Genomic DNA, 115343 nt, shown 5'->3' with positions numbered 1-115343 from the left:
GACCACCTGCAAACTCACCGGTCAGCTCAGGAGTAGCCGTTTTGTTGATAATGATATTATCAATCATATTGGCGGGGATCACATCGAAAGAGAAAGCCTTCCTGTCAGGTTCAGAGCTTGGTAACTGTGCATTATTGATGAATGCTGCGTTATAACGGTCACTCAAACCACGAACGATCACAAATTTATTATCCTGTATACTGGCACCACTTACGCGCTTCAGTACTTCGCCGGTAGTACGGTCAGGAGTCCGCTTGATCAGGTCGGCCGCAATACCGCTGGATACTGCCGTATTATTCCTTTGGAGGTTGATCAGGGCGCTGGTGGTTTCCTTTTTCACAGAGGTCCTTACCACTACTTCTCCCAATTCAGACTTGGTTTCCAGCACTACGGTAACAGTATTGTCATCACCCGCCTTTACTTCAACATCTTCTAAAGATTTGGAGCTATAGCCGGCACTGGAAACCTGGATCGTATATTTCTTGCCAACTTCCAACAAGAAAGAAAAACGTCCTTCTACATCGGCTGCGGTCTTACGCTGGGTGCCAGGGATGATAACTGTTGCGCCTGGAACAGCTTCATTACGGGTATTGATTACTTTACCACTGAGTTTAACTGTTGTTTGTGCCAACACCGGCAGGTAAGCCACCAACACCAACAACAACAGACTGAGTAATTTTTTGCTCACAACTAAGGTAATTTATTTGTGCGCAAAACTACCAGCCCAATGTTACCGCCCTGTTAATCGAGGATTAACGAATTGTGACGCCAGTATTACCGGAATGTTACCAACCCTCTTGAAAGGATTAGAATTTGAATTGCAACCTGCAAGTCAGTACATTATCTTTCAGGTCTTTCTCGAAGCCGTTCAACGAAGTGCTTTCATTCTTCACCCAATCATACCATAACACCAGCTTCAGGTTATCACTCATATAATAGATATAGCCTGCACCAAGTGTGTTGTAGCGGATATCTGCACTGGTGAAATTGCCGGCTTCCTTATTGATCTGTGTTCCGGACACTTTTGTATTAGGGTCATACCAATCGTATTTCACCCCCAACTGGTGTTTCCCAATGGAATGAAGTAAATAGAAGAATGCCCCATTGAAAGGCCTGACATAAATTGGATCACCTGGCGGGACTCCCGGGGTTTCACTGGTCTGGGCTGTGGAAGATTGGGTACCTTTCCAATATTCGGCCCTAAGGATGGTTGAACCCTTGCCGCGCTTGAGTTCCCATTGGATATCTGCCCCGGCATATTTCCGCGGTGCCTTTGACCCAACATTGGACCCTGATGAATCGACCTGGTATAAAGGCTTGCCATTTTCACTGGCCATGGTATAGCGGTACTTTGAATTTTCCACAAAACCACCATTCAGGTAAGACAATCCACCAGATAGTTTAACACTGTTCCCTACTTTCCTTGGTTTCACACTGGCCCTGGTAATAAAATCCTTATAAGAATCATACTCTGCCGGTCCCGCTAATCCCTGTCCATTAAAAATCCCTGCGTCGATCTTTAACCAGCTCCATTTATGGCCCTTCTTTCTCGGTTCAAAACTCAGCATGGCACCCAGGTCGCGCTCTGTTTTCATCAGGATCTGGGACATCCGGCCCCTTTCAGGAGACTCCCTGTCTTGCGAAGAAAGGTTTACTTCATACCCGAAAGGCCTGGCAAACATACCCATGGCCAGACCAAAGACCTCAAACTTGTTCTCGTATACCCGACCCCAAAGATCGCGGATAAATACACCGCGCTCTGTACCATCTATCTGGATCACAAAATGAACGGAAGCCTTATCATCCTTATTGAACCTTGCGTAGTCAAAACGGAAACGACCCCGCCTGAGCATGAAGCGATTGTTTGAATTAGCGGGAAAATCAGGCCCGCTATATGTTTTTGCCCCCTTTTCCTGTATCCATTGAAATTGGGGCTGGATATAGCCGCTGATACGGAGGTAATTGTATTTCTGGTAAAGGCCAAGCATATTCTTACCCATATCCTTGCTGGTATCCACCATATCCATGAGGAATTGGGCTCTGGCCTCCAAACCGGCCAGCGACAGCAGAAGAATGATGAAAAAGGCAATTCGTAGCCTGGCCATATGAATTAGTAACATATAATAATGTAGTTGAAATAAAGCTAAGTCCATTCCATAGAATACATAAAAGCAAGCAGGTTATACCTATCCGGTACAACCTGCTTATTCTTAAACGGCTGAAAATGCTATTTAAAAATTCACCTGGGCCTGGAGCCTCAGCAGGCGTCCATTCTGGTGATTGACAGGTGTCCTCCCATCCTCAAAACGACGGTCTGATATGGTATACATGGCCACAAATTCGAAGTTCCTGTTCACCTGCCACTCTACCCCAAGCTCAAACTCCTTTACACCGTATGACCTGGTATCCAACTCGTGCTTCTTGCCGCCATCATAGTATTGGAACCTGCTGAAGGGTATGAGGACATGATTTCCGGGCTTAAGCATATAGCTTGCCAGGATGTAGCCCCCATTCAAGCCGGTTTGACGGATAGAATTGGTTGCAGGGTCATATTCGGGACCAGTTCCCCAATTGTATTCAGCCTGGATACCAAAGGGTTGGGGATACAAAACAAAGGTCAGGCCAACGCGCTCATCTTTGTAAGATCCATTGGGATTGACAACTTTTACACCCCTGGAAGTATCAGAAACAACATATTTACCTGTATACGCCTGGATACCTGCTTCAATAATCTGGCCATTCTTCAGTTTGGTTGGCCAGGTAAAACGACCTACCACATGTGGGGAGTTATTCAGTTCCGGACGGTTGGCAGTCTGACCATTATATAGACCGAATCCAACGATACCATAATCTCCGGAACCCTTCAATCCATCACTCACCAAACTCGCCAGTAGTTCCCGCTTTTCGGCAGGTGCCCAGTACAGGAATGCACCCAGGTCCCGCTCATTGGATAAGGGACTATTCAAGGCATCATTACGGTCAAGGGGCAATCGGTTCTGGCTACTCTGCATATTCTCAAACCCAAAAGGCACCTTACTCTGGCCAAGCCTTACCCTGAACTCTTTTTTCTTGTCAAAGGCCACATCAAAATAGGCATCCCTGATCTGGCCGAAATGAAGACCCGTAGTTGAAGCGGATGAAGCAAAGTCAGGCTGGATATACAAGTAAACCCTGTCAGAGATATTACCACTAATGATCACCCTTATCCGGCGGAGGAAGAATCCGCCATTCTCGCCCCAACTGCGGTCGCATTGTTCGCATTTGAGTTTAGGGTTTGTCTCCAGAAGCCTGTTGTAGCGCACTTGTGCATAACCCCTGATGCTGAAAGTCTCATACCACTTTTTTGGTGGCTGTGGCTTTGCTGTCTTAAGGGTGTCCTGTGCACCTGCAGTGTAGGATTGAAAAAGTGCAACCGATAATATTATTGCCATTTTCGCTAACCACCCAGAGTCCAATGTTAATTTCATATGAAGTAATTATTAACAGCGCGCAAAGGTAGCCTTCCGCATCTGGCAGGTAGGTCGAGTTGGTGTTAAGAAATCATTACCAATATTAACTTTTGATGATGTTTGTGTTAACAACATATCCAGTGACAAAAATCACACAAGCCGATAAAAATCTTTCCCGGCTTGATTTTCAGCCGGAATGAACTCCTATGTTAAGAAATTATTACCAAACACCCGGGAGCTATATCAACCATATAAGGGGAGTATTTTTGCGCAAATTTTTACTATGGCTCTTAACATCCTAAAACTATTCACCCCCAAGGATAAAGTTTTCTATTCCTTGTTTGAAGAAGTAGCCAACACAGTGGCCAAAATGGGCCGACTGATGAAAGACGTGGTTAGCGAAACCGATTTTGACAAAAGGGCGAGCCTGATCGCCAAGATGGAAGACCTGGAACACGTTAACGACGACCTGACCCACAAGATCTTCACCGAATTGGGAAGGAACTTTATCACCCCATTCGACCGCGAGGATATCCACTACCTGGCAACCGCCCTGGATGATATTGCCGACTACATCTTCGCTTCTGCCAAGAAGATCAATTTCTATAAGGTTAACCCCAACGATCCGGGCATCCAGAAAATGGCTGACCTGATCGAACAAGGTGCTGAGCAGATCAAAAACGCCGTAATTGAACTGCGCAATATGAAGAATATGCGCCAGATCACTGATGCCCTGGTAAAAGTAAACAGCATCGAGAACCAGGCCGACGATATTTTCGACCTCAGCATCGATCGCTTGTTTGAAACAGAGCCAGATGCCAAGGAAGTGATCAAGAAGCGCGAGATCTACCAGGTTATGGAGATCGTGACCGATAAGTGCGAAGACGCTGCCAACGTGATCGAGTCCATCATTATCAAATACGCCTAATAATAATGAGAGGATGTGAAGATGTGGAAATGTGGCTAAACGCTAACTATTTTTCATTTCTCAGCAACCCATAAGCATAACACAGCTTATCGGCCCCCATCCTTCCTAAAAAATAATACAACATGACCTTTCTCGTCATAATTATTATTCTGGCGTTGGTTTTCGATTACATCAATGGATTCCATGATGCGGCCAATTCCATCGCCACCATCGTTTCTACCAAGGTACTTACGCCATTCCAGGCGGTGCTTTGGGCTGCGGTTTTCAACTTCGCGGCTTTCTTTGTTTCCAAATACATTGTAGGCGAATTCAAGATCGGTAATACCATTGCCAAATCGGTGCACGAGAACTTCATTACATTGGAAGTGATCTGTGCCGGCCTGATCGCTGCCATTGGCTGGAACCTGCTCACCTGGTGGTTCGGTATCCCATCCAGTTCCTCCCATACCTTATTGGGTGGTTTCATGGGTGCTGCCATTGCCCATGCAGGTGGACTGGCCAAGAATGGGGAAGATGTGATCAACTACGCAAAAGTGATCCCTACCTTCCTGTTTATTTTCATGGCCCCGATCGTAGGTATGATCGTCGCCTATATCATCACGGTCATCATCCTGAATATCTGCCGGAAGGTCACGCCATACAAGGCTGACAAATGGTTCCGCAGGTTACAGTTGGTGTCTTCCGCCCTCTTTAGTCTTGGTCATGGTGGTAACGATGCCCAGAAGATCATGGGTATCATCGGTGCCGCCATCATCTACCACGAAAAAATGAAGGGTAATGAAATGGACTTCAACGCTTTCGTCAATGCATATGGATGGGTTCCCATCGCCAGCTTTACTGCCATTGGCCTGGGAACGCTCAGTGGGGGTTGGAAGATCGTGAAGACCATGGGTACCCGCATCACCAAGGTAACCCCGCTCGAAGGCGTTGCCGCTGAAACTGCCGGTGCTGCTACCCTTTACCTGACCGAACACCTCGGTATCCCGGTTAGTACCACCCACACCATTACCGGTGCCATTATCGGCGTTGGTGCTACCAAGCGTCTGTCGGCAGTGAGATGGGGTGTTACTATCAACCTGCTCTGGGCCTGGATCCTGACCATTCCGGTTAGTGCTGTCTTCGCTGCAGCAGTCTACTACATCATAAAAGCCTTGTTTTGATACTTAGCCCGCCATTCGGCGGGCTTTTTTTATGCCTTTTTTACACTGAAGGCTGTCAAAAAGAGGTTATCTTGGGGCGATTTTACAGACCAACAAGACTTTATATTATGAAAGGCATTATCCTGGCCGGGGGCTCAGGAACCAGGTTGCACCCCATTACCTATGCGATCAGCAAGCAGATCATGCCGGTTTACGACAAACCCATGATCTACTATCCATTGTCAACATTGATGCTTGCTGGCATCAGGGAGATCCTGGTCATTTCCACCCCTCATGACCTGCCCCTTTTCCAGCGCTTACTGGGCGATGGCAGCCAGATCGGCCTCAGCATCCAATATGCCGAACAAGCGGCACCCAATGGCCTTGCCCAGGCTTTTGTCATTGGCGCCCCCTTTATAGGCAAGGATAAGGTAGCCCTCGTCCTGGGGGATAACATTTTTTATGGTAGTGGCCTTGGTGAACAACTGGAAGGCAATACCAACCCTGACGGCGGCATCGTCTATGCTTACCATGTAAGCGACCCGGAACGCTATGGCGTAGTGGAGTTCGACAGGAACAGGCAGGTGATCTCCATTGAAGAAAAACCGGCAAAACCCAAAAGCAATTATGCCGTGCCCGGACTTTACTTTTATGATAATGAAGTGGTGGAGATAGCCCGGAACCTTAGTCCCAGTGCCCGCGGGGAATACGAGATCACGGATGTGAACCGGGAATACCTCCGCCGTGGAAAATTAAAGGTATCCATCATGGACAGGGGAACTGCCTGGCTGGATACCGGCACCTTCGATTCCCTGATGCAGGCTTCCCAGTTTGTCCAGGTCATAGAGCAACGCCAGGGCATTAAGATCGCCTGTATCGAAGAGATCGCCTGGAGAAAAGGGTTCATCAATGATGAACAACTCAAGGCCATTGCCACGCCATTGCTCAAGAGCGGCTATGGCCAGTATATCATGGGAGTACTCAACGAAAACTCCAGTAAATAATCCAACAGGTCAATACCAAATAACCAATTAAACCAACCATGAGTAAAATTCTTGTAACCGGAGGCTGTGGGTTCATAGGGTCACATACCATTGTTGACCTTATTGAAAACGGCTTTGATGTTATATCTGTCGACAACAATTCCAGGTCATCACTAAGGATCCTGGAAGGCGTGGAAAAGATCACAGGCAGGAAGATCAAGAACTACAAAGTAGACCTCTGCAATTTTGATGACACGCATGCCATCTTCCAGGAGAATGAGGACATTACCGGTATCATCCATTTTGCAGCCTATAAGGCAGTAGGGGAATCTGTGGAACAACCCCTGATGTATTTCGAAAACAATATTGTTTCATTGCTCAACCTCCTTAAATGTGTGCAGGAGTTCAATGTTCCGAACTTCGTATTCTCTTCTTCCTGTACAGTATATGGCAACCCGGATCAAATCCCGGTTACCGAACAGACGCCTCCCAAACCTGCTGAATCGCCTTATGGCTATACCAAGCAGATGGGGGAACAGATCATCAGTGAATATGCGAAAGTAAACCCAACACAATGTATCCTTTTGCGCTATTTCAACCCGGTGGGTGCACACCCGAGCAACCTGATCGGTGAAATGCCAATAGGCCGCCCCGCCAACCTGGTGCCTGCCATTACCCAAAGCGCCATTGGCAAGATCGGTCAAATGACCGTTTATGGGAATGACTACGACACCCGGGATGGCAGTTGCCTCCGCGACTTCATCCATGTTTCAGACATCGCCCATGCGCATACCCTTGCCCTCCAATACCTGGAAAAAGGAGTGTCCAAGAAGAAATGCGAAGTCTTCAACCTGGGTACCGGCAATGGGGTAACCGTATTGGAAGCCATCCAGGCCTTTGAAAAGGTAAGCGGTGTTCCATTGAATTATACGATCGGCCCAAGGCGCCCGGGTGATGTTATTGCGATCTATGCCAATAATGAACATGCGGTGAATGAACTGGGTTGGGTAATAAAATACAACCTGGAGGATATGATGCGTACGGCCTGGCAATGGGAGCTGAAGTTGAAGGAGGATGAAACCCTTCATACCGAGCAGAACGCCAGCCTTAATTAAGGTAAAAAAGGGGAAACGATGGCGGATTTAAGCTCCAGCCCCTACCTTTGTTCCGCTTTTGAAAAATTGAAACCCAAACAACATGACCTTACAAGATATCCAGGTTACAGGTAAAAAAGATACCAGGAGTGGTTTTGGCGATGGAATGACTGAATTGGGAAGGACCAATCCCAATGTGGTAGCACTGACAGCTGACTTAGCCGGCTCCCTGAAACTGAACCAGTTCATCAAGGAAAATCCGGATCGTTTCATTCAGTGTGGTATTGCGGAAGCCAATATGATCGGTATTGCAGCCGGTCTTACCATTGGCGGCAAGATCCCTTTCACGACCACTTTTGCCAACTTTTCTACCGGCAGGGTATATGACCAGATCCGTCAATCTGTTGCCTATTCAGGCAAGAACGTGAAGATCTGTGCATCCCATGCCGGCCTTACCCTCGGGGAAGACGGCGCCACCCACCAGATCCTGGAAGATATCGGCATGATGAAAATGCTGCCCGGCATGACGGTGATCGTTCCTTGTGATTATGCCCAGACCAAGGCTGCCACCCTTGCCATAGCAGAATTCGAAGGTCCGGTTTACCTGCGCTTTGGCCGCCCGGTATGGCCCATCTTTACCGAAGGCATGCCTTTTGAGATCGGCAAGGCACAGGTTTTCAATGAAGGAACGGATGTAAGCATTTTTGCCTGCGGCCATATGGTATGGCACGCTATTGAAGCGGCCCGCCAACTGCAGGAAAAAGGCCACAGTGTTGAGGTGGTGAATGTACACACCATTAAGCCGCTGGATGAAAAGACCATCCTGGCGTCATTGGCCAAGACCCGTTGCGCGGTTACAGTGGAAGAACACAATATCCTGGGCGGCCTGGGCGAAAGCATTGCCCGCACCGCGGCCCTGAACCTGCCCACCCCTATCGAATTCGTTGGCACCAACGATACCTTCGGGGAAAGTGGCACCCCAACCCAACTGCTCGAGAAGTACGGCCTTGGCGTGAGCCATATTGTGGCTGCTGCTGAAAAGGCAATGGCAAGGAAATAAAAAAGGTATTCATCATACTAAGGGCTGTCTGTGCGACAGCCCTTTTTTGTTATCCTGCCTTCCGGTTAAACCTTTAACTTAGGCATTGGTCTAATTCCTAACAAACGATACGAACTTTATGTCCACCAGTCACCAAGACCAGGAATTGCTGCTTCAATTCAGGGAACAGGATACGAGGGAAAAGGCTTTTACGGCCATCATCCGGAAGTACCAGGAGCGCCTTTATTGGCATATCAGGCGCATGGTGGTGGATCATGAGGATGCCAATGATGTGCTGCAAAATGTTTTTATCAGGGTATGGAATGGCCTGGCCAATTTCCGGGAAGACGCCCAGTTGTATACCTGGCTATACAGGATCGCAACAAATGAATGCCTGAACTTCCTGGAACAGCAGAAAAGGAAAGCCTCCGTACCACTGGGCGATGTGGAGGAAGGCCTGAGCAATAGGGTAATGGCGGATAAGGATTTTGATGGCAAAAAAGCAGAGTGGAAGTTGCAACTGGCCATCCAGCGCTTGCCGGAAAAACAGCGCATCGTTTTCAACCTGCGGTATTATGACGAGATGCCCTATGAGGAAATGAGCAAGGTCCTGGAGACCTCGGAAGGGGCGCTGAAAGCCTCCTACCATCATGCGGTAAAAAAAATTGAGGATTACCTACTGAACCATTAAACTTTTTAACTTTTCTATAGTCTAACAGGCAATGAACCAGGCAGAACAAATACAACAGGAATTGGAAATGATCAGCAAGCTGGTGGCCCAACAGCCACGGCAGCTGCCTTATTCCGTTCCCGAAGGTTATTTCGATGCCTTCCCCCTGCAAATGATCGGTCATCTTCGGCAGGATGGGAATGCAGTTGCTTCCGGCAACAGCCCAAAAGCTGTCAATGATGCGCCCTTCTCCGTTCCCGAAGGATATTTCGATAACCTGGCCACCAATATCCTATCCAGGATCAGGACCATGGAAGCGGGACAAGAAGAACAATTGCCCCCAGCACTGGAAAACATTGGAAAAACAAATCCTTACCAGGTACCGGATGACTATTTTGATTCCCTTCCTGACACCATTGTGGAAGGGGCAAAAGCCATTGAGGTGGTCAATGAAGAGTTGGAAAACCTTTCACCCCTGCTGCAATCCCTGAAAAACAAGCCTACCTATCAGGTGCCGGATGGATACTTCGGGAAACTGCCTTCGCAGCTGATCGATAAGATTAAGCCCGCCGGCAAGGTGATCAGTTTCACCAACAGGTGGCTTCGTTATGCCGCAGCCGCCATCCTGACCGGGGCCCTGGCCATTAGCGGCTGGTGGTACACCAACAAGGATAACCAGTCCGGTGCACTGGCCGAAGTGAGTGCCACCCACCAGGTAGAAAAGGAGATCAGCCAGTTGAGCGAGGAAGCCATCCAGGAATTCATCGACCCGCAGGCCGACCTGCTCCAGGAGAACACGATTGCCAGTTCAGTAAAATTGAATGAGTCGGATGTACACTATTTATTGGAAGACATAAGTGATGATGTGTTGCAGCAATACCTGAGTGAACATTCGGCCAAACCATCATCAACGATCAACTAACGACAATGAAAAGATTTTTTATACTCATTACTTTTCTATTCACCCTTTCAGCAGCAGGCCTTGCACAGCCCAAGCCTGAACAGAAGGCAAGACTGGAAGCGCTGAAAGTGGCCTACCTCACAAGGAGACTGAACCTTTCTACAGAGGAAGCTCAACGATTCTGGCCGGTTTACAACAAGTATACCGAAGAGTTCAGGTCTACCCAACTGCAGTACCGCGACGGAAATAATGAATTGGAGCGCGAGGAGAAATTACTCGCCATCCGCAAAAAGTACCATCCGGAATTCAGCAAGGCGCTTAACCCCGATAAAGCCAATGAATTCTTCAAGGCAGAAAAAGAATTCTACAGCCACATACAGCGGGAACTGATGGAAAGGAAAATGGAACGGAGAAAAAATATCAACTGACCCTCACCGTTAGGGTGAAGGAGGACGGGGATAACCTTCCTTTTTTATCCAGCCTTATAAACCGGTGTCTTGATATCATGGTAGAACAGGAACTCCCAACCTTCCTGCTGCCCCCTCTGCCACCATTCCTGCCGCAATTCCATACAGCGTTTGCCATCATAGTCGTACTTGGCTACAAATCGGCTCTTCATCTGCTGTAATTGGGGGGCTACATCCCCACCAAAGAAAACCGTCTCCCCTCCATCCACGATCCAGAACACCTGGTGGAAAGGACAATGGCCGCCCACCACCTGGTACTTGATATACCCATTGATCACCCCATCACCATCCAGCAGCACTACATTCGGGCTATCCTTCAGCATTTCTATCTCGTGGGGGATATAGGAAGGGAAGCCTTTTTCGAAAGCAAATTCCAGTTCCTTTTTCTGGATGTAGTATTTAGCGTTGGGAAAAGCCAATTCATAATGCCGGGTTTGTTCATTGAGTTTACTCACCCCTCCGGCATGGTCCTTATGGAGGTGGGTCATTAATATCTTCGTTACCTCACCCGGGTTAATACCCGCATCCATCAGGTTCTGGTGGACCTGCAGCACCCCATGGCGTTCGAAGCCCAGGCCGGCATCCAGCAACAATACATCTTCGGAGGTTACCACAACAAAGGGCTGGACCTCTACCAATAAACTCCCGATGGAACGTTCCTGCAGGTCATCCCTTTCCGTGTCGAAAGGCACGAACAGCTTTGACTTATCTATCGTAAAGGAACCTTCGGAAAGGGGAATGACTTTCATGCTTATTTTTTGGAATGGCAAATTTCGGCATTTTGGCCGAACCCCCTGAACCCTACCAGCACAATTGGTTATAATGGCAAGAAGAAGGTTCGTTACAGTACCATCTACGCTACAAAATACCTTCACTGTAGCGTGCGCCAGCCTGCTTTATCGCAATACCATCTGACGGTCAGCATCCAGGCGCACTAAAATGAAAAGCAGGACAGTAAAGGTGAGCAGGGCCGTACCACCATAACTGATGAAGGGCAGGGGAATACCGATAACCGGGGCAAGGCCGATGGTCATGCAAATATTGATGGCTATATGGAAGAACAGCACGGAGGCCACCCCATAGGCATAACATCGGCTGAAAACACTTCGTTGCCGTTCTGCTATGGTAATGATCCGCATCAGTAGCAGGAAATAAATACCCAGCAATATGATACTCCCCACAAAACCAAAACCCTCCCCTATGGTACAAAAGATAAAGTCCGTCCGCTGTTCCGGCACAAAATCGTAACGTGTTTGCGTACCCTTCAGCAAGCCCTTTCCAATGAACCCGCCACTTCCAATGGCGATCTTACTTTGCTTAACGTTGTAATCCCCATCATCCTTTTTCTTGCCCTGGTCTTTCTGCTCGATCTCCATGGCCGTTGCCGCATCCTTTGGCACATAATCCTTACCAATCGTATCATAGATCCGTTTCACCTGGTAAGGTTGTAATACATTCTCAAAAATAAAAGGCACTGCAAAACGCTGGATACCTACACAAACAAACCAAATCCCTACAATGGTAACGAGGATCCGCCGCCTTCGCTTGATCTGCCTCCTCAAGAGATAGATGGCAAATGCAGCAATAACTGTAAGGATAATGGCCAGGGTATTGGGTTCCACCAATAGTGTTGCCACTACCAACACCGCCAACGAAAAGCCGATCACCAACACGGCAGCAGGCAAACCTTCCCGGAACATTACCAGGAAGAAGGAAAAATACACCAATGCCAACCCTGTCTCACTTTGTAAAATGGAGATCAGCGCTGGAACAACAGCTATGGAAGCTGCGATCAACTGGGATTTGGTCTTAGTGAAATCTGTCTCCACCCTGGACAAGTACTTGGCCAATGCCAGGTTCACAAAGACCTTACACAACTCTGCCGGCTGCAATTGGAAACTACCGAACCTGATGATGGATTTGGTTCCCTTCACTTCCGTATGGAAAGGGAATACCAATAACAAGAGCAGGATACCGAAAGCATACCACAGGTTTGCCGTAGCGGTAAAGAATTTACTGTCCGTCAGCAGGATAAAGGTGGCTAAAACCCCGCCAATAGCGAAATACAGCAATTGCCTGCTGTAATCTGTTTTTAGGGAAAGGAAGGTGGAGATAACTGGATCGCCTTCCCGGTAGGTGGTGGCGAAGATGCTGGTAATACCGATCACCACCAGGATGATATACAACCATACCACCAACCAATCTACCCCTTTTGATATTTCAGGTTTTCGCTGACTCATACACGTTACCTATGTAGCTTGCTGTTTATGTTTTTGTTTTTCCGGCAGGATAGCTTCCGGCTTCAGGAAGGCCACGCGTCCTATTGGCGGCTTTGGTTTCGGCGCCTTGCCTGTATCGAGCTTAGGCTGGCCAGACCTCATGAAGCGCCTCAACACGGTAGAATCCTTTGTGAGCTTGTACCAGTTATAAGCCCTGATGGAATCCTGCTTGAACTGCTCCCTTACCAGCCAACCCGGCATTAGGTTAGCACTGGCGATCCTATCCACTTCCTTCACCCTTTCCGGGCGAAGGGTATCATTCAGGTATTTCTCCATCATCAGGGCGGCAATGGGTCCTGCCCATGTTGCACCGAAACCGGCGTTCTCCACGATCACCGCGATTGCGATCTTTGGATTCTCCCTTGGGGCAAAGCATACGAATACGGAGTTATCCTTCAGCTTGGTGCGCTTTCCGTCGATCACCCTGTAGTTCTCTGCCGTACCTGTTTTGGCACATACATTGATACCCGGGATCTTCGCCACCCTGGCCGTACCGATCTCCACCACATCCTGCATACCGGCGATTACTGCCTCAAAGGCCTCATCAGGGATCCGGGTCAAAGGTTCATGCTTTACCCTGTATTTGTTCAGCAGGGTATCCTCCTTGGTCTCGTTATCGAACTTCTCCACAAAATGCGGCGTATAGTAATAGCCTTTGTTGGCGATGATGCACATGGCATTGGCCAACTGTAGCGGGGTCGACAACATCATATCCTGGCCAATGCCGAGGGTGAGGTTGGTACAGGAATTCCAGGAATTGCGATAGACCTTATTGTAAACGGAGGAGTCGGGGATATTACCCTTATCCTCACTCGGCAGGTCGACCCCTACCCTTACGCCCAGGTCAAATGCATTCATGTATTCTTTCCAGTGCTGGTAGCCCTTCTTCACGCCACCGAATTTATCAGCGTCTACTGCTAACCGGTAGATATGGGAGAAGTAGGAGTTACAGGAGTTGGCGATGGCCAGGCGCAGGTTGGCAGCATGTCCGCCACCGGAGTGGGTACATTTTACCGGGCGCGCACATCCATAATAAGCACCTCCGCAACCTATACCAAACGAAGGTGTGATCACCCCTTCATCCAGCGCTACCAGGGCACCCAAGGGCTTAAAGGTAGAACCTGGAGGATACTGGCCCTTGATCGCCCTGTTCAGCAAAGGACTGCTCACATCAAGGAAAAGCTTGTTGAAGTTCTTTTGCTTCTCGGGTCCGGTCAGCAGGTTGGGGTCATAGTTGGGTCCGGAAGTCATGGCTATGATACCACCCGTCTTGGGTTCGATGGCCACAACCGCACCCACCTTGTTCGTCATCAGTTTCTCAGCCAGCTGTTGTACCTCAACGTCTATATAGGTCCGGAGGTTCCTTCCCGCCACAGCCGCCGTATCGAACTGCCCATTCTCATATTTGCCCACCAACCTGTTCTTGTTGTCCTTGATCATGTACTCCACACCCCGCTTACCCATCAACACTTTCTCATAGTACTGTTCCAGTCCGCTTCTCCCAACATAATCACCGAGGCGGTAAAAGCCATCAGAACGCTTGATGATGCTGGAGTCGGCCTCGCCGATATACCCCATGATATGGGCAGCAGCCTTGAATGGATAGGTACGCACAGGACGCTCCACCAGGCTGAAGCCGGGGAACTTGTAAATATTCTCTTCCAGGCGGGCATGTACACTCTCGGGAAGCAGGTCCTCAAATACACTTGGACGGTAACGTCCGTTCTTGATAATGGATGTAATGATCCTTTTCTTGAATTCTGCTGTGTCGATCTCCAGCAAGCGGCATAGCAGGAAAGTATCCACGCCTTTTACCTGGGAAGGGGTGACTTCCAGGTCATACATGATGGTATTGTTCAGGATAGCCCTTCCCTTACGGTCATAAATGATCCCCCTGTCCGGGTACTTCACTTTTGGGTATACGGCATTATTAAGCGCAAGCGCCTTATACTTACTGGAGAATAACTGCAGGTTCACCAATTGCGCAATGATGACCAGGAAAACCCCGGCCATGATCAGCCTGATTACAGTACTTCTGGATTGATTGAATACCGACATGTACGATCGAAGTTCGAATAGTTATACTATCTCAAAGCCTTGTCCAATGAAAATTTCTAAATACGAAGTTAATCAGCGTGGAGTTCCGATAGAATTGTCCATGTTTTTTAACTGCCCCTTCACTAAAGCCCCCTGTTCCCTTTAGCCCTTACCCAGCCACCTTAGCGGGCAGCATTGGTGCGGTAGCGCTCCTTCCTCGAGAAAAGCAATTCTGTGATCAGGATCAACAGCAGGCTGACACCCGTTGTGGCCAATACTTTTCCAATGAAATAAAAGAAGTTGCCAAACTCCAGCCATTCCAGGAGGACCAGGTAGGTATGGTGTAGCAGGGTTAGCACCAGCACCAGGGTTGCATAGGGCGCCCATCCCATGCTATAGATGGATGGTGAAGCATAGCTCTGCTCTGCAGCTTCCTGCCTGATCAGCAGGGATACCAGGAAGGGCCTGACATAAGCGATCAGCACACAGGCGGCGGCATGCAGGCCCGGCGTTACAAGGAAATAATCCAATGACAATCCAAATAGGAAAGCCACGAACATCAGCCACGCACGCCCCATATTAAAGGGTAGCCAAATGATATAGAGGAAATAGAGGTAAGGCACTACAAACCTATGCAAAGGCGGGATCTTATGCAGGACATACACCTGTACCAGGATGAACAGGATAAATCGCAAGGTATTTTTTACAAGATCACTCATTGGTTCGTTTGGTTGCTTCTTCCAGTTTCAATTGCTCTTCGCGCTGCAGGTTGGCTACCAGGTACACATACTGCACCTTTGAAAAATTGGTGGCCGGCTTCAGCCTTAAGGTGAAAAAGTTGGTGCTGGGATCGTTCAGGACCGCATCTACCGTTCCCACCAGGATATTGGGCGGGAAGATGGAGGACAATTCACTGGTCAGTACAGAATCCCCTTTTTGCAACTTCACGCTCTTGGGGATATTACGCATCTGGATATACTCGGGGCTCACCCCATCCCAGCTCACAGTACCCCTTTCACCCGTACGCTTCAGTTTCGCATCCACCTTAAACTGGCGGCTCAGCACCGACATGACCGTAGCGAAATTGCTGCTGACATTGACCACGCGGCCTACCACTCCGGTGGGTCCTATGACCGCCATATCTTCTTTCACCCCCTGGGCTGATCCCCTGTGAACGGTAAAGAAATTGGTTTGCGTAGTAACGAAGCTTCCTACCACCCTGCCTTCCAGGTAATCGTACTTCTGGAACTTCAGCAAGGAATCCACCCTGATGGAATCAACCACCTGGATCTTGTTGGTGTCGGCTGTTTCGTAATTGGACCGAAGCAGGCGGCGAAGGGCAATATTCTCTTCCACGAGCGCCTCATTGGCCTTCTTCAGTTTGAAATAGTATTCAACATTGTTGTAGCGCTCATTCACCCTGCCGGTCACTTCGCTGGCAACACCCAGGAAGGCCGCTTCATGAAACTTGTTGAAGCGGAACAGGAAAGAAAGTGCCACGATCTGTAATACCAGGAAAAAAAGGAAATTGAAATACCTCCGGATAAACAGGAATATATTACGCATACAGCTCCTCCCTGACTACCCCTGTGGTGGTCATTTTATCAAATCCACAATCTTTGACATATTGCTCCATGCTGTAGCCTTTATACCATTTAGGTTAACGAAGGCATTAACGCATCACGAAAGGATAACGGTCGTAATTCTTGAGGGCGATACCGGTACCGCGAACCACGCTCTTTAATGGATCGTCTGCCACATGAACGGGCAGCTTGATCTTTTGGCTGAGACGCTTGTCCAGTCCACGCAACAAGGCACCACCACCTGTGATGTACAATCCACGACGATAAATATCAGCAGCCAATTCGGGTGGCGTTGTTTCAAGGGCTTTGAGAATAGCTTCTTCGATCTTGAAGATGCTCTTATCGAGGGCTTCTGCGATCTCCTGGTAGCTTACCATGATCTGTTTGGGAATACCCGTTACCAGGTCACGGCCGTTCACCGGGATATCATCCGGCGGGTTATCGAGGTCCTTCATGGCAGCACCGATCTGGATCTTGATCTGTTCAGCAGTCCTTTCCCCGATCAACAGGCTATGGTAACGACGCAGGGCTTCCATGATATCTGCAGTGAATTCATCACCGGCAATACGGATGGACTGGTCACACACAATACCAGCCAGGGCGATAACGGTAATACCGGTAGTTCCACCACCGATATCAATGATCATATTACCAACGGGTTCTTCAACGTCAATGCCAATACCCAGCGCAGCGGCCATGGGTTCGTGGATAAGGTAGACCTCCTTGGCTCCAGCCTGCTCCGCGCTGTCGCGAACCGCACGCTTCTCCACTTCCGTAATGGAAGAGGGAATACAGATCATCATCCTCCAGCTTGGCGGGAAAAGGGGTTTTTTGGGATAGATCATCTTGATCATTTCCCTTATCATCAGTTCGGCGGCATTAAAGTCGGCAATTACACCGTCCTTCAAAGGGCGAACAGTACGAATACTCTCATGTGTCTTCTCGTGCATCATCAATGCGCGCTTACCCACCGCCAGCACATTCTTCGGATTGTTACGGTCCAGCGCCACAATAGATGGCTCATTCACCACAATTTCATCGTTATGTATGATTAGGGTATTGGCAGTACCCAGATCCATTGCGATTTCCTGGGTCAGAAAATTGAATAATCCCATGTTGTTGAGGTCAGATTTTTAATCAGGATATACAGTCAGCAAAATTGATGCAAATAATTTGATTTATCAAAGTAGCAAGCCTGCAATCGAACTATTTTTTCCACAATTAGCCAACCTTTGCAAAAACGGTAAAATCCGGCATTTCGTGCACATCAGGATTAAAATTCATGCCACATTTTGGTTGATCGTCCCCGTGTAAGGTAATTTCTGAATGAAACGCAGTACTGGCAAAGGTTTACAAAGATCCAGCACAACATGTTGCGCAATGCTGTTAACTTAGACCCATGTCCGCCAAAACACCCATTATCACTAAACCGGTGTGGATCCTCTCCTTTGTGAGCCTGTTCACTGACTTCGCCAGTGAAATGCTTTACCCGGTGGTGCCCGTATACCTGAAGGAGATCGGTTTCTCTGTAGCCCTGATCGGCCTTCTTGAAGGATTGGCTGAACTCACTGTTGGCATTAGCAAAGGCTATTTTGGCAAACGTTCCGACGAGACCGGTCTCAGGCTGCCCTTCGTGAAGCTGGGCTATGGACTTAGTGCCCTTTCCAAACCCATGATGGCAATGTTCAGTTTCCCCTTCTGGATCTTCCTGGCCAGGACCACCGACCGGCTGGGAAAGGGCATTCGTACCGCAGCCAGGGATGCACTCCTGGCCCAGGCTTCAGACCCCTCTAACAGGGCCAGGGTATTCAGCTTCCACAGAAGCTGGGACACGGTTGGCGCTGTACTGGGTCCCTTGACGGCATTGGCTTTCCTGCATTTTGCACCCGGTCATTACAAGGAATTGTTCTACCTGGCATTCATCCCTGGCATCATCGCTGTTGCCCTGATCTTCCTGCTAAAAGAAACACCCGGCCGGCGGACCGAAAAGAAAGGGGGATTCTTCTCCTATTTTGGCTATTGGAAAGAGGCAGGCTGGGATTACAAAAGATTACTGGTTGGCTTACTGGTGTTCGCCCTGGCCAATAGTTCGGACGCTTTCCTGTTGTTGCAGGCCAGGGAAGTCACGCAAAGTGATAGCATCACCATTGGCGCCTATATTTTCTACAACCTGGTCTATGCCATCAGTGCTTATCCCATGGGCATCCTGGCGGATAAATGGGGTAAAAGGGGTACTTTCATGGCAGGCCTGCTCCTGTTCATTCTTGTCTACACGGGCTTTGCCTTTGTAGGATCTGCTACTGGAGTATTTATCCTTTTCACCTTGTATGGGCTCTATGCTGCCGCAACGGAAGGGATCGCCAAAGCCTGGATCAGCAACCTGGCCACCCCCGGCCAAACCGCCACTTCACTGGGACTTTACAATTCCACCCAAAGCCTTTGCACGCTGCTGGCCAGTACCTTTGGCGGTATCTTATGGACCGCAGGCGGCGCCAGCTTTACATTCCTGACCGCAGCGATCCTTGCCGGGGTATCACTAATCTATTTCACCCTGGCCTATCGCGGGAAATAATGGATGGGAAGAATTCCCCAACCACTGGCCGGGAGGGACCAGGCGCCTATTGCCCAAACAACCAATCAGCCCCTGGAAACGAATCCCAGCCTGGCTTCCATTCGTTGGGCGAGATGGGGAAGCTTCCTTCTTTCGATGAGGAAACTGGTCAGTTGGGCGATCTCCCTGAAGATATAATGCTTGTCCACCGCACCTTTGAGGTATTCCTTGCCGGTACTGCCCCCCGTTCCCACACGGGTGCCGATCATGCGGTGAACCATATTCATATGGCGGTAACGCCAGGTACTCAGTTGCTCATCGATCTCCAGTAGAACATTCAGCAATTGGAAGGGCTGCTGCAACATGGGGTAACCACGGTAAAGCATGATGAACAGGGCCGCCCTGCAAGCCCTTGGGGAAAATTGACGGGTTGCTTCGCCTGGTCCGATGAATACGGTATCAAACCCGCCCAGGTTATTGCGCTCATTCTCCCGGAGGCTGTTGCGATACCGTTCCAGGTAGGTATCCCAAAAAATATGGCCGGTCGCAGCATTGCCTTCGCCGGCAAATTCCTGCCAATTCTCTGCTTCCTCGAAAAATGGCATGCGCTCCAGCCACTGGTTGATCAGGCTCAGCAGCGACTGCTTCTGTTCGGCCGCCTTAATCATGGCAACATGTTCTGGCCTGAGTTGGGAAAGGTAATATTCCTGGCCGTGACGTTGCTGGAAAGGCAATCCCAGCCTGGCTTCCAGGGCCTTGAACTGCCAGCTCTGGAACCCAGAGGCAGGGCGCAGCATATCCCTGAAATCCAGGAAGTCCATGGGCGTCATGGTCTCCATGATATCAATCTGGTGCACCAGCACCTTCAGTATGGTCACCACCCGGTTTAGCCGGTGTACCACGGTTTGCAGTTCCGGGGAATTGTCGTTCAACTCCGGCTGGAGCATGATGGCATTGACAGACTCCACCTCATACATCACCTGCTTGAACCATAATTCATAAGCCTGGTGGATGATGATGAACAGCATCTCGTCGTGCGCAGGCTGTTGCAATAAGTCGCTTTCCGGGGCCTGGGCACCCAGTATCTTGTCGAGTTGCAGGTAGTCGGAATAATGTACTTCTTTCATGAATGGCAATTAAGGGCTTTTGCGATCCGCTTTAAACAATCGTTATTAGGGAAGAATGGAGTTCTTATTCGAACTCATAACCGATATCCCTACGGTAATACATTCCATCAAAGCTGATCTTCTCCAGGGCAGCCTTTGACTTCGAAACCGCATCGGTTACGCTATTCCCATAAGAGGTAACGCAAAGCACCCGGCCTCCGGCAGTAACGGTATTTCCGTCCTTAATTGCTGTGCCCGCATGGAAAAGGATACTGTCCGGTGAGCCAATGGCATCGAGCCCGCTGATCACTTTACCTTTTGCATAATCACCGGGATAACCGCCGCTAACGGCCATAACGGTACAGGCTACACGAGGATCGTGCTTCACCTCCATGCCTGCCAGTTCCTGCTTCCCTGTGGCCACCAGCAATTCCACCAGGTCGGACTGGAGCCGGGGCATCACCACCTCTGTCTCAGGGTCACCCATGCGGCAATTGTATTCGATCACATAGGGGTTGTTACCCACCTTGATAAGGCCGAAAAACACAAAACCTTTATAGTCGATGGCTTCTTCCTTAAGTCCATTGATAGTGGGCACCACTACCTGGTCGATCACCTTCTTCATGAAAGCATCATCCGCAAATGGGACAGGGCTAACTGCACCCATACCGCCGGTATTCAGGCCGGCATCCCCTTCTCCGATCCGCTTATAATCTTTTGCCTCCGGCAACAGCACATAACTCTTCCCATCGGTGAGGGCAAACACACTCAATTCAATCCCCGACAGGAACTGTTCGATCACCACCTTTTTACTGGCATCGCCAAACTTGCTGGCCTTGATCATCTGCTCAAATTCATCCAGGGCTTCTTCTGTATCATTCAGGATCAATACCCCCTTACCGGCTGCCAGTCCATCGGCCTTCAGCACAATAGGCAGGCTGTGCTGGCGGATATAGTCCAGGCCGTCTTCAAAATTCTGCTCGTCAAATTCCCGGTAGGCAGCGGTAGGAATGCCATGGCGCTGCATGAAGGCCTTGGCGAAAGCCTTGCTGCCTTCCAGTTGTGCCCCATACTGGGAAGGCCCGATCACCGGCATTCCTTCAACAGGATTGGCCTTGAAATAATCCACCACTCCTTTTACCAGCGGTTCTTCCGGACCAACCAACACCAGTCCAACCTTCTGCTCCATGCAAAACTGCCTGATAGCCGGGAAATCGGTAATGGAAAGGGCTATATTGGTACCGCATCCCGCCGTACCGGCATTCCCCGGGGCTATAAAAAGTTGACTGCAAAGAGGGCTTTGGGCAATTTTCCAGGCCAGGGCATGTTCCCTTCCGCCTGATCCAAGAAGCAAAATGTTCATGACAATGAATTGGTATATGATGAAGGTTGGAATAAGTTTCCGGCTGCGAAAATAGAGAAATGCAGGCAGTGACCGGTAAAAATCGGCCTGCCATAGCTATAAGTATTGCCCTGAAGTGCAGCCCTGTATTGATTTTATCTTTATTTTGCCCACTTATCGTTCATTCCAAATCAAAACCCTTCAAGAAAAAACGATTTATGAGTCAAACAGCGATTGCTTCGCAAACCGGACATCCCAAAGGCCTGCGTGTGCTTTTTGCCACCGAAATGTGGGAGCGATTCAACTTCTACGGCATGCGTGCCCTGCTCACCCTCTTCCTTGTAAATGCTTTGGCCTTCTCTAAATCGGAGGCCTCTGTTATTTATGGAGGTTTCCTTGGCCTCAGTTACCTAACCCCTATGCTGGGTGGTTACGTGTCGGACCGCTTCCTGGGCAACCGGATGTGTATCCTGTTGGGTGGATTTATCATGGCCATCGGGCAGCTCCTGCTGTTCAGCTCGGCCAGTATGTACGCCGGAAGCCAGGGAGTAGCCACAGCGCTGATGTGGTCCGGCCTTGGCACCATCATCATTGGAAACGGCTTGTTCAAGCCCAATATTTCTTCCATGGTAGGGCAATTGTACGGCAAGGGGGACAACAGGCTGGATTCCGCCTTTACGATCTTCTACATGGGTATCAACGTAGGCGCCTTCCTGGGCATGACCATTTGCCCATTAGTGGGTGATGTGGTACTCGAAGACGGCACCCGTGTTGTTGCTGCTTTCAAATGGGGCTTCCTGGCAGCGGGCCTTGCCATGCTGATCGGAACCGTTACATTCTATTTCCTGAAGGACAGGTATGTAGTGACCCCTGATGGCCAGGCAGTGGGTGGAAAGCCTGACCATAATGCCCTTGCAGCCAATAGCGAGGACTCTTCAGAAGTGAAGTTCAGTACAGCGGCCATCATTGGTGCCGTTATCGGCTTCATTGCACTGGTATTCATTTTCCACTACCTGTCGGTTGGGCCCGATAGCACCTGGGTAAAGCATTGGGTATACCCCATTATCTATGCCAGCGGTGTTACCCTTGCAGGCCTGATCCTTACTGATAGCACCCTCACCAAGGTAGAACGGGACAGGGTGATCGTAATGTATTTCGTAGCCTTCTTCGTGATCTTCTTCTGGGCATGCTTTGAGCAGGCAGGATCTTCCCTGACCTTCATTGCCGATAACCAGACCGACCGTCACCTGCTGGGATGGAACATGCCGCCCAGCTTCATCCAGAATGCCAACTCATTTTTCATCATCGTGTTCGCCCTTCCCTTCAGCTGGATGTGGCTGAGACTGGCTGAAAGAAAGCTGGAGCCGATCTCACCGGTGAAGCAATCCATCGGCCTGGCCTTGCTGGCTATCGGGTTCCTGATCATTGCCTTCCAGGTAAAGGACCTCGGCACCACCGGCAAGATGGGGGTGATCTGGCTGATCATCATGTACCTATTCCATACCCTTGGCGAACTTTGCTTGTCGCCCATCGGCTTGTCACTGGTTGCCAAACTGGCTCCCCGCAAATTCAGTTCGCTCCTGATGGGGGTTTGGTTCCTGGCCAATGCCGCCGGTTATGCCCTGGCAGGCACCCTGGGCTCCGTACTTCCGCCAACCGGGGAAGCTTATGAAGCAGCTTCCAAGGCCGGTATCGACCTCGATGGCGTGCTGAAAGGCACCATAACGGCAAGCCCTGAACAACTGGCCAAGTTGGCAGAGCTGAAGATCCCTACCAGCTATCCCGTTTTTGCAGGTTTCCCTATCACCAACCTGTTTGAATACTTCTTGCTATTCGTTATCCTGCCCGGTGCAGCGGCAGTACTACTTTTCCTGTTCAGCCCAATGCTGAAGCGGATGATGCATGGTGTCAAATAAAAAGCAAACAATCTGTTAATAAAACAATAAGGCGTTGGATAAACCAACGCCTTATTGTTTTAGGCCAACCTTTAAAAAAAGGGATTCCCCTTAGTTGTTCTTGAAAGGAACGATCATTTCGAATGCAGGTATGTCTACGTCGAAAAACCGCTTGGTATCCAGGTTTTCCATCTGGTAATTGCCTGACATCCGTCCCATTTCAGAGCGGAGATTGCACCCACTCACATACTGGTAACGGTCGCCGGATTGCAGTACAGGTTGTACACCAACCACTCCTTCCCCATCCACTTCCCTGTATTCCCCGTTGGAATCAAAGATCTGCCAATGCCTGCGGTGCAGCTTTACCGGGAAATTATTGTGGTTATCGATCGTGATCTTGTAAGCAAACATGTATTCACCCGAAAGGGGATTGGAGTAATCAGGTTGGTAAAACGTCTCAACACTTACCTCTACTCCCTGGGTCGTTGTGCTGTTCATGCCAACAGAATTTGGTTAAAGGTATATAAAATCAACCGCTGGTTGTCAATTTTGTTCAGGATTTCAAGGTTATAACTTAGATCAGGATTACCTTTGCAGCGCCATTGCACGATACCGGGAAAGATAATTGAAAACCATTAACCGTTATGCCATGGTGCATACGGACTAATATATTCAAACCTTGTCCCGGCAGGCATTTTAAGCACATCAATCCTCAAAATTTAGAATATGAAAATCGCCGTAGCGAAAGGTGATGGTATCGGTCCTGAGATCATGGACGCGGTCCTCAGCATTTTCAATGCCAACAAGGTCCCCCTGGAGTACGAGTTTGTTGACATGGGTAAATGGGTATTCGACAAGGGTTTTTCCAATGGTATGACCCCCGAAGCCCAGCAAACCATCGAAAGCCTGGGTATCCTTTTCAAAGGCCCGATGGAAACGCCTAAAGGCAAGGGTGTGAAAAGCGTGAATGTAACTGCACGCAAGACCTGGAATACCTATGCCAACAAAAGGGTTTTCCAGACCCTCCATGGTGTAGATACCGTTTTCAGCAAAGCGGGTATCCCCATCGACCTGACCATCGTACGCGAGAACATTGAAGATACCTACGGCGGTATCGAGCATATGCTGACCCACGATGTGGCCCTGAGCCGCCGCTTTATTACCCGTCCCGGTAGCCTACAGGTGATCAAGTACGCTTTTGAAATGGCCAGCAAGAAAGGCGCCAAGCGCATCACCTGCGGCCATAAGGCGAATATCATGAAGATCACCGATGGCCTGTTCCTCGAGGTATTCTATGAGGTAGCCAAACAATACCCCGACCTGAAAGCCGACGACGTGATCGTTGACGACCTGTGTATGAAGCTGGTAAGCCGCCCGCATGAGTTCGATGTGGTGGTGTTGACCAACCTCCAGGGTGATATCGTGAGCGACCTTTGCGCCGGCCTGGTAGGTGGATTGGGCTTCGCTCCTTCCGCCAATATTGGTGACCATATCTGCATTTTCGAAGCCGTTCACGGCACGGCCCCCGATATCGCAGGCAAGAATATTGCCAACCCCACAGCCCTCCTGTTGAGTGGCATCTCCATGCTGCGTCACCTGGGCTATATGGAGAACGCTTCGGTAATTGAAAACGCACTCCTGTACACCCTGGAAAGCGGCGTACATACCGGCGACTTCGGCGACAAGGGTACGCCTTCTGTTAACACCACTGAATTCGCCAATGCCATCATTGCTAACCTGGGTAAAACCCCGGCCCATGGCGCCAAGGCCTTGCTGCCCAACAAACCCATTACCCCTACGGTATTCCACCTGACAGAAAACCCACTGATCATGACCAAGGAGGAAATGGAAGAAAAGATCGTTGGCGTGGACATGTTCATCGAAAGTGCCGAACAACCCAGTATCGTTGCGGAAAAATGCCTGAAGCATACCGGCGACCTGTTCAAACTGGTGACCATCAGCAACCGCGGTACACAGGTATGGCCCAAGGGCTCAGTATTCACCAACCTGGTGAACCAATACCGTTGCCGCTTCGAAAGTGTGGAGGAAATGGCCCTTACGCAGACCGATGTACTGGAACTGTACAAGCGCCTGATGCAGGACTTCAAGATCTGCTCAACTGAACTGCTGAACATGTGGGGCGATAAGAAAGCCTATAGCCTGGCCCAGGGACAATAAGTAGCCCGGTCAGGAATAAATAATGCAAAAAACAACCGCCGTTTGGCGGTTGTTTTTTTATGGTTCAACCGTTGATTCCCGCGTTTCACCGCAATCCAATGAGCCATTAACGCGAAAATTACTTTCTTGCAGCATACTCCCATGGCTGCAAATCAATTGAAAGACACCTGGTTCCGGCTGGCGGGCTTGCCCATCCTGGCACTGATCGCACATACGGTATTCTATAACCGTAACATGAGCGGAGCAGAACGCTTTGACTTCTGGGAGATCTACCTTCTGTCCTTGCTGGAAGCAACCGCACTGTGGGAGTTTAACCGGCAGGTGATCATCTATTTCAGGAAGAAATTCCCCTCATTGGAAGCCACCAACAGGCGGATCATCTATACCCTTGTGTTCTGCACATTGGTAACCCTTGTGGTTCGTACCATCAATATTTACATTTACGACAAAACCTTGCTATGGGGTTATCACTTTCCCCTGGAAGCCTACCTGCATAGCTTTTTCGTAGCCCTTCTTTTTGTTGTGATCGTGGCAGGGATCTATGAAAGCATCTACTATTTTTCAAAATGGAAGGTGATGGCGGTTGAAACGGAAAAGCTCAAGAAAGAAGCATTGTTGACGGAGCTGAACTCCTTAAAAGCCCAGATCAATCCCCACTTCCTTTTCAACAGCCTTGGTTCCCTTTCCTCGCTGGTTGATGAAAACCCGCGGAAGGCACAACAATTCATCGGGGAAATGTCAATCGTCTACCGCTACCTGTTGCAGGGGAATGAAAAAGTATTGACCACCCTCCGCGAAGAAATAAGGTTTGCCCGTGCTTACACCAGCATGCTCAAAACCCGCTTTGATGAGGGCCTGCAGTTATCCATCCAGACCGGGAAAGAATATGAGGAATACCTGCTGCCCCCGCTTACCTTGCAATTGCTCATTGAAAATGCCGTGAAGCATAATGCTGTCCAGCCAGATAAGCCGCTTCATGTGGATATCAGGACCAAAGTAAAGCCAGAACTAACCATTACCAATAATCTCCAACCAAAGACCGGTCCGGTACCCAGTAACAAGACCGGACTGAATAATATCGCCACCAAATACAAACTCCTTCATCAACCAGACATCAGCATCAATAAAACGGAACACCAATTTGTAGTCACCATCCCATTAATCAATCCCAGGCAATATGAAGATCCTGATCGTGGAGGATGAGATCCTTCTGGCAAAACAATTACAGAAAATGTTACAGGGCATTGAGCCATCCGCAACCATTGTTGGCCTCACACATAGTGTAGAGAAAACGGTGGAATGGCTGCAATCCAATGAAACCCCAGACCTCATCCTGATGGATATAGAACTGGGTGATGGGCAGAGCTTCCAGGTATTTGACCGCCTGCAGGTGAAGACACCTGTAATCTTTACAACCGCCTATGATGAATATGCGCTGAAGGCATTCAAGGTAAACAGTATCGACTATCTGCTAAAACCTGTGGATCCTGAAGAATTGAGGACAGCGATAGAAAAATTCAAGGAAAGACTGGCCGCCCCTTTAACAAACGATAATATCATCCGGTTACTGGCCGACCTGAACCTCCAACAGCAAACCGGGAAATTCAGGGAAAGGATCCTCGTTAAACAGGGACAAAAAATGATCAGCCTTGAATTGAGCCAGGTGGCCTATTTCTTTTCTGAAGGCGGTTTCAGTTATATCCGGACCAATAACAACCAGAAGTTCATCACCGACTATACGATGGATGAACTGGAACAATCAGTATCCCCCAATCAATTTTTCCGCGCCAACCGCCAGTACCTGCTGGCCAGCCATTGCATTGACAGTATCCACCCCTGGTTCAACCAGAAGCTTAAAGTAGATGTCAAACCCAATACGGAAGAACCCGTAATAATAAGCAGGGAAAAAGCACAGGCATTCAAAAAATGGATGGGCGCCTGACCCCGTCCAGCTTTCGTTTCATCCCCTTCAAGCCACGTTTCATAGGCAATTACATTGACCCGCGCTGTTGATAGCTTCAAATTTGCGGATCAAAATAGCGCAATATGAAACACCTTATCATCACCACCATGGTTTTGCTATCAGCAATTTCGATAGCAGCCCAGGAAAAGCCTGCACCCATTCGAACCGGTGGCCAGTTCAGGATCGGCATCGGCTACCAGCGAACATGGATAAAGGACAGGCAGGCATCACCTTTAAGGTACCAAAGCAGTGATAAGACCATTACCCTCGGCTATACAAAACTTTCAGAAGAAGACCTGTTCAATGCTGAGATCAAGGCAGCCATAGGCGACCTCTTTCCAGCGGGGTACCGTAACCGAAACTGGTACCACCCCAACTACCAACCTGGCGGCGTCCTGAAACTGGATTCATCAAGATTGAAAGGAACCCTTTACAACAGCCATATCAGGATCGCTTATGCCAGGAATATCAGTAATGGCTATACGAGTATTGGCGGGGAAGACCTTAACAGTTACCGGTATGCAGGGGTTTCACTCAACAGCCAGTTATTCTATACCGACAATATCGTCAGGACCGGATGGATGCATGCAGCCTCCGTTAATGCCGATTTCATGCAACTCAGCAGGCTTCAGTCTGGGCATTATTTCAGTTTCCGCATCACTATTCCCCTCTTCTCCAGGAACACCCGCCTGCCCTATCATAATACCGTTAGCTCGGCAGACAACAGGAGTGGCATGGCTACTCTTTTCCGCCAGGGCACCAAATGGGCATGGCTTGGCAATTTCCATAACATCAGGCTGGATGCAGGCTATGAATACGCGCTATCCAACAATGCAAGGCTGGGACTCCAATACTCAGGACAGTTCCTCCATTATGATAAAGAAGCGCCGGTTACCCTATTCCAGAACAATGTGGCCATCAATATGGCCTTCCAGTAAACCAATCACTGAACCTATTTCAGATCAATACCATGAGACACTTACTTTTTATACTATTCGGCCTGCAGGTGTGCAACAGCTCTTGCCAGAAAGCAATAATGGGTGCAACAACTGCCAATACGCCCGTGAACAATTTCGATGAACTCTGGAAGGGATTCGATAAATGGTATGGTGGGTTTGCCACCCGCAATATCGACTGGGACTCGCTTTACAGGGAGAATCGGCCAAAGGTCCACAACAATATGACCAATGCCGAATTGTACCAATCCTTATGTGAGCTCCTAAGGCCTGTCAACGATATCCATGTTTTCCTTCAACCCACCAGTGATGCGCTACCCAGGTTTGAAAGTGATCGCTTTCAGCGCGAGAACAGGAAACAACAGGATTTCTCTATTGAGTTGATCAGAAAGCAATACCTGCCCACACTCATTACCGTTGACGACAAGTTGCACTATGGCGTCACAGCGGACAATATCGGCTACCTGCACTTTGGTGAATTTGGTTTTCCCCTGGGCTATTACCAAAAGAAGATCGGTCCGGTCATGAAGGAACTCGCCAATACCAAGGGCCTTATCGTGGACATTCGCGACCATGCAGGTGGCGATGACCGCGTGAGCCGATACATCGCAGGCTGGTTTGCTAAGGAAAGGAAACGCTTCATGACCATCCGCAAAAGAAATGGGCCAGACCGCAATGATTTCAACCAACCCATGGAATGGTATACCGATCCATCTACCCATGAGCCCTATACAAAACCTGTGATTCTTTTGACCACCAGGTGGACCGCCAGTGCCGGTGAAACCTTTGCCTGGGCGATGAATACGCAGGAACAGGTGTTGCAGATGGGGGACAGGACAGCCGGCGGCTTTACCGATATCATTGCAAGGGAACTACCCAATGGCTGGTTGTATTTTTTGGGTGTGGGGGATTACCGGAATGCCAGGGGAGAATCAGAAGAAGGAAAAGGGATCGCTCCGGTTATCCATATTACCAATACCGCTGAGGACATCAGGAATGGCAAGGATAATGTTTTGGAGGCAGCCATTAAAAAGGCAAGCGCCTGGTGATCATCAGGGATACTACTGCAGCGGCAAGCATGGTGATCACAGAGAAGAGCAGTAGTATCCTTCCCCTTCTTTTCACCAGGATATCCTTATCGCGGTGGCCTTCATACCAGGTATAGACACTATACAATGCGACAAGTGCCGCACCACCAAAGATCAACTGGTAAAGCCCCCAACTGGCGGCGGTGGCATCAAGCAGGATCATACTTTCTTAGTTTTAGGATAGCCGTTCTTCAACAGCCATTGCAGTACTTTATCACGCTGGTCACCCTGTACCATGGCCTCCCCGTCCTTCACAGCTCCACCTGTTCCGCAATGGTTCTTCAGCTGCTTTCCCAGCAATTCAAGGTCTTCGGCAGTACCAATAAAACCGGTCACAAGGGTCACGGCCTTACCGCCCCTTTGTTTGGTATCAAATTTCACCCGCAACACCTGCTTTTCCGGGGCAAGGGTTTCCATTTCTTCTTTCTCCTCTGGCTCAAACTGGAAACCTGGATCGGTGGAATAAACAAAACCATTCCTGTCGGTTTTATTCTTCTTGGACATCTTGATCAGCTTTTTGGGTCTATCATTGGTTTCAATAAAGGCTGGCCCGACTTATTTGAAGCAACTGGTTGAGCCAACCACTAGTAATAAACTATAGGATCACGCCCTCCTAAACTGCCTTAAGGCTGAGGTCAACGCTCCTTGCCTGGTGAATCAAAGCCCCGACACTTACAAAATCAACCCCTGTTTTCGCATAGTCAACCAGGTTAGTTAGGTTGATCCCCCCACTGGCTTCGGTCTCGAAATCATTGCCGATAATGGCCAGGGCCTCCACTATTTTGTCGGGGGTGAAATTATCGAGCATGATCCGGAACACCTTGCCCTTACCCACCGCAACCAACTCCTTCACATCATCAATGGACCGGGTTTCCACTTCTATCTTAAGTCCCGGCTTCTTATGTTGTACATAATCCCATGCCTTTTCTACAGCCCTGGTGATGCCCCCACAGTAATCGATATGATTGTCCTTCAACATGATCATATCATACAAGGCAAAGCGATGGTTCACGCCCCCGCCGATGGCAACAGCCCATTTCTCCAATAGCCTGAAATTGGGTGTGGTTTTGCGGGTATCTAATACCCGCGTCTTATAGCCTTTCAGCTGGTCGGTATATTGCCTGGTCAGCCCGGCAATGCCGCTCATCCGCTGCATGCAGTTGAGGACAAGCCTTTCACATTGCAGGATGGTATGCACCCTGGCTTCCACTTCGAAGGCGATCTCACCATTCTTCATCCCCTCTCCATCCTTCTTGAATGGCCTGAACACGATATCCGTTTGCATTTGCCTGAATATCCTTTCCGCCACTTCCATGCCTGCAAGGACACCATCCTCCTTGATCTTCAGCACGGCTTTACCCGTCTCACCTGCAGGAATGCAGCAAAGGGTGGAATGGTCACCATCCCCGATATCCTCCTTCAATGCCGATTCGATCAGTCCGGGTAAGAATGCATCAATGTATTCCTTCATAAAACAAAGCTAAGGAACAATGAACATTGTACCCTGACCGCATTGAACTTTGAGTATCCCCTTACCGAAACCCAATTTCCCTAAACAGAAAAAAGCATGGCCTGGCCATGCTTTCACTTGATTAGTCATTAGGATGTAATATCATGTTATCCCTTACCGGATGGTCATTGCGGATTCCCTGCCTCATGAAGGAATGGGTACAACAGCGCCCTTCCGTTCAGCTTTGGTAAAAGGCTTATTCCTGCTGGAACCTCATCTCCTGGAGGAATTGCTTATCCCCCTTTACTTTCATGAAAAGGGTGGTGCGGTAACGGCCATTGGAGGTGGATAGGACACCGATCACATAATTGGCACCATTGTTCTCACCGCGGTGCTTCAGTTCGAAGTTCTTCACCCCGCCATTGCTGGAGAAGAAATCCTTTACCACCATTTCGGCCTGGCTTCGGCTATAGCTATCCGTTTTCTCCGGCAGGGCAATTTCAACCCTGCTGTCAAAGTATCTTGACAGTAAGGAGACATTACCAGATTTGAGTGCCACTACTACCGTATCAATTTCCAGGGTACCGGTGAAAGAACTCAACAAAATACTGGTTGTCAATAGGATAAGCCCAATAAATTTTTTCATACTAAGAAGTTTAATGGGTTCTTGGGTTTTCCCAGGGGCTTTCGGATCAACATCAATCAACCTCTTCTACCCAAAACTATGCCAACAAAGCAGGCAGGGCAGGTGGGGCAGGCCATTTTTTGGGCCAATGCCGCTCCGATTCCGTACAAAATCAAGTAGTTTTACCAACTGACAACCAATAAAAAGCCCAATAAGCAAGCGATGAAAAAAGTTATTCTGGTGATCATGGATGGATGGGGACTGGGCACTGTCCCGGCCAGTGATGCCATTCAGCATGCACGTGTACCATTTGTTAGCAGTCTTTACCAAAAATACCCCCATAGCACCCTGGTTACCTGTGGCGAAGCAGTAGGCTTACCCGATGGCCAGATGGGGAATAGTGAAGTAGGCCACCTGAACCTGGGCGCAGGCCGAATCGTATACCAGGAGTTGCAACGCATCAATGTGGCCATCCGGGAAGGGGAATTCTTCAAGAACCCTGTGTTGCTGGAGGCTATTCGTACGGCCAGGGCCAACAATAAAGCCCTGCACCTGCTGGGGCTGGTAAGCGATGGTGGGGTTCACTCCCATATCAACCACCTCAAGGCCCTCCTCACCCTTTGCCAGCAGGAAGGCCTTGATAAAGTATTTGTCCATGCCTTCACCGATGGCAGGGATACCGACCCGAAAAGCGGTCTGGCCTTTATTACTGAGCTGCAGCAACATATCGATGCCACTACCGGCAAGATCGCTACCGTGAGCGGTCGCTATTACGCCATGGATAGGGATAAGCGCTGGGAAAGGGTTAAGCTGGCCTATGATGCCCTTGTTAAAGGCACTGGCGAACATGCGGCCAATGCCATTGATGCCGTTAAAGCCTCCTATGGTAAAAACATCACCGATGAGTTCATCCTGCCCACCGTCATTACTAACGGCAACGGGGAACCGATCGCAACCATCCAGAATGATGATGTTGCCATCTGTTTCAATTTCCGGACGGACCGTTGCAGGGAGATCACGGAAGTGCTCACCCAGCAGGACTTCCCGGAGTTCGGCATGAAACAGCTTGCCTTGCATTACACCACCATGACGGAATATGACAGGACCTTCAGGAACGTGCATGTGGTATTCGAGAACGACAACCTGAACAATACCCTGGGTGAGGTACTTGCTCAAAATGGCAGGAAGCAGATCAGGATGGCAGAGACGGAAAAATACCCGCATGTTACCTTCTTCTTCAGCGGTGGCAGGGAACAACCCTTCGAAGGCGAAAGCCGGATCATGATGCCATCCCCCAAGGTGGCCACCTACGACCTTAAGCCCGAGATGAGCGCATATGAACTCACGGATGCACTGCTCCCAGAGATCAGCAAGGAAGAAGCGGACTTCATCTGTATCAACTATGCCAACGCGGACATGGTAGGCCATACCGGTATTTGGGAAGCAGCCATCAAGGCGGTGGAAACCGTTGACCAATGCGTACAGAAAGTAGTGACCGCAGCCCTTGAACACGGCTATACCGTGTTCCTGACTGCCGACCATGGCAATGCCGACTATATGGTGAATGAAGATGGCACACCCAATACCGCGCATACCCTTAACCTGGTTCCTTTCTTCATTATTGACAAGGACTGGAAAGGCAATATCGCCAACGGTAAGCTGGGAGATATAGCACCGACTGTTTTAACCATGATGGGACTGCCCATCCCCAAGGAAATGACAGGCAATACATTAATCTAAAGATTCCCAAACATGATCAAGAAGATCCTAACTGCTCTATTGGTGATCCTGCTGGTACTGCAGGTATTCCGTCCCAAAAAGGACAATAACGCCAGTGCGCCAAGCCCGGCCAATATCAACCAGTTCGCCAGTGTTCCCGATGATGTGGACAAGCTGCTCAGGACCAGTTGCTACGACTGCCATAGCAATACCACGGTATATCCCTGGTATACCAATATCCAGCCGATCGGCTGGTGGCTGGAAGACCATATCAAGGAAGGAAAAGGTGAACTGAACTTCGATGAATTTGGCAACTATAACCTTCGCAGGCAATACCACAAACTGGAGGAAGTAGCCGAGCTGGTAAAGGAAAATGAAATGCCTTTGAAGTCCTATACACTCGTGCATACCGAAGCCAAACTGAGTGAAGAACAAAAGCAACAGATCATTCTGTGGACCGATAAGGCCATGGGCGACATGAGGGCCAAATACCCGATCGACAGCCTGGTGAAGAAAAAGTAAATGCAGCTTAACCCAACCATAAGGAAACTCCTTGGGATCGCCCTGCTCTTCCTGGCCACCTTACCAATCATTGCAGCCCTACTCCTGCCCATCAGGAAGTGGATCGTGGAACATGAATGGAAAGAACGCCTGGAACTGGGGTCCATGGTAACAGTGGAACTGCGCAAAGGCAGTTATACCTGGGTAAGACCAGGCAAGGAGATCCGGATCGGGAACCGGATGTTCGATGTGAAGGAAACAAGGACATCCGGTAACCTGGTTTATTTCAAAGGCATCTATGATGACCAGGAGGCAGCCATCGAAGCAGCCATCAGGCAAAACAATGAAGGCAAGGCATCCGGCAAGGCCCCTGTTATCGTTTTTTGGTCGCCCCTCTGCCACCTCCATTTCCCCTCTTACCACCTGTCGGCAAATTCGATCGATATAAGTCTTACCTACGCGCTATACCCGCCCTCCCATTACCGCTCCCATCAGGGTGAGCCTGCTTCTCCCCCACCTAACCAAATGGCATAAAGACCCTGAATGATTCCCCCATACAGAGGGGAAGGCTTTCCCGTACACCAATCATCTACACATGAAACGTAACCTGATCATATTATGTCAGTTTGCGGCCTTGCCCATTTTTGCCCAAACTGGATCATCAAGGGATACACTGCCCAAAGAACTGGAAGAAGTGGTGGTATCCTTCAATAAATGGGAACAGAACCTGAACGAAGTACCCAACAAGATCAGCAAGATCACCAGAACAGATATTGTCCGCAACAACCCACAAACATCGGCAGATATGCTGGCCCAGACCGGGTCGGTATTTGTGCAGAAAAGCCAGTTGGGGGGCGGAAGCCCCATGATTAGGGGTTTTGCCACCAACCGGGTGTTGCTGGTGGTGGATGGCATCCGCATGAACAATGCCATTTACCGTAGCGGCAACCTGCAGAATGTCATCAGCATCGATGCCCTGAGTACCGAAACAGCAGAAGTGATCTTCGGTCCCGGTTCATTGCTCTATGGCAGTGATGCCATTGGTGGTGTAATGGATTTCCATACCCTCTCCCCGAGGTTCTCGAAATCGGATAAATGGCTCACCAGGGGTTCGGCCTTTGCCCGGTATTCAACAGCCAACAAGGAACAAACCTACCATGCCGACCTTACCCTGGGCAGCAGGAAATGGTCTCTTGTCAGCTCTTTCACTTATTCCGCCTTTGGAGACCAGCGAATGGGCAAACACGGCGGGCAGGATAATTACCTGAGGCCTGAATATGTAGAACGTATCAATGACCAGGATGTCATTGTGAAAAACAATGACCCCAGGATCCAGCGATATACCGGTTATGATCAAACGAATTTCCTCCAGAAGGTGGCCTTTCGTCCCAGTGATCAACTCAGCCTTCAATATTCATTCATCTATGGTGGTACAGGCACCACTCCCCGTTACGACCGCCTGATCCAATACCGCAATGGCGCCCTGCGTTTTGCGGAATGGAACTATGGCCCCATGCTCTGGCGCATGCATTCCTTGCAGGTCATCCACCAGAAAAAGAATGGCCTCTACGATGAATCCAAATTACTGGTGGGCTACCAGGATTACGAAGAGAGCCGCATTGACCGCACCCGCAACCGGACAGCGCGCAACCGCCAGGAAGAAAAGGTGGATGCTATCAATATCAATTGGGATGCCAACAAGAAGGCCGGCAAAGGCGTCCTTTACTATGGACTGGAATACGTGTACAATAAAGTTGGCTCAACAGGATCGGTCACTGATATCAGGACAGGAGATCAGGCACCGGCAGCCAGCAGGTACCCCGATGGCAGCACCTGGCGTTCGGCCGCCTTGTATGGCAGTTACAAAGTCAACCTGCATGAAAAACTAAGCCTGAATACCGGTCTCCGGTACAGCTATAACCAGCTGAAGGCAAGCTTCGACAAGACCTTTGTCCCCTTCCCCTACGATGCAGCCAACATCAATGAAGGCGCCCTCACCGGCAGTTTCGGCTTGGTTTACAGGCCGGCAGAAGGCTGGAATATCAATGGCAATATTTCCACCGGCTATCGCATGCCGAATATCGATGATATCGGCAAACTCTTTGAGAATGCTCCCGGCATCATTACCGTACCCAATCCCAACCTGCAATCAGAATATGCCTGGAATTTCGAATTGGGATTGGTGAGGGAAGTAAAAGGAAAGGTGCGGTTTGAACTCAACGGCTTCCACACCATACTTGATAACGCCATAGTAAGAAGGCCTGGCAGTTTCAATGGGGAGGACTCGATATTTTTTGATGGCAACCTAAGCAGGGTGGAGTCGCTGCAGAATGCGGCAAAAGCAACCGTTTGGGGAATGCAGGCAAGCCTCGAGTATTATTTCACCCCTGCCCTGCGGTTCAGGACCCTTGCCAACTGGATCACCGGGAAGGAAACAGATGACCTGAAAGATGAGCAGGTGCCACTGCGCCATGCCCCTCCCTTTTACGGTTCTTCTTTCCTGCGTTGGGTAAAAGGCAAATGGGATGCCGAGTTCTCTGCGGTATACAACGCAGAGGTGAGCAATGAGAACCTTGCCCCCAGTGAACAGGCCAAGACCGATATCTATGCCAAGGATGCCAATGGCAAGCCCTATGCACCATCATGGTATACCTTCAATACAAGGGTATCCTATAAGTTGAACCGTCATGCGCAGTTGACCGCAGCCTGGGAGAACATGACCGATCAACGGTACAGGGCTTACTCTTCCGGAATGGTAGCGCCGGGCAGCAACCTCATCATCGCCCTTCGTGCACAGTTGTAAAATATCGCTGACAACAGGGACCTGCCGCAAAAAGGCAGGTCTTTTTGCCTAAGGAAATTGGGTAGAAACCCAATAAATCCGGAACATAAATTTTATCCTGAAGAAAATAACTTAAATTACGGTATACAAATCCCATTATGACCGAAGAAGCCCTGCTTCAAGGCTGTTTACAAAACGATCCGACCGCACAAAAGGTGCTGTACGAAAGGTATAGTCCGAAGATGTTGTCGGTATGTTACCGATTTGCACATAACCGTGAAGACGCGGAGGACATGTTGCAGGAAGGTTTCATCAAGGTGTTTTCCCAGATCCATACCTTTCGCAGCCAGGGGGCATTTGAGGGATGGATCAGGAGGATCATGGTGCATACCTGTATCAACCACCTCAAGCGGAACAAGCGATTCAATGAAAGCGTTGACCTTATCCATGCAGCCGGCATCCAGGTAAGGGAGGAATCCATTCCATCCATTGTGCAAGCCAAGCAGGTGGTGGAATGTATCAGGATGCTACCCATTGGTTACCGGACCGTGCTCAACCTTTATGCCCTGGAAGGCTATTCCCATAAGGAGATCGCCGCCATGCTGGAAATTGAGGAAAGCACTTCCCGGTCACAATATACCCGGGCCAGGCAGATGCTGGAAGAGATACTGATCAAGAAAAAAATATTGCCAAAACAAAAAGATAAAGTTGGGCTTTTAGCAGCGTTTGGAAGGTGATAGGACTCTATAGAGTAGAAGGGCTGACCAAACGTACCCCTAACCAGGACGATAATGGAGCAACATTTTTTTGAGGACGAATTTGAACAATTTCTAAGAGAGACCACCGATAACCATAAAATGTACCCTTCCGACGGTGTATGGACACGGATCTATCGTCATCTGCATACCGGAAGAAGGAGAATAGCGATCGGTGGACTCCTGCTATTGTTCCTCACCGGCGCCCTGCTGCTGGTGAACACCCGCTCGCCCCTGGAATTATCAAAATCTATGACTGCTGGCGGTGACCAGGCCCAAAAAGACAATGGCACCCTGCTTCCCGACCATTCTGACGCGACTTCCCATCACTCCCTGACAGTGGATGATATCATTGCCAAACTAAGGGCGAGTTCGCTCGTTCCCCCAGTAAAACTGGAAGCACCAATGGCATTGGCACCACTTGACCTGGGCAAGGCCCATGAACCATTCCCGGGCGAAAACCAGCTTTTTGCCTTGATAGGCGGCAGCTACCAAGAGCCACCGGTTATGCAAGCCCCCCAGTTGGTTCAGGATGACCCGGTTGTAATCAACCAAACTGAAGGAGCAAAAGTGATCCCCCTATTCACAGACGACAATTATGACCCCAGCACTATCCAACAGGTTGAACCTGGTGAACTACCTTCTTCCCCAGAGATCTCAAAGGACGAAGCAGAAAAGGACCTGATGACCTGGGGGGCAACAGCCCAGGTGATCAAACTATCCCAGCGCAAGCCCAGGAATAAGCTGAGCTACCAGATGTACTTTGCGCCCAATATCGGCTACAGGACACTGGCAGAACCCAGTCAGCAACAGACCGGCACCTATCCCCTGGCTGTGCGCTACATGGATGTGAACCAGTTCGTTTCCCATCAACCGGCAATTGGCTTTGAACTGGGTGGTGGGGTGCGTTACCAGGCCAGCAGGACACTTGCCTTCCGCACCGGCTTACAGCTCAACCTTACCCGTTATAGCATTCAGGCCTACTCATACTATCCTGAAAAGACCACGGTTGCCCTTACCAATGAATTTGGTTACAGGACCGATACACTGGTCTCCACTTCCAATATTCGCAATATGGGTGGAACCGACCTGGAGCAGATCCAGAACCAATACCTGCAGGTTGCCATTCCTATCGGGGCAGAACTGAAATTGTTTGGCGACAGCAAGTTCCAGGTAAACCTTTCCGGCGCCCTGATGCCGAGCTATCTGCTGAACACCGATGTGAAGATGCTGAGTTCCGACCTTACCAATTATGTCAATGAGCCCTCACTCTTGAGAAGATGGAACCTGGCATCGGCAGTAGAAGCTTTCGTTTCTTATGAAACGCATGGCGTACGCTGGCAGGTCGGTCCGCAATTCCGCTACAACCTCCTTTCCAGCTATAAGAAGCAATACCCCATCAAGGAAAACCTGATGGAATATGGTTTGAAGATCGGCGTCAGCAAAACGATCCGCTGATCCTCCCGACAACATTGCATGAACCGCCTCTGATGGCGGTTTATTTTTGCACAACCGTTAAATTTGCTGCATGTCAATGCTAAGACCCACTGTAACCGGTTTAGTTACCCTTTTGCTTTTCTCCTGTGGATCACCTGAAAGTAAAAACCAGGAGGAAGCATCAAAAGCCGCAGCGGCCTTTTTCCCGGTCAATGATTACATCTCCAGCCAGATCAAGAAAGTGGACTCACTGCAATTGCCGGTGACCAGGTACTATTCGGGTCCCGATAGTAAGGACACAGTGGCCTTAAGCCTGGAGGATTTCCGTGCACAGGCGGCCCCCTTCCTGCAAGAGGACATATCAATGGAACCACTGAAAGGCAAGTACCAGGAAAGCAGTTTTGCCGACCAATCCATTCCAAGCATCACCTTCACTTACCATACAAAGGACAGCAGCCTGCCCATCAAAAGGGTGGATGTGATCCTGAAGCCGGATCCAGTGATGACCGACCAGGTGAAATCTGTCTATATAGAAAAAGTTTACCAGAAGGGGGATACCCTGGTGAACGAAAAGCTCTTTTGGAAGGCCGACCATTATTACCAGGTGATCCAAAGCAGGCAGGTAAAGGATAACCCTCCCACCATGTCCCAGCTGAAAGTGGTGTGGGACCCAACTGAATAAGCTAAACCAACGAGGAGCAGGACAATGACGCAACAGGAGTTTCAACAAATCAGCCATACCATTCCCCTCTCACCGGGGATCTATAAATATTTCGATAGCCGTAACGAACTCATTTATGTAGGCAAGGCCAAGAGCCTGCGCAAGCGGGTAGGCTCCTATTTTTCCAAGACCTATGCCAGCTACAAGACCCATGAACTGGTGCAACGCATCAGGCGGATCGAATTCACTATTGTGGATTCGGAACAGGACGCCTTCCTGCTGGAGAACGCACTGATCAAGGAATTCCAGCCCAGGTACAATATCAACCTGAAGGACGATAAGACCTATCCTTACCTGGTTATTAAGAAAGAACCTTTTCCAAGGGTGTTTTTCTCCAGGCGGAAATTGAACGATGGTTCCGAATACCTGGGGCCTTTCACTTCTGTTGGCAAAGTGAGGGAGTTGCTGGACTTCATCAAACAGAATATCCCACTCAGGACCTGCAAGCTTAACCTAACGCCGGCGAATATCCAAAAAGGCAAGTTCAAGGTTTGCCTGGAATACCACCTGGGCAATTGCAAAGGCCCTTGTGAAGGTTTGCAAACGGAGCAGGAATACACAGAAGGCCTGCAGCAACTGAAGAACCTGATGAAAGGCAACCTCGGACCTGTTATCCAGCAGTTCAGGTCGGAAATGCAGCAATATGCCCAGGAACTCCAGTTCGAGAAAGCGGAGATGATGCGGAAGAAGATCGAACACCTGGAACGATACCAGGCCAAATCGGTGATCGTTAGCCGGCACCTGGGCAACCTCGATGTTTTCTCCATCCTGAAGGACGGCGATATTGCCTATGTGAACTACCTCATGGTCCAGCATGGCACCATTGTACAGACCCATACCATCCAACTGGAAACCCATCTTGATGAGGAAGAAGATGAAGTACTGGCATTTGCCATCGGCAGCCTGAGGGCAACCTTTAACAGCCTGGCTTCGGAAGTGATCGTTCCTTTCTCCATCCCCTTCGAAGCCGAGGGCATTACAGTTACCGTGCCCATCAGCGGCGATAAAAGGAAACTGCTTGACCTGTCCCTCAAGAACGTCAATTATTTCCAGGAGGAGATAAGGCGTAAAAAGATCCTCCACCTTGAAGGCAAATCGGATTTTGAGAAGAAGAAGGTCTTGTACCAATTACAGGAGGACCTCCATTTACCCGAACTACCGGTCCATATTGAATGCTTTGATAATTCCAATTTCCAGGGCAGCTTTCCGGTATCAGCCATGGTTTGCTTCAAGGATGGTATTGCGAGTAAGAAGGACTATCGCCACTTCAATGTCAAGACTGTGGAAGGCATCAACGATTTCGCCACCATGAAGGAAGTGGTATACAGGCGCTATAAGCGTCTGAAGGAAGAGAAGGAAGCACTTCCACAACTGGTGATCATAGATGGCGGAAAGGGCCAATTAGGGGCCGCCATGGAGAGTATCCGCGAGCTGGACCTCAACAAGGAAATGACCGTGGTTGGATTGGCCAAAAATGAAGAAGAGCTCTTCTTTCCCGGCGATTCGGAGAGCCTGAAACTTCCCTACAACAGCGAAAGCCTTAAACTTATCCGCCGCATCAGGGACGAAGTACACCGTTTCGGCATCACCTTCCACCGCAAACAAAGAAGCAGGGGAACATTTAAAAATGAGCTTGAAGACATAAAGGGGATCGGGAAATCAACGGCAGATACCTTGCTAAAAACCTTCCGATCCGTATCGGCAATCAAAGAAAAAACAAAGGAGCAACTGGCCGAAGTAATTGGCTTATCAAAGGCAAGCCTGGTCTGGGATCACTTTCATGAAAGCAAGGCGGAAAGCTAGGCGGGGAAAGGGATTAGGCCACTAATGGATGTTGGTGACAGAGGGCAGGCATAGGTATTTATCAAAATAAAAAGGGGCCAGGATAGATATCCAGCCCCGTTTTTAAAATCCAATATCCTATGAAAAACCGAGGTAAAAATAGCAATTAATTAGAAAACGACAATACCCTTTTTGAGGTATTTTTCAATTTTTGTACCTCTTTTTTCTTTGACTTTCAGCGTTGTAACAATGTTGAGCCAACAGCAGTAACGGTATGCCTTAACCGAATTTCCACACTTTTCACTGTAGCATCCAAACCCATCAATTGAAATAATAAAAAGCGCCCCGCATGCGGGGCGTTTTTTATTATTTCAACAGGCAGTGAAATTAGTATGACCAGAGGTCTTGTTCGTAGTTGAAGATCTTCTCCTTGATGTTCTCGCCTTCCAGCAAGCGCAGGATCGGGTCCTTCACAAAACCAGAGATTAACTGGTCATATGGGTTATCGATCGTAGACTTGATGATACGGCTAGCGAACATGCGGCTCTCGAACAGTTCTTCCCAGCTCATGCGGGCACCGTAGTTCTTGCCATTATAGGCTTCGTAGCGGGCCAGCAGGGGACGCATATCAGGATAATACACCCAGAACAGCGGCGTCACGTCACGGAAGGAACCGTCGGCATTCTTGATGGTCTTCAGGGGGGCAATTCCCAGGATGCGTACAAACAACCTTGATGACTCCTTATCGAAAACCACATCTTCCTTCACCCAGTACTTCTCAACGTTATCGGGGTTGAATTCATCGATAACAATGGAGTCCTTGGTGTAACCCAGTGATCCATCCGGGTCACGGGTCCAGTCAGGGATCTGGATGGTCTTGGGCTTACCCACCAGCTGCTCAGTGATCTCCTTGATCGTGATCGGCGTAGTGAAGCGATCATCGATCGGGCTGAAAGCTGTGAGTTCACCGCTCTTGATAGCAGCCAGTACGATATTCACAAAACGCTGGTTACCGTTATCATCATCGGCCTTGTACACGAAGGGCAGGTTCATCTTCTCATGAACATCGATCTCCCTCCATACACGCTGGCGATACACCGCATCATCCTCGCGGATATGCTCGTAGGTCAGGGGAAACCTTTCCTTCACCAGGTTACGCTCAATGGCATTGTCGTTACGCAGTGATTTACGGACGGTACCCAGGTTCAGTTCCGCTTCGGCTACAGGCGCTGCAGGAACGGTATCCTGAGCAGGAGCCTGGGTCAATGCGGCTGCATTTCCGGTGTTATTCTTATTGGTAGTGGTCTTCTTGGTAGTAGAGGTCCTCTTGCGAGTGGTTCTCTTAGCCTGGGCTTCAGCTGATTCGCTGAATATACCCAGCACAGCTACCAGGAGACAGAATTGGATGATACGGTTTTTCATTATTTGCCTGTTTTGTCGTGTTCTTATTTCAAGTTAAAGTAGATACCAGGTAATTCGCGCACTTTTCCATCGGGACCTTTAACACGAATCTGGTCGAAGTAAACGGTAGTACCAGGAGTAGCACGGGTTACGATGCTGGAAGCATTACCACCGCTCCAACGGGGACCTTCGTTTGCTGCTTGCTGGTAGGTCTGGAACGCACCACCGTTAGCACCCAGGGTATAACTTACTATCTGGAACGGAGCGTCAAATTCAGAGTCCATCAGCTTGGCGATCAAACCACCCTGGGCCTTGAACTGGGCTGCAGAGATGGAACCACCTTTTTGTCCACCCACCATGGCAACCGGGTCAGGCAGGGGCTTACAACGCATAGCGAAGGAAGAAGTCTTACCATCTACAGTTACGGTGATGTTAGCCGGGCCAGACTGGGTAGGCTTGATGATGTAGCGGTCGCCACCTGCAGGGGTAATGCTGCCACCGGTGAAACCAACCTTCATCTTTTCCTTACCGGCAGAACCGGCTGATACAGTCACAGGGTTTTCAACACCCAGGTACAATACGTTCATCTTCTCGAGGAACACAGATGCACCTGAAGGGATACCAACTGTGTACTTGATGGTTTTGTTAAGGGTTGCAGGAGTACCATCAGGCTTGGTGAAGGAAACATTTACGTTTACACTCTTCTCACCGGCACCGCTTACGGTGGTCTTATATACTGCAGCTCCTTCGTTGTTCAGGGCAACAGCAGCACCATTTACGGTTACGGTTGGCTTGGCAGCCTTAGAGAAAGCACCTACACCAGCGGTGATCTCCAGTTCCTGGCCAGGCATCAGGTAAGTTGAATTCGTACCGGCGAAAGCCTGGAACTCATCGAACACCACTTCAACTTCACCAATCTCTTTGTGGCAGTAGTCAACAACCTGGGCTTCAGAATTCTTTACGTCGTTCTGGAATTTGCTCAGGATGGTCAGGGCAGCAATGGTGGGGGTCATGCGGAAATAGGCAGACTTCCAGTCATTGTTGGCGATAGAACCAGTTTGAGATTTTGGAATGTTGAGGTCAAGCGGCAGGGACTTTTCAAACTGGGCCTTCATTTCAGGAACAATGGCCAGCATCTGGTTCTTGTAGTCCTGCAACTTCTTGTACAGTTCATCACCTTTAGCACCTTCTACCAGCAAACGGGTAGATGCATCCAGGTTGTCTTCGCTGAACTTCTCTTCAGCAGTACCAATATTCTCTCCTTTGGATTCTTTTTTCAATTCAATTTTCAGGTCTTCCAGGTACTTAGACATGTCATCGGACAGTTTCTTGGCCTGTTGTGCCTTGGGAAACCAAATGGCTGCTTTCTCAGCAGACTTGGGGTCCTTCAGCTTTTGTTCAAAAGACTTGAAAGTGGTAGCATTCTTCTCATCCACGATACCGGATGCGGTAGTAATGCTATGATTAACGGTTTTGAAAGCGTTCAGGATCTCAGATGAAACGTTCAGTGCCAGTAGTGCGGTAAGCACCAGGTACATCATGTTGATCATCTTTTGCCTGGGCTCTTTAGGTAAAGCCATGGATCTGGGATTTAATTTTTACAATCAGTTTTTCACAGTTTCAAGAGAGGTACGGTTGCACAGGCTTAGGCGCGGCCTTGCATAGCGCTCAGCATGTTGCCATAGATCTGGTTCAGGTTGCTGAGGTTCTTGGCCAGCAGACCGATCTGATCTTGTGCCTTCTTGGCATCTTCCACACTACCCTGCATAGCTTGTGAAGCCTGCGCCAGGTTGCTGTAGAAGTTGTTCATGGCTTTCAAATGATTGTTTGTATCCTGCAGTTCCAGCTCATAAATGGTATTCAGGGAAGACAGGTTCTTGGTCAGTACCTGAACCTGGCTATGGAATTGCTTGGTAGATTCAGAAGCATCGTTGAAAGATTGCATGGTAGCAGCACTCTTGGCGTAAGCATCTTTCATAACGCCCAGGGCACCAGCAGCTTCCTTGGTCTTTGCAGCGTAGTCGTTAGTAGCGGCAACAACATCGGAAACATCTTTCATTTGGTTAACAGTAGAACCAAGCTTCTGGAAACCTTCGCTCAGTTTCTTCAGGTTGGTAGGAGTGATATCTGCTTCCTGCATCATCTTGTCGAGGTTCTGCAGGGCAGGGTTACCGGATGTACCAGCCATTTTAGGTAAAGCTTCAGCAAGGGCAGCCATTTCCTGACCGGGAGGTGGCAGGAATGCATACACCAGGAAGATCGCAGCTTCGGTCAACAGACCGATGGTCAGCATCCAGTCAGCAAAGGGTTTGTGAAGGATCTTAGCCCAGGCGCCGAAGATTACAACTGCAGCACCCACGCAAACGATAATATTTACCAGTCTTTCAGTAGATTTAGATGTACCAGCCATAGTTTTAAAGTTTAACGAGTTTTTTAAACGGGTTTAGATATTGATAAAAGAATTCCAGTTTGATTGTTAGAATCAAATAATAAAGTCAATTTCAAATTTTCTGAAGCAGTCAATTATTTTTTGCCCTTTCCCTGCATCGGAGGCAGATCGATAACTGTACGGAAACCGATGTAAGACTTCGAAGTATCCTGGTACTCATAAGAGCGGGTACCGGTCTGCAGGAAGTAACCCACATCTTTCCAGCTACCACCGCGGATCACCTTACGCTTCATGCGGGGAGGATCTGAATCCTTGGCATTGTAGCGGATATCGGGGTTCATATCGTGCTGGAAATTGTAACCACCTTCGTAATACAGGGATGAAGTCCACTCTGCTACGTTACCGGCCATGTTATACAGACCGAAATCGTTTGGCCAGTAGGCATCGGCGCGTACGGTGTAGAAACCACCATCTTCGGGATAGTTACCGCGGCCGGGCTTGAAGTTGGCCAGCAGGCAACCCTTCTTGTTCCTCAGGTAATAGTTACCCCAGGGGAACATAGACTGGGAGCGGCCACCGCGAGCAGCATATTCCCACTCCGCTTCAGTTGGCAGGCGGAAGTCAGATTCCTGTGCGCGCTTCTTGGATTCCAGGTAAGAATTCAGGTAATGTGTCCTCCATTCGCAGAATGCTGTGGCCTGGTTCCAGTTCACACCTACTACAGGATAATTTCCGAAAGCAGGGTGAGAGAAGTAACGCTTGGTCATTGGCTCATTATAAGAGTAGGAGAAGTCACGGATCCACACCAGTGTGTCAGGATAAACGCGAACATCCTTCTTGATAATGAATTGGGAACGGGGCTTACCCTGGTTCTCACGGCGGGAAGCTTCTTTGGTATCGAAAGTTTCAGAATGAAAAACCAGCTTGGAAGCATCGATCTCTTTCTTACCGAAGATCCTGTTCTCAGGAGAGAGGATCAGCTGATCGATCTTTTCAATGGTGGCCTTATCACCCCACTTGATGGTCTTGGCTTTTGCCCAATCAACATAATCAACACCATCCACATTCTTTACATAACCCATCAGCTTGGCAGCTGTAGAGTCACGCACCCATTGGATGAATTGACGGTATTCGTTGTTGGTGATTTCTGTAGCGTCCATCCAGAACCCGTTGATAGAGATCTGTTTGTTGCGAGCAGTGTAGGCATTGTTCACATCTTCGTCACTGGGACCCATGTGGAAGGTTCCTGGTGGCACATATACCATTCCGGGAGGTTTGGGCATGGTGTACTTAGAGCCCGGAGTGACTCCGTGCAACTGGCCGTCGTTGGGAATTCCTCCACCTTTGGAGGACTTGCCGAACTTTCCGCAACTTGCCAGCATGGACATGGCCGCAAGTGTCAGCAATGTGGACAGGTTTTTCATTTTCATAATATTAAAGGGTAGTGGGCAAATATAATGTTTTGTCAACATCAGCTTCTCAAGTTTATGGTTTTTATCAGTTTCTGCCATCACTGGTCGTTCGCGACAATTTTAACGCTCCCGAATAACGGATTATTGTATTATAATCCGAATTATTCTTCAGAAGCCTTCTTTAACTGCCCCAAAAGCAAGTCAACCGAATTGACCGGCTGCTGGCAGCTGTAATCTTTACATAAATAGATTAAGGTTTCAGGATCGGAGGGCTTGTTGCGCAAAAGCGGGTAAGCTTGATTTTCGTGGGTAGCCGATTGGAGGATTCGATGCGGGATAAAATTAGCCAAAATTTCATTCCGAAGCGCAGCCGCTGCCGGCCCAACCACTACAATTTCTTCACATCCCCGGTTGGCCCTCAGGATCTCCCCTGCCCAAACCCCGAATGAACCCGGGTAACGGGTAGCGGCCTTTCCAAAGGATGCCAGCATCTTATCGGCGCGTTCCCTCCAATCCGGCTTGTCTATGGCTATCCCCAGGTAATTGAGGTTAAACACCATAACAGCATTGCCTGAAGGCTGGGCACCATCATATACTTCCCTTTTCCTAACCACCACATCTGATTGGAGCCTGTTCGTATAATAGAACATCAGGTTCCCTTCCTCCCCAAACGACTCAATGATCAATTTGGTGAGTTGGACGGCCTCATCCAGGTAAATGGTCTCCCCGGTCACTTCCTGCATATAAATCAAAGCCTGTACCAGATATGCCAAATCATCCAGGAAGGCCGGATATTTAACGGAATCAGCCGGGATTTCCTTTCCTTTTCCGGCATCCCCTTCCTTCGCAACATGGTACCATACCCCCTCCTTCCGGAAGGTGGCCAGCATCCAGGCCATGTTTTTCCTGGCCATTTCCAAGTAAAGTGGGTCACCGGTAGCCGCATACACTTTGGAACAGGCCTGGTTGAGGAGGGCATTCCAGCCCAGGATCAGCTTGTCATCCAGACCCGGGCGGACCCTTTTTGACCTGGCCTCCAGCAGCGCCTGCCTTACTGTACCGATCCGCTCCTGCAGTTCTTCCCTTTCCAGCCCAAACTGCCGCGCCAGCTCTTCCTCCTGCCAGGGACGGGTCAGGATATTGGTCTCTTCCCAATTGCCTTCCCCTGTTACCCCAAACCAGGCAGTGGCCAGGTCCGCATCAGCACCGGCCACCTCCCTGAATTCCGCTTCATCCCAAACATAGAACTTACCCTCTACCCCTTCGGAATCCGCATCCAGGGCGGAATAGAAACCGCCACCGGGCGACAGCATTTCCCTGGACAGGAACTGCATGGTTTGCCCGATGGTTTCCTTGTATAAAGGTTTGCGGGTGATCTGCCAGGCATCGGCTACCACGGAAAGGAAAAGGGCCTGGTCATACAGCATCTTTTCAAAATGGGGAACCAACCATTCCGTATCCGTCGAATAACGGGCCAGACCTCCACCCACCTGGTCATAGATGCCTCCCTTGATCATCTTGTCCAAACTCAGCAAGGCCTGTTGCAGGGAGTCGTTGTCCCCATAAAAATGATAGTATCGCAGCAGGTAGGCGATGGAAAAGGTCTGGGGGAATTTTGGTGCATGCCCGAATCCACCCCGCTCTTTATCAGCCGATTTCAACAGGTTCTGGTTGATGACCTGTACCGCATCCATCCAATCATCCACAGGCTGGGCAGTATCGATCCCAAAGGAATTGGACTGCACCAGGTGCTGGGTCAGGTTCTCAGCCTGGGCCAGGATCTCTTCCCGCTTGTTCTTATAGGCATTGGCCACTCCCGCCAGTACATCCGTCCAGGACGGCCGGTTATAGGCTGAAGAAGGCGGGAAATAGGTTCCCCCATAAAAAGGCTTTCGGTCAGGGGTCAGGAAAACGTTCAATGGCCAGCCCCCGCTTCCGGTCATGGCCGTCAGGGCGTCCATATAAATATGGTCCAGGTCCGGCCTTTCTTCCCGGTCGATCTTGATGTTGATAAAATGCTCATTCATGTAGGCTGCCACATCCTCATCCTCAAAACTTTCCCTTTCCATCACATGGCACCAATGGCAGGCGGCATACCCGATACTGACCAGTATGGGCTTGTCCTCAGTCTTTGCGCGGTCAAGGGCCTCCGCCCCCCAGGGGTACCAATCAACAGGATTGTGTACATGCTGCAGCAGGTAGGGGCTGGTTTCATTGGCCAGGTGGTTCTTCTCTTTCATGCTATCCATAAACAAAAAAGACAACCACAAGGGTTGTCTCGGAATCAATATTTTTTCTGGTTTATTTTTTCTTGGTCTCCGCCTGCAGGAACTGCTCCAGGGCTGCTACCATGGAAGGTGCCTGGGGGAGCGGTGCCTTGATATCCAGCTTCAACCCTGCTTCCTCAACAGCTTTAGAGGTGTTGTTGCCGAATGCCCCGATCCTGGTGCCATTCTGCTGGTAGGTGGGGAAATTATCGAAGAGGCTCTTTACACCACTGGGGGTGAAAAAACAAATGATATCATACTCGTGACCACCCATCACTTGTTTGATATCATTGCTGATTGTCCGGTACATAAAGGGAGTAGCGAACTCACACTTATGCGACTTGAGCCAGTTTACAATCTCATTATCCTGCTGGTTCTCAGAGCAGGGATAGAGGAAGCGTTCGTTCTCCTTGTGCTTATTGATCACATCGAACATGCTCTTGTTGGTGCCGTCTGCCCCATAGAACACCTTGCGCTTGCGGTAGAGGATGAACTTCTGGAGGTAAAGGGCCACCGCCTCGGTGATGCAGAAGTATTTTGTGTCCTGGGATACGCTGATCTTCATCTCCTCACAGATCCTGAAAAAATGATCGATCGCGTTCCTGCTGGTAAAGATCACAGCTGTATACTGGGCAATATCGATCTTCTGTTTCCTGAAATCTTTACAGGGAATACCCTCCAGCTTGATAAAGGGATGAAAATCAAGTGCTACGCCATATTTCCTTGCGAGTTCGAAATAGGGTGACTTGTCGCTTTCAGGCCTTGGCTGGGTGATAAGGATCTTTTTAATGGGCGCTACTGAAGCCCCTTTCTTCGCCTCGTTCTTTAGCATTTTGTTGAGCTAAATTTTCTTAAAATTAAAACCTTCTACACAAATTTCAATAACACCTTATAAATCAATAGTAATGGTGCTACCTCGAAGGCACAAAGGTATAAAAAAAAGTGGAAACGGCTAGTCCTGAACTCCCTTCTTATATAACCATAGGAACTGATGTACCGGTAAGCGAATATTCCTGCCACCAGGGCATAGCTGATGGTCATGGCTACCGTGGAGAGGTTCTGGCTGGAAAAGACTGCCACCATCAGCAGGGGAAGGAGGAAGATCGCCAGTACTTTATTGCACAGGAATACAATGAAAATATAGGTATCCGTGGTGGCGCTGATCCGGAGTGTCCAGCCCAGCATCTTCAACACAAAGAACTTACCCAGGTATACAAGGGAAAGCCCTGCCAGGCAATACAGGTATAACCACCAGAAGCCGGGTACATTTGCGGAATCCCATTCGGCATGGATCACCAGTGCCGCCAACAGCCCGCCTGTAGCAATGAAACATATATTCAGTAAAAGGGAAGGCAGCGGGTTCTGCAATAATTGTTCGCGCATTTGCTTCTGCTTGAGCGAAGCCCTGAAAAATACGGCGAAGAGATTGCTGAAATACTTCCCGAACAAGGCCTTCACCAGGGCCAGCAGCAACAATAGCCCTGCAAGGAGGTAAAACAGGGAATCCTTATCATTAACCCGTTTTTCCACCATGGTCCTGATCACCGGCTTCCCGTCAAAATTAAAATAGGGATTCTGGCCAAGCACTTTTTCGTATGTGCTACCCCGATAGTCGATCCGGGTTTTGGCAATTGCCGCCATGGGGGCAGCGGCAGTATCACGTGCTGTTACTGAAAGGGAATCAGCAGTTGCGGCAACAACACGCGCCGTATCTAAACGGGGTACATTCAGGGAATCACTTCGCTTAAGGGTATCCGTTACCTGCGCATGCAGGGCAAGGAAGGCGGTACAGCAAAGGGTCAGTAAAAGGGTAAAATATTTCTTCATGCGCAATGCAAAAATATCACCGCGGGCCATTTGGCGCTACGGGCTTTCCAGATTTCTCAGAAATAATTGACATAGCCCAGGTGGATCTTGGCCTGGCGGAAATTCATGGGCGCATCATCGCGCTTGCCGACACCCAGCGAAAGATTGAAAAAGCCCGCATTGGTCTCGAACGCAAGGCCTATGCCCGTGCCAAAGAACCGGTTATTATAGTTGCCCATACTGCTTTTATTGGTGGTCCATCCCGCATCGGCAAAGCCAAAGAAATAAGAGTTCATCCCCACCAGGTAGCGGTATTCAAGGGTGGTGACCAGGTAACGGGAAGCAAATATGCTTTCTTCGTCAAATCCCCTCAGGAGCTTATAGCCACCGATCTGGAACAATTCGTTCCTGAAAAGGTCCGGGCTCTGGATCCATCCGCCATTGGCACCCAATTTTATCGTTGACTGCCGGCCCAATTTCAGGAACCTGGCAAGAATGGCCCTGATGCGGAACTGGTAGGTGCTCAGGTCGATCGAGTCATAAAGGGAGCGCGGATCGAATGAAGGGTCCTTGATCTCGAGGATTGCATTGTTCTCCCTGATCTTCCTCGTGCCCGCCACCACTGAACCCTGCAGCTCCCAACCCCGCCTTGGGTTACGCCGGTAGTCCGTGGTCACCTGCTCGTAATCGACACCCAGGTTAAGGATGGTCACATCAATATCCTGTGGCAATTGCTTACTGGCCTTGATGGCGGCTGTATCTACCGTAATGAGGTTGGTAGACAATTGCTGGAAAAAGACCTTCCCTGTCTTCCTGGCCGAAACAGCGTACTGCGCCCCCAGCAGGAGGTTAAGGTTAAGGAAGGAGCTATCCTTTTTAAAAAGGTCGAACTGCGCATTCACGCCAAATGCACTGCCAAAAAGGTAGGGCTGCTGGTACAATAGGTTCAGCCGGGGCGACTGCACCTGGATCTGTTGCCAGTTCACCCCAATGGTCTCGCCATTGCCCAGGGTATTCCTGAGGTTCAGGTTGGCCTCACCTGTCACCAGCATCTTGTTGCCTTGTAACTGGTCATTGGAAGGCAGGAAGCCCACCAGCACATTGACCTGGCTGGCTTTTTTCTGCTGGAGGTAGAGATTCACCACTGCGCCATTGCCGCCAAATTTCAGGTCCCAGGGCTTCGCTTCCTCCAGGTAGGGCAATTCCCTTAACCGGGTCCTGATGGCATCGAGTTTATCGCGCTGGAACGGGCTTCCGTGGGGCAGGTCAAGGTAGCGGTGAAGGAAATTATCATTGATCTTTACATTACCTTCCACATGAAAGCTGTCGATCAGGTAGGGCAGCCCTTTCTCTATTACCAGCACACCACTCAGTTTATTCCCATCCAGTTCTACGCTATCCAAGGTTACCACGGCAAAAGGATATCCCCTGTTGGCAAGGAAATCAAGCAAGCGCTGCTGTAACTGTTCTACCGAACCGATGGTAAAGGATGAGGAGGACCGAACCGGCACCGAAAGGCCCGCCTGTTGCAGCATCCGGTCATCCAACCCATGAATCCTGAGCTTTCCCCATTCATAACGCTGGCCGACATAAAGATCTATCATTGTCTGGTTCTCCAGGGTATAGACAGTGTCCACCGATGCTGCCGCATAACCCTTCCTGGCCAGTAGCCCGGGAATTCCCTGAATGTATCGGGTGCATTCTTCCTGGCTGATGAATTCATTGGTCAGCCCAAGTTTCCTGATGGCCACCGAGTCCATATCCTTTCCCCTGATGACCAATTGGTGCTGGGCCATTAGCACCGCTGGCAGCAGTAACAATAGTAATCCGGCCAAATATCTGCAGGATCGTAATTTTGACGGATCAAAAAGACGAACCAAGAAGTGGCCGGCATTTATATTCATATCCCTTTCTGCAGGAAAGCATGTCATTACTGCAATTTCCATTTTTCCACCTTATTGCAAAACAAAAACGCAGTAGTGCAGGCTTTATTGAAGGAAATAGAATGGCAAAAGGAACAACTGCCGGGACAATCCATCCATACGGTCTATTTTGGGGGCGGAACCCCTTCCCTATTGGAAGCCCGTGAACTCGACAGCATCCTGAACACCCTGCACCGGCACTATGCCATTGCACCCGACACTGAATTCACGCTGGAAGCCAATCCCGATGATATTGACGCAGAACATTTGCACAACTGGTCTGTCATGGGCATCAACAGGCTGAGCCTGGGGGTGCAGTCCTTCCGCGACCAGGACCTGCAATGGATGAACCGCGCCCACAACGCGGGACAGGCACTCAGGTCTGTAGAGCTTGCCCTGTCATCGGGCTTCAGCAACCTGACCATTGACCTTATCTATGGCACTCCCGGCCTGAGCGACGAAGCGTGGGAAGCCAATGTCAACAGGGCATTTGAGCTAGGGGTGCCGCACCTTTCCTGTTATGCCCTGACGGTAGAGCCCAGGACCGCATTGGAACAAATGATCCGTAAGGAACAAATGGCCGATACCGACCCGGAACAACAGGCAAGGCAATTCCTCCAACTGATGGATTGGACAGCAGCGGCGGGTTATGAACATTATGAGATCTCCAATTTCGCCAGGCCGGGCTGGCGGAGCCGCCACAACAGCTCCTATTGGCAGGGGATCCCCTACCTGGGCTTTGGCCCGGGAGCCCATTCCTTTGATGGTAAAAGAAGGCGATGGAATGTTGCCAATAATGCACTCTATGTGCGTTCAATTGAACAGGGAACCATCCCCTTTGAAGAAGAGGAACTCACCCCGGTGAACCGGTTCAATGAATATGTGATGACCGCACTCAGGACGCTGGAAGGCATTGACCTGGAAAAACTCAGTAGGGATTTTGGGGAAGAAGCCCTTGCGCATACGCTCCATGAAATAAAGAAACACGAGGATAAGGGCCTTATCGTATCAACTGAAAGATCAATACGCCTTACAAGGGAAGGTAAGTTATACGCAGACGGGATTGCAGCAGACCTTTTCAGGGAATAACAGTCAAGAATAGTAACCATTGCCAGGAAAGCCCGTAATCAACAGGCTTTCCCGGCAATGGCATTAATGTACATTGTTCAATGAATTATCGAAGGCCTGCAACAGGCTCATCATAACGGGATAAAAATCGTGCTTCTGCGGATGGCGCTCCTGCATTTTCAATTGGAGACGCTTCAGCATTTCCACCAGGTTATCCCTTGATACACTTTCAATCGTAAGTTCTCCCGGCCTGTGGATCTCAAAATCGTCCCTCAACAGGTCGATCATGGACACTTCCAGTATCCTGGATATCTGTTTAACGTGCCTCACTGTAAGCTGGGTAATATTGTTTTCAATCTTACTGTAAGCATTCTGTGAGATTCCCATTTCCTTGGCTACATATTCCTGGGAATAATTCCTCATTTCCCTGAACTTTCTGATCGCAGAACCTGGCATAACTGGTTTTTGCCGAATATAACAGGAAGTTGTAAGAATTGTTGTATAAAACACATATTATCCGGTAGAAACCCTCTACAATTAATGAGATTTTAATGTGTTTGCTTGTTTTTCAACCACATGTAGCCTTCCCTAAATATTACAACCACTAGTAATACCAGGATGGTCACTGAGCCATATGGAAAGTAGGAGAATGGCATTTTGCCCTTTATATAAATATACGCGAACCGGCGGCCAGGGTTACCCCTTAAAACGTTAAATCAGTGTTTCCTCGATCAATTTGAATCCTTTTGAAGGGGAGAGCTGTTGCCAAAGGATACGATAGATGGTTTCGGCAATGGGCATATCGGCTTTTACCTCCTGGTTGATCACATACATGCATTTGGAGGCATTGTAACCTTCGGCAACCATGTTCATTTCCAACTGGGCGGACATCACGGAATACCCCTTGCCGATCATGTTCCCAAAGGTGCGGTTACGGCTAAACAGGGAATAACAGGTCACCAGGAGGTCGCCCATGTACACCGATGCCGCATAATTGGCCGCCTTCTTATGGGTCACAGGGTCTTCCCCATCATGGATACCCACCTCCACATGTTTAATGCCAACCTTCCTCAGGAAGCCAGCCATTTCATCGGCGCAGTTGGCGATCAGCACACTCTGGAAATTGTCCCCATATTCGAGTCCATGGGCAATACCTGCACCCAATGCATAGATGTTCTTAAGGACCGCAGCATACTGCACCCCTATCACATCTTCATTCACAACAGTATTGATATAATAACTATTGAAGCATTCTGCTATGCGCGCTGCCTTTAACTCATCCAATCCGGAGAAGGTCAGGTAAGAAAGTTTTTCATTGGCCACTTCCTCTGCATGACATGGCCCCATGATGGTAAAATAATTGCCCAGCTCCACACCATACTCACGCTCCATGTATTCGTTAAGGAGAATGTTTTGCTCAGGCAGGATGCCTTTTACAGCAGACACCACCCATTTATCCCTGAAACAATCCCTGGGTAGCGAACCAAGGGTATCCACCAAATAGGCCGAGGGAACAGCAATGATGATGCAATCACTGGACTCCACCACCTCATGGATATCCGTACTGATCATCAACTTAGAAGTATTGAAGGTGGCGGAAGAAAGGTATTGCGGATTATGCCTGCGAAACATCAGGTGTTGCCTGATATGGTCATTACGCACCCACCAATGGAGTGCATGGTCGTTATCTGTTACAATCTTGGCAAGCGCAGTGGCCCAGCTGCCACTCCCGATGATCCCTAACCGCATGCGGAATATTTTCACAAAACTAAGGAATAGTCGTTAGTCTGGAGTAGACAGCCATCAAGCTTCCGCCAACATGTATAAATAGTGAAAGCTGTGCTTTAACCTTGTAGATAGCACCTACAAGGGCAAAAGCACAGCTTTCCAGTTACAAATACCGTTCACCCTCCTGCAGCGATCAAGCCCTTTGGCATAAACCGCAAACCAATGGGACTACTTATTTTTTCTTTGTTTCAAATAATTCTTCCTTCTTCACCACCTTAACCTTATCACCTTTCTTCAGGGTCTTACTGATCAGTGAATAAGGCCCGGTCACCACTTCATCGCCTTCCTTCAAACCAGACAGGATCTCGATGTAATTGATATCCTGGATATCCGTCCTCACTTTCACCCTTTCCAGTGTCATCTCAGGGCGCTTCACCACAAACACTACTTCATCCAATTCATCGCTGATGGAACGGCGCTCTTCCTCTTCGTTATTTTCCTCTTCATTTGACTTGATGGAGGTCTTGGTTTTGCTGACAGAAACATCTGAATCCTTCTCCCTTGTGGTCACGGAATTGATGGCCGTTGCCAACACATTCTCATGGCGCTTGGTCTGGATATCCGCACTGGCGGTCATACCGGGACGGAAAGGAAAATCCTTTGGCTTGGCCGGATCCAGCAGGTCTGCGTAAGATTCGGGCAGGAGCCGGATATACACCTTATAGTTCGTAACATCCGTTGAGGCCGCAACTGAGGTAGCAGTACCGGAAGCATTGCTGCTGCTGGCAATCTTGGTAACAATACCTTTGAATTTCCTGTTGGTATAGGCATCAACTTCCACCAGAGCAGAATCACCAAGATGTACTTTGGGGATATCATTCTCACCCACATCAACCCTCACTTCGATCTTGGACATATCAGCGATGCGCATCATTTCCGTACCGGCCATCTGTGCCGTTCCTACCACGCGCTCCCCTTTTTTCACAGCCATAAGGGATACCACACCACTCATGGGAGCAACTATGGTCGTACGACCAAGGTCCTTATTGGCCCTGGCCAGGTTGGCCATGGCGCTTTCCACTGCAGCCTGTCCACCACGAATACCCTGCAGGGCAGCATTGTAATTCGCCTTGGCAGTATTGTAGGCATTCTCCGCCTGTTCAAACTCGGCCCTGGAGATCACTTTCTCCTCCATCAGTTTTTTCTGACGGTTGTATTGGGCCTCCGTTTGGTTCAATGCTGACTTCAATGCATCCAGCTGAGCCTGGCTATTCTGAACGGTTGCCTCTTGTTGCTTCACTTGTGCCGCAACCTGGTCGCGCTGGGTAACATAGATATCGGCAAATATGCGAGCCAGCACCTGGCCTTTGCTAACGCTATCCCCTTCATCCACCATCAGTTCAATGATCTCACCGGAAATATCAGAACTCACTTTTACTTCAACCTCCGGGTAAACCTTACCGCTGGCATTCACTGTTTCAATGATGGTCTTGCGGGTAACTTTCTCAGTGGTCACCTTGGTGCCTTCTTCCTTGCCAATGATTCCTTTCTTCTTCAGCAGGAAAAGTGTACCTACCAATACAGCAACACCGATCAGCACATATATTAACTTCTTATTCATAACAAGAGCGGGATTTAGAGCAGTTTAGAGGTTATAGTTTAATTCCTTGTCCTTTATAGAACTCCAATACTTTCATCCGGAAAACATAATCATATTGGGCATTGGCCATATCGATCCTTGACCTGGTCAGGTTGGTTTGACTGGTGATCAGCTCAAGGGTGGACAAAAGTCCCAGGCCATACCTTTTGGTGGCAAAATCATAGGCCTTCTGGGCCGCATTGAAGCTGGTCCTGCTGGCGTTGTATTTCTGAAGGGCAGCCACCGCATTATTGTAAGCTGTATAGATATCCTGCTTCAGTTTTTGGTTGGCCTGCTCAATAACCAGTTGCTGGTTCTTCACATTCCACTTGGAGCGTTCGTAATTGGTCTTCGCCTGGTAGCCATTGAAGATGGGTACACTCAGGACTATCCCAACACTTTGGCGGAAGTTCTCATCCAGCTGGGTCCCCCAACCACTCCACATTTCCCCGAATGATTTCTTTTCCTGGGTGAACTGGATATTGGGATTTTGCACCGGGATAAAGGCACCATTGATATTCACCGCCTGCGCTATGGCATTGGGGGGATTGTAACCCAGGAACTTGGCATCGGTTATCTTCAGGTTTGAATTGGCGAAATTGCTTTGCATGCTTCCAAACGCGGAAATGGTTGGGTACAACTGGCCCCTGGCTGACTTTGAAGTGTATTCAAGGGAACGCAGGCGCAATTCATTGGCCTTCTGCGCAGGCTGGTTCTTCATGGCCAGTTGGAAAACCAGTTCAGGTTGCAATTCAGCAATGGGGTCAACGGGGATCCTTTCCACATCTGGTGTGGCGATCTCAAAAGGCTGGCCTGCATCCAGGTTCAGGAGCGCTTTCAGGTTGAGGAGGTTCTGCTGGTAGGTCGCTTCAGCTGAGATGATATTGGAGCTATCCCTTGCTGCCTGGGCTTCCAGGTCAACGGCATTCAATTCGGGAACTGTGCCTGCATCCACCCGCTTCCGGGTATCTGATAGCTGATTGCTGGTCTGCTCAAACTGTACCCTGGCAATATTGATCTGCACCTTGGACAAAAGGGCCTGAAGGTAGGCCGTTGCCACATTCAGGGCAATATCGTTCTTGTTCCGCTCCACATCCGCCACGGCAGCATCCAAACCATATTTGGCCGATTGGATAGCATTGGTCACCCTATTCCAGTTGAAGATGGTCACATCGGTATTGAACTGGAATCCCTGGAACAACAACTGCTGGTTGGTGAACAGATTGGTGGTAGGGTCAATGGAACGACCAAACTGGAAACCGGTATTGGTAGAGAAATTGCCATTGGGTACCCTGGTCAATTTGTTCTGGTGATAGGTCAGGTCAGCGATCCTCGCCTGCACATCTGATTGACGCACGGAAATATTATTGGCCTGGGCATATTCCACGCATCGCCTCAGGTCCCATACATCCTGTGCAAACAGGGGGGAACTCATCAATGCGCATAGGACGGCCACAAAAGAAATCCTCTTATTAAACTTCATGTAATACAGTTAATTGGAATACCCCGGAAGGGTAATAAAGGGTTAAAATTAAACAATTCAGGGCCATGCTTGCTTCCGGTCATATAATTATCAAGTGCATTATCCCGAGAAACCCTGATCCAGGTCGGCAATGATATAGTCCGCGGCCTCAAGGCCGATATACAACCTGATCATCCGGTGGTCCTCCCGATCCGACCGGAAATGCTCCGGTCGGATACCGGCACATTTGGGGATGATCAGGCTCTCATGGCCACCCCAGCTAACGGCCATCATGATATGCTGCAGGGATTCGCAGAACCTGACGATCTCCTGGCGACTATCTGTCCTGTACACGATGGTGAGCAAGCCAAATGCATTCCCCATCTGCTTTTTAGCAAGTTCATACTGCGGGAAGGAAGGGTCCATGGGGAAGATCACCTTCTCTACTTTGGGATGTTGCTTCAGGTAGGCCAGTACTTTTTCGGTATTGGCAGCTACCTGTTGCAAGCGGATGGGCAGGGTCCTTAATCCCCTGATCAGGAGCCAGGCATTGAAGGGCTGGATGCCACTTCCAATGTTAAGGTATTCACTGTCGAATATCTTTTTCATCATAGCGGCTGACCCGGCAATGACCCCGGCCACTACATCACTATGACCGCCTATGTATTTTGTAGCAGATTGAAGCGAAATATCGATCCCCAACTCCACCGGACGCTGGAACAAGGGGGTGCAATAACTATTGTCGCAGATGGTCACGATGCCACGGGGCCTGGCAAGAGCGGCCACCGCCTTAAGGTCCTGTAACTCATAGGTCCAGCTATTGGGCGATTCCAGGTAAATAAGGCTGGTATTGGGCCGGATCGCATTTTCAAAATTGGCGAGGCTGGTCCCATCAATGTAGGTGGTGGTCACATTGAACCTGGGTAAAACCACATCAAACATACGTTGGGCCCAGGTATAGGGCTTGCGGACGGAAATAATATGGTCGCCGGATTTGATATTGGCCAGAACGGCAGCAAAGATCGCGGCGGCACCACTGTTGAATACCAGTGCGTCTTCGGCACCGTCGAGCGCAGCCAGTTTCTTGCGAAGGATATCGACAGTGGGATTGATCCCCCTGCTGTAGAGATAGGTGCTCATTTCATCCTCAAAAGCTGCAGCCAGTTCTTCTACCTTCCTGAAGGCAAAATTGCTGGTCTGGACAATCGGCGGGGAAACAGCATTAAAATAGTCAGCCCTTTCTTCCCCTAATTCGTTCAGGATATATGACAGGTCCATAGTTTATATTTTAAAAATCATGATTTCCGCTGCCCTTTCACCGCCAGGAAATAGACCAGGAGGAAAACAGCAAAAACAACCAGGCCGGTAATCGCCAGGTTGGGTGTGTCAAGGAAAATATTGGTTCCAACAAAAAGATAGGTGCTGATAAAGACCAATGGCAGTAACGGGTACAGCTTCATGCTGTAGATACCGGTATTGTCGAGGTGCTTTGTTTTGCGCCGAAGAATAAAGATGGTTGCGGCAGAAGTGGCCATACCAATGGAATCGAGGAAGATGGTAAAGCCCAGGATCTTGTCGAAAGTATTGGCGAAGAACAAAACAATGATACAAATGGCCGAGAAAACGGTCAGGCTTACGGTGAGTACGTCACGCTCCTTATCCTTCCTGGCAAAGGCCTTAGGAAGGATACCATCCTGGCTCATGGCATACATGACACGGGGATTGCTCAGCAGCAATACATTCACATAGGCTAGGACGGCCAGGAAAAGCAGGATGGTAAAGATGGTCTTGCCAACCGGCCCGAACATCCGCTCTGCCACTACGGCTGCAATACCCTTGGTGGTCTTCAGTTCCTCAAACCCGATGGCTTTCACATAAGCAATCTGCACCAGTAAATAGAGGGTGATGATGCAAAGGATACCAATGAAGATGCCACGGGGAACGGTCCTTCTTGGTTCATGCACTTCCTCCCCGAAATTGATGCTTTGCTGGTAACCTCCATAGGTAAACGAAACGGCCACCAGTGCCAGGCCAAATGATTTGACATAGTCCATGGTGGAATGCTTCACTGCTACCAATGGGGCCAGGTCGCTGCTTGTGGCAGAAGGAAAGAAAAGCGAACCGATCAGCACCAGGATCATCCCGATCTTGATCATCATGAGCACATTCTGGGTTTTGGAACTCAGGCGCAGACCGGAAAGGTTCACTAGGTAGAAGATGAGGACGGCCACCATGGCGATCAGGGCTTTCACAAAATCGGTTGGTGGTTCAGTAAAGACCAGCTGGGAAATGTATTCACTCCCGATGAGGGCCACGCCCGACAGGGAGGCAGCATTGGAGATCAGGATGATGCAGTTGATGGCAAAGGCGATAGAGGGATGGTAACATTCAGCGAATATCTTGTAGTAGCCACCCGTTACCGGAAATCGCGAGCCGATCTCCGCATAGGTCAATGCACCACAAAGGGCTACCAGGCCGCCGGCGATCCATGCGGCGAAATAGACTTCAGTGTTCAGGGCAGCCCTGGCCGAATCGGTCGCGGTACGGAAGATCCCCATCCCAATGACCAGGCTGATGACGATCATGGTCAGGTCAAACAATCGCAGTTGGTTTTTGGAACTCATTAGGGAAAGATAATGAATCTGGCAGGTTGGGAACTTTCGGGTAGGAGTTTTTTTGGGGATGTGCCGTTACCGTTATTGTGTCGCATGCCCCTACCCCTCGCCTCCGTTGGGTCTTATGACCAATGGGATATTGAAAACCTGTAGAAAGTGGAGTTGTTTCACGCAACGACACAAAGAAGCGCAACGACGCACCGCGACAGCAAAATCGAAGCGCAGGCTGCAGAGGCGGGTTTGCTTTTGAGGGGTTCTCAAGACCGCAACGTTTTGGCTGCGCCAAAGCTTTTCGATTTCATTAGTAACGCACATTCTTTCTCCCCATTTTCACCCCATCAGGGTCTCCCGTAGGGGACCCTGATGAATAGTAGGATGGCGGCTCAATGGTGTTCTTGAATAATGGGCTGGGGTATATAACCCTTGTTTCACGCAACGACACAAAGAAGCGCAACGACGCACCGCGACAGCAAAATCGAAGCGCAGGCTGCAGAGGCGGGTTTGCTTTTGAGGGGTTCTCAAGACCGCAACGTTTTGGCTGCGCCAAAGCTTTTCGATTTCATTAGTAACGCACATTCTTTCTCCCCATTTTCACCCCATCAAGGTCTTCCGTAGGGGACCCTGATGAATATAGTAGGATGGCGGCTCAATGGTGTTCTTGAATAATGGGTTGGGGTATATAGCCCTTGTTTCACGCAACGACACAAAGAAGCGCAACGACGCACCGCGACAGCAAAATCGAAGCGCAGGCTGCAGAGGCGGGTTTGCTTTTGAGGGGTTCTCAAGACCGCAACGTTTTGGCTGCGCCAAAGCTTTTCGATTTCATTAGTAACGCACATTCTTTCTCCCCATTTTCACCCCATCAAGGTCTTCCGTAGGGGACCCTGATGAATAGTAGGATGGCGGCTCAATGGTGTTCTTGAATAATGGGTTGGGGTATATACCCCTTGTTTCACGCAACGACACAAAGAAGCGCAACGACGCACCGCGACAGCAAAATCGAAGCGCAGGCTGCAGAGGCGGGTTTGCTTTTGAGGGGTTCTCAAGACCGCAACGTTTTGGCTGCGCCAAAGCTTTTCGATTTCATTAATAACGCACATTCTTTCTCCCCATTTTCACCCCAGCAGGGTCTCCCGTAGGGGACCCTGATGAATAGTAGGATAGAAGTTCATCGGGGTTCTATAAGCGAAAAATCACTGAGGCAAGAACGGTTGACACTGCAATTGGCTGACTTTTATAAGCTGTTGGTGATAACACACAACAGCGGCGCAGCATATAATTGCATCGCTACCATCAACGGCGCAGATCACTTTTGCCCGCCCCCGTTGTGTCTTATGACCAACGGGCAGTTGGAAGATGAGATCAACTGGTTGACGAAAACAATATTTCACCTATTAACATCGGGGTCCCCTTCGGGAGACCCCGCTGAGGTAACAAAAATCAGGCTTCGTCGACCGAAGCTTCAGCGCAGGCGGATCACATCTCCACATTTTCACCTTCTCACATCCTCTCATCTCCCTCCCGCTTCCCTTAATTTCGCTTCATGAAATCCTGGTTACCGATCGCGTCCTTATTGCTTACCGTTAAAGCCCAATCCCAAACTGCTGCCGATACCCTCAGGCCGGATAGCGTCATTGTATACGGATTCGCGCAGAACAGCACCATCCGAAAGGCCTCCGGAGCGGTGGCGGTACTGGCCAACCGCGACTGGCAACGGTTTTCACCGGCATCGGTACTGTCGGCCATCAATACCCAGGCCGGCGTAAGGATGGAAGAAAGAAGTCCCGGCAGCTACCGGCTCGCCATCAGGGGGAGCTCTGTTCGGTCACCCTTCGGCGTTAGGAATATCCGCTTTTACCTGGGCCAGGTACCCTTTACCGATCCCGGCGGCAATACCTACCTCAACCAACTGGCACCCGAGCTATTCGGGCAACTGGAAACCTGGCGGGGACCGGCCGGCAGCCAATACGGGGCAGGAACAGGTGGGGTCTTGCTAATGGCCCCTTCCACGCTCGACTCGGCCCATCTCTCCATCCAGTTGCAAGCCGGCAGCTACGGGTTATTCCAGGTTGCGGCAAAGGCACAATTCAATACAGGAGCCACCCATCACCAGTTACTGGTAAGCCACCAGCAAGCCGACGGCTACCGGCAACAATCGGCCATGCGCAGGGAAATGCTTAGCTGGACAGCCACCACCAGGCACCATGAAAAAGCTACCCTCTACAGTACCATCCTGTTGGGGGACCTGTTCTATGAAACACCGGGTGGACTAACCCTGCAGCAATACCAGAAGGATCCCTCGCAGGCCAGGCCTGCTGCCGGCGCCTTCCCCTCGGCAGTTGATGCAAAAGCATCCATCCGCCAGCAAATGATATGGGCGGCCCTAAGGGAGGAATGGAAGATCAGTAATCAATGGACCCTCAATGCCTCCATTTATGGAGCATACAGCAGTATAGCCAACCCTTCTATCCGCAATTATGAAAAACGCTCAGAGCCCCATTTGGGTGGAAGGATGGTTTTCGATTATAGTACAACGTTAGGAAAGGGGAAACTTCAATGGTTGACCGGTATGGAATACCAGCAGGGCAATTTCAGGGTGAATGTTTACCGCAACCTGGGTGGCGAAGCCGGTGCGTTGACCACGGCCGACAAGGTCGATCCCCGCATCCTGCTGGCCTTCTCTGAACTCAAACTCGCCTTTGAAAAGGGCTGGTCCTTTTCTGCAGGGGCAAGTATTACCGACAACAAGGTAAGGATCACCCGCACCACCGAAACACCTGAATTCCGGTTTACCAGCAATTACCGCAATGAATGGTCTCCACGCTTCACCCTTGCCAAAAACTTTCGGAACCTTACTGCCTATGTACTGGCAGCAAAAGGCTTCTCCCCACCCACTACTTCAGAGTTATTGCCATCCACCAGCGTGATCAACACCTCCCTGCAAGCCGAATATGGCTGGAATTATGAAGCAGGTTTAAAAGGAAGCTTCCTGGGGTCCCGGCTCTATGCCGATATCAGCTTCTTCCATTTCCGGCTGACCAATGCTATTGTCCAACGCAGGGATGCCAGCGGGGCTGATTATTTTGAAAATGCCGGAACAGCCACCCAGAAAGGGATCGAAGCAAGCCTCCGTTATGCGGTCATCCAAAACAGGCATTCAACCCTGCGTGCGCTGCTGGCCTACACCCATCATCCCTTTACCTATGACGAACTGAAGCAAGGCGCCAACGATCTTTCCGGAAAGTCATTACCAGGGGTCCCCCGGAATAACCTGGTGGCCGGCCTCGATTACAGCCTGAAAAGGTTTTCAGCCATCCTTAACTGGCAATACACCGACCCCATTTGGCTGAACGATGCCAATAGCGAAAAAGCTGCTCCCTACCAATTGTTATCCGCCCGCCTTGGCTATAAACTGGGAATGGGTAAACAGCAATGGGAGGTATTTGCCGGGGCTGATAACCTCTTTAACCAGACCTATAGCCTCGGGAACGATATCAATGCCGCGGCAGGCCGTTACTACAATGCAGCAGCCCCTCGCAACTGGTTTGCCGGCCTGCGCTTCAGCCGCTGACCATTCATCGCAAAAGCCTGGCAGGAAAGGATTTCCTGCGAAACCCTGAGTATAGCCGTGCAGGTAATCCACCGCCCTGTTAATAATTTTTTGGCAGGGCAATGCGCAAGCCATTACTTTTGCCCCGTATTCGGTTCCCGTACCAACCCGGGATTAAAAGGGAAGACCGGTGTAAATCCGGCGCTATCCCCGTAGCTGTAAGCTCTCAGGACGTTATTGCTCCTGCGCTGTTGATCTCCATGCCACTGTTAGCACCTAACGGGAAGGCCATCAACAGAGAGTAAGCCAGAAGACCTGCCGCATACATCATTCATTCATGGCTTTCGGGAGAAAAGCACGGAATGAGGCTAGTCCTTCTTTACCGGGATTCGCGATTACCGGCGCAAGGGATCATCTTCATTTCATCATTATTTTCCGGAAGCAGTCACCAAAAATTAGCGACATGAAAAAGCATTGGTTGCTGGTGGCTGCTACGATGTATGGCAGTCATCTATCGGCACAACAGGACAGTTCAAAAGGAAAGACCCTTGAAACGGTAGTGGTTACCGCGAACAAGATCCCCCAGAAACAGAACACCACAGGAAAAGTATTAACCGTTATTGACCGAAATACGCTGGAACGCAACAGTGGCAGGACCCTTGCCCAACTGTTGAATGAACAATCCGGCGTGATCGTCAATGGTTCCCAAAATCCATTGGGTACCAACCAAACCATCTACCTCAGGGGCTCCAGCGCAGCCAATACGCTGATCCTTGTGGATGGCATGCCGGTCACCGACGGCTCCGGCTCCACCAACGAGTTTGACATCAACCATTTCAACATCGACCAGATAGAAAGGGTAGAGATCCTGAAAGGGGCGCAGTCTACCTTGTATGGATCAGATGCTGTTGCCGGCGTGATCAATATCATCACCAGGAAAAGCTTCAATGACAACCCGGGTGTATTTCGCGGTTCCCTGGCTGCAGGATCCTTTGGAACCATCAAGGGCAACATGGGCATTAACGGTGGTTTTGGCAGCTGGTCCTATGACCTCAACTACAGCCGCACCCATTCCGACGGTTTTTCTGCCGCCCAAGATGCCAGCGGCAATAAAGGCTTCGACCGCGATGGATTTGACCAGGGCATGTTCAATGGTTCGATCCGTTACCAGGCCACGAAAAACTGGACCATCAGGGCTTATTCGCAGATGGGCCATTATAAGGCAGACATCGATGATGCCGCCCTGCAGGACGACAAGAACAATACTATCCGCAACAGCAATAAACTGTTCGGCCTGCAAACCTTCCACCAATGGGCAAAGGGAAGCTTTACTTTCAACACCAACTACAACCAGCTGGAGCGGAAATACGATGACCCGGTGAATGATCCTGCCGGCCCTAACGATTACGATCCATTCAACGGAACGTATAAGGGACAATCCTTCTTTGCCGAAGCCTATGTGAACCTGAAGCTAAGGGAAAAATTATCCCTGCTGGCCGGTGCCGACTACCGCTGGAACAGTGCAGATATCAATACCCTTTACGGATCTTTGGGTTCCGATAGCCTGGTGAGCAGCATGCTCAGCACTTATGCATCACTGTCTCTCCAAAACACCCAGGGATTTGGCGCCGAACTTGGCGGAAGGTTTACGCAGCACAAGGACTTTGGGGATGTAGCAACCTTCTCATTCAATCCCTATTACAATATCAACAAGACCTTCAGGGTATTTGCCTCTTACGGAACTGCATTCCGTGCACCATCCGTTTACCAGCTGGCGTCGGAGTATGGCAACAGGAACCTGGAGCCGGAACGCAGCAAGCAGTGGGAAGCAGGCCTGCAGGTCAGCACCAATAAACCTTCTGGCACATTAAGCATCAGTTACTTCGACCGCCAGGTGAAAGATGTGATCATCTTTGCCCCCATTGCCAATCCGCCTTACGGACAGTACCGCAATGCTGATGACCAGCACGACAGGGGACTGGAGCTGGAAGGAAGCTGGCAGCTCACCAACAAGTTCACGGTAAAAGCCAACTACACTTATGTAGATGGCAAGATCACGACCAATGCTTCAGGCAAAGACACTTCCTTCTTCAACCTGTACCGCAGGCCAAGGAACAGCGCCAACCTGAATGCCGCTTACCAGTTCAGCCCTAAATTCTATGTAAGCCTTGGCTTCAGGTGGGTAGATGAACGCCAGGACCTCTACTTCAATCCTGACAACTTCGCAACAGAAAAGAAGACACTGGATGCTTACTATAACGTAGATGCCTATGCGTCCTATCAAATGGGCAGAAGGTGGAAGCTGTTTGCGGACCTGAGGAATATCACCGACAGGCAGTACTTCGACCTGTATGGCTACAACAGTCGCCGCTTCAACTTCATGACCGGCGTTCAATTCAATTGGTAAACCCTTTCCGGTGCCGCATCCCGTGGCACCGGCAATCAAATTCAAAAAAGATGAAACCTGTTAAATCTTCCCCACAGCTTACCTACCTGCTGTTTTTCATGGCCATCGTTGCGGCCATGCGCATCCCCAATGCCGCGCAACTGACCCCGCTCAGCAACTTCACCCCCATTGGTGCCATGGCATTGTTTGGAGGAGCCTATTTACGGCCGGCCTGGAAAGCTGCATTCTTTCCTTTATTGACCTTACTGGTCAGCGACCTGGTGATCAACCTCATGGTGTTCAATGGACAATACGGGGCCATGTATAGCGGCTGGTATTGGATCTATGGGGCATTTACCTTGATCGTCCTCATTGGCAGGGTGGCCCTGAAGAGCATCCGCCCCTTGCATGTACTGTCTGGCGCTATTGCCGGCAGCCTATTGTATTGGATGGTCGTTGACCTCGGTGTATGGCTGGGTGGTGGTACCGACCTGCGCACCATGCAACCATTCAGCCGCGACTGGGAAGGGCTGATGCAGTGCTACCTGCAGGGCTGGCCATTCATGAAGAATTTCCTGGCAGGCACTGTAGGCTATAGCGCGCCGCTGTTTGGGGCAATGCAAGCTATGACCAGCAAGGCCAATAAAGCCACCGACAATAAAGCTGAGGTAAACTGCGCTTAAGCAGGCTTCCCATAAAAGATAGCGTACCCTTTAGTGCTTTGCAATTGAGCAAAGCACTAAAGTTATTGCACAACACATCAAACCATCAAGCCATGACCCGTTGTTCATCATTCCTGCCGGCTGCCACCCAGATGATCTATGATATGGGACTGGACAACCACCTGGATGGGATCACATTTGAATGTCCGGCCATTGCGCAGGAAGAAAAAAACGTAGTGGTAAGGTGTATCCTCGAAGGAAAGGAATACAGCAGCGAGGAGATCGACAGGATCTTCTCCGCCTCTAAGGCCTCGGGAAAAAGCCTTTACTATGTGGAATCGGAAAAACTGGAAAGCATTGCACCGGATGTAATTTTCACCCAGGACACCTGTGAAGTTTGCCAGATAGATACAGCCTGCACGGCATCCGCGGTTGCTGCCTTGAGCAAGCAGCCGGAACTGGTACCCCTCAGTCCCAACAGCCTGCAGGATGTCTTTGAAACAGCCATCACCATTGCCCGTGCACTGGGAAGGGAAGAATGCGCCTACGCCTATCTTTCAGGTCTGCAGTCCAGGATGAATGCGCTCCTTGACAAGCAGCGCGCTCATCGCCTGCTGCCCAGGAGGGTGAGCCTGCTCGAATGGATGGAACCCATTTACAACTGTGGCCATTGGATACCCCACCAGGTGGCATGGGCAGGAGGCATTGATATGCTGAGCAACCCATCCGGCGACAGCATCGTGATCCCCTTCGATAAGATCAGGAAGTATGATCCGGAAGTATTGGTCATAGCCCCCTGCGGATTTACTGTGGAGCGCTCCATCCAGGAAATTGGGAAGCTCACCAATTTACAAGGCTGGGAAGATCTTTCAGCTGTCCGCAATGATGAGGTGTATATAGCAGACTTCGATCTTTTCACCCAGCCCAGTGCATCAACCCTTGTTGATGGTATTGAACTGCTGGCCTCCTGTTTCCATCCGCAGTATTTTGAAGTGCCTGCACACCTGGTGCATAAAGTGAAAAAACTGGCATTGACCTCACAACTTACATAACGAACAACTTTGAATACCCATTCATCCAGCAACTGGACCTTCATCACAGGGGGAGCGAGGAGCGGCAAGAGCCGCTATGCCCAGGAATTAGCGGAAGCCCTATCACCCAACCCAGTTTATGTGGCCACTGCCCGCCGTTGGGATGAGGACTTTGAGCAAAGGATCCGGCGCCACCAGGCCGACCGTCACAACGGATGGCAAACAATTGAAATAGATAAAAACCTGGCATCCATAGAACAAAAAAACCAGCCGATAATTATCGACTGCATTACGCTATGGTTGACCAATCTTTTTGTTGATAACGGCTACGATCTTGAACTTTGCCTCGCCGAAGCAAAGCGGGAGATCGACCAACTAAAGGTGACACCCGGCTGTTACTTTATCGTCTCCAACGAATTGGGCATGGGATTACATGCCGAAACGGAGACAGGCAGGAAGTTTACCGACCTGCAGGGATGGGTGAACCAATACATTGCAGCGCGGTCAGAAAACGTAGTGTTGATGGTCAGCGGAATTCCGCTGGTTGTAAAATCCACTAAACTTAGAAAGGCATGAGTACAGTAGCAACATTATTGCAAGAGAAGATCAACAACAAGACCAAACCCCTTGGTTCATTGGGAGAACTGGAACGTATCGCCTTACAGGCGGGAATCATCCAGGACAGTATCCATCCTGTGATCAATCGTCCTACTATTGTTGTTTTCGCAGGCGACCATGGCATTTCCGAAACAGGATTGGTCAATCCCTTTCCCCAATCCATCACCGGCCAGATGGTGTATAATTTCATCAGGGGTGGTGCAGCCATCAACGTATTCTGCAGGCAGAACGGGATCGATTTGAAAGTAGTGGATGCAGGGGTTAAGGGCGACTTCAGTGATATCATCAGCCATCCCCAATTCATCTCCGCCAAAATTAACCATGGGACCCGCAATTACCTGGAAGAGGCGGCCATGACCTTTGAGGAAACAGAACGCGCCATCGGTTATGGAAGGAGCATTGTAGAGCACCTGGTAGCGGAAGGAAGCAATTGCATGGGCTTTGGTGAAATGGGTATCGGCAACACTTCATCCGCATCGCTGCTGATGGCAGCCATCACCCACACCCCGCTCGAAAAATGTGTAGGCAAGGGAACAGGGGCCGATGAAAAACAACTTGCAACCAAGAAGGCAACCCTGGAGGCCGTTTTCGAAAAGCACCGCAACGTGATCAGCCTGCAATCGCCCATCAAGACCCTTCAATACCTCGGTGGTTATGAGATCGCCATGATGGTGGGTGCCTACCTGGCGGCGGCAGAGCATAAAGTGATCATTGTAGTGGATGGATTCATCAGCACCGCTGCATTGTTAGTAGCGCATGCCATGCAACCTTCAGTACTGAACAACTGCCTATTTGCCCATGCTTCGGGCGAACAGGGACACCAGCGCATGCTCCATTACCTGAACGCCAAACCCTTGCTGAACCTGGGACTCAGGCTTGGTGAAGGCACAGGCGCCGCACTAGCCATGCCTTTGCTATATGCAGCAGTGAACTTTGTAAATGAGATGGCAAGTTTTGAGGATGCAGGTGTTTCCCGGCAATAATGAAATGATCATTGAAGTTCAGCCCAGTAGCGCTATCTGAAAGCTGATCATGGGCTGATCTTTCTGATCCAACTAACAAAGTTTTTCCAGGCACCCTCCCCCTTCCACACATAAGGAGGCAGGCCTAGCTCATTGATCATCCATTCATATTTAGGTCTATGGGTGTTGTATAGAACCTTTAGCAAGGAGGGATCAGCCTTATGGTGCAGTATGGCAACATCATGGTATAATTTGGCACAGATTTCTGTCACATAATAATCCTTCCAAAACTCTAAACCAGATTGAAAGGCCGCCCTTTCCTCATCAGTTCTCAGACTGGATTTCTGGGAATGCAGGACTTTAATCGAATACTCCAGCATCAAAGCAGGATTGCCGGACATACTACCATTTCGGATCCTATAAACAGCAATAGGATCAGTGTGATACAAGCATGGATATTTCCGCGCAATGCGTAAACAAAGATCATAATCCTCACATGCCTTGAGGCTATGATCATACCTGAACTCTTTAAATACCCACCTTGGAAACATAACCGCACAATGGGCCCCAATGAAATTTCCTTTCAGCAAGGCCAGGTAAATATCCTTTCCGGGCGATTTCACCACTAATTCCATTTTGTCTTGAACCTCAAAAAACTTGTAATGTGCCCCAGCAACCAATCCAAGCGAGGAATCCTTTTGTAGAAGGGAAAGGTTTAGGGCTAATGCCCCGGGCAAGAGCCAATCGTCGGCATCAAGAAAAACAAGATAATTCCCTTTACTCACCTTTACACCTTTATTCCTGGCTGCAGAAAGACCCCTGTTTCTCTGCCGGTAATACTTCACCCCAGTAAAACAACGCACCACTTCAGCTGTATTATCACTTGATCCATCATCAACCACCACCACCTCAACGCCCCCCATCCCCTGGCTCAACACACTTTCAATTGCCTTTGAAAGGAATTGGCCATTGTTAAAACAGGGAATGATTACTGAGATGATTGGATGCATAATCATGAGTCAATTCGGTTCACAATAACAGGGAAATTAGGCCGCACATAACCCCACCATTTTACATACCACTCCTTATTACCCACAGGTTCGTCAACAGTAAAATGAAGGCATTCATCATAACTGAATACCGTTTCCTTATTGCCCTTAAAGACCCTGAAGGTAAAGTAATAAGAGCCGTCGTTCAGAAAATCGCCCGGCACCTTACAGAACCCTTCGAAATGCCCTGTGTCAACTGTTTCAGACGGACTAACCACTGCAAATATGCATTCGCCAATCGCAGTAAACAATAACAATTCAGTTACCATTCTTTCTGTTCTGCCATGCAAATGAAATCGAAATCTGACCGTTACAGGAGTATGGATATCTATTGTCCCACCCTCATTGGAAATTTCCGGCAGCAATTCAATTCCCCTCATCGTTAACTGGTCATTACCAGGGGGATGTTCACCTTTTCCCCAGGACCTGCTCCAGATGTTCTGGTTATGTGTAGCCGAATAAGCATTTACCACTTGTTGAACATTTCCATCCAGCTTCAACCTTCCTTCTTCCAACCATATTGCCCTGCTGCACAGTCCATTCACGGCTTGCATATTATGTGAAACAAAAAGAATGGTACGGCCGCTTTCCTTTGAAACTTCACGCATCTTACCCATGCATTTTTTCTGGAAACTCGCATCTCCTACAGCCAGCACTTCATCAACAATAAGGATATCAGGTTCAAGATGCGCAGCAACCGCAAAAGCCAGCCTGACATACATTCCGGAAGAATAGCGCTTAACTGGCGTATCAAGGAAATCAGCCACACCCGAAAAGGTTACGATCTCATCGAACCTGGATTGAATTTCCCGCTTATTCATTCCCAGCATATAGCCACTAAGGAAAATATTCTCCCTGCCACTAAGTTCCCAATGAAACCCAGTACCAATTTCCAGCAAACTGCTGACCTTCCCCCTTCCCCTTATTGTTCCTGAACTGGGTTTGATGATCCTTGAAAGTATCTTCAACAAGGTTGATTTTCCCGCTCCATTTTTCCCTATGATGCCAAGTACCTCCCCACGATTGAGTTCAAAACTAATATCCCTTAACGCCCATATATGGTCACTGGACAGTCTGGCAACCATTCCAGGGTCCGGCCCATTTTGTTTGCTTATGTCAGCCACCTTGCTTAGCCACCATTTGCGGATATCCTGGCGCAAAGAACCTGCCCCGATCTTTCCCAACCGGTACCATTTGGAAACTTCCTCTACCTGAATAACTTTCTCAGCCATTGGATCGAATATTAGGATCAGGCAACATCCAATAGCCTGTCAATGTATTTACTAAAAATCATTATCCCTGCCAGTAATAGAAGCATCATCAGGCCAAAACTATACAGTAGCCCAAACCATTCGGGACTACCAATGCCTAATAAAATACTACGAAAACCATCAATGAGCGGAGCCAGTGGATTAAATTTCACCACCCAATCCCATTTTGCAGGAACATCCTTGCTGGTATAAAAAATGGGACTGACAAACATCAACAACCTGACAATCAACTGAAGTAATCCCGTTAGGTCACGGTACTTTGCGGTAAGCACCGACACAACAAGTCCGCCTCCCAATGCAAAACCAGCCATGATGAGTATAATTGGTAATAGTACTGGCAGATTACCCCAATCCGGAGAAACAGTTCCATTCAACACAAAATAAAACAATACACCTGCCAATAAGAGCAAATTTATACCCAGCCTTATCAATTGTAGCAATACCAGCGAAAGGGGCGTAATCAGTCTTGGAAAATAAACCTTGTTAAATATGGGGGCATTGGCCGTAATAACAGATGCATTGGACAGCAGCAGATCAGAAAAGAAGTTCCAAATAATGATACCCGCCAGGTAAAATAAAAAAGCGGGTTTGCCGGCTGTTGAAATCCCAATGATACCATTAAAGACAATGACGTAAACAAGTACAGAAAGTAAGGGCTGGAATAACATCCAGAATGGCCCCAGGAGGGTCTGCTGGTAAGCTCCAATGAAATCCTTTCTTACCATACCAAATAAAAGATCTTTGTAGGCTACCAGTTCCCTGAAACTAGTACCCAACCAATGGCTTTGCGGCCCTATCTCCCATTCCCAGTATTGTTTATCCGATCTCATTTTTTACAGCTTTTATGGGCTGACCTAATTCCCCGGCAATAGTAGTTTCTTCGCTGACGATTTAGCCTGTTCCCATGCATGTCGGGTGGCAATTCGACCAAAAGATACCAAGGTTTCCAATCGCTTGTCAAATAAAAAATTCTGGTAAGCCAAATTAAAGAACGCCTCCCGATCACTGTAATAATGGCTTTGCGCAATGCCTCCAAAGAACTGCGAAAAGACCCGTTTAGCATTACGTTGGGTGATCTGCTTGTCCTGGTCAGGGACATACCCCTGGATTATGCTGATCACCTTTTCAATATCCCTGATGCACTGACCGGTCTTGTAGGCATTGGCCGTAATGTTTTCATTATGCTTCCTGTAAAGCGCAAGACTTTCGGGTGAATAGGCAACCGGGTAATGAGCGGCAATCCGGGCCCACATTTCCCAGTCTTCTCCATAATGTACCGCAAAGAAACCACCCAGGTGTTCGTAAACACTCCGCTTTACTACTATGGCCGGGGGCTGCAGCAGGTTGGCCGATGCGATCTTAAAGAGCCAATTCTCAATAATACCCTTATTTTCCTGGATATTCGGTTTACTGTGCAGGTGCCGATCCCTTTCATCAATATAGTCGTTCCGGGTAAATGCAGCACCCGCTTCCGGATGGGCCTTGAAGAGCGCCTCTATCTCCTGGTAAAATCCAGGTTTCACCATATCATCCCCATGAAGGATATGCACCCGGTATCCCTTTGCCCTATTAATACAGCTTTCAAAATTCCTCAGGCTCCCCCTGTTCACCGGTTGGCGGAAATATTGGACCCGCCCCTTGCCAAGGCAATGCACCATTGCTTCAATATCCCCATCTGTACTGGCATCATCAATGATTTCTATTTGCATTTGCTCGGGTCCGGCATCCTGGTCCAAAACAGATCGCAATGTCCTTTCTATGTATCCATAACAGTTGTATACAGGGATCATGACCGACCAAAGGGGGCGGTCAATACCCGTGGGCAGGGGAGCAATACGGGGAGGGGTTGCCGGGATCCTGTCGAGATGCTGCATAAATAAGAAAGGGAAACCCGGCCTTCAGCACAGGGTTGCCAAAGACAATATAATACAAATGGTAAAGTGTTGGGGTAAAATCCTAAAAGGGAAAGGAAGTGTGGCCTCGCCAGGAATCGAACCTGGATCTGGAGCTTCGGAAACTCTTATACTATCCATTGTACTACGAGGCCAGGGAACAAGGACCATCCGGGTTGGACGGTCAGGGGCTGCAAAACTAAGGTAAAATTGGATTGAAGCAGCGGTTATTTGCGGCATTCCTGCGGGGAAACCAATTCCCCATTTGGACAACTAAGGCATGGCCTCCCCTCATAAAAAATCCCCCGGAAATTCCGGGGGAGGGCTCAATATTCGTAAGTGTTACGGAATCTTACCTGCCAGAGCGGCTAAGACCTGCCCTTTCGGTTAGGCCAGCTAAGCTTCTCGTTATTTTTCAAGTTATACCAAAGCCTTTACCAGCAAATAAGTGGCTGGAATCTCGGTGGCTTCAGCTGAGGGACTTTGATTCTGGCTATTGAACAAGTCTTCCAACTCCTTTTGCAACTCCCCTGCCTTGCCATTTTTCTCCGCACTCTCAAATGCATTCATGGTTGGACCATAATAGTTTTTAAAGACCTCAACGAACTGTGACGGCGAAAAAGGCGCACGAAATACAAATTTTTCCCTGCTGAACGCTATGTTTTCCTTTGGAATTCCCGCTTTGCCAAAACGCTCTATGACATGGTCTTCCACTCCCCAAAGCATTGGGCTAACAAAGCCTTCCGGTGGTGGCGGTGTGTAAGCAGAACTGATTTTCAGGATCTGGGCTACCAGTGTGGGATCACCCGGAATCCAGTTCCCCATAACTATTTGCCCTCCCTTCCGGGTAACACGTGCCATTTCACTGGCCACATCAAATGGCCTGGGCGCAAACATGGCACCGAATACAGTTACTACAAGATCAAAAGATTGATCTCCCAGGGCAACCAACCCTGAAGCGTCACCTTCCTGGAAAAGGCAATTCTCCAGTCCTGCTTCTTTGGCACGTTCATTCCCAGCCTTTACGAGGTTGCTGGCAATATCAACCCCCAATACATTTGCCCCAGCCCTGGCAGCCGGTATTGCCGTGGTTCCATCCCCACAACCGAGGTCAAGAACTTCCCATCCTTCCCGGATTCCCAAATTTGCGACAAGTGCTTCTCCACTTTCGCGCATGGTGGATGCAATGCGCGTAAAGTCACCTTTCTCCCATAACTGCTTGTTAGGGTTCGCTGGTTTAAGCGAGGATGTGTCTGTTACCATTTGATTTTATTTTAAGGTTCGGAATAAAGTTAATTCGCAATAAGAAGCATCCATTTACCCAGGAGTTCATAAAGTTGCCTATAAAGTTCATTTGGGTAATGAACAAGCCCATAAACCGGGAAAATCCGAGGTCTTTCCTGCTATATTTTGTAAATTGTACTTACCGAGCTATATGGTCAATTTTTACGAAAGCGTTCTTAAACATCCAGGGTATTATCGCCAGTTCAATTGCAGCGATTCTCTGATTACAGTATTCAATTGCCCATTAGAAGCCCGCCTCATGAAGGCGAAATTTTCAGATGCCTGGAGTCAATTCAATTACCTATTTTATGTTGTAGAGGGGAATAAGATCTGGCACACCGCCCGAAAATCGTATTCAATTGGGAGTGATACCTGTGTATTTGTTCGCAAGGGGGCCTGGATATTTGAAAACTTCCTTGAGAAAGGGTTTTGCGTTGTACTATTTTTTTTCCCCGATAAATTCATTTGTGACACAATAAGAGCCAAATCAAAGCCCCTAAATAACTCCCTTCCTGTTTTCGAACCAGTAATGATCCTTGAAAAAAGCGATACGCTGACAGGTTTCTTTCTTTCATTCGCATCCTATTTTGGCGGAACCATTGAACCCGACCCCTACTTGTTGGAACTTAAGTTCAAGGAATTGATCTTAACTATTGCCGAAAACCAAAAGAATGAAGAAATCCTATCCTATTTCTGTTACTTAATGCACGAAAATCAACAGGTTACTTTACAACGGGTGATGGAAGATAATTTTTGTTATAACCTTAACCTTGAACAGTTCGCAATTTTATGCAACAGGAGTCTTTCCTCCTTCAAACGTGATTTCCAGAAAATCTATAAGACCACCCCTGGAAAATGGCTATTGGAAAAGCGGCTACATCATTCATTATTACTCTTGCGTGATCAGCATAAATCCATCACCGATGTTATTTTTGAATGTGGTTTTGAAAGCCCTTCCCATTTCTTCCGTTCATTTAAAGCCCGGTTCAACACCACTCCCCATGCTTTCAAAAACGCCACTTATTGATATTGACCATTTTCCCCTTGCCACCTGCTCTTTTCCAATAGATTGTCTCATCCGCTTCCTTTAGTAACAGTCAAAATTCAACCAACCCCATCGTATATAGGCAAAAAAAATCCCCCGGAATGTCCGGGGGATAACAAAAATCTTCCAATGGCTATTACCAGCCACCGCGGTTGCCGCCAACCTTATAAGATCCACCGGCAAAAGGCTTGCTTTCCCTTGGTTTCGCTTCGTTCACCTTAATGGTCCTGCCATCAAAAGTTGACTGGTCCAGTCCGGCAATGGCTGCTTTAGCCTGATCCGTATCGGGCATCTCAACGAAACCGAAGCCCCTTGATTGACCAGTAAACTTATCATTGATGATATTGGCGCTAGCCACTTCACCATAAGATGAAAAAAGAGATTTCAGGTCTTCGTTCATTAAACTGAAGCCCAGGTTTGAAACATAAATGTTCATAACAAAAATTGAAAAAATAAAAAATGCTTGAGAAGGCAACAAGTAAGGGAATAACCAGAGGCAGATTGCTAGGCTGTATAATTAGGCAATTACTAAACTTGCGAAGCTCAAAATAACCCAACGAAGGTAGTGTTTAATTCTTACCAAACAACATTCCGTCAAAACTTTAACGTTTGGGGTCTTTACGATCGGGAAAACTGCGGTAAATGCCAGAGCTCCCTGTTCAGCTGGTGAAACTTGTCATTCATCCAATTCCAGGGCGGTTGGGCAACTTCATCAACTACCTTTGGTCAATAAACCATCCTGCATGCAGCAAATCCTTCCGGTAGCCTATACCATCAGCCACCAGGATAGCCTGATCCAGTGGGGCCAGGACCATCTGGTTGCCAGGGTACCGGGCCATTCAGACTTCTGGAATGTCACCCATTATGGGTTCACTTATTTCTCCGGGCTGACCCTATTAAAGGAAGCACCCGGCAATTTTGTCTTGGAAACCAACCTGGTGGCGGATTACAGGGAACAATTCGACCAAACAGGCATAATACTGATGCTGGACCAGAACCACTGGATCAAAACGGGCATCGAATTCGTGGATGGCAAAAAATGGCTGAGTGTCGTGGTTACCCATGATGTATCCGACTGGTCAGTAAGGCCGGTAGACCAGGCTGCAGAACGCATCCGAGTCCGGCTGCACCGGGAGGGCGATTTTTGTGAGATCTCCTTTTCGGTCGATGGCAATCCATTTGAAATGGCGAGGCTGGCACCATTTGCCCCATCATCCGGATTAAAGGCTGGTTTCATGGGCGCAGCCCCTAAGGGCAATGGCTTCATTGCTACATTTGAGAACATCCTATGGAAAACCCTTTGATGACACGATCTTCCTAAACCAACAACATGCTATCTGCTATGACCAAAAAAATCTTAACCCTGCTATTGCTGGCCCTGCCAGTATTGTACACCACAGCCCAAACAACTGGCTCTTCGGCTATACCTCCCCGTGGCAACTGGACCGGGGCCATCCAGCTCAATGCATCAAGGAGCCTCAGGATCGGGATAGAGTTCCCTTCGAAACCCAACCAGCGCCCCTGGTTCCATAGCATGGACCAACAGATGTACAATATCCCCATCAGGTTGGTGGAGCAAAAAAGGGATTCTGTCCAACTCACCATCAGCCATCCCAATGCAGTGGTCACCATTGCTTTTAACGGGAAGGAAGGCAAGGGCAATTTCAGGCAGGGGAACTTTGTTGCACCGGTAGCGCTGCAATACACCGACAGCCCTTTTAGCAAACCCCTGCGGCCACAGGAACCTGTTTATCCATTACCTTATAAGGAAGAAGATATCACCTACCGGAACAGTGCCGATTCGGTTACCCTGGCTGCAACCCTGACCCTTCCGCGTTCAGGAAAACCTTCTCCTGCCATCCTGCTGATACCGGGATCGGGGCCCAATGACCGCGATGCCTACATTTTCGGGCATAAGGTATTCCTCGTGCTGGCAGATTATTTCACGAGAAAAGGTTTTGTGGTTCTGAGGGCCGATGACCGGGGCACCGGTGCTTCTACAGGGAAATATTCAACGGCCTCCATCAAGGACCTGGCCAATGATGCAAAGGCTGGTGTAGAATACCTGCGCAGCAGGAAGGAAGTGAACCCCGAACGGGTCTTCATTATGGGCCATAGCCTCGGTGCAGAGATCGCCAGCCTAACAGCATTGAACAACCGAAATGTAAATGGCGTGGTATTACTGGCAGGCGCTGGTGAATCACTCCGTGAAACCATCCTTCGCCAGACAGCCGACATCTATGCCCAGCAAGGGGTTTCCAGGGAAGGCATTGACCTGAATACAAAGGTTCTCCTTGCGGTATTTGATGCTGTGCAAAAATATCCCACCAATGACAGTACGCTGGCCGCCATTGAAAGGTCATTTGCGTCCCTGAATCCATTGGTGGAGCAAGTGCCCGCTAAAGAAAGGGATATACTGGAACTTTCTTATCCCCTCAATCCAAAAGCCTTTGGGCATTTCTGGGGCAAGGCCATGCGCTTCGACCTTTTTTACCAACCGCTGGATTCCTATCGCCAATTGCAGCAACCGGTACTGGTGACGCAGGGAACGAGTGATGTCCAGGTAAAAGCAGATAATGCAGAACGTATTGGTGCGGTATTGAACAATAAAGCTTCAGTCGTAAAGCTGTTTGATAGCAAGAACCATTTGTTCCAAACCTGCAAGAGCTGCACAGTGGAAGAATATGGCAGCTTAACAGAAACCTTTTCGCCGGAGGTGTTGGATTTCATCTACCAATGGCTGCGGAAAAATTTGTGATCGGGCTCATTTACCCCATAAAAGCAAGATCCCTGAAAGGCAAAACCATTCAGGGATCTTTCTTTTATCATTCGCAATGTCATTTACTTGATCAATCCCGCAGCATTGGTCGCAAATATCTTCACGGCAATGGCCAGTAGGATCACTCCGAAGAATTTTCTGACGGCCAGCAAGCCATTGGGCCCTATGAATTTTGCGATCCGGTCCAGGGAACGCAGTACGAAGTACACCAATACCAGGTTCAGCAGTATGGCCAGCAACACATTCACGGTGCTGTAGTTAGCCTTCAGGGAGATGATGGTGGTGAGCGTTCCGGAACCAGCGATCAGCGGGAAGGCGATCGGGACAACGGTCCCGGACTTGGCGTCCTCATCCCCTTTGAAGAATTCGATACCCAATACCATCTCGAGACCAAGGATAAAGATCACGATGGAACCACCCACGGCGAAGGACCTTACATCAAGTCCCAAAATGCTCAGGAACTTCTCCCCCACCAGCAGGAAGAGGATCATCAGCGCGCCGGAGATAATGGTGGCACGCAATTCATGGATCACCCCCATCTTCGATTTCAGCGAGATCAGTAAGGGAATAGAGCCAAGGATATCGATCACCGCAAACAGGGTGAAGGTCACCGTTAGTAATTCATCGTAATTAAAACTCATTGGCAGGGTATTTTAGGAAGATGTGCCGGAATGATCGCCGGGCATCCAAACATCCCACAACAATGCTGTTGGGGCAGGCTATGAATAAACGCAAATGAATATACTCATTTCTTCTCTAACCTTGAAGGCCGGTGCTGCTCCTTTGGGCCTTCAATATTGGAAAGCATCTCGAAGGTCCGCTCAACAGGATTAACTTTTGCCACGCAACCATAATGGAGCGGGAAACGCTGGAAGGATTCCACCAGGGGCGTATCGGTCAGGTGCGAGAGGATACTCCTGATCACCCCGCCATGCGCCACGATCGCCGCCGGTAAGGCAGATTCGGTAATAGTCCGGAAACGCGCTACAGTGCGCTCATAGAGGTCGATATAACTCTCCCCGCCGGGCACCCTCACCTTCACAAAATCATCCATCCAGGGTTGCAACTCTTCCTGCGGGATATGGTCCCAGTGCCGCATTTCCCAATCGCCGCAATGCAGTTCCATCAGGTCCTCATGGAACCGGATCGGATGGGTAAACAAATGCTCGGCCAGCTTGCGGCACCGTTGTAACGGGCTGGAATAAACGAAACGGATATCCGCTGGCAACACTGACCTGATCAGGGCTGCTTCCGATTCAAAGGTTTCAGTAACATCCAGGTCGGTCTGCCCGTAACAGATGCCTTTCTCAACAGCGGGACGGGTATGGCGGATCAGGTAAACTTCCATATTACACAAAGTAACGCCATAGGATCAATGCGGTCAAATAGAAAACAATCTCTGTTACCTGTTGCACGGTACCGAGACAATCGCCCGTATACCCGCCGATCCATTTTTTAAAAAAGGAAGCCAGTGCTGTCCTGGCGATGAACATGGGTACCAGTACAAGTGCAAATGGCCAGGATAGGAAAAGGAAGGGCCAGCAGGCGAACACTATGGCAGCCATCAGGGCAGGCCAACTCAATGGCGTACGTGATAAGGGTTTGGACTTGCTATTGTTGTCATCCCGCACATAGGTGTATTGCTGGATCACCGTTACCGCCATCAATCGGCTGGTGCCATGAGCAGCCAACAATAGGAGTAAGAAGATTTGGTAATTGGCCAATGCGAATAGGGAGGGCTGCAAACCTTCCGGTGCAAAGCTGGGCAGCTCCCTGACCAGGAGGAATTTCACCGCGAGGATGCCGATCAACCCAACTGTACCATAAGTGCCAATGCGGCTGTCCTTCATGATGAGCAGGATCTTTTCTTTTGTCCAGCCACCACCGAAGGCATCACAAACATCCGCAAAGCCATCTTCATGGAAAGCCCCGGTCACCCAAATGGTGGTGAGCATATAGCCAACAATGGCCAGGTCCTCACTGATGTATTTGCCAATAACAAGGTAGGCCAATGCGCCAAAAGCCGCCACTACATTGCCCACCAGGGGGAAATACCGGGTGGACCCCTCGAGGTATTCCGGCTTGAAAGGGAAGCTATCCGGCACTTTGATCCTGGTCAGGAACTGCACCGCCGCCAGGAAATAATGGTATTCGCGAAGTAGAAAGGACATGGGGCGAATATAGGGATTGGGAGGATGTGGAGATGTGAAGATGTGGAGATGTGGAGATGTGGATATGTGGATATGTGGATATGTGGATATGTGATCCTTAGGCCAACCAGTAGATGAAATGCTCACGCGAAGCTTCGTCAGACCAAGCCTGATTTTTTTACCTCAGCGGGGTCTCCCGGAGGGGACCCCGATGTATAATAGATGAAATATTATTTTCGTCAATCAGCTGATTTAATCTTCCAACTACCCGTTGGTCATCAAACACAACGGGGGGAAGCGGGGGTGTATTATATCTTTTCACCCCATGGTCCTACTATTCGAGGTTACCCGATGGATATCTATCCTACTATTCATCAGGGTCCCCTGCGGGAGACCCTGCTGGGGTTAGCTCTCATCTTCCAACAAGCCGTTGGTCATAAGACAGAACGGGTCGACGGGAAATTAACCCGTTCACTTCGTGCCTTTCAATTGCCTGATGGCGGCGGAGAGGAAGGGAAGGGTGGGCAGGGTGCTGATGATCTTTAATTCCTGGGGTAGACTGGTCTCGTTGTCGAGGAAACGGAACACATCCTGGATACGGTTCTTTTTGAAAAGGGTGGTGAAGATTTCCGCGCCCGGCAAAGTATTGCGGGCCAGGATATCCAGCAATACACTATCGTAAAAATGGAAACGGGAATGGTCGTGGTTGATGCTATAGGGATCCCCCATTTGGATCAATGATTCAACGATACCGGCGGTGCGCTTCTGCACGAACTGGAAGGTAAAGCCGCTCGATGCCTTGGTCTGGCCACCGGCGGTGCCGATATGTACGATCCTTCCTTCATGGCTCCGGAACCGGTAATTGGTCATGGGAATGATACCAAACTCCTCTTCCTCGACCTTATATTCCTTAATGCCCATGAACCCGCTGATATACTCCTTCAATCCCTTATCATAATCTTCCTGCTCCAGCAGGTCCTGTGTAAACAGAGTGTATTCCACCAGGGCAAGATCAGGGGCTAACGGCATCACATAAACGAAAGTGGTACCATGGCCCTGGGCAACGCGGAAATCCATGAAAGTATTGGCTGCAGGATCAAATACGGGGGATGGGGTATGGATCACCCAGCCCTTGAAATGCTGGATGAGGTAGTGCAGGTTGCCCGAAGGTTCAGGCTGTTTCCACAATATGCTGTTGAATACATAATTGGCCGTGAACTGTTCCCCATCCGAGAGGGTCACATAGGCCAGTTGCTCATCGGCATTCAGGGATACAACTTTGGCCCTGCGCTGTTCAATATTGGGGTGCCTGGCCAGTTCTTCCAGGACAAAACGATAGAAATCGGCTCCCCTGATCATCTTATACTGATAGGGATGGCTGTTGAACTGCCTGGAAAAACCCGGGCCATGGAACCAGCAGTTCTCCCAGCGACGGAATACTGCCTCCTCAAACAATCCCGGACCGGTCTCCCAGAAACACCAGGTGCGGTCATTGGCTTGCTTCTGCTGGCTATCGACCATGAGTATGCGCTTCCCGTCAAGCTTTCCGGAAATAGCCATTCGGTAGGCAAGACTTAGTCCTGCCAAACCTGAACCGGTAATGAGGTAATCGTAATGGGTCATATTGGGTTGGCCACCCGCAAAGTGGCCGGGATGCTCCTTTTCCTGCTGAAAGGTCAATACAAAGTACGCAATAAAATGAGGGCCGATGATGGCCTCCCGGGGTACTATTGGCGAGCTTTCTGGAACTCCTGGTCCTTGCGCACCTTCTCCCAATACTTCTTGTGCACCATCAACATGCCGAAGCTTTCACCATCTTCTTTCTCGATATGCTTGTGGTGCATTTTGTGGGCCCAGCGGATGGCCTTCACATAAATATTGTTGGAGCGGGTCAGGAACTTGAACCGCTGGTGGATGATGACATCGTGTACCAGGAAATAGGCAAAGCCATAGGCCATGATACCGAAACCGATGGCCTGCATCCAATAGATCTTATTAAGCGTACCGAAAAGGATCAGCAGCATGCTGGGTACGGCAAAGATCACAAAGAACCAATCGTTCTTTTCAAAGAAGCCCGGCCCTTTCTTGTGGTGGTCCTCATGCAGGTACCAGAGAAAACCATGCATCACATACCGGTGGGTCAACCAGGTGATCCCTTCCATGACCAAGAACGTCCCAACTACTATTCCCAAATAAGCTAACCAATGCATATATCTTTTTTAAGCGAACTGTTTGGCAAATTTATTCTCTTTTACCCACTCCTTCACCCTTGGGAAGGCAAGCCTGAACCAGACGGTGAACTTGGCGGGATGGCTTTCCATGGCAGATTCGATCTCGTCCATGGAGCGATAGCAGTAATCCTGTACTTCGGCAGGGTCCGGGTGAATAGGTCCTTCGTACTGGCCGATGAACACATGGTCGAACTCATGTTCCGTAAGGCCATTATCGAATGGGGCTTCGTAAATAAAATCGAAGGCCTTGCTGAGGGTGGTAGAGAACCCCATTTCTTCCTTTAACCTCCTGTAGGCCGCATCCTCCACCGGTTCTTCGGGAAAGGGGTGGCTGCAACAGGTATTGGTCCATAGGCCCCCGCTATGGTATTTGCTCAGGGCCCTTTGTTGTAAAAGCATTTCCCCCGCGCGGTTGAAAACGAATACGCTGAAAGCCCGGTGTAACAGGGCTTTGCGGTGCGCTTCCATTTTCTCCATCACCCCCACCGGTTCATCCTTTTCGTTAACGAGTACTACACTATTTCTGATATCACTCATAAATTCATTTAATGATTGGGCCACTAAGGCGCCAAGACACGAAGTAACACGAAGCCATCCAGGACCTTTGTGAATCTTAGCGCCTTTGTGCCTTCGTGGCCCTCCTTTTTGGCCTCTTTTGTGGCCCTCCCCTTTTCTCAGATCAAATTCAACTGGTTCTTTACGCCGGCGCGGACAACGATCATCGCCTTGCGGTAGTTGGGGATGCGTATCCTTTCGATCAATATCCTTTGCGGTTGGAGTTGCTTGATCTTCTTGAACAGCGACAGGTAATACTTATACGCCACATACACCCCAAACCTGGCTTTCACGGGCAATTGCATGATGCCGGTATAGGCATCATCGAAATCCTTCTGGATATCGGCTTCGATCTTGCTCTTGTCGCAGGCAGTAAAATTATTGAAATCACAACCGGGGAAATACACCCGGTCCAGCTGGTTGAAATCGGCTTTGATATCCCTCAGGAAATTCACCTTCTGGAAGGCAGCCCCTAAAGAACGGGCAGGCGCTTTCAGGCGTTGGTAGAGGGAGCGGTCTCCTTCACAAAATACGAAGAGGCACATCAGTCCCACCACTTCCGCAGAACCATAGATATACTCTGCATAACCGTTCGCATCATAGGCCTTCTTATCCAGGTCCATTTCCATACTGCGGAAAAAAGCTTCAATAAGGTCGTGATCGATATTGTATTCATTCACGGTCTTCTGGAAACTGTGCAGGATGGGATTAAGGCTGATCTTCCTTTCTATTGCCTCATAGGTCTGCTGCTTGAATTCTGCCAGCAGGGTGGACTTGTCGTGCTGGTGGAAAGTATCCACGATCTCATCAGCAAAACGGACAAAGCCATAGATATTGAAGATCGGCTGGCGCAGGTCATGGTGCAAAAGCCTGATCGAGGAAAAGAATGAGGTACTGTACTGCTCGGTGGTCACCCGGCTGCAAAGCTCACTCACCGTATGGAACAATTGCATCATAAGCTAGCTATTCTGATATTTTTTTAAGATAAGCATTCCCCATGCACTAAACAAGAATCGTTCATTAATTACCGAATTGACTGATCACTTCCTTCGCCACCACTTCCCCACTGATGAGGCTGGGCGGTACACCCGGACCCGGAACGGTGAGCTGCCCGGTATAGAAAAGGTTCTTCACCTTCTTGCTCCTGCAGGCAGGCTTTAATACTGCCGTTTGCATCAGGGTATTGGCCAGGCCATAGGCATTCCCCTTGAAGGAATTATATTCCTTCACAAAATCACTATGGGCAAAGGAACGGTTCAGGATGACCGCATCCTTTACTGATTGGCCGATATGTTGCTCCAGCCTGTTGACAATCATGTTGAAATAACGTTCCCGTACAACCGAATCATCGTTATGTAATCCGGTAGCTACCGGCACCAGCAGGAAGAGGTTCTCCTTACCAATGGGGGCAACGGTCGGGTCGGTCACGGAAGGCGCGCTCATGTAGAACAGCGGCTCCTTCGGCCATTCCCTGGTCTGGTAGATCTCCCTGGCATGCTGTTCAAAAGGCGCATCGAAGAAGAGGCTGTGGTGCAAAACACCCTCCAGCTTCTTATCCAACCCAACATAATAGAGCAAACAGGAAGGCGCCATCACCCGGCTGTCCCAATAGGACTCCGAATAACTGCGGTGGGATTCCGGCAGCAGCTTGCTTTCGATGAAATGATAATCGGCGCCACCGATCACCACATCGGCAGTGAAGCTGCCATTCTGGGTAGTAACGGAACGCGCCGCATTGGCACTGATATCAATGGAGCGGACCTCCTCGTTGAAACGGAAACTTACCCCCTGCTCCATCGCCAGCTTGTACATGGCGTCCACAATGCAGTACATGCCCCCCTTGGGATACCAGGTTCCGCCCACCACATCAGCATAATTCATCAGGCTGTAGAGGGCAGGTGTATCCTGTGGCATGGCACCCAGGAAGAGCACGGGAAATTCCATCAATTGCCGCAACCTGGGGTCGCGGAAGAATTTATGGACATGCGACTTCATGGAAGTGAACACATCGAGCTTGAAGACACCTTTTATCACTTCCCAGTCGAGGAATTCCTGCAGCGATTGCCCGGGCTTGAACACGAGGCGCTGGATACCTACACGGTATTTGTAGGCGGCCTCATCCATGAACTGCTGGAGGCGCAGGGCGGAACCGGGCTCTATGGATTCGAAAAGCTCCTTCAATGCAGGCAGTCCGGCCGGGACGTCCATGGGGCCGTCTGACCAGTACACACGGTAAGAGGGGTCCAGCCGCTCCAACTCGTAATAATCACTAACTGATCTGCCAAACTGCGCGAAGAAGCGCTCGAATACGTCGGGCATCCAGTACCAACTGGGGCCCATGTCGAAAGTAAAGCCGTCCTGCTTCCATTGCCGGGCGCGGCCTCCCGGCTGGTCGTGCTTCTCCAGCACGGTCACCTGCCATCCGGCGCGGGCCATGAATGCAGCGGCCGATAGGCCGGCGAAACCGCTTCCTATGATGATAACTTTTTTTCCCACCTTGAAAAGATAACTTAAAAACGCTGGATCTGCGCCTTCAATAATTTCCTGGCGAAATGGATCCTGCTCTTGATGGTACCGAGGGGCTCTCCCAGCATTTCGGCGATCTCGTGGTACTTGAATCCATCGAAGTACAGGAGGAAGGGATTGCGGAAGATCTCCGGGAGTTTATGGATCGCTTCCTGGATCTCCTTCATGCGGATACTGCTCTCGGCTGTATTGGCCGCTACCGCCTGGTTATAATTGATCAGGAAATCATTGGGCGTGCTGTCGAATATGGTGTTCTGCTTGGCTTTCCTGCGGTAATTGTTGATGAAGATATTCCGCATGATGGTGTAGAGCCATGCCTTGATATTGGTACCGACATTGTACTTCTCCTTATTGGCAAGGGCCCGGAACATGGTTTCCTGGAAAAGGTCCTGTGCGGCTTCATTATCCCGTGTTAACGTGATCGCGAAGGGTCGCAGGAACTCTGCATTATCCACCAGCATCTCATTGAAATCTACGTTAGACATGGCTCAAAGTGTTTAATTATTTCTTATCCAAATTTAAACAAATAACCCTATCCCTACCAAATTATTTGTTTAATATTTCTGTCATATTTCTCAAACAACACCTAATTCATTGTTTATCCATTGATTAGGATAAAAAAATTTATTTGATGCTGGCGATATATTCCATCACCTCGGGAAGGGAACGCTTGAAGGCGACGTTATCGGGCACTTTTTTCTTGTACTGCTGGCAGAGCAAACCGGAAATGACCAGTTTATGCGAAGGGCAGCGGAGGGAATAATTGGTCAGGAACCTTTCGAAATTAAAATTGTGCGCAACCGATGTAAGGTGCGTGTACAGGTAATCGGGTTTTTTAAGGTTCGCCACAAATTCCACATCCTTCAATGGTACATTGGACCCTAAATAAAGAACATTGATCCCCCGGCTCTTCATCAGGTAGTAGGTGAACAAGAGGCCGATCTCATGGTGTTCCCCCTCCGGCAGGAACAGCATCACTGTCCTGTTCACATTGAGGTGGGAGAAAGCGCCTTCGATGCCTACGATCAGCTTCTGGCGGATCACATTGGTCACCAGGTGCTCCTGTGCCGGGTTGATGTGATTGGTCAGCCACAAGATCCCGATTTTCTCGAGGAATGGGAAGATCACCTGTGTTATTGTTTTGTCAATTCCCCGCGCGGAGATATACGTGTCCAGCATCTGCTCAAAGCCTTCAATATTCATGTCCACCATGAGCTGGATCAGTTCATTCACCATGCGCTCCTGCTGGGCCTGGGGACTGCCCAGGGCCACGATCTTATCGCGGATCTCGTCCGGCCGCATCTTATCGATGTGGGAGATCTTGTAGCCGTATTTGTTCAACAGGGCAATATTGAGGACGGCTTTCAGCTCCTCATTGGAATAGTAGCGGATATTGGTTTGGGTACGCTGGGGTTTCAGGAAATTGTAGCGCTGTTCCCAGATCCTGATCGTGTGGGCCTTAATGCCAGAAAGGTTTTCCAGGTCTTTGATGGTAAACGCATTCATAGCCTCTTCATTTCGTGTTTAATCTTGTTGACATAAAATTAAACAGAAAAATAAGAAAAAGGTTTGGGAAAGAAGAAAAGTTTAGGAAGCATTTTAAACCTCGGCGGGAGGCTGTGGAAGTGGACCCGGATAGAACGCCTTAACCCTCAGCAGGGTCTCCTGAAAGGGACCCCGATGCACTTCCGTCCTGCTATTCATCAGGGTCCCCTCCGGGAGACCCTGCTGGGGAAAGAGATAAAATGGAGCCCTAATGGGAAAGAGAGAAAATGAATCCCCTGTATACCTCAGCGGGGTCTCCTGAAAGGGACCCCGATGCACTTCCGTCCTGCTATTCATCAGGGTCCCCTCCGGGAGACCCTGCTGAGGAAAGAGATAAAATGGAGCCCTAATGGGAAAGAGAGAAAATGAATCCCCTGTATACCTCAGCGGGGTCTCCTGAAAGGGACCCCGATGCACTTCCGTCCTGCTATTCATCAGGGTCCCCTCCGGGAGACCCTGCTGGGGAAAGAGATAAAATGGAGCCCTAATGGGAAAGAGAGAAAATGAATACCCTGTAAACCTCAGCGGGGTCTCCTGAAATGGACCCCGATGCACCTCCACCTTACTATTCATCAGGGTCCCCTCCGGGAGACCCTGCTGAGGAAAGAGAGAAAATGGAGCCCTAATGGGAAAGAGAGAAAATGGAGACCCTAATGGGAAAGAGAGAAAATGAATCCCCTGATGGGGTTAAATAGAGAGAAAAAAGCCACCAATAAGCCTGGAAATGCTATTTAAGTCCCCCTTACCATTTTCTGGCACGTGGTTGGAAAAGACTGACCCTATGAATTGGAAATGGAGTAGTAAGATCTATTGGCTGGTGGGCATCATTGCCGTGTTCCTGACCCTGCTGTCGCCCGCCTTCCCTAAGTTCCTCAGCCGTTATGGTTTGTTGTTGAACGGGGTCATCATGCATTCTATACTCTTCAGCGGGTTCTACCTGGTGGCCTGCCTGGTTTGGAGAAACCCGATATCCCAGGTATTCCTGGTTTTCCTGCTATCCTTTGCAGCTGAGTACCTGCAACAGTTTACCGGCAGGAGCTTTGAATGGGAGGACCTGGCGGGTAATGCCATTGGGATTTTCGCGGGTTTCGCGGCGTACCAGTTGTATTTGCAGTGGCCGGTCAGAAGGGCTATGGTCGTAGCACCACAGCATGCACCCACTTTTTAACCTCAGCGGGGTCTCCTGAAAGGGACCCCGATGGACTTCCATCATGGTCCCCTACGGGAGACCCTGCTGGGGAAAGAGATAAAATGGAGACCCTGACGGGGAAAGAGAGAAAATGAAGACCCTGATGGGGTTGGAACTTCCGACGTTGTAACCCGTCGGTCATAAGACACAACGGGGCGCTGGGAGATGATTGTATACCTCAGCGGGGTCTCCTGAAAGGGACCCCGATGCACCACCATCCTGCTATTCATCAGGTTCCCCTCCGGGAGACCCTGCTGGGGAAAGAGAGAAAATGGAGCCCCTGACGGGGAAAGAGAGAAAATGGAAACCCTGATGGGGTTAGAACTTTCGTCTTGTAACCCGTTGGTCATAAGACACAACGGGGGCGATAGGAGATGATTTTATACTTCAGCAAAGGCTACCTAAACCAATTTTTCATTCATCAAGTTCCCGCTGCCCGCGATCTCCTGCACCAGCGGCATCAGCGTATCGCTCTGGCGGATGGCATCCAGGTGGCGGGAATGGTGCAGGTCGGTGCCCAGGAAATGGACCAGCTTATGCTTGACCAGGTGTTTGGCCAGGCTGAGGGCCGGCTTCCCGTAATAACCCGTCAGGGAATTGATATTCAGCTGTAACAATACCCCCATCGCACTGATCTCCTCATAGATCCCTGTCTGCCCCATGAGGTAAGTATACCTTTCCGGGTGGGCCAGGACCGGCTGGTAGCCATTGATCTGCAAATCGAAGAAGACCTGCTTCCAATCGAAGGGCAGGCTCACAAAGGAGAACTCCACCAGCACATAATTGCCAGCAAGGGTTCGCAATGGCTGCTTGTCCCGCACCAACAGGCTGAAATGCTCATCCAGCATATACTCTGCTGCTGAACGAAGGACCATGTCCTTGCCTTCCGCCGCTACCCTTAGCTCCAACTCCGCGGCCTCTATGGACGCATCATCGTTCCGGTAAAGGTCCCACAACACATGCGGAGTGGTAATCAAGCGGGAATAGCCCAGGTCTTCAAGGCCCCTGATCAATTGAAGGGATGTAGCCGTATCCGGGGAACCATCATCAATTCCCGGCAACAGGTGGGAATGCATATCGGTTCCGATGATGGAAAGGTCCAGGGGAACCGGCTTGGACTTCTTATGGAAGAAAGAAAACATAGGAATGCGGCAAATGAATTATGCCACCAAAGTTAGGTGGATAGGCCAAGGAATGAGTAAGTAGTTTATTAACGGTAGTGGCGCAGGAAAACGAGCTTAAAAGCAAGCCCTGTTACTAGGACTTTCACCGGTAAATGATTAGCATTGCAGCAAGGAGCCCCACCTGCTATGAGAAGGATAGCCCTGCTGGACTATGCACGATTCTTTGCTGCCATGATGGTATTGGTTTTCCATTATTGGTATGACGCCATCCGTCATGGCAAGATCTTCTCCATTTCCTATACACCGGTCATCTCCACCATTGCAAAAGCAGGTTACCTTGGGGTGGAGTTCTTCTTCATGATCAGTGGCTATGTCATTTTCTTTTCTGCTAACCAAAAGACGGCTGTAGCATTCGCAAGTGCCAGGGCTAAAAGGCTTTATCCTGCCTATTGGTCGGCATTGATCCTGACCACAGTAGTCATTCTTAGTTGGGGTGAGCCGTCACAAACCGTTACCTGGCGCCAATTCCTTGGAAACCTGACCATGCTCCAGAGCAGGTTAGGCATTGAACATATCGATGTTGTCTACTGGACCTTACACTACGAGTTGGCTTTTTATGCATGCATCACGCTGATCCTTCTTGTGGGCTTGCAAAGAAAATTACCAACCATTATTACTTTTTGGCCATTGGCCATCTTGTTGGTTTCATGGTTGGATCAATGGGAGGTCCCGGTATTGACAGGATACTATAGCTATTTTGCGGCAGGTGCATTATTTGCCATAAGAAAAGAAGAAAAAAATAATCTCAATTTATTGAGTTTATGCCTCGCCTTCTATTGTTGCTGCTGGTTCGCACTCGGCCAACCCCAATGGATCGATACAGAAAAATGGTTACTGCCAGGCAATATGGTGATCATCGCCATCATCACCCTATTTTTCGTGTTCTTTCATTTTCTCAACTCACCCGGATGGCAACAAAAAGACCTCCCCTTGGCAGGCCTCCTGGGAGCCCTCTCGTATCCTATCTATTTACTACACAATGAAATTGGTGTTATCCTACTCAACCACTGGGCCACCGACAGCAATAAATGGTTTGTTTACCTCCTGGTGATCGCCTGCATCATTGCCCTGGCATTCCTGGTGCATAAATTAGTGGAGAAAAGAATGGCTGGTCTATGGGAACGATTCTTCAGGTTCGTGTTAGCCAAACCCATTGCCTACCTCGAATCCAAACGCTTTTGGATCTGAGTCCTATCCGATGCCATTACACAAATAGGAATGCTCATCCAATGCACCAGGCATTTCACCTCCCATATCGCCCCCATACCGCATCTTACTACTATTTCCATTGCCCGGTATAGCTTTCAGCTGTTCCTGCCAACACTGTAAGTAACTTGAACAGGACCTTGCCGGCATCTTACAATGGTGGTGTATCTCCCCAACCCCTATCATAAGTGGAAGCCCTGATGCGGAAATTTTTTACAGCGGCTTCACAATCAAACCATTGCGTTCCCGTTAAAGAGCAGGTTATTATTAGTGCAGAAAATCCTGAAATCCATTCTTATGAAGCCTTGGACCTTGCCAATGTTGGTAAGCCTTTTTGTAGTATCCTGTACCAAAACCCTGAACACCCCAAGCGGGGCTGTGCCGCCAGAGACCAAGCATCCGGTGGAGGTCCTGGATGAACACATTTTTTTTATTAGTGCAACTGGCGATAGCCTTAACCATGGACATAGCCCTGAAAAACCATGGGACCTTGCCACCGCCAACCGCTATACTTTCCAACCAGGCGACATCATAGAAATTATTGAACAGGTGGAAGGCACCCTTACCCTTAACGAATCGGGCAGTGCCAACCAACCTATTACCATCAAGGGGGGAACGATTACCAATAAATCCGGTCATGGCCTGGTCCTATATAATTGCGATCATATCATTGTCCGGAATTTACAAATCCGGGGTAGCGGCCAGTTCAACAGCAATCCCACCGATGCAGGCATTTACCTGCTCTCCGATGACCGCCAACGACATGGTAATATCACTATTGACGAAGTAGTGGTAAAAGGTTTTGGTTTAGCAGGCATCTATTCCGAACTGGCTATGTCACCCAACACAAAATGGGAGAGCGAAGCAGCTTCGATGGCTTATCCCGGAGGCTTCGACAACCTGACCGTCAACCGTTGTGTAACCGATAGCAATGGTTTTACGGGCATCCAGATTGGCGGTTCCTGGCCGGGCAAACAGAATCGCAATATCGTCATCAAGAATACAATAGCCAGTTATAACAGGGGCATCAAAGGTATGCAGCCCCATACCGGAAACGGCATCATCATCACCAATACCAGTAATGGCCTTATCGATTCCTGCACCGCCAGTTACAATGGCTGGGAATACGGGCATGCAAATGTGGGTATCTGGACCTATACATCCGATAACATTACCATCCAGCGCTCCATTGCCTTCCGCAACCAGTCAAAATCCAGTGCAGATGGAGATGGTTTTGACATCGACGGAGGTACCAGCAATTGCGTGATGCAATATAATCTCGCCTATGAGAACGATGGCGCAGGTTTCCTGGCCTATGAATTTGGCGATCCCAATGGCATGAAGAACAATGCCATCAGGTATAATATATCGTACAATGATGCCCGTAAGAACAAGCAATATGGGGGGATTACCTATGGCGGCCAGGTGGCACAGGAAAACCTATACCTATACAATAACACTATAGTCAAACCGGAAGGAAAAGCTATTACCCGCATCGGGTATGAAGTGAAGGGATTATTGGACATCCGGAACAATATCCTTTCGGCACCGGAACAATCGGCACTCAGCACCAGCGCGTCCAATAACTTATCTGGGATTGTCAAGCTAGGCGATCAATTCTTTCCCTTAGCAGGATCAAAAGCCATTGATGCGGCAGAAGAGATCAAAGGACTACCTTCAACAGACTTCTATGGCACCCCGATCAGGGGAATAAGGGATATTGGGGCTGTGGAATATAAGCCGGATTAATGGCTTCCACCTGGATCATAACAGTTGGCTGAAAATGAAAAAAGGAGCATGAGCTCCTTTTTTCATTTATCGATCAATGATCTGTTTATATTATAATTTTCCTTTCACCTCTTCATACACAGCCCTGATCCCTTCTTCCAGTGAGATCCGGTGTTTCCAGCCAAGTGAATGAAGTTTGCTCACATCCATCAGTTTGCGGGGCGTACCATCAGGCTTGCTAAGGTCATGCTCGATCTCCCCTTCATAGCCCACGATCTTTTTCACCAGCAGGGCCAGGTCCTTGATGGGAATATCATCCCCAACACCAATATTCACCAGACCGGGTTCGCTATAATGCTGCATCAAGAAGTAGCAGGCATCCGCCAGGTCGTCTGCATGCAGGAACTCACGGCGGGGGGTACCCGTACCCCACATCACCACGCTGGGGGCATTGTTCTTCTTCGCCTCGTGGAATTTCCGGATCAATGCAGGCAATACATGGGATTTATTGAGGTCGTAGTTATCGTTCGGGCCATACAAATTGGTCGGCATCACCGAAATGAAATCGCAACCGTACTGGGAACGGTAGGCATCACAGAGTTTGATCCCCGCGATCTTGGCGATGGCATAGGGCTCATTGGTGGGCTCCAGTTCACCGGTCAGCAGGTATTCTTCCTTCAAAGGCTGGGGCGCCAGCTTGGGATAGATACAGGAGGATCCCAGGAACAGGAGTTTCTTCACCCCATTCTCATAAGCGGAATGGATGATATTGTTCTGGATCATCAGGTTATCATAGAGGAATTCCCCGCGATAGGTGTTATTGGCGAGGATACCGCCCACCTTGGCCGCAGCCAGGAAAACGTAGTCGGGTTTTTCGGCAGCGAAGAAATCCTTCACGGCCTGCTGGTTGCGAAGGTCCAGCTCCGATGAGGTGCGGGTGATGATGTTGGTGAATCCTTCGCTTAACAGTTTGCGATGAATAGCCGAACCAACCATTCCGCGGTGCCCGGCGATGTATATTCTTGCACTCTTTTCCATTACATATTGTTTGGGCCACCAAGGCTCAAAGACACGAAAGAACACGAAGGCTTTAAGCCCTTTGTGAAACCTTAGTGACTTCGTGCCTTAGTGGCAAATAAAAACCTTACTCGTACTGATTCTTAACGTAATACCCGCTTTCTTTCAGGAGCTTTTCCTTACGGAAGCTATCCACATCAGCGGCAACCATTTCTTTCACCAATGCAGGCAGGTCGTACTTGGGTTTCCAGCCCAGTTGGGTCTGTGCCTTAGTAGGGTCACCGATCAGCAGGTCCACTTCGGTAGGACGGAAATATTTTGGATCTACCGCTATCACTTCCTTGCCGGTCTCCAGCTGGAAATCAGGGTTGCTGCAGCTTACCACCACACCTACTTCCTGCTCGTTCTCGCCTTTGAATGCTACTTCGATACCCACTTCTGCAAAGGCCATCCGAACGAATTCCCTTACCGGGGTGGTCACGCCGGTAGCGATCACGAAATCCTCGGGCTTTTCCTGTTGCAAGATCAGCCACATGGCCTCTACATAATCCTTGGCATGACCCCAGTCGCGCTGCGCATTCAGGTTACCCAGGTAGATCTTGTCCTGCAGTCCCAGGGCGATCTTGGCCACGCCACGGGTGATCTTGCGGGTCACGAAAGTCTCACCGCGGAGGGGGGATTCGTGGTTGAACAGGATACCGTTCACCGCGAACATATTGTAGGCCTCACGGTAATTCACCGTGATCCAGTACGCATACATTTTGGCTACGGCATAGGGGGAACGGGGATAGAAGGGAGTGCGCTCACTCTGGGGCACTTCCTGCACCAGGCCGTAAAGCTCTGAGGTAGAAGCCTGGTAGACCTTGGTCTTATGGGTCAGGCCCAGCAGCCTCACGGCTTCCAGGATCCGCAGGGTACCAATACCATCGGCATTGGCGGTATATTCAGGGGTCTCGAAGCTCACATGTACATGGCTCATGGCTGCCAGGTTATAGATCTCATCCGGCTGGGTTTCCTGGATGATACGGATCAGGTTGGTGCTATCGGTCAGGTCACCATAATGCAATTTCAGCCGAACATTCTTTTCATGGGGATCCTGGTACAAATGGTCAATACGGTCGGTATTGAAGAGCGAGGAGCGGCGTTTGATGCCATGCACCATATAACCCTTCGACAACAGCAACTCGGCGAGATAGGCGCCATCCTGGCCGGTGATACCGGTAACTAATGCAACTTTGGACATATTCAATATTTGATAAGGAACTGCGATATTTTCCTAAAAGGTTTCAAAAATATGGTAAAAAAATAAGGTGTGAGCCCATTCACGTCCCAGGCCCGCCTGTCCTCGCGGTTGGCCCGCCAGCGGTTGGTCAGGGAAGCATTGCTCATGCCACCGGTGCGCATTTTAACGGTCACTTCGGGCAAATATGTTGCCGGAACATCATATTTCACCAGAAACCGCAGCATCAGCTCATAGTCCGCAGCCGAACGGAAACTGGTATTGAACACCCCGTACTGCTCGTATAACTCGCGACGGACGAAGAAAGTAGGATGGGGCGGCATCCAGCCATAGAAGAATTTCTGGGAACTATACCCTCCCGACTGCCAATACCTGATGACCCTGGAAGTATCCCTGGCATCCACATACAGCAGGTCGGCATAGACCGCCTGGACCTTGGGGTCCTGGAACAGCCTGGCCACCTTGGCCAATACCTGGTCATTGGTATAGAGATCATCAGAATTCAGGATACCAATAATATCGCCAGTCGCCATGGATATTCCTTTGTTCATGGCGTCATAGATCCCATTGTCCTTGCCGGAATGGATCTTGCTGACATGGGGATAGGAACGGGCAATGGCCAGGGTGTCATCGGAGGAAGCGCCGTCCACAATGATATGTTCTATATCCGGCCAGCTTTGGGCGGCAACACTATCAAGGGTATCCTTAAGGGTCCTGGCACTGTTATAAGTGGCAGTAATAATGGAAATCCTGGGGTACATAATGCAATTGTCTGGAAAATATCCTAGGAGACCACCCTCTCCCGGACAGGTTGGGCAGGGTTTCCCTGGTAAATGGTATAGGGTTGCAGGTCGGAGGTTGCCACCGACATGGCGGTCAACACAGCATGGGTTCGGCAGGTCACACCCGGACAAACCAGGGCCCTGGCGCCCACCCAGGCGCCATCCTCTATGGCAATACCCTTGACCATGAGGTCAAAGGTTTCAGTAGCATAATTGTGGTTACCGGTAAGCAGCATGGCGCCCTGTGAGAGGCAAACATGGCTACCAATTGAAACAGGGGCCAAATTATCGATCCAAACTTCCTCGCCGATCCAGCTATGGTCACCAATGGTGAGTAACCAGGGATATTTGATGTTGACCGCAGGTTTAATGACAACGCCTTTGCCCATTCTGGCGCCAAAGCACTTCAACAGGAATACCTTTAAACCCGAAGACGGATTCCAGGCTGCTTTGAAAAAAATCGCATTGGCGAAATACCATAAGACCTGTTTCAGTTTCCCAGCCCCGATCTCACGGGCATACCAGTCATTATTGTATTGATCTAAGGCAACTTTCTTGCTCATGATAATAGGCTATGGTACTGTTCTTTAAGGGAGGATTGACGAAGGAAATCCAAGGCATAAGCCCTGGCAGTCCCGCTGTAGTGGGCATACACTTCACCGGTCATGGCAACACAATTTTGGATTGCCTGTTGGAAGCCGCCCTTATTCGCCAGCGGCAATACCCATCCGGCCTCATGTGCGTCAAGGTCAGTCCATGGGGTTTGGTCACTGATCAAGGCTGGTTTTCCGAGCACCAGCGCTTCAAAGATCACATGGCCAAAGTTCTCGCCCCTGGTAGGCAGCACAAAGTAGTGATAGCGTTGCATGGTCTCCTTCAGTTTGCCAGGCGGCATTTCACCGAGATAGGTAACCTTGATATTCTTATCCAATCCCGCGATCTTCCCTTCACAGGCCTTCCAGTATTGCGGATCCTCAAGTGGCCCAATAATGCCCAGGTCAACCTCGCCCTCTATTCCTTTCAGGCAATCCAATAAATAATCCACCTGCTTGATGGGATGGATCCTGCCTACGAACAGCAAGGAAGCTTGGCCCTTTGTTTTCGGTAAGGGACTGGTTTCCTCACCAGGGTCCGCAGGAAAATTTGGCAATACCTTGATAGTAGCCTTGCCAAACCAGGATTCAATATTCTTCTTTTCTTCCTGGTCGGTAGCATGGAAACATACCAACCGATGGAGTCCCAGCAACCGGAAAGCCTTGAGAAAGGCTTTCTTCTTAGCCGGCTTGAACTGTAGGGCACTGGGCCTTAACATACCGTTGGGCGCCAGGATGACCTTACCCTTATAAAATCCCAGCTTTTTCAACAGCAGCGGGATGATGGTGCTGGTAACAGAGAACATGCTGTTGCAATACAGCACATCGGGCTCCTGTTCCTGGATGGCTTGCCTGATCTGCTGCCACTTATTCTCCTTGCCGGAGGCATACCAAACCCTGGCCTTGCCTTTGTAATCGATCCAGGCATCTTGCTGTTGGGCAGTCATGCAGGCCACGCCATCAATATCGTAGTTGGAGGTAAAAACATTGATAGCATAGTCGTTGCCCAGGTTCCGCACAAAATTCACGGTGGAGGTGATGGGGCCACCGGCTTTATAAGCCGGGTCAAACCAGTCAACAAAAAACATGATACGCTTAGGCATAGTATTTCTTCCCTTGTTGACGTTTCAAAAATGCTTTTAATTGGGACGGCCAGTTAGGATTCATACAGGGTTTCTCGATCAGCAAATAATACACTGCCGATACCACCAATACAGGAATGGCCAACAAGAATAATTGCAGGACCAAATTTACGATATAACCATTACCCAACTGCCAATGGATGGTAAACCTTCCTGCCATTGAAATAATGGCAAAATGCAGCAGGTAAATGGAATAACACATTCCACCGATCAGGGCCACCGGACTGAAACTAAAGATCTTCTTCCATCCCTGGTTCAGTAATACGACCAGGTAGAATCCCCCAACCAATAGCGGGTAGAGCATGCGGTTAATCAATTCCTGGTCATGGTCCACCAGGACCACCATCAGGAAGAGTCCCAGGCCGGCCAGCCCAACCAAGGTCTCATTTTTCATGATACCCGCAACACTTGTTTTATTCGTATAGAGGTCGGCCAGTAAGATGCCACAACAAAAGAACTCAAAATAATCATAGAGGGACTTCACCGGCATGGCCGCGTATTCACGGACCAGTGGCAGGAACAGCGCGATGGCTAAGAGCAAGCTTCGCCTCGCCACCGGGTTGAGTTTATAGATAAGCATGAAGACCGGTACCAGAATGTAGAACTGTACTTCTATCTCAAGGGACCAGGTGACAATGGATACAAGTGGTGGCCCTAACAATACATTATGGCTATAGAACAGCGAAGCCATCAGGCTGGGAAACAGTTGATCAAAAGGGTAAACATGCATGGCCAGCTGCAGGGTAAAGAGCAAGAGAAGTGAAATGATATAAGGCGGTTCCAGCCTGGTCAGCCGCCGGATATAAAATTTGGACAGGCTAACGGGCCTGGCGTCAAGGAAATAATGCCGGGCAAACGGAACAGCCAGGATAAAACCACTCAATACAAAGAACAGGGGTACCCCCTTGTCAAAATCCCTCAATAAGGCATGCAGGAAGGGCGCAGCCGCTTCACCGCCTTCACTGGCAACCGGACTATAATGCAGGAAATAGCCATAGGCATGGAAGACCAATACCAGCCCGATGGCCAGGAAACGCAGGCCATCTATTTCAGGGAAATAGGCTCCGGCGGAGATGGTCCGGCGGAAAAGATTGACCCAGAATGCTTTCTTACTACTCATGTTTTATTCAACCTTTCCTCAATTTTATTTGCTGTTTGGCCTGCCATAATTCCCGGAAAAGCACGGCATACTGGTCCACTACTTTATCCAATTCATAGCCCTGCACATTTTGGTACCCTTTTTCAACGAGCCCGGACCGGTAACTATTGTCCCTGACCAGTTGCTCCACCCCTTCACGAATGGCAGCGGGGGAATAAGGATCAACCAGGCAAGCGGCCTGGCCGGCAACGGAAGCCATGGGCTGGAGCCGGCTGGTAATGACCGGACGGCCTATGGCCTGGGCTTCCAGGATGGGCAAGCCAAATCCCTCATACAGGGTAGGGAACAATAGGGCATCGCACTGGATATATTCTTCCACCAATGCTTCATTACTGAGTCCTGATGCCTGCGAATATCTAATGTCATTGACAGCCAGGATAGCCTCCTGGCCAGCATCCAGGTTACCGATGACCCTGAGCTCAACCGATAAACCTTTCAGCGCTTCAGCCACCCTTTCCAGGTTCTTGTTCGGCGTGGTGCCGATAAAGAGCAACCTTGGGCAGTTGTTATTAAAGGGCCGGGGGCTGGGCTGGAAAATCGGGTCCACAAAATTGGGGATCACCCTCATCTTCCCGGCAGCTTCGGGGAAGAGTTGGGCCACTTCGCGATAGGTCTGCTCCGAGATCACGGTGATCAGGGAAGCCTTCCTGATGGGAAGCTTGTACCACAATAACCAGATGACCCAAAACTTTGGGTGCCATTTGGGGAGCTGGTTCAGCAGTACACAATCATGGATCGTGAGCACATTCACATTCCTGCTGTTTAAACCCAACAATACATAATGGATATCCCCCGTAATATGGTTGATCGGCTGTTGGTGCTTCCGGAAAAAGGAGAGGTTGACCCAAAGGGTAGAAAAGCTGCTATGATGTGGCGCATGCAAACATTCCACCGCAAAATCATCCTGATATTTGGTAGCCAAACGCTCGTAAACATTCTTAAAGACCCTTTCGATACTATAAAATCTTGGGTTCTCTTTACGGAATGCCACCAATAAAGCCGTCATTGGAAAACTTGTCATTACGGATTAGTGAAATGGGGGCTTTGTCCCACTGTTCGAATTCTTTTAGAGGGCACATTCTGGCCGAACCAGGAAGGCAAGGCCTTTGCCACCAACCACATGAAGAATATTGTCTTCACCAGTGAATTGATGATACTCAACGTATCTGTTTCCGCTGAATAGGTCACGTTATAAAAGATCACCGGGATCCAGCACAACAATAAGGGGATGCGCTTTGTCCTGGTGAAAATAAGGCCATAGGCCCATCGTAAAAACAGCCCCAAAAGGAACATATAAAGGATCCCACCTTTTACACCAAAACTCCCATATGCTTCTCCTAAGGGACCCACATTGGTAGAAAAACCCCGCAGTTTAAAGCCGGCATAATAATCCATGTTGAACTTTCCACCTGCCTCCGGCTTATCAGGCCAAAGAAACCTTGGCACGAAGGCAGATAAAAATACTGTCCTCAATCGATCACCATTATCAAAGTCTTTTGAATTTGGGATTCGCTTCATTACCAGCGCAACATTATACCCTTGATTAAGCCTTATATATGTTGGAAAAAAAACTTCGTTCTCTATCAATGCATTGCCTTTCTGTAAATTCTCAATAAACAAATCAGCAAATAGAGTCACCTTGTTTCCTTGATAGCCAAGCAGCCAAGTATATTGCCTATAAGTTCTTTTAGTGTTTTGTAAAACCAACAAACCAATAAGTGCTAGAAAAACAACAAGAACTTTTCTTAACAAAGACACTTTTGCTCCAAAATAGAAAAATGAAAAAATGGTGATACCCATATAGGCAACTACGGTAAACATTCCTGTATTAAGGGCATTGTTAAGAAGGAAAATTGCAAAAACTATTAGAACAATAAGTTTATTCTTGAATGCAGGAGTATAATAGATATATAAAATACCTGCAAAACTTGAGAAGAAAAATAGCTGAATAAAGAATTGAATACCTAAAGGAAGGAATCTGGTGAAAAATGAAAGAAGCAAACCTACCATCAAAATTTGCAATCCCACTTCTTTCCTTGTTTGCAATATGTTTCTTATTCTACCCAGAATATGATCTAAGTGTGCTCCTTCGTCTACTCCTCCCTTTATAGGCAAAGTCAAACCAAATGAAAATAGTGATATGGCGGGCAAAGCATAACTAAAATAGGTTTGACGGTCAACTACCATATACTTTAGCCAAATAAGAGATAGCTTATTGGTTACAGGGTAATATTCATACCCTACCAATGGCATCACCAGGCAGGTGAGTACATAGATCAGCGCTGTCGCTTCCCTGAGCACAATTCCCTTTCCTAGTTTATCCAGCAGTTGCAATAAAACAACAGCCAGAAGCGACAAGACCAGCACTTCATAACTATCCGATACCAGCGATAGGCCGGCAACCAGCGCAATACATATGGAGAAAACCTTCCTGATCAAAATGAAAAACTAAAAACTGTTGGTAAAGCTTTACTACAACTTACCTAAAATATTGCTATAAACCGTTTCGCAGGAATAATCCCAATAATGGATGGTCTTATTTCCCTGAGAAAATAGGCTTGGGATAACCAATTCTGCCAGCCGCGAAAAATCCACACCCCTTACCTGGGGGTTGCTATCTGTTTTCTCAAAAGGCTGGCAACCGATCATGTGCTCTGGATACAATACATGCAAGCCACAGGTATGGTATTCAAAGAGTTTATTTGGTGCGTTATACACATAATTGGGGATATGCCCCTTGTAAAGGATCAGGCCCACCTGGTATTGGTGTAAGATACCCGGCAAGTCATAATAATCCACCCTATCCTTCAACTGTATCCATTGGCAACCAAGTGCCTGCAAATAATCCTTCACTTCCCCCTCAATATTATTGGAAAAAAGGTCAAGTGTATACCTGCCCTCTTGTGAACTCACCCAATCAAAGACTTCTTTGGCATAGGTAGTTTTCCATCCCAGTGCGCCCACATAGACAAGGCGAACAGGGCCGCCATCTGCAATCGCGATGGTTTTGGGATGCCAGCTGGCGGGCGGGTAATTGGGCATGATCCTATGCTTTTGATCCGGCACCAAACCATTATCCTTCTGAAATAGGGATAAACGGTCCTTATTGGTGTGGGATATCCAGTCGGCTGTTGGGTAAATGCCTCTTTCCCATTGATGAAAGCGTTTTACCAACACCATCCCATTCGCATACTCCTGTGGGCTGACGTATTCGTGGTAATGAATAAACAATTTTGCCCCGGGTCGGATGAACTTTTTATAGAGGATAGCCGGGAAGGCAGAAATGGATTCATAATAGAAAACCGAATCCGGTCGGTGGAAAAGCAATATCAACAAGGCCCCGATATTGAACCGCAAATAGGCCAGGTATCGATTGATTGAATTTCCATGGGCACTTCCCCTCCTGGTCAGGGTAATGGCAGGGGAAGGCGAAGCATAATGCCTGATACCAGGGGCTGGGGCCGTGGTAATGACCCTTGTTTTCATGCCTGGATGCCCGGCTGCCAGGGTATTGATAAAATTCATGGCAGGGGGGTAAAGCTCCAAAGGGTTGAAATGTAATACAACCAGCTTGCTCATAGGGATGCTAAGACCTTTAATACGTCTGCAGAACGGTCTTTATAACTATAGCCAGATGCCAGGGACCTTTTTCGCGCATTCTCACGGATCCTGTCGGCGCCGGCTTTATCCAGCCGCAGGAGTTGATTGGCCTTCTCCATACAGGAAGTCGCATCAGTAAACAGGAAGGCCTCTTCGCCATCCTTAAAAAACAGTCGGTGTTCCGGCGTATCGGGTGCAAGCATGATGCCGCCGATGCCAGGCACTTCAAAACTGCGCATGTTATGGGAATCCAGGTTATGCACCCTCATGAGGTTGAGTTGAACCCTGTATTGCCTGAGTTTGATCCAGAAATCGCCTGCATAAACGGCGTCGAATATCCCGATATTGGGATGGCTGATAAATGCACCCCAATTGTTCCCGAAAAGATCGATCTGTATTCCGCCATCAGCCAGTTGCCGGATGAAGGAGGCCCTGTCCTTATCAGGGTTCCCCAGGAAACAGAGCTTCAGTATTTCAGGGGCAGCCGCAGCTGCCTCCAGGTCCTTATCTGCCAGGTCAAAACCAAAAGGCAAGAGGGCAACCTTACAACCTATCTTTTCCAATTGGGATTTGATCGCCAGGCTATAAGTGAAATGCAGGTCGAATGCACGGATGGACCTGGTAACATTCTTATTACCGCTTCCAGAGCCCGTAAAGATGAAAGGATTGTCGGGATTGTAATTCACTACGGGTACCCGAAGGGAATGGATCCATTGTATGGTAGAAGGGAAAACCTCCATCCCCTTGAAAACCCAAACAGCATCGGGGCGTTTTTTTTCGATATGTTGGCGGAGGCTTTGATTGACACCATGAAGTATCCTCGATAATCCAGCCTTATACAATAGTTTATTGACCAAGGACTTGTTATAGGAAGCCAGAAAAAGATTCTGGGCCGGGAAGATCTCTACTGCTACACCTAACTCTTTAAGGTGTCTGGCATAGATCCTTTCGATCGACCAAATATTATCCGAACCAACGATCAAAATCCTTTGAATATTCATCCTACCCTTTCTTGACATTATTGGCAATTTGCGCTACGATCTGGCCTATAGAAAAATCCCGGATGATCTCACCTGAAGCCTTCCCTGCCTTTTCAGCGAACCCTTCCACCTCTATGATCTTCCGGATGGCATCGGCTAAACCATCCACATCCCCTTCTTCCACAGTATAGCCATTCACGCCATCCTTTACCAGGTCATAGCTGGAGCCACAGGTCCTGGATACGATCACGGGCTTTTCAAAATTCATGGCCTCATTCACCGACAAGCCCCAGGTTTCGCCGATACCGGAGCACATGATAAAGATGTCTGCAACCTGGTAGTACCTGGGAATATCCAACTGGTTGACAAATCCGGTAAGGAACACGTTGTTCAAATGGTATTCACGTATATATTGCTCCATTTGGCGCCTGAGTTCCCCCTCGCCAACAAACACCAGGGCAAGGTCATCCCGGTTCAAGAGATGGAAGGCCTTAAGCAGGTCCATCGGCCGCTTCTTTTCAATATACTTTCCTGAAAAGAGAAGGACTTTCTTTCCGGCCGGCAGTTGCAGTTGCCGCTTTATCTCCTCCTCCTTCCCCTTCATGGAAACATGGGCTGCCTGGAAAAAATCATTATCCACCGCATAGGGGGTAAAAATGAGCCGGTGTTCGGGCACACCGAAATATTGATAGAAAGCCTTGTTTTGGGAACCTATGTAGAGGAACTTATCTATAAAGGGTTTGAACAGGAAATACTTCAGGAAGGTCTTTTTCAGGGTCAGTTTCCAGGAAGCCTTGCGGAGCTCCTGGTTCAGTGGCGATTCAGCCCTTAACCATACTTGTTTGCCGGCCAGCTTGCCGGCAACAATGGCCAGTAAGGTTGAGCTATAGGACCACCCATTGACAATGACGATATCCCGTCCATCCTTCATGATCCTGCTGATCACCCCGGGATTGAAAACATCGAAAAGATGATTGTCCAAACTTCCGGAGCCCGCATAGTTGGGCAAAAACTCTGAAGCATACCCTTCAAGTAATGGGATATCCCATTTTATCTTTGTCCCAAATTCCTTATCCAGGTCCCCTTTGATACTTGCGTCGGAAAAATAATACACTTTTAGATCTACCTCCCTGGCAAGTGCCTTGAACAAAGGAGCGAAATACTGTATAGGGTGGCTGATGAAGTAAGAAATGCTAAGATTCGACATCTAATAATTTATCCGATTATTTACACAACACTCCATGATTCAAGAAACTTGAATTAACCGCCAAAAAAACACTATTGAATTAAAATCACAAATCATTCAAAGAAGCAAAAGAAACAAGAAATATACATTATAAAATTACCAAGGAATCATTCAATAAATCAAGTAATCGAATCAATATCAATGAGAAAACTATATTCTAATTTTAATATTTCCCAATAATTCTTCTATGCGCTGAACTTGCTTTCTATATGTATTCTCAGCAGCGTAGGACCGTCTTCCTTCAACCATTAAGGTAGAGTTATAATATTCAAGACTATTAACTACCTTTTTAAACAACCCTGGTAATTCATCATTATTCTTTCTACTCTTACACATAGTAATTAAATCATCTCTTCCAGCATAGGTTGTAATATTATTTGAAACTATCACTTTCCCGATTGCTAAATACTCCATTACTTTATGATAATTAGTACCTCCAGATTGATCTTTGCTAATATCATAACAAATTAACAACATATCCACACTTGCAAGCCCAAGCTCTAATTCTTTTGCTGATACAGGTCCATGCAGAACTACGTTAGGCTGATTTTGCAATTCTTCAATAAACATTCTAGTTTCTTTACCCATATCACCCCCCAAGTTTGAAAAAGAAACTTTAACACTTCCCCAAAAATCAAACACGAGATCACTATTCTCCTTAATTAATCGCAACAATGTTAACCTATCAATATCGCGCCTTAATAAATTACCTGAGAATCCAACCCTGATAGGCTTTCCTACTGAAGATTTCACTTTTACATCTAAAAACGATGCACTTACACCATGTTGAATGAAAAACTTAGGGCAGTTTATAAAAGCATACTTACTCAATATTTCATTTGTTACCGATAACACCAAATCTGCCCCCTCGCCAGAATCAAATGCTGTCTTATTAAGTGGCTCATCAACTGGATGAAATATTCTTAAAGATTTATTGGGGAAAAGATTAAATGGATAGAAGTTACCTAAATCAAATGACCATATTATATCAGGCTTCTTAGGAAGATTTTTTAGAACCCTTCTAATATGAAAGCTCATTAAAAAATGAAATACACTTATTGCATGGAACTTTAAATTAACTGGGAACCATAATTGATGATCAATTATAGTTAAACCTGGGTATTCTTTAAGCTGGGTAAATGATACATCAAAACCAACACTTGAAGAAGGAGGATTTAAGAAATAAACGTCATTTCCACGACCTGCCAGCTCTATCGCATAATGGTGTTTAGACACAAACATTTTACCCCACTCTTGTGGAGATATGACCAATATAACTTTACCTGTCAATTTAAAGTCAGGAACTTCAGGCATAGAACTCTTGAATAGTACGGGCTACATACTGAATTTGATCTTCAGTTAACTCCGGGTACATAGGAAGAGAAAGGATCTCTGACTGCATTGATGAAGCAACAGGATAATCATCTGGATTCTTTCCTAGATATTTATAAGCTGGCAAATTAGGTAAAGCAGTTGGGTAATGAATAGAAGTCTCAATACCACTTTTTGTCAAAAATTCCATCAGCTCATCACGTTTTTTTACTCTAATTACATACAAATGATAGGTGTGAACTGAATCTGGTCTACAACGAGGGATCAATACCTGAGGAATATCAGATAAATATTTATTATATAAACTTGCATTATAAATGCGCATTGAAGTCCAATTTAGTATGTGCGGTAATTTAGCACTCAAAATTGCTGCCTGAATTCCATCCAAGCGACTGTTAATTCCTTCTATTTGGTGTTGATGCTTTTTTAATGCGCCATGTCTAGAAAACATCCTGCATTTATCAGCAAAGGAGCTATTATTCGAAATTATACACCCGGCATCTCCATAAGCACCCAAATTCTTACCAGGATAGAAACTAAATGAGCCCGCAATTCCAAATAACCCCGCTCTCTTTCCCTTAAACTCAGAAAAATGAGATTGAGCGCAATCCTCAATAAGATAAAGCCCATGCTTATCGCAAATACCCTTAATCAGCTCTATTTCGCACATCTGTCCATGAAGATGAACTGCTATTACAGCTCTAGTCCGAGAGGTTATAGCACCTTCTAACAACAGCTCATCGATACTATAAAAATTGGGATCAATATCAACAAATACAGGAGTTGCACCAGTTTGACTAATAGTTTCAGAACTTGAAATCCAACTATTAGCAACAGTAATAACTTCATCACCAGAACCAATTCCAAGCATCTTCATAATTATATATAGAGAATCAGTGCCATTAGCACAAGACACAACATGATCAACCCCATAAAGATTTCCAAAATCACGTTCAAAGCTATCAACATATTTCCCGCCAATAAATGCAGTTTCTTCGATAACAGATCTAATTGCTACATCAATCTCGCCTTTGATGCTTAAATATTGAGCTTTTAGATCAACAAATGGAACTTTCATGTATTCTTTTATTTAATAGACCTAATTATTCTGGCAGGATTTCCCGCATAAATCCCAGGTAACAAAATATCCTTCGTAACTACTGCACCAGCACCAATAACTACATTGTCACAGATTTGAACGGGAAGAATAGTGGCATTTGAACCAATTGAAACATTGTTGCCTACAACTGTTGACTTCCATAAACTCTTATTACCTCGCGCAGGTCCACCACTTGAAAAAAGATCATTAATAAACATCACTCCATGACCAATAAAGCAATCATTTCCTATAGTAACCAACTCACAAATAAACGAGTGTGATTGAACTTTTGTCCTTTTGCCTATTATGACATCTTTCTGAATTTCAACAAATGGTCCTACAAAAGAATCTTCTCCTATTGTACAGCCGTAAAGATTAGAAGGCATAACAATACGCACATTTTCACCAAATTTAACATCCTCGCGAACTTTACACTCAAATATCTGTGGATGGAACATTCGAATAAAATTTATTCATTAAATCTTTACAATTTAACCGCCGCACGATAGATCCTTTCAATAATCTCAACAGTTTTCAAACCCTCAAATGAACTAGTTGAAATTGTAGCATTATTACAGAGAACCTCAATCAAATTATCATATACCTTATCATGATTACTCATTGAACCCTGATAATTTCCGTAATTATTTGCTTTATTACCTTCTGGCAAATCGTCAATAACATAACCTTCAATCTGCTGATACTCTAGTTCATTAAGATACTGACCTCCTATTTTAACTGTCCCCTTTTCACCAAAAATTGTAAGGGACCCCTCCATATTTTTATTGTAACTATTTACGGTGTAATTTATGGTTCCAATTGCTCCATTATTAAACTCCAAAATAACTACCCCAGTATCTTCAAACTCAATAATTCCTTGATGAGCAAGATTACCCATAAAAGCTTGCACATGTTTAACATCACCAATCATCCAGTATAAAAGATCAATAAAATGACTAAACTGAGTGTATAAAGTACCACCATCTAACTTTAGTGTGCCTTTCCAGGAGTTATGGTAATAATCTGGATTCCTATTCCAAAAACAGCTTAGTTGAATACTAAGAACCTTACCTAAACGACCTTCTTCTAAAATGCGCTTTACAGCTTCGACTGGCGGATTGAACCGATTCTGTTTGATTGCAAACAAACGCCTATTAGCCCGTTCAGCAGCTTTAATCATTTCACCACAATCTACTGCAGTCAGTGCCATAGGCTTTTCACATAATACATGATATCCTTTATTCAAGGCCTTGATGGCATGTTCGGCATGCAGTCCATTTGGAGAACAAATTGCTACAACGTCCATTTGAGTTTCAGAAGCTAACATGTCTTCTACTGAGTAATATGGATTAGCATTATACTTTACTGCAAGAGCATCTGCCTTTCCAGGATCAATATCACATACTGCAACCAACAAAGCCTTATTATTAATATGCTCTGCATGTCTTTGAGCAATCCTACCACATCCTATAATGCCAATTTTTACAGAAGCACTCATTTCTTTTTTGAATTTATTTATTTTATTTTTTTAAAAGCCGAAAACAACTTATTGTCAACGAAACTGAATACAACTTTGAATTCTGACAAAATTCCGCAGTTGTGAATTAACAGGAATTCACAATTCCAGTCATTAACTTGAATGGAAAATTGAAAATATCAAAGTTCTTTAATCTTCTTTGCAGGAATTCCTCCATAGAGAGAAAACGGCTCAATGCTTTTGTTTACTACAGAACCAGCGGCCACTATAGCACCTTTTCCAATTGTTACGCCAGGCAAAATAGTAACATTGGAACCAATCCAAACACCATCCTCAATTGATATTGCTTTGGTCAATGCTTTACCTTTCCATGGTATAGCCCGACTATTCCTATAATCATGGTCATGTGTATATATTGTTGCTCGTGGACCAATTGCAACATTATTCCCTATATAGATATCACCGCTAACATCAATAATTGAATAATCTCCAACTCGACTACCATTACCAACGATAAACTTCCCAGAAATGCCGTGCTCTCTTGAAAAAATCTGACAAAACGATGCTATCGAACTACCCTCTCCAAACTCCCATTTACTATGAACAATTATAAATGAAGATGACTCGATTCCAGATCTATTCGCAATTGTAAACTCAGAATTCTCACTTAAAACAATTGAAGTATTTTTTCCTATATAACAATAATCACCTACAGTTAAATTTGATCCTTTAGCCAAAATCAATTTTGAATTCCCCTCCATTCTAAAGTCACTTCCTGATACAACATTTCCCCTTCCTTCAATTCTTGAACTCCAATCAACTGAAGCTCTTTGACCTATATCATATTTCCACGAATATAGAATCCAATAAAAGCCTCTAATCAAATTTGAAAAAAAATTAAAAACCTTCTTGGCAAAAAGCATTTAAATATTATTTAACTCTTTAATCAAATCATTGAATACTACATAGCTATTCTTATCAAGTTTAATTATAGCTTTTGCCATCTTCCTTTGGAGAACTCTCTTAATCGAATTAATACAATCCCTGCGATCTTTTAAACTCAATGGACTGGCATTTGAAGTCAGATATTTAACCATAATGGAATCATATGCGCCTTCAAAATTCTTAAAACTATTCATTTCCTGTTCTCCATGCACACGGTACCAAACCATGCCATGCGGCATCAACAATACCGGGTATCGTTGACCCAAGCGATGCCACATTTCAAAATCCCCAACCATCCGCATATTGGAAAATCCACCTACGGCATTAAAAACATCTTTCCTGATGATGGCAGAAAGTGGAGCTTTATGAAAAAGACCGGGGCCCTTATAGTGATAAAGATAGGCCTGCTCAGGCTTCAGCACAAAAGGAAATATCCGCTCCTTGTCCTGGTTTAGTGAACATAAACCCCATCCTGCCACTGGATTGGCTTCCATACATTCCACCAAATGCGCAAGTCCCCATGGGTAGATCAGGTCGTCTGCATCCACATATTTCAGGTATTTACCCTGCGCATGGGAAGCTGCCTTATTCCGGTTGGGATAATCACCCAGGTTCCTTTCATTAATGAATACCTTCACGCGGGTATCTTTTTCGGCGTATGCACGCGCAATTTCTACAGTCTTATCTTTGGAGCCATCATCACAGATGATCAATTCAAGTTCCTTCCAAGTAGAGGCCAATACGCTTTCAATGGCATCCGCTATATATTTCTCCCTGTTATAGGAAGTCATCAATACACTTACTAAAGGCCTTTCCATTCTCAGATTCTGGTTAAACTATTAATTGCTGTTCTGCCGATCACCCCCCAATCAAAATTATTTACAACAAACTCACGCCCGTTGGTAGCCAATGTCCTTCTCAGTTCGCCATCATTTATCAATTCCGCAATGGCCTGTCCAAACTCGTTGGGAGCATCTGCTATCTTCAAATGCTTTCCATTGATATAATCAACACCTTCAGCGCCCTTGCCTGTAGCAACCATTGGAATACCGAAACTTAACGCCTCAAGGATTTTCAGGCGGGTACCACTACCTACCAATAATGGCGCAATGGAGATATGCCCAAGGGAATAAAATTCCCTGAGATCATCAACCCTTCCCATGAAAGTTACGGAAGGATCCTCCTTATACTGATTGAAAATGGGGTTATCATTTCCACTTCCTGCAATAAGCAAATTAATCCCTTTGAACCGCTCCTTCAGTTGAGGGTAAACCTGATCAAGAAACCAAACCAAACCGCCACTATTGGCTACAGTATTCAAGTCGCCACAGAAAAGCAAGATGGGTTCAGTTATGGGCTTACTGCAATGAACAGGAAGTTTTTCATCTGTATCCACCCCATTAGGGACCACCACCATCCTAACTGCCCCTTTATTAAGTTCCGCCAGGATCTCTGCATCATACTGGCTGCAAACCCAAACCTGGTCAACATATTTCCCCAATTCACTTTCCAGCCTATGAACATATTTATACAGAATGTCAAAATTGGCAGTCGGCTTTTTCTCCTGCTCTTCCAACAACAACCGATGGTCCACATTATGGGCATCCAAAACAAACAAACTATTGGGATACTTTTTCCGCAACAAAGGAGCCAGTAGCATACTCTGGTAATGCTCGAAAACAATTACATCATAATCATGGGCCAATGGCTTCGACCCCAGCAAATGCCGCATGAGCAAATAATTAAAGTCAGCCCCCAGGCGATAAAAACCGGTGTTCCATTTGTACACCAGGGAACGGCAAATCCTTTTAAGCAAACCCGCCTTTTTAAACCGCTCAAATTCGCCGGAAGTTGGATATATAAATGAAGCGTAAGGGCAAAGTGGCTGGACCGGTCCTGAAAGTCGCTGCAATACCACTGCATCTACCTCGAACTGCTCACTCATTTCCTTCAACAGGTGATAACAACGCAATCCACCCCCATTCATTGGGGGTAATAAATGATGATATGGGACCAAATGTAAAACCTTAATGTTATCACTCATGCCGTGGCTTCAAATTTAATCACAAGAAAGACATCGGAATTAATCAAAATGTATTTTGAAGTAAATAGCTGATTACAAATAATGGAAGGGGTTAAAAAAGAATTTTTATTTACTTCATAAATCGACAACCTTCTAGCTGCTGGATTGAACTAACCAACTAAATTACTCAACCCCACTTCAAGAGATTTAGCATCACCAATATAGAAATCAGGATAATACTTTAAGAAAGCATCCCTGATTAGCTTTGGTGTATTATCAACATCATAGCTGCTGTAGAAATATGACAATTTACTCTTAAGGTCTTGAGCATCTTTATAGATAGTAAAGCACTCTTCAGGTAAAAACCAATTTCCATTTTCATCCTGCAGACGCCAGGACATAGCCCAATAAATATTAGGTACATATATCTTACATCCAGATGCCAAACATTCGGCAATAGGCAAGCCAAATGCCTCTGGAAATTGAACAAATAACACTGAGGACATTGAATACACTTCTCTGATCTCTTCCATTTCATATTCGCCTTCCAAAATAACTTTGTTAATACCTAGATCAGCAACGACTTCCATTTGTTCACTACGTATCTTCTCATACCCAAATTGAGGAAAATCAAAACAAGTCATAAAACCTGAGCGCCTCTTAACTTCAATCTTAAAAACATCCAAATTCAACCCAATAACAGACCATTTAATTGCATTTAAAGGAGATGACTTAACCTCTGTAGTATCTGAAACAGAGAAGTGCCAATCATATCTTTCAATACCATAATCTCCGTTTTCTTTTAACCCCTTCGTGTGCGTTTCAGAATTTCCTAAATAATAAACTTCATAAAGCGCTATTGGTTTTCCTGTTTTCTCCCTTAGCTTTTCAATATCCATATAACCCTTCCAAAAGGCATTCGGGGTGCATTCTGAGACTACAATTATATCAAACTGCCTTAACTCCTTAGTAATCTGCCAATCAATAGTAAGATGTTTCAGTTTTCTCCTTAACCTATAGTGAAAGCTAATAGGATAGCGTGTTCTACGAAAAACCGAAGATATTCGTTGCAAATACCCTGTGGATTCAAAGAAAATCTTAGACTCTATGCCAATTTTCTTTAGCATATCCTGAAGGCCTATTGCCAAAATCTTAGGGCTGCGATTCTGATCGCGAGTAATTATTGCAACTCTCATTCTAGATAAAGACGAGGATTAAGTAAGTGCCGAACAATTCTCTCTAAGGAATTTTACAACATAAACCACTATAGTATACTGAAAAATAACCTGCGCCAATCAAACTACCCCAACTGCGTCTAAAAGCCCTTTCTCAATTGACAACTTATAATCCTTAAACCACTGAATCGCATTTTCGCTAACTTGAACTCGCAGTCTTTCATCTTTCAAAAGACGAATGATGCATCCAGCAAGATCCACTGAAGTATTACCAATTAATATATGGTCCTTATTTGGCTGCATCACTCCAGCAGCACCACTGGTAGTAGCAACTATAGGCATTCCAATGGATAAGGCTTCTAGTGTTTTAATTTTTAGGCCAGTACCACCCAATTCAGGGTTAATTACAATGTCACCCGATTTATAAAAATCCAAAGCGCTTTCAATCTCTCCTATCATCTCAATACTTGGGTTATCAGAATGAACCTTGGAGCTTATCCTGCCACCGATGATCAATTTAACCATTGGATCACTTTCTTGCACTAAGGGAAAAACCTCTTTAATAAACCAATTTATACTCAACAAATTCAATTCATTGGCAGAGGCAATATACAATAGATGCTTCTCAAAACTTTTCCTAGGCAAAGGTGAATAACCTGGTAAGCATCCAAACAAAATCGTCTTATGTCCTGTCAGATGTGAAAAATAATTCCTCTCGTTCTCATTTAAAGCCAGGATCAAGTCAGCTCTTTTCAATCCTCGCTTTTCCTCACCAGGATAAAGACTGATCCATTCCGGTTTCTTCCCAAGTTCCTGGAACACCTTATACCTGTCGGAAAACTTATCGTGGGTATCAATGATCTTAAAGGTTTTTGACCCGAACAATGACAAGAGGGAGGACATCCAAACATACTCACAGACAACAATGTCATAGGCTTTCGGATCGATCAGTTTTCTTGCTGCGTCCAGTGCATTGATACCAATATGCTGGTCAAGATGGGAATTATACAGGAAATCATCCTGGCCGATCAGCCCCAACCACTTCTTTAACCTAACAGCTACCCTGAACCATTTCAACCTCAACCGTAAGGATAGCTGATGGAGATTAAAGCTGGTCCTGTAAAGATCATCCTTGGCTATTTCAAAAAGATGGCCATTAAAAAAAGCCTTCATTGCGGCCTTATCGTATTGTTCAAAAGCCAGGTATAAACAATGCACCTCATACCCCCTTTCCTTGAAGAAGGAAGCCAGGTATTTTACCATCTTACGGTTACCCGCAGTATCCGGATGGGTAGGGGTGGGGGTAATGATCAATACTTTTTTCATCGACTAGTTTGCAAGGCGTCCCACAAATCAAGGCTTGTTATTGAATCCAGATTCTGCAAGTTTAATGGAAGCAACCTGAAGAGGATTGACTCCTTTGCATTTAAAATATTCAATTACAGCCAAGGGATCTTTAAAAAACTGCATCATTATGAATATAAGTCTTTGGAAGCGCTTTGGTCGTTCAATGCAGCCAATTTCAACTATCCTACTACGATAATATCTAGACAAATATTTA

The 115343-nt window shown here is 48.2% G+C and carries 104 protein-coding genes, 1 tRNA gene and 1 riboswitch (2 of these 106 running past the window's edge); of the genes, 36 read left to right on the top strand and 69 right to left on the bottom strand.

Going from position 1 to position 115343, the window contains the following annotated elements:
- From KJS94_RS17025 to KJS94_RS17015, 3 genes are all read right to left on the bottom strand, one after another.
- Positions 1-688: the beginning of a TonB-dependent receptor gene (locus KJS94_RS17025; protein ID WP_214449243.1), read on the bottom strand. It extends 2099 nt beyond the left edge of the window; the window shows 688 of its 2787 coding nt (coding positions 1-688); its start codon is at positions 686-688; its stop codon lies beyond the left edge, outside the window.
- Between the two features lie 118 nt (positions 689-806).
- Positions 807-2120, bottom strand: a complete 1314-nt coding sequence (locus KJS94_RS17020) for a porin (RefSeq protein ID WP_239804203.1) — start codon at positions 2118-2120, stop codon at positions 807-809.
- Positions 2121-2231: 111 nt separating this feature from the next.
- Positions 2232-3467 carry a porin gene (locus KJS94_RS17015; RefSeq protein ID WP_214449245.1) on the bottom strand — a complete coding sequence of 412 codons (1236 nt, stop codon included), beginning with the start codon at positions 3465-3467 and terminating at the stop codon, positions 2232-2234.
- Positions 3468-3732: 265 nt separating this feature from the next.
- On the opposite strand from KJS94_RS17015, the gene KJS94_RS17010 reads away from it, so the two are divergent.
- The 8 genes from KJS94_RS17010 (at position 3733) to KJS94_RS16975 (ending at position 10631) form a co-directional block, all read left to right on the top strand.
- Positions 3733-4377: a DUF47 domain-containing protein gene (locus KJS94_RS17010; RefSeq protein ID WP_214449246.1), complete on the top strand. Its 645-nt coding sequence runs from the start codon at positions 3733-3735 to the stop codon at positions 4375-4377.
- Between the two features lie 122 nt (positions 4378-4499).
- Complete coding sequence (locus KJS94_RS17005; protein WP_214449247.1) at positions 4500-5537, top strand: inorganic phosphate transporter; 1038 nt, start codon at positions 4500-4502, stop codon at positions 5535-5537.
- A gap of 107 nt (positions 5538-5644) precedes the next feature.
- Entirely contained in the window at positions 5645-6520 is an 876-nt protein-coding gene (gene rfbA / locus KJS94_RS17000; protein ID WP_214449248.1) for a glucose-1-phosphate thymidylyltransferase RfbA, read from the top strand.
- A gap of 38 nt (positions 6521-6558) precedes the next feature.
- Positions 6559-7614: a UDP-glucose 4-epimerase GalE gene (galE, locus tag KJS94_RS16995; RefSeq protein WP_214449249.1), complete on the top strand. Its 1056-nt coding sequence runs from the start codon at positions 6559-6561 to the stop codon at positions 7612-7614.
- Between the two features lie 82 nt (positions 7615-7696).
- Entirely contained in the window at positions 7697-8653 is a 957-nt protein-coding gene (locus KJS94_RS16990; RefSeq protein ID WP_214449250.1) for a transketolase family protein, read from the top strand.
- Between the two features lie 118 nt (positions 8654-8771).
- Positions 8772-9323 (top strand): RNA polymerase sigma factor, encoded by a 552-nt coding sequence (locus KJS94_RS16985; protein ID WP_214449251.1) that lies wholly within the window; start codon positions 8772-8774, stop codon positions 9321-9323.
- 31 nt (positions 9324-9354) lie between these two features.
- Positions 9355-10224, top strand: coding sequence for a hypothetical protein (locus tag KJS94_RS16980; protein ID WP_214449252.1), 870 nt, complete (start codon positions 9355-9357; stop codon positions 10222-10224).
- A gap of 5 nt (positions 10225-10229) precedes the next feature.
- Positions 10230-10631, top strand: a complete 402-nt coding sequence (locus KJS94_RS16975; RefSeq protein WP_214449253.1) for a hypothetical protein — start codon at positions 10230-10232, stop codon at positions 10629-10631.
- A 44-nt stretch (positions 10632-10675) separates the two neighbouring features.
- Here the strand turns inward: KJS94_RS16975 and KJS94_RS16970 are convergent, their stop codons facing one another.
- The 6 genes from KJS94_RS16970 to KJS94_RS16945 all read right to left on the bottom strand — a co-directional run bounded on the left by KJS94_RS16970 (position 10676) and on the right by KJS94_RS16945 (position 17684).
- On the bottom strand, positions 10676-11419 hold the full coding sequence (locus KJS94_RS16970) for an MBL fold metallo-hydrolase (RefSeq protein WP_214449254.1): 744 nt from the start codon (positions 11417-11419) through the stop codon (positions 10676-10678).
- Positions 11420-11566: 147 nt separating this feature from the next.
- Positions 11567-12910, bottom strand: coding sequence for a rod shape-determining protein RodA (gene rodA / locus KJS94_RS16965; protein ID WP_214449255.1), 1344 nt, complete (start codon positions 12908-12910; stop codon positions 11567-11569).
- Positions 12911-12919: 9 nt separating this feature from the next.
- The gene (gene mrdA / locus KJS94_RS16960) at positions 12920-15007 is read right to left on the bottom strand and encodes a penicillin-binding protein 2 (protein ID WP_214449256.1); all 2088 of its coding nucleotides are present in this window, start codon (positions 15005-15007) and stop codon (positions 12920-12922) included.
- A 161-nt stretch (positions 15008-15168) separates the two neighbouring features.
- Positions 15169-15705, bottom strand: a complete 537-nt coding sequence (locus KJS94_RS16955; RefSeq protein ID WP_214449257.1) for a rod shape-determining protein MreD — start codon at positions 15703-15705, stop codon at positions 15169-15171.
- Complete coding sequence (gene mreC, locus KJS94_RS16950; protein ID WP_214449258.1) at positions 15698-16552, bottom strand: rod shape-determining protein MreC; 855 nt, start codon at positions 16550-16552, stop codon at positions 15698-15700. The genes KJS94_RS16955 and mreC overlap by 8 nt, the downstream gene beginning before the upstream one ends.
- A 106-nt stretch (positions 16553-16658) precedes the next feature.
- Complete coding sequence (locus KJS94_RS16945; protein ID WP_187256272.1) at positions 16659-17684, bottom strand: rod shape-determining protein; 1026 nt, start codon at positions 17682-17684, stop codon at positions 16659-16661.
- A 284-nt stretch (positions 17685-17968) separates the two neighbouring features.
- Here KJS94_RS16945 and KJS94_RS16940 point away from each other — a divergent pair, with 284 nt between their 5' ends.
- Entirely contained in the window at positions 17969-19141 is a 1173-nt protein-coding gene (locus KJS94_RS16940; protein WP_214449259.1) for an MFS transporter, read from the top strand.
- A 65-nt stretch (positions 19142-19206) separates the two neighbouring features.
- On the opposite strand, the gene KJS94_RS16935 is transcribed toward KJS94_RS16940, so the two are convergent.
- Positions 19207-20247 (bottom strand): tryptophan 2,3-dioxygenase, encoded by a 1041-nt coding sequence (locus tag KJS94_RS16935; protein ID WP_239804202.1) that lies wholly within the window; start codon positions 20245-20247, stop codon positions 19207-19209.
- A gap of 64 nt (positions 20248-20311) precedes the next feature.
- Positions 20312-21589 (bottom strand): phosphoribosylamine--glycine ligase, encoded by a 1278-nt coding sequence (gene purD, locus KJS94_RS16930; RefSeq protein WP_214449261.1) that lies wholly within the window; start codon positions 21587-21589, stop codon positions 20312-20314.
- A 197-nt stretch (positions 21590-21786) separates the two neighbouring features.
- On the opposite strand from purD, the gene KJS94_RS16925 reads away from it, so the two are divergent.
- On the top strand, positions 21787-23484 hold the full coding sequence (locus tag KJS94_RS16925; protein ID WP_214449262.1) for a peptide MFS transporter: 1698 nt from the start codon (positions 21787-21789) through the stop codon (positions 23482-23484).
- Between the two features lie 90 nt (positions 23485-23574).
- On the opposite strand, the gene apaG is transcribed toward KJS94_RS16925, so the two are convergent.
- Positions 23575-23961, bottom strand: a complete 387-nt coding sequence (apaG, locus tag KJS94_RS16920; protein WP_214449263.1) for a Co2+/Mg2+ efflux facilitator ApaG/CorD — start codon at positions 23959-23961, stop codon at positions 23575-23577.
- 228 nt (positions 23962-24189) lie between these two features.
- Here apaG and KJS94_RS16915 point away from each other — a divergent pair, with 228 nt between their 5' ends.
- The 5 genes from KJS94_RS16915 to KJS94_RS16895 all read left to right on the top strand — a co-directional run bounded on the left by KJS94_RS16915 (position 24190) and on the right by KJS94_RS16895 (position 29609).
- The gene (locus KJS94_RS16915; protein ID WP_214449264.1) at positions 24190-25641 is read left to right on the top strand and encodes an NADP-dependent isocitrate dehydrogenase; all 1452 of its coding nucleotides are present in this window, start codon (positions 24190-24192) and stop codon (positions 25639-25641) included.
- Between the two features lie 141 nt (positions 25642-25782).
- Positions 25783-26844: a sensor histidine kinase gene (locus tag KJS94_RS16910; protein WP_214449265.1), complete on the top strand. Its 1062-nt coding sequence runs from the start codon at positions 25783-25785 to the stop codon at positions 26842-26844.
- The gene (locus KJS94_RS16905; RefSeq protein ID WP_214449266.1) at positions 26819-27583 is read left to right on the top strand and encodes a LytR/AlgR family response regulator transcription factor; all 765 of its coding nucleotides are present in this window, start codon (positions 26819-26821) and stop codon (positions 27581-27583) included. The genes KJS94_RS16910 and KJS94_RS16905 overlap by 26 nt, the downstream gene beginning before the upstream one ends.
- 104 nt (positions 27584-27687) lie before the next feature.
- A complete protein-coding gene (locus tag KJS94_RS16900; protein ID WP_214449267.1) occupies positions 27688-28542 on the top strand; it encodes a hypothetical protein in 855 nt (284 codons plus the stop codon).
- A gap of 32 nt (positions 28543-28574) precedes the next feature.
- Positions 28575-29609: a S41 family peptidase gene (locus KJS94_RS16895; RefSeq protein ID WP_214449268.1), complete on the top strand. Its 1035-nt coding sequence runs from the start codon at positions 28575-28577 to the stop codon at positions 29607-29609.
- Here the strand turns inward: KJS94_RS16895 and KJS94_RS16890 are convergent.
- The 4 genes from KJS94_RS16890 to KJS94_RS16875 form a co-directional block, all read right to left on the bottom strand.
- Complete coding sequence (locus KJS94_RS16890; protein ID WP_214449269.1) at positions 29587-29811, bottom strand: hypothetical protein; 225 nt, start codon at positions 29809-29811, stop codon at positions 29587-29589. The two genes, KJS94_RS16895 and KJS94_RS16890, sit on opposite strands and share 23 nt — an antisense overlap.
- Positions 29808-30152: a translation initiation factor gene (locus KJS94_RS16885; protein WP_214449270.1), complete on the bottom strand. Its 345-nt coding sequence runs from the start codon at positions 30150-30152 to the stop codon at positions 29808-29810. The genes KJS94_RS16890 and KJS94_RS16885 overlap by 4 nt, the downstream gene beginning before the upstream one ends.
- 109 nt (positions 30153-30261) lie before the next feature.
- Complete coding sequence (nadC, locus tag KJS94_RS16880; protein ID WP_214449271.1) at positions 30262-31119, bottom strand: carboxylating nicotinate-nucleotide diphosphorylase; 858 nt, start codon at positions 31117-31119, stop codon at positions 30262-30264.
- A gap of 235 nt (positions 31120-31354) precedes the next feature.
- On the bottom strand, positions 31355-31744 hold the full coding sequence (locus KJS94_RS16875) for a DUF4783 domain-containing protein (protein WP_214449272.1): 390 nt from the start codon (positions 31742-31744) through the stop codon (positions 31355-31357).
- 201 nt (positions 31745-31945) lie between these two features.
- Here KJS94_RS16875 and gpmI point away from each other — a divergent pair, with 201 nt between their 5' ends.
- The 8 genes from gpmI to uvrC all read left to right on the top strand — a co-directional run bounded on the left by gpmI (position 31946) and on the right by uvrC (position 41441).
- Complete coding sequence (gene gpmI / locus KJS94_RS16870; protein WP_214449273.1) at positions 31946-33463, top strand: 2,3-bisphosphoglycerate-independent phosphoglycerate mutase; 1518 nt, start codon at positions 31946-31948, stop codon at positions 33461-33463.
- A gap of 12 nt (positions 33464-33475) precedes the next feature.
- Positions 33476-33964 (top strand): heme-binding domain-containing protein, encoded by a 489-nt coding sequence (locus KJS94_RS16865; protein ID WP_214449274.1) that lies wholly within the window; start codon positions 33476-33478, stop codon positions 33962-33964.
- On the top strand, positions 33965-34477 hold the full coding sequence (locus tag KJS94_RS16860; RefSeq protein ID WP_214449275.1) for a hypothetical protein: 513 nt from the start codon (positions 33965-33967) through the stop codon (positions 34475-34477). It abuts the gene before it with no gap.
- 61 nt (positions 34478-34538) lie between these two features.
- Complete coding sequence (locus KJS94_RS16855) at positions 34539-36746, top strand: TonB-dependent receptor plug domain-containing protein (RefSeq protein ID WP_214449276.1); 2208 nt, start codon at positions 34539-34541, stop codon at positions 36744-36746.
- 137 nt (positions 36747-36883) lie between these two features.
- Positions 36884-37462, top strand: a complete 579-nt coding sequence (locus KJS94_RS16850) for an RNA polymerase sigma factor (protein ID WP_214449277.1) — start codon at positions 36884-36886, stop codon at positions 37460-37462.
- A gap of 54 nt (positions 37463-37516) precedes the next feature.
- Positions 37517-38938 carry a porin family protein gene (locus tag KJS94_RS16845; RefSeq protein ID WP_214449278.1) on the top strand — a complete coding sequence of 474 codons (1422 nt, stop codon included), beginning with the start codon at positions 37517-37519 and terminating at the stop codon, positions 38936-38938.
- 70 nt (positions 38939-39008) lie between these two features.
- Positions 39009-39599: a hypothetical protein gene (locus tag KJS94_RS16840; protein WP_214449279.1), complete on the top strand. Its 591-nt coding sequence runs from the start codon at positions 39009-39011 to the stop codon at positions 39597-39599.
- Positions 39600-39623: 24 nt separating this feature from the next.
- Entirely contained in the window at positions 39624-41441 is a 1818-nt protein-coding gene (gene uvrC, locus KJS94_RS16835; protein WP_214449280.1) for an excinuclease ABC subunit UvrC, read from the top strand.
- A 366-nt stretch (positions 41442-41807) separates the two neighbouring features.
- Here uvrC and porN read toward each other — a convergent pair whose 3' ends face one another.
- From porN to KJS94_RS16795, 8 genes are all read right to left on the bottom strand, one after another.
- Complete coding sequence (porN, locus tag KJS94_RS16830; RefSeq protein WP_214449281.1) at positions 41808-42842, bottom strand: type IX secretion system ring subunit PorN/GldN; 1035 nt, start codon at positions 42840-42842, stop codon at positions 41808-41810.
- A gap of 23 nt (positions 42843-42865) precedes the next feature.
- Positions 42866-44401 carry a type IX secretion system motor protein PorM/GldM gene (porM, locus tag KJS94_RS16825; protein ID WP_214449282.1) on the bottom strand — a complete coding sequence of 512 codons (1536 nt, stop codon included), beginning with the start codon at positions 44399-44401 and terminating at the stop codon, positions 42866-42868.
- A 65-nt stretch (positions 44402-44466) separates the two neighbouring features.
- Positions 44467-45231, bottom strand: coding sequence for a type IX secretion system motor protein PorL/GldL (porL, locus tag KJS94_RS16820; RefSeq protein WP_214449283.1), 765 nt, complete (start codon positions 45229-45231; stop codon positions 44467-44469).
- A gap of 113 nt (positions 45232-45344) precedes the next feature.
- Positions 45345-46634: a T9SS ring complex lipoprotein PorK/GldK gene (gene porK, locus KJS94_RS16815; protein ID WP_239804201.1), complete on the bottom strand. Its 1290-nt coding sequence runs from the start codon at positions 46632-46634 to the stop codon at positions 45345-45347.
- A gap of 149 nt (positions 46635-46783) precedes the next feature.
- Positions 46784-48862 (bottom strand): thioredoxin domain-containing protein, encoded by a 2079-nt coding sequence (locus KJS94_RS16810; protein ID WP_214449285.1) that lies wholly within the window; start codon positions 48860-48862, stop codon positions 46784-46786.
- A 61-nt stretch (positions 48863-48923) separates the two neighbouring features.
- Complete coding sequence (locus KJS94_RS16805) at positions 48924-49721, bottom strand: uroporphyrinogen-III synthase (protein WP_214449286.1); 798 nt, start codon at positions 49719-49721, stop codon at positions 48924-48926.
- Between the two features lie 35 nt (positions 49722-49756).
- Entirely contained in the window at positions 49757-50716 is a 960-nt protein-coding gene (locus tag KJS94_RS16800) for a DUF4271 domain-containing protein (protein WP_214449287.1), read from the bottom strand.
- 56 nt (positions 50717-50772) lie between these two features.
- Positions 50773-52530 (bottom strand): BamA/TamA family outer membrane protein, encoded by a 1758-nt coding sequence (locus tag KJS94_RS16795; protein WP_214449288.1) that lies wholly within the window; start codon positions 52528-52530, stop codon positions 50773-50775.
- 48 nt (positions 52531-52578) lie between these two features.
- Between KJS94_RS16795 and hemW the strand changes: the two genes are divergently transcribed.
- The gene (gene hemW / locus KJS94_RS16790; protein WP_214449289.1) at positions 52579-53706 is read left to right on the top strand and encodes a radical SAM family heme chaperone HemW; all 1128 of its coding nucleotides are present in this window, start codon (positions 52579-52581) and stop codon (positions 53704-53706) included.
- 63 nt (positions 53707-53769) lie between these two features.
- On the opposite strand, the gene KJS94_RS16785 is transcribed toward hemW, so the two are convergent.
- From KJS94_RS16785 to KJS94_RS16760, 6 genes are all read right to left on the bottom strand, one after another.
- Positions 53770-54141 (bottom strand): helix-turn-helix domain-containing protein, encoded by a 372-nt coding sequence (locus KJS94_RS16785; RefSeq protein WP_239804200.1) that lies wholly within the window; start codon positions 54139-54141, stop codon positions 53770-53772.
- Positions 54142-54396: 255 nt separating this feature from the next.
- Positions 54397-55434 (bottom strand): NAD(P)H-dependent glycerol-3-phosphate dehydrogenase, encoded by a 1038-nt coding sequence (locus tag KJS94_RS16780; protein ID WP_214449291.1) that lies wholly within the window; start codon positions 55432-55434, stop codon positions 54397-54399.
- Positions 55435-55645: 211 nt separating this feature from the next.
- A complete protein-coding gene (locus KJS94_RS16775; protein ID WP_214449292.1) occupies positions 55646-57034 on the bottom strand; it encodes an efflux RND transporter periplasmic adaptor subunit in 1389 nt (462 codons plus the stop codon).
- Between the two features lie 31 nt (positions 57035-57065).
- Positions 57066-58535, bottom strand: coding sequence for a TolC family protein (locus tag KJS94_RS16770; protein ID WP_214449293.1), 1470 nt, complete (start codon positions 58533-58535; stop codon positions 57066-57068).
- 99 nt (positions 58536-58634) lie between these two features.
- Complete coding sequence (locus KJS94_RS16765; protein WP_214449294.1) at positions 58635-59792, bottom strand: trans-sulfuration enzyme family protein; 1158 nt, start codon at positions 59790-59792, stop codon at positions 58635-58637.
- A 17-nt stretch (positions 59793-59809) separates the two neighbouring features.
- Entirely contained in the window at positions 59810-61138 is a 1329-nt protein-coding gene (locus KJS94_RS16760) for an APC family permease (RefSeq protein ID WP_214449295.1), read from the bottom strand.
- 1534 nt (positions 61139-62672) lie between these two features.
- Between KJS94_RS16760 and KJS94_RS16755 the strand changes: the two genes are divergently transcribed.
- From KJS94_RS16755 to cobT, 6 genes are all read left to right on the top strand, one after another.
- Positions 62673-64700, top strand: coding sequence for a TonB-dependent receptor family protein (locus KJS94_RS16755; protein ID WP_214448286.1), 2028 nt, complete (start codon positions 62673-62675; stop codon positions 64698-64700).
- A 114-nt stretch (positions 64701-64814) separates the two neighbouring features.
- Positions 64815-65016: riboswitch (cobalamin riboswitch) on the top strand.
- Between the two features lie 126 nt (positions 65017-65142).
- Positions 65143-67086: a TonB-dependent receptor plug domain-containing protein gene (locus tag KJS94_RS16750; protein WP_214448287.1), complete on the top strand. Its 1944-nt coding sequence runs from the start codon at positions 65143-65145 to the stop codon at positions 67084-67086.
- A gap of 50 nt (positions 67087-67136) precedes the next feature.
- On the top strand, positions 67137-67748 hold the full coding sequence (locus KJS94_RS16745; protein ID WP_214448288.1) for a DUF6580 family putative transport protein: 612 nt from the start codon (positions 67137-67139) through the stop codon (positions 67746-67748).
- A gap of 92 nt (positions 67749-67840) precedes the next feature.
- The gene (locus KJS94_RS16740) at positions 67841-68779 is read left to right on the top strand and encodes an ABC transporter substrate-binding protein (RefSeq protein WP_214448289.1); all 939 of its coding nucleotides are present in this window, start codon (positions 67841-67843) and stop codon (positions 68777-68779) included.
- A gap of 9 nt (positions 68780-68788) precedes the next feature.
- Positions 68789-69334, top strand: a complete 546-nt coding sequence (locus KJS94_RS16735) for a bifunctional adenosylcobinamide kinase/adenosylcobinamide-phosphate guanylyltransferase (protein ID WP_214448290.1) — start codon at positions 68789-68791, stop codon at positions 69332-69334.
- Complete coding sequence (cobT, locus tag KJS94_RS16730) at positions 69331-70359, top strand: nicotinate-nucleotide--dimethylbenzimidazole phosphoribosyltransferase (RefSeq protein ID WP_214448291.1); 1029 nt, start codon at positions 69331-69333, stop codon at positions 70357-70359. The genes KJS94_RS16735 and cobT overlap by 4 nt, the downstream gene beginning before the upstream one ends.
- 47 nt (positions 70360-70406) lie before the next feature.
- Here the strand turns inward: cobT and KJS94_RS16725 are convergent, their stop codons facing one another.
- From KJS94_RS16725 to KJS94_RS16700, 6 genes are all read right to left on the bottom strand, one after another.
- Entirely contained in the window at positions 70407-71348 is a 942-nt protein-coding gene (locus KJS94_RS16725) for a glycosyltransferase (RefSeq protein ID WP_214448292.1), read from the bottom strand.
- A 2-nt stretch (positions 71349-71350) separates the two neighbouring features.
- The gene (locus KJS94_RS16720; RefSeq protein WP_214448293.1) at positions 71351-72619 is read right to left on the bottom strand and encodes an ABC transporter ATP-binding protein; all 1269 of its coding nucleotides are present in this window, start codon (positions 72617-72619) and stop codon (positions 71351-71353) included.
- Positions 72620-72636: 17 nt separating this feature from the next.
- The gene (locus KJS94_RS16715) at positions 72637-73488 is read right to left on the bottom strand and encodes an ABC transporter permease (RefSeq protein ID WP_214448294.1); all 852 of its coding nucleotides are present in this window, start codon (positions 73486-73488) and stop codon (positions 72637-72639) included.
- Between the two features lie 24 nt (positions 73489-73512).
- Positions 73513-74532 carry a glycosyltransferase family 2 protein gene (locus KJS94_RS16710; protein WP_214448295.1) on the bottom strand — a complete coding sequence of 340 codons (1020 nt, stop codon included), beginning with the start codon at positions 74530-74532 and terminating at the stop codon, positions 73513-73515.
- Between the two features lie 101 nt (positions 74533-74633).
- Positions 74634-74705 (bottom strand) — tRNA-Arg (locus KJS94_RS16705).
- A gap of 265 nt (positions 74706-74970) precedes the next feature.
- Positions 74971-75813, bottom strand: coding sequence for a class I SAM-dependent methyltransferase (locus tag KJS94_RS16700; RefSeq protein ID WP_214448296.1), 843 nt, complete (start codon positions 75811-75813; stop codon positions 74971-74973).
- Positions 75814-75904: 91 nt separating this feature from the next.
- Here KJS94_RS16700 and KJS94_RS16695 point away from each other — a divergent pair, with 91 nt between their 5' ends.
- The gene (locus tag KJS94_RS16695) at positions 75905-76861 is read left to right on the top strand and encodes a helix-turn-helix domain-containing protein (protein ID WP_214448297.1); all 957 of its coding nucleotides are present in this window, start codon (positions 75905-75907) and stop codon (positions 76859-76861) included.
- A gap of 154 nt (positions 76862-77015) precedes the next feature.
- Here KJS94_RS16695 and rbp read toward each other — a convergent pair whose 3' ends face one another.
- The gene (gene rbp, locus KJS94_RS16690) at positions 77016-77315 is read right to left on the bottom strand and encodes an RNA-binding regulator (RefSeq protein WP_214448298.1); all 300 of its coding nucleotides are present in this window, start codon (positions 77313-77315) and stop codon (positions 77016-77018) included.
- A 307-nt stretch (positions 77316-77622) separates the two neighbouring features.
- On the opposite strand from rbp, the gene KJS94_RS16685 reads away from it, so the two are divergent.
- Positions 77623-78183 (top strand): DUF1349 domain-containing protein, encoded by a 561-nt coding sequence (locus tag KJS94_RS16685; protein ID WP_214448299.1) that lies wholly within the window; start codon positions 77623-77625, stop codon positions 78181-78183.
- A gap of 38 nt (positions 78184-78221) precedes the next feature.
- Entirely contained in the window at positions 78222-79637 is a 1416-nt protein-coding gene (locus tag KJS94_RS16680) for an alpha/beta hydrolase family protein (RefSeq protein ID WP_214448300.1), read from the top strand.
- Positions 79638-79720: 83 nt separating this feature from the next.
- Here the strand turns inward: KJS94_RS16680 and KJS94_RS16675 are convergent, their stop codons facing one another.
- The 10 genes from KJS94_RS16675 to KJS94_RS16630 form a co-directional block, all read right to left on the bottom strand.
- Positions 79721-80299 carry a MarC family protein gene (locus KJS94_RS16675; protein WP_214448301.1) on the bottom strand — a complete coding sequence of 193 codons (579 nt, stop codon included), beginning with the start codon at positions 80297-80299 and terminating at the stop codon, positions 79721-79723.
- 104 nt (positions 80300-80403) lie between these two features.
- Positions 80404-81006, bottom strand: a complete 603-nt coding sequence (gene cobC, locus KJS94_RS16670; RefSeq protein WP_214448302.1) for an alpha-ribazole phosphatase — start codon at positions 81004-81006, stop codon at positions 80404-80406.
- A gap of 1 nt (position 81007) precedes the next feature.
- A complete protein-coding gene (locus KJS94_RS16665) occupies positions 81008-81829 on the bottom strand; it encodes an adenosylcobinamide-GDP ribazoletransferase (protein WP_214448303.1) in 822 nt (273 codons plus the stop codon).
- Positions 81830-82279: 450 nt separating this feature from the next.
- Positions 82280-83488, bottom strand: a complete 1209-nt coding sequence (locus tag KJS94_RS16660; RefSeq protein ID WP_214448304.1) for a lycopene cyclase family protein — start codon at positions 83486-83488, stop codon at positions 82280-82282.
- A gap of 47 nt (positions 83489-83535) precedes the next feature.
- Positions 83536-84018, bottom strand: a complete 483-nt coding sequence (locus tag KJS94_RS16655) for a sterol desaturase family protein (protein WP_214448305.1) — start codon at positions 84016-84018, stop codon at positions 83536-83538.
- 9 nt (positions 84019-84027) lie between these two features.
- Positions 84028-84576: an isopentenyl-diphosphate Delta-isomerase gene (gene idi / locus KJS94_RS16650; RefSeq protein WP_214448306.1), complete on the bottom strand. Its 549-nt coding sequence runs from the start codon at positions 84574-84576 to the stop codon at positions 84028-84030.
- A gap of 137 nt (positions 84577-84713) precedes the next feature.
- Entirely contained in the window at positions 84714-85550 is an 837-nt protein-coding gene (locus tag KJS94_RS16645; protein ID WP_214448307.1) for a phytoene/squalene synthase family protein, read from the bottom strand.
- 64 nt (positions 85551-85614) lie between these two features.
- Positions 85615-87090 carry a bifunctional phytoene desaturase/3,4-desaturase gene (gene crtID / locus KJS94_RS16640; RefSeq protein WP_239804199.1) on the bottom strand — a complete coding sequence of 492 codons (1476 nt, stop codon included), beginning with the start codon at positions 87088-87090 and terminating at the stop codon, positions 85615-85617.
- A gap of 14 nt (positions 87091-87104) precedes the next feature.
- The gene (locus tag KJS94_RS16635) at positions 87105-87605 is read right to left on the bottom strand and encodes an RNA polymerase sigma factor (RefSeq protein ID WP_214448308.1); all 501 of its coding nucleotides are present in this window, start codon (positions 87603-87605) and stop codon (positions 87105-87107) included.
- A 139-nt stretch (positions 87606-87744) separates the two neighbouring features.
- Entirely contained in the window at positions 87745-88626 is an 882-nt protein-coding gene (locus tag KJS94_RS16630) for a MerR family transcriptional regulator (RefSeq protein WP_214448309.1), read from the bottom strand.
- An 820-nt stretch (positions 88627-89446) separates the two neighbouring features.
- Here KJS94_RS16630 and KJS94_RS16625 point away from each other — a divergent pair.
- Positions 89447-89833, top strand: coding sequence for a VanZ family protein (locus KJS94_RS16625; RefSeq protein ID WP_214448310.1), 387 nt, complete (start codon positions 89447-89449; stop codon positions 89831-89833).
- A 422-nt stretch (positions 89834-90255) separates the two neighbouring features.
- On the opposite strand, the gene KJS94_RS16620 is transcribed toward KJS94_RS16625, so the two are convergent.
- A complete protein-coding gene (locus tag KJS94_RS16620) occupies positions 90256-90996 on the bottom strand; it encodes a tyrosine-protein phosphatase (protein WP_214448311.1) in 741 nt (246 codons plus the stop codon).
- 168 nt (positions 90997-91164) lie between these two features.
- Between KJS94_RS16620 and KJS94_RS16615 the strand changes: the two genes are divergently transcribed.
- Both KJS94_RS16615 and KJS94_RS16610 read left to right on the top strand, forming a co-directional pair.
- Positions 91165-92226, top strand: coding sequence for an acyltransferase family protein (locus KJS94_RS16615; protein ID WP_214448312.1), 1062 nt, complete (start codon positions 91165-91167; stop codon positions 92224-92226).
- 315 nt (positions 92227-92541) lie between these two features.
- Complete coding sequence (locus KJS94_RS16610; RefSeq protein WP_214448313.1) at positions 92542-93993, top strand: right-handed parallel beta-helix repeat-containing protein; 1452 nt, start codon at positions 92542-92544, stop codon at positions 93991-93993.
- Between the two features lie 90 nt (positions 93994-94083).
- On the opposite strand, the gene fcl is transcribed toward KJS94_RS16610, so the two are convergent.
- The 21 genes from fcl to KJS94_RS16505 form a co-directional block, all read right to left on the bottom strand.
- Positions 94084-95010, bottom strand: coding sequence for a GDP-L-fucose synthase (gene fcl, locus KJS94_RS16605; RefSeq protein ID WP_214448314.1), 927 nt, complete (start codon positions 95008-95010; stop codon positions 94084-94086).
- A gap of 106 nt (positions 95011-95116) precedes the next feature.
- Positions 95117-96232, bottom strand: a complete 1116-nt coding sequence (gene gmd / locus KJS94_RS16600) for a GDP-mannose 4,6-dehydratase (RefSeq protein ID WP_214448315.1) — start codon at positions 96230-96232, stop codon at positions 95117-95119.
- A gap of 2 nt (positions 96233-96234) precedes the next feature.
- Entirely contained in the window at positions 96235-96990 is a 756-nt protein-coding gene (locus tag KJS94_RS16595) for a glycosyltransferase family 2 protein (RefSeq protein WP_214448316.1), read from the bottom strand.
- A gap of 23 nt (positions 96991-97013) precedes the next feature.
- Positions 97014-97574 (bottom strand): putative colanic acid biosynthesis acetyltransferase, encoded by a 561-nt coding sequence (locus KJS94_RS16590; protein WP_214448317.1) that lies wholly within the window; start codon positions 97572-97574, stop codon positions 97014-97016.
- Positions 97571-98707 carry a glycosyltransferase gene (locus KJS94_RS16585; protein ID WP_214448318.1) on the bottom strand — a complete coding sequence of 379 codons (1137 nt, stop codon included), beginning with the start codon at positions 98705-98707 and terminating at the stop codon, positions 97571-97573. The genes KJS94_RS16590 and KJS94_RS16585 overlap by 4 nt, the downstream gene beginning before the upstream one ends.
- Positions 98700-99866, bottom strand: a complete 1167-nt coding sequence (locus tag KJS94_RS16580) for an acyltransferase family protein (protein WP_214448319.1) — start codon at positions 99864-99866, stop codon at positions 98700-98702. The genes KJS94_RS16585 and KJS94_RS16580 overlap by 8 nt, the downstream gene beginning before the upstream one ends.
- A gap of 7 nt (positions 99867-99873) precedes the next feature.
- Positions 99874-100911 carry a glycosyltransferase family 4 protein gene (locus KJS94_RS16575; protein WP_214448320.1) on the bottom strand — a complete coding sequence of 346 codons (1038 nt, stop codon included), beginning with the start codon at positions 100909-100911 and terminating at the stop codon, positions 99874-99876.
- A 14-nt stretch (positions 100912-100925) separates the two neighbouring features.
- Positions 100926-102344 carry a hypothetical protein gene (locus KJS94_RS16570; protein ID WP_214448321.1) on the bottom strand — a complete coding sequence of 473 codons (1419 nt, stop codon included), beginning with the start codon at positions 102342-102344 and terminating at the stop codon, positions 100926-100928.
- Between the two features lie 33 nt (positions 102345-102377).
- Positions 102378-103430 (bottom strand): glycosyltransferase family protein, encoded by a 1053-nt coding sequence (locus KJS94_RS16565; protein WP_214448322.1) that lies wholly within the window; start codon positions 103428-103430, stop codon positions 102378-102380.
- Positions 103431-103480: 50 nt separating this feature from the next.
- Positions 103481-104524 carry a CgeB family protein gene (locus tag KJS94_RS16560; protein WP_214448323.1) on the bottom strand — a complete coding sequence of 348 codons (1044 nt, stop codon included), beginning with the start codon at positions 104522-104524 and terminating at the stop codon, positions 103481-103483.
- Positions 104508-105692, bottom strand: a complete 1185-nt coding sequence (locus KJS94_RS16555; protein ID WP_214448324.1) for a glycosyltransferase family 4 protein — start codon at positions 105690-105692, stop codon at positions 104508-104510. Before KJS94_RS16555 ends, KJS94_RS16560 begins: the two co-directional genes overlap by 17 nt.
- A 189-nt stretch (positions 105693-105881) precedes the next feature.
- On the bottom strand, positions 105882-107045 hold the full coding sequence (locus KJS94_RS16550; RefSeq protein ID WP_214448325.1) for a glycosyltransferase family protein: 1164 nt from the start codon (positions 107043-107045) through the stop codon (positions 105882-105884).
- Positions 107038-108141: a DegT/DnrJ/EryC1/StrS family aminotransferase gene (locus KJS94_RS16545; RefSeq protein WP_214448326.1), complete on the bottom strand. Its 1104-nt coding sequence runs from the start codon at positions 108139-108141 to the stop codon at positions 107038-107040. The genes KJS94_RS16550 and KJS94_RS16545 overlap by 8 nt, the downstream gene beginning before the upstream one ends.
- A gap of 8 nt (positions 108142-108149) precedes the next feature.
- Positions 108150-108620, bottom strand: a complete 471-nt coding sequence (locus KJS94_RS16540; protein WP_214448327.1) for an acyltransferase — start codon at positions 108618-108620, stop codon at positions 108150-108152.
- Positions 108621-108646: 26 nt separating this feature from the next.
- The gene (locus KJS94_RS16535; protein ID WP_214448328.1) at positions 108647-109660 is read right to left on the bottom strand and encodes a Gfo/Idh/MocA family protein; all 1014 of its coding nucleotides are present in this window, start codon (positions 109658-109660) and stop codon (positions 108647-108649) included.
- A gap of 158 nt (positions 109661-109818) precedes the next feature.
- Entirely contained in the window at positions 109819-110562 is a 744-nt protein-coding gene (locus KJS94_RS18220) for an acyltransferase (RefSeq protein ID WP_305856245.1), read from the bottom strand.
- Positions 110563-111402, bottom strand: a complete 840-nt coding sequence (locus tag KJS94_RS16525) for a glycosyltransferase family 2 protein (RefSeq protein WP_214448329.1) — start codon at positions 111400-111402, stop codon at positions 110563-110565.
- 2 nt (positions 111403-111404) lie between these two features.
- Positions 111405-112571 (bottom strand): glycosyltransferase family 4 protein, encoded by a 1167-nt coding sequence (locus tag KJS94_RS16520; RefSeq protein ID WP_214448330.1) that lies wholly within the window; start codon positions 112569-112571, stop codon positions 111405-111407.
- Positions 112572-112777: 206 nt separating this feature from the next.
- Entirely contained in the window at positions 112778-113803 is a 1026-nt protein-coding gene (locus KJS94_RS16515; protein ID WP_214448331.1) for a glycosyltransferase, read from the bottom strand.
- A 99-nt stretch (positions 113804-113902) separates the two neighbouring features.
- Complete coding sequence (locus tag KJS94_RS16510; protein WP_214448332.1) at positions 113903-115108, bottom strand: glycosyltransferase family 4 protein; 1206 nt, start codon at positions 115106-115108, stop codon at positions 113903-113905.
- Between the two features lie 27 nt (positions 115109-115135).
- Positions 115136-115343 carry the end of a glycosyltransferase gene (locus tag KJS94_RS16505; protein ID WP_214448333.1) on the bottom strand. The gene runs 788 nt beyond the window's last position, so only the last 208 of its 996 coding nucleotides appear in the window; its start codon lies off the right edge, out of view; the stop codon is at positions 115136-115138.

Source organism: Flavihumibacter rivuli, assembly GCF_018595685.2.
Classification (GTDB): Bacteria; Bacteroidota; Bacteroidia; order Chitinophagales; family Chitinophagaceae; genus Flavihumibacter; species Flavihumibacter rivuli.
This window is presented reverse-complemented; position numbering and strand designations above follow the sequence as displayed.

Excerpts from the sequence above, each read along its gene's own strand:
- KJS94_RS16740 (WP_214448289.1), top strand. The coding sequence starts at position 67,841 with ATGACCCGTTGTTCATCATTCCTGCCGGCTGCCACCCAGATGATCTAT.
- KJS94_RS18220 (WP_305856245.1), bottom strand. The coding sequence starts at position 110,562 with ATGCTTTTTGCCAAGAAGGTTTTTAATTTTTTTTCAAATTTGATTAGA.
- KJS94_RS16990 (WP_214449250.1), top strand. The coding sequence starts at position 7,697 with ATGACCTTACAAGATATCCAGGTTACAGGTAAAAAAGATACCAGGAGT.
- KJS94_RS16865 (WP_214449274.1), top strand. The coding sequence starts at position 33,476 with ATGATCAAGAAGATCCTAACTGCTCTATTGGTGATCCTGCTGGTACTG.
- KJS94_RS17010 (WP_214449246.1), top strand. The coding sequence starts at position 3,733 with ATGGCTCTTAACATCCTAAAACTATTCACCCCCAAGGATAAAGTTTTC.
- KJS94_RS16630 (WP_214448309.1), bottom strand. The coding sequence starts at position 88,626 with ATGAATGCGTTTACCATCAAAGACCTGGAAAACCTTTCTGGCATTAAG.
- KJS94_RS16775 (WP_214449292.1), bottom strand. The coding sequence starts at position 57,034 with ATGAATAAGAAGTTAATATATGTGCTGATCGGTGTTGCTGTATTGGTA.
- KJS94_RS16945 (WP_187256272.1), bottom strand. The coding sequence starts at position 17,684 with ATGGGATTATTCAATTTTCTGACCCAGGAAATCGCAATGGATCTGGGT.
- KJS94_RS16635 (WP_214448308.1), bottom strand. The coding sequence starts at position 87,605 with ATGTCTAACGTAGATTTCAATGAGATGCTGGTGGATAATGCAGAGTTC.
- gpmI (WP_214449273.1), top strand. The coding sequence starts at position 31,946 with ATGAAAAAAGTTATTCTGGTGATCATGGATGGATGGGGACTGGGCACT.
- rfbA (WP_214449248.1), top strand. The coding sequence starts at position 5,645 with ATGAAAGGCATTATCCTGGCCGGGGGCTCAGGAACCAGGTTGCACCCC.
- KJS94_RS16645 (WP_214448307.1), bottom strand. The coding sequence starts at position 85,550 with ATGATGCAATTGTTCCATACGGTGAGTGAGCTTTGCAGCCGGGTGACC.
- KJS94_RS17015 (WP_214449245.1), bottom strand. The coding sequence starts at position 3,467 with ATGAAATTAACATTGGACTCTGGGTGGTTAGCGAAAATGGCAATAATA.
- galE (WP_214449249.1), top strand. The coding sequence starts at position 6,559 with ATGAGTAAAATTCTTGTAACCGGAGGCTGTGGGTTCATAGGGTCACAT.
- KJS94_RS16680 (WP_214448300.1), top strand. The coding sequence starts at position 78,222 with ATGACCAAAAAAATCTTAACCCTGCTATTGCTGGCCCTGCCAGTATTG.
- KJS94_RS16655 (WP_214448305.1), bottom strand. The coding sequence starts at position 84,018 with ATGCATTGGTTAGCTTATTTGGGAATAGTAGTTGGGACGTTCTTGGTC.
- KJS94_RS16545 (WP_214448326.1), bottom strand. The coding sequence starts at position 108,141 with ATGAAAGTTCCATTTGTTGATCTAAAAGCTCAATATTTAAGCATCAAA.
- KJS94_RS16895 (WP_214449268.1), top strand. The coding sequence starts at position 28,575 with ATGAGACACTTACTTTTTATACTATTCGGCCTGCAGGTGTGCAACAGC.
- KJS94_RS16560 (WP_214448323.1), bottom strand. The coding sequence starts at position 104,524 with ATGTCAAGAAAGGGTAGGATGAATATTCAAAGGATTTTGATCGTTGGT.
- KJS94_RS16515 (WP_214448331.1), bottom strand. The coding sequence starts at position 113,803 with ATGAGAGTTGCAATAATTACTCGCGATCAGAATCGCAGCCCTAAGATT.
- porM (WP_214449282.1), bottom strand. The coding sequence starts at position 44,401 with ATGGCTTTACCTAAAGAGCCCAGGCAAAAGATGATCAACATGATGTAC.
- KJS94_RS16780 (WP_214449291.1), bottom strand. The coding sequence starts at position 55,434 with ATGCGGTTAGGGATCATCGGGAGTGGCAGCTGGGCCACTGCGCTTGCC.
- KJS94_RS16625 (WP_214448310.1), top strand. The coding sequence starts at position 89,447 with ATGAATTGGAAATGGAGTAGTAAGATCTATTGGCTGGTGGGCATCATT.
- KJS94_RS16540 (WP_214448327.1), bottom strand. The coding sequence starts at position 108,620 with ATGTTCCATCCACAGATATTTGAGTGTAAAGTTCGCGAGGATGTTAAA.
- KJS94_RS16800 (WP_214449287.1), bottom strand. The coding sequence starts at position 50,716 with ATGAAGAAATATTTTACCCTTTTACTGACCCTTTGCTGTACCGCCTTC.
- KJS94_RS16765 (WP_214449294.1), bottom strand. The coding sequence starts at position 59,792 with ATGGACCTGTCATATATCCTGAACGAATTAGGGGAAGAAAGGGCTGAC.
- KJS94_RS16550 (WP_214448325.1), bottom strand. The coding sequence starts at position 107,045 with ATGCCTGAAGTTCCTGACTTTAAATTGACAGGTAAAGTTATATTGGTC.
- rodA (WP_214449255.1), bottom strand. The coding sequence starts at position 12,910 with ATGAGTCAGCGAAAACCTGAAATATCAAAAGGGGTAGATTGGTTGGTG.
- apaG (WP_214449263.1), bottom strand. The coding sequence starts at position 23,961 with ATGAACAGCACAACGACCCAGGGAGTAGAGGTAAGTGTTGAGACGTTT.
- KJS94_RS16855 (WP_214449276.1), top strand. The coding sequence starts at position 34,539 with ATGAAACGTAACCTGATCATATTATGTCAGTTTGCGGCCTTGCCCATT.
- KJS94_RS16520 (WP_214448330.1), bottom strand. The coding sequence starts at position 112,571 with ATGAATGGGGGTGGATTGCGTTGTTATCACCTGTTGAAGGAAATGAGT.
- KJS94_RS16580 (WP_214448319.1), bottom strand. The coding sequence starts at position 99,866 with ATGAGTAGTAAGAAAGCATTCTGGGTCAATCTTTTCCGCCGGACCATC.
- cobC (WP_214448302.1), bottom strand. The coding sequence starts at position 81,006 with ATGGAAGTTTACCTGATCCGCCATACCCGTCCCGCTGTTGAGAAAGGC.
- idi (WP_214448306.1), bottom strand. The coding sequence starts at position 84,576 with ATGAGTGATATCAGAAATAGTGTAGTACTCGTTAACGAAAAGGATGAA.
- porL (WP_214449283.1), bottom strand. The coding sequence starts at position 45,231 with ATGGCTGGTACATCTAAATCTACTGAAAGACTGGTAAATATTATCGTT.
- KJS94_RS16510 (WP_214448332.1), bottom strand. The coding sequence starts at position 115,108 with ATGAAAAAAGTATTGATCATTACCCCCACCCCTACCCATCCGGATACT.
- KJS94_RS16875 (WP_214449272.1), bottom strand. The coding sequence starts at position 31,744 with ATGAAAAAATTTATTGGGCTTATCCTATTGACAACCAGTATTTTGTTG.
- KJS94_RS16980 (WP_214449252.1), top strand. The coding sequence starts at position 9,355 with ATGAACCAGGCAGAACAAATACAACAGGAATTGGAAATGATCAGCAAG.
- KJS94_RS17005 (WP_214449247.1), top strand. The coding sequence starts at position 4,500 with ATGACCTTTCTCGTCATAATTATTATTCTGGCGTTGGTTTTCGATTAC.
- KJS94_RS16985 (WP_214449251.1), top strand. The coding sequence starts at position 8,772 with ATGTCCACCAGTCACCAAGACCAGGAATTGCTGCTTCAATTCAGGGAA.
- KJS94_RS16970 (WP_214449254.1), bottom strand. The coding sequence starts at position 11,419 with ATGAAAGTCATTCCCCTTTCCGAAGGTTCCTTTACGATAGATAAGTCA.
- KJS94_RS16675 (WP_214448301.1), bottom strand. The coding sequence starts at position 80,299 with ATGAGTTTTAATTACGATGAATTACTAACGGTGACCTTCACCCTGTTT.
- KJS94_RS16590 (WP_214448317.1), bottom strand. The coding sequence starts at position 97,574 with ATGAGCAAGAAAGTTGCCTTAGATCAATACAATAATGACTGGTATGCC.
- purD (WP_214449261.1), bottom strand. The coding sequence starts at position 21,589 with ATGAACATTTTGCTTCTTGGATCAGGCGGAAGGGAACATGCCCTGGCC.
- fcl (WP_214448314.1), bottom strand. The coding sequence starts at position 95,010 with ATGGAAAAGAGTGCAAGAATATACATCGCCGGGCACCGCGGAATGGTT.
- KJS94_RS16910 (WP_214449265.1), top strand. The coding sequence starts at position 25,783 with ATGGCTGCAAATCAATTGAAAGACACCTGGTTCCGGCTGGCGGGCTTG.
- KJS94_RS16905 (WP_214449266.1), top strand. The coding sequence starts at position 26,819 with ATGAAGATCCTGATCGTGGAGGATGAGATCCTTCTGGCAAAACAATTA.
- KJS94_RS16750 (WP_214448287.1), top strand. The coding sequence starts at position 65,143 with ATGAAAAAGCATTGGTTGCTGGTGGCTGCTACGATGTATGGCAGTCAT.
- KJS94_RS16595 (WP_214448316.1), bottom strand. The coding sequence starts at position 96,990 with ATGTACCCCAGGATTTCCATTATTACTGCCACTTATAACAGTGCCAGG.
- KJS94_RS16935 (WP_239804202.1), bottom strand. The coding sequence starts at position 20,247 with ATGAAAGAAGTACATTATTCCGACTACCTGCAACTCGACAAGATACTG.
- KJS94_RS16890 (WP_214449269.1), bottom strand. The coding sequence starts at position 29,811 with ATGATCCTGCTTGATGCCACCGCCGCCAGTTGGGGGCTTTACCAGTTG.
- KJS94_RS16665 (WP_214448303.1), bottom strand. The coding sequence starts at position 81,829 with ATGTCCTTTCTACTTCGCGAATACCATTATTTCCTGGCGGCGGTGCAG.
- KJS94_RS16535 (WP_214448328.1), bottom strand. The coding sequence starts at position 109,660 with ATGAGTGCTTCTGTAAAAATTGGCATTATAGGATGTGGTAGGATTGCT.
- rbp (WP_214448298.1), bottom strand. The coding sequence starts at position 77,315 with ATGAACATTTATGTTTCAAACCTGGGCTTCAGTTTAATGAACGAAGAC.
- KJS94_RS16900 (WP_214449267.1), top strand. The coding sequence starts at position 27,688 with ATGAAACACCTTATCATCACCACCATGGTTTTGCTATCAGCAATTTCG.
- KJS94_RS16610 (WP_214448313.1), top strand. The coding sequence starts at position 92,542 with ATGAAGCCTTGGACCTTGCCAATGTTGGTAAGCCTTTTTGTAGTATCC.
- KJS94_RS16810 (WP_214449285.1), bottom strand. The coding sequence starts at position 48,862 with ATGAAAGAGAAGAACCACCTGGCCAATGAAACCAGCCCCTACCTGCTG.
- KJS94_RS16885 (WP_214449270.1), bottom strand. The coding sequence starts at position 30,152 with ATGTCCAAGAAGAATAAAACCGACAGGAATGGTTTTGTTTATTCCACC.
- KJS94_RS17020 (WP_239804203.1), bottom strand. The coding sequence starts at position 2,120 with ATGTTACTAATTCATATGGCCAGGCTACGAATTGCCTTTTTCATCATT.
- KJS94_RS16700 (WP_214448296.1), bottom strand. The coding sequence starts at position 75,813 with ATGGTAACAGACACATCCTCGCTTAAACCAGCGAACCCTAACAAGCAG.
- KJS94_RS16620 (WP_214448311.1), bottom strand. The coding sequence starts at position 90,996 with ATGTTTTCTTTCTTCCATAAGAAGTCCAAGCCGGTTCCCCTGGACCTT.
- KJS94_RS16565 (WP_214448322.1), bottom strand. The coding sequence starts at position 103,430 with ATGAATTTTATCAATACCCTGGCAGCCGGGCATCCAGGCATGAAAACA.
- KJS94_RS16925 (WP_214449262.1), top strand. The coding sequence starts at position 21,787 with ATGAGTCAAACAGCGATTGCTTCGCAAACCGGACATCCCAAAGGCCTG.
- mrdA (WP_214449256.1), bottom strand. The coding sequence starts at position 15,007 with ATGTCGGTATTCAATCAATCCAGAAGTACTGTAATCAGGCTGATCATG.
- KJS94_RS16710 (WP_214448295.1), bottom strand. The coding sequence starts at position 74,532 with ATGCAGCATCTCGACAGGATCCCGGCAACCCCTCCCCGTATTGCTCCC.
- KJS94_RS16525 (WP_214448329.1), bottom strand. The coding sequence starts at position 111,402 with ATGGAAAGGCCTTTAGTAAGTGTATTGATGACTTCCTATAACAGGGAG.
- porK (WP_239804201.1), bottom strand. The coding sequence starts at position 46,634 with ATGAAAAACCTGTCCACATTGCTGACACTTGCGGCCATGTCCATGCTG.
- KJS94_RS16745 (WP_214448288.1), top strand. The coding sequence starts at position 67,137 with ATGAAACCTGTTAAATCTTCCCCACAGCTTACCTACCTGCTGTTTTTC.
- KJS94_RS16575 (WP_214448320.1), bottom strand. The coding sequence starts at position 100,911 with ATGACGGCTTTATTGGTGGCATTCCGTAAAGAGAACCCAAGATTTTAT.
- porN (WP_214449281.1), bottom strand. The coding sequence starts at position 42,842 with ATGAAAAACCGTATCATCCAATTCTGTCTCCTGGTAGCTGTGCTGGGT.
- KJS94_RS16840 (WP_214449279.1), top strand. The coding sequence starts at position 39,009 with ATGTCAATGCTAAGACCCACTGTAACCGGTTTAGTTACCCTTTTGCTT.
- KJS94_RS16785 (WP_239804200.1), bottom strand. The coding sequence starts at position 54,141 with ATGCCAGGTTCTGCGATCAGAAAGTTCAGGGAAATGAGGAATTATTCC.
- KJS94_RS16860 (WP_214449275.1), top strand. The coding sequence starts at position 33,965 with ATGCAGCTTAACCCAACCATAAGGAAACTCCTTGGGATCGCCCTGCTC.
- KJS94_RS16685 (WP_214448299.1), top strand. The coding sequence starts at position 77,623 with ATGCAGCAAATCCTTCCGGTAGCCTATACCATCAGCCACCAGGATAGC.
- KJS94_RS16725 (WP_214448292.1), bottom strand. The coding sequence starts at position 71,348 with ATGCATCCAATCATCTCAGTAATCATTCCCTGTTTTAACAATGGCCAA.
- KJS94_RS16755 (WP_214448286.1), top strand. The coding sequence starts at position 62,673 with ATGAAATCCTGGTTACCGATCGCGTCCTTATTGCTTACCGTTAAAGCC.
- uvrC (WP_214449280.1), top strand. The coding sequence starts at position 39,624 with ATGACGCAACAGGAGTTTCAACAAATCAGCCATACCATTCCCCTCTCA.
- KJS94_RS16760 (WP_214449295.1), bottom strand. The coding sequence starts at position 61,138 with ATGAGTTCCAAAAACCAACTGCGATTGTTTGACCTGACCATGATCGTC.
- KJS94_RS16975 (WP_214449253.1), top strand. The coding sequence starts at position 10,230 with ATGAAAAGATTTTTTATACTCATTACTTTTCTATTCACCCTTTCAGCA.
- KJS94_RS16915 (WP_214449264.1), top strand. The coding sequence starts at position 24,190 with ATGAAAATCGCCGTAGCGAAAGGTGATGGTATCGGTCCTGAGATCATG.
- KJS94_RS16955 (WP_214449257.1), bottom strand. The coding sequence starts at position 15,705 with ATGAGTGATCTTGTAAAAAATACCTTGCGATTTATCCTGTTCATCCTG.
- nadC (WP_214449271.1), bottom strand. The coding sequence starts at position 31,119 with ATGAAGGAATACATTGATGCATTCTTACCCGGACTGATCGAATCGGCA.
- KJS94_RS16555 (WP_214448324.1), bottom strand. The coding sequence starts at position 105,692 with ATGTCGAATCTTAGCATTTCTTACTTCATCAGCCACCCTATACAGTAT.
- KJS94_RS16615 (WP_214448312.1), top strand. The coding sequence starts at position 91,165 with ATGAGAAGGATAGCCCTGCTGGACTATGCACGATTCTTTGCTGCCATG.
- KJS94_RS16770 (WP_214449293.1), bottom strand. The coding sequence starts at position 58,535 with ATGAAGTTTAATAAGAGGATTTCTTTTGTGGCCGTCCTATGCGCATTG.
- mreC (WP_214449258.1), bottom strand. The coding sequence starts at position 16,552 with ATGCGTAATATATTCCTGTTTATCCGGAGGTATTTCAATTTCCTTTTT.
- KJS94_RS16805 (WP_214449286.1), bottom strand. The coding sequence starts at position 49,721 with ATGCTAAAGAACGAGGCGAAGAAAGGGGCTTCAGTAGCGCCCATTAAA.
- KJS94_RS16845 (WP_214449278.1), top strand. The coding sequence starts at position 37,517 with ATGGAGCAACATTTTTTTGAGGACGAATTTGAACAATTTCTAAGAGAG.
- KJS94_RS16720 (WP_214448293.1), bottom strand. The coding sequence starts at position 72,619 with ATGGCTGAGAAAGTTATTCAGGTAGAGGAAGTTTCCAAATGGTACCGG.
- KJS94_RS16940 (WP_214449259.1), top strand. The coding sequence starts at position 17,969 with ATGTCCGCCAAAACACCCATTATCACTAAACCGGTGTGGATCCTCTCC.
- KJS94_RS16850 (WP_214449277.1), top strand. The coding sequence starts at position 36,884 with ATGACCGAAGAAGCCCTGCTTCAAGGCTGTTTACAAAACGATCCGACC.
- KJS94_RS16585 (WP_214448318.1), bottom strand. The coding sequence starts at position 98,707 with ATGCCTAAGCGTATCATGTTTTTTGTTGACTGGTTTGACCCGGCTTAT.
- gmd (WP_214448315.1), bottom strand. The coding sequence starts at position 96,232 with ATGTCCAAAGTTGCATTAGTTACCGGTATCACCGGCCAGGATGGCGCC.
- KJS94_RS16715 (WP_214448294.1), bottom strand. The coding sequence starts at position 73,488 with ATGAGATCGGATAAACAATACTGGGAATGGGAGATAGGGCCGCAAAGC.
- cobT (WP_214448291.1), top strand. The coding sequence starts at position 69,331 with ATGAGTACAGTAGCAACATTATTGCAAGAGAAGATCAACAACAAGACC.